We start from the raw sequence: 113,258 nt of genomic DNA on the forward strand, positions 1-113,258 counted from the left end.
GATGGGCCAGTTCGAAATGCCCTATGGGGTGACCAGCCCGCCCACCATGTTCACCATTCCGGTCCTTCGCTACATGAAGACCTATGGCGTGACCGAGGCCGATCTGGCCAATGTTGCGGTGATCCAGCGCGAATGGGCGGCGAAGAACCCCCGGGCGAGCTTCAAGGATCCGATCACGGTGGACGACGTCCTCAACTCGCCAATGATCGCCTGGCCCTTCCGCATGCTGATGTGCTGCCTGGTCACCGACGGCGGCGGCGCCCTGATCCTGACCAGCGCCGAGCGGGCCAAGGACTTCCCGCAGAAGCCCGTCTACATCCTGGGCACTGGCGAAAGCGTCGAGACCCCCATGGTCAGCCAGATGGAGGACTTCACCTCGTCCAAGGCCTTCCGGGTCTCGGGCAAGAAGGCCTTTGATGAGTCCGGGATCAAGCACGCCGACGTCGATCACCTGATGATCTATGACGCCTTCGCCCACCTGCCGCTCTATGGTCTGGAAGACCTGGGCTTTGTGAAGCCTGGCGAAGCCAAAGACTTCATCAACGAGCGCAACACCGCCATCGGTGGCAAGCTGCCCCTGAACACCAATGGCGGCGGCCTGTCCTACATGCACTCGGGCATGTACGGCATGTACGCCCTACAGGAGAGCGTGCGTCAGATGCGCGGAACCGCGGCGGCCCAGATCGAGGGCGCCAAGATCAGCGTCTCTCACGGGGTCGGCGGCATGTTCGCCGCCAGCGGCACGGTGATCTTCACCAACGAGGGCTAGAACCCCTCCTACCCACGATTGCGCCGCATCCGGACATTGGTTCCGGGTGCGGCGTTTTTGTTCGAAGTGTGTGCGAATTTCATACTGAAATCAGTCAGTTGTGACGAATGTGACGGATTGGGGCATTGCCCGGCCTAGCGCTTGATGGACGATTTGCCTACAATATAGGCATGGTCGCTCCTACCGGACTCGAGGATCTGAAAATCCTCATCGTCGACGACAATGCGCAGATGCGGACAATTGTCGGTACAGCGCTTTCCGGCGCGGGAATCCGGCAGGTCTATTATGCGCCGGATGGTCAGAAGGGTCTGGAAACCCTCAACCGCTGGACCCCGGACATCGTCTTCGTCGACTTCGAAATGCCCATCATGAACGGCCTGGAATTCCTGAGGCTGGTGCGTTCGCCCGAGTCCAAGCAGAGGACTGTGCCAGTGATCATGCTGACCGGTCACTCCGACATGCCCAGGCTGAACATGGCGCGCGATCGCGGGGTCAATGAGTTCCTGGCCAAGCCGGTAACCGCTAACGCCATCTTCGGGCGTCTGACCAATGTCATCTACCGACCGCGTCCCTTTGTTGACGCCAAGGGCTATTTCGGGCCTGACAGGCGGCGCAAAAAGAGCGACCACTATGCAGGTCCCCTGCGCCGGACCAGCGACCATTCAGAGGTGCAGGAACTCTAGCGGGGCAGATTGTGACACCCAGACCGGCCAGGATTCTCGCCTTTCACGCCCATCCGGACGATATCGAAACCCTCTGCGCGGGAACCCTTGCCCTGCTGGCGGCGGCAGGCGCCGAGATCGTCTGCGCTACGGCGACGGCAGGGGAGGGCGGCTCGGACTCGACCAGCCCCGAGGACACCGCCCGGATCCGGACGGCTGAAGCCCGGGTTGCGGCAGGCCTGATCGGGGCAGACTATACCTGCGCCGGACTTCCTGACCTGGCCGTCTTCAATGATGACCGTGGTCGCCGCGCCGTGACCGAAGTCGTGCGCTGGGCGCGGGCGGATATCGTCCTGACGGCTTCGCCTGTTGACTATCACCCCGACCACGAAGCGGTGAGCCAGCTGGTCCGCGACGCCTGCTTCGCCGCATCCGTGCCAAATTACAGGACCGGTCCGTCGGCGCCCCTGGCGGCGATTCCGCACCTCTATTTCATGGACCCCATTGGCGGTCGCGACCGGGAAGGTCGCAATGTGGCGCCTGATTTCGGCGCTGACGTTTCGTCGACCTTTCAGATCAAGCAGGCCATGCTTGCAGCCCATGTCAGCCAGGATGAGTGGGTGGCCCGCCAGCATGGCATCGCCAACCACCAGGCCTCACTTGAAAAATGGACCCGTCGTCAGGGGCGACTGTTCGGCGTCGATTACGCTGAGGGATTCCGCCAGTACCGGCATCATCCCTATCCCTCCACGCCCCGACTGCAGGACCTCCTGGGGGAGGCCCTGCTGGCCGCAGGTCTAGTGGGAGATCCGTAGGTTCTGGATCGACTGGGCGATCTGCTCGAAGGCGTCGAGCAGGGCCGACTGGTTGGTGGCGTCGAAGAAGTGTTCGCTATCCGTAGCGCAGGCCTTCACCAGGTTCTTGGCGGCGGCATTGCCCGTGATCTCGAAGGCCACGGAATAGACTTCAATGCCTTTGGCCTTGATATTGTTGCACAGTTCCGTGGTGTACTGATTGGCCTCCGGCGCCGGGAAGGCGTCGATGGTGTGGGGACCGCGGGAGTCGCTGTGATCCATCTGCTTGGTATTGGCGCCGTCTGTCATCAACACCAGGATCTTGCGGGGTTTGATGTTCGGACCTGCGGTGTCATAGGCCATGGCCTGGGTCATGGGTTGGGGCGAGGTCAGCATGTTGAAGCCCCAGGCCAGACCGGCGGGGATGTAAGTATCCCCAGACGCCGTGAAGGCGTTGATCGCCGCGACAACGGACGCTGAGTTCGACGTGAGCGGGATGGCCTCGGATGAACAGGTGACATCCATCAGGCCGTTGTACTTCCGGTTGGGGTTGTTGTCGTTCACATTGTCTGGATAGGCGGGCGAGCCGTAGCAACCGTAGAAGTGGGAATCCACCCACCAGCCATTGTCCACCGGCGGCGGGCAAGGCGAATAATTCTCATTGTGGCATTCCGCCGAGCCCGTGCAGGTTCCGGCATGGGAGCCGGTCTGCACCTGACAGGAATAGGTCGTCGGCGTGCTGCCGGTCTGGCAGGAATAGGTATAGGGCACGCCGTCATTATAGCCGGTGCAGGTGCCATAGGTCGGGTTTGAACCATTGCAGGTTCCTGGCCCGTAATCCGGAACCTGGCAGGAATAGGTCTGGCTCCCGGTGCAGACCTGATAGGAGCAGCTGGGCGTCGAGATTTCCGCATGCCAGTAGTGCACGTCCGCCGGGACAATCGCCCAGGGCTGGGTGCGCGACGCGATCCCCATGTTCACGTGCTGGGCGAAGGGCACCAGGGCCACCTTCACGGTGCCCGAGTCAGCTGCATTGAAGACTGAAGTCACCAGGTCGGCAGCCGCGATCTTCAGGGTGTCGATCTTCGATCCGGCCATGGAGCCGGTGGTGTCCAGCACCAGGGCCAGTTCGACGATCTGGTCCTGGCCGCGCACGACTTCGGCGCGGGCGGTGATGTGGATGTCGCCATTGGTGAACAGGCCCACGACGATGGGTTCTACATCTGCTGTCGCCAGACCGACCACCTTCTTGACGCCAGGCGTAAAGGAGGAGGAGAGATTCTTGAGGGTCGTATTGCCGCCCAGGGCTGCGGCCATGTATTTGCGGCCCACTGTATTGAGAAGGGCTGTGGTTGTGGCGGTGGTGGCGTTGCTGTCCTGTTTTGTGCCGCCGGCCGCGAGGGTCGCGGAGTCCAGGGCGTCCTGCAACTGGCTGCGCGCGACAGCGACCCGGGACAGATCGATACCGGCGAAGGCCAGACCCACCAGAAAGGCGCCGGCCACTGCGTAGGTTACGGCGATTGCCCCAGCTTCTTCCCGACGGAATCGCGCAAGGCGGTTGCGGATTCGGGTCACAAGATCGGCCATAATCATCTATTGAATCTCACGCGTGCATCGAACAGCGCGCAAACCTGCGCACTTCACGCCCCTTTCTGCCCCTAACTGGTGGAAATTCGATGAATCCCGGTACAATCGTACTTTTGGTGGTCCAGAGGATCTGCGGATCTGTACTTCTGGCAGTGCTATGCTGGAGCGCGCCCCATCTGGCCCTCGCCCAGTCTTTGACCCACGCGCCTGATCTGATCCTGACCGGAACCCTTCTCGGGAAAGACCACCAGACCTACCGTGAGGATGCCTTTCGCGTACCGGCCGGGGTCCGTCGGCTGACCCTGGATTTCAGCTATTCCGGCAAGAGTGAGCGCACGACCCTGGATATTGGCCTGCGCGATCCGGTCCGCTTCCGGGGGTGGAGCGGCGGCGCCCGTTCCCGGCTGGTGGTCGCTGAAGGCCTTGCAACCCCCGCCTATCTGGCTGGTCCCCTGCCTGCCGGGATGTGGAAGCTGATCATAGGTGTCCCGAACATCCGCAAGGTGGCGAGGACAGACTATACGGCCAGGATCTGGTTTGACCGGACTGGCGAAAGGGACGGGGATATTCAGGCGCTGCCTGCAGCCAAAGGGGCCAGCTGGTATCGGGGGGACCTTCATGCCCATACCGCCCATTCTGACGGGACATGCCTGGCGTCCAGCGGCCAGCGTATTCCCTGTCCGGTCTTCAAGACCCTGGAGGCCGCCCGTAGCCGAGGCCTCGATTTCCTCGCGGTGACCGACCACAATACCTTCGCGCAGAACCAGTCCCTGACGGAGCTGGCGCCCTATTTCGACACCCTCTTGCTGATTCCCGGGCGGGAGATCACCACCTTCCAGGGGCATACCAATGTCTGGGGCCCCGATGGCGATCTGGACTTCCAGCTTGGGACCCGAAGGGCCAGGACCACAGACGCGATTTTCGATCAGGCTCACGCCGCCCAGGGGTTGGTGTCCATCAATCATCCACGGCTGCCCTCCGGTGAGGCCTGCATGGGGTGCGGCTGGTCTGCAGCGACAGACTGGTCGAAGGTCGACGCCATGGAGGTGATCAACGGCGGATCCCTGGCGGTTCTGGGCCCGGAAGGTCCGGTGTCCGGCATTCCCTTCTGGGAAGGTCTCCTGGACCGGGGGTTCCGGATTACGGGTGTTGGCGGGTCGGACAATCATGATCCGGATCTTGCTGCGGACAAGCCTGGCGCCCTTGGGCGGCCGCTGACCTATGTCCACGCCGACGCCCTGTCCCGCGCCGGCATACTTGAGGGGATTCGTCAGGGCCGGGTCTTCCTGGACATTCGCGGCCTGGACAGGGCCAGGCTAGAGGTCCGCGCGACATCTGGCGAACAGTCAGTCGAGATGGGCGGTGTTCTGAAGCTTCAGCCTGGGGCCGAGGTTACACTTCGGGTCGACGTGTCGGGCCTTCCCGCAGGCGCCAGGCTGACGGTCCGCGGAAATGGCGCAGGCAGTTTCGCCAACCGCGACTGGGGCCTCGAGAGCGGACATGTGGACCTGAAGCTCGCCTTCAGCGGCGCAGCCTCCTGGCTGAGATTCGATGCTCGGGATGCCGCCGGGGGACTGATGATCCTGGGCAACCCGGTCTATCTGACGCCGGCACCCTGAAAACCGGTGGCGGACCGCCAGAGGATATGGGACCGGAAGAAGGTCTTATTAACGACGATGGCGGATAATGCTCCAGTCTCGCCACATCCCTGGCGCGGACAGATTTGTTCTCACGGTCACTGACAGCCCGGGACGCATAGCGAAACGATGGGTATCAACCCGGACTCAAAGGCGAAGTTCAATCTCCAGCATGCCACGGTGCTGCTGCTGGATGAGAACCCTTTGAGCATGAACATCCTGGTCCAGATTCTGACCGGCTTCGGCGCCAAGCAACTGACACGATGCAGCGATCAGGCCACGGCCGAGGCGGCTGTCATCAAGACCCAGTTTGACCTGATGATTGTCGACTCTACCGGTCCCTCCCAGACCGGCATCAAGTTCGTCAACTGGCTGCGGCGCAGCGGCATTCAGCCCAATTGCTATTCGTCGGTGCTGCTCACCTCGGGGCATACGGCGCAGAACGCCGTGATTGAGGCCCGCGATTGCGGCGCCCATTTCATCATAGCCAAACCGCTGACGCCACTTGTCGTCCTTGAGCGGATTATCTGGATCTCGAAAGAAGGGCGGAAGTTCCTGGAGTGCGACACCTATGTCGGTCCGGATCGCCGCTTCAAGAATGACGGCGTGCCCCTGGGGACAGAGGGACGCCGCAAGGATGACCTGCCGCCTGAAGTTGGCGAGGCGACAATGCCAAATATGGAGCAGGATGTGATCGACAGTATGGTCAAGGCCAGGAAGGTTTCCCTATGAGCGGCGTCGTCAGATTTCACGTCCCTGAAAACCGTCTCGGCAAGCTTATCCGGGCGGCGGGCGGCAAGGCGGTGGTCAATGCCGTCAAGGATGCCGCCGAGGGTATCGAGAGCCTGCGCGGGGACTTCCTGTCAGAGCTCACCGAGATTCTCAGCAAGGCTGAAACCATGGCAGGCGCGGTCAAGGGCGCTGACGACAAGGAGGGTACCGACGCCCTCTATGGCCTGATCAGCAATGCCATTGGCGTTCCCTCAGCTTGTGGCATGACGTCGCTGGACGAAATGCTGATCAGCCTCGCGGACCTGATTGACCATTTCAAGACCCACAGCATGTGGGACAAGCAGGCGATCACCATTCACCTCAGCGCCTTCCGGCTCCTGCTGAATTCCGAGTCCGTCCGGGACAGCGAAGGCGCCAAGTCCATTCTCGTTGGGCTGCGACAGGTCAGTGAGCGGTTCCGCCGCACGCCGCCAGCCACACAGGCGGCGACGGCCTGAGGATAGACGCCTTTGGGCCGCGGGGTATGCCGCCCCGTGCCTTCAGGTCCCTGCGGACGGCCGACTAGAAGAGATCGAGATCGCCGGAAGTCGCCACGGACGGAAGGGCGGTTTCGACCTGTTGGGCCGCGCCCAGGCGATGAGCCAGATCCGCCAGCTTTACACGCGCCGCCGCTGAGGCCACGTCAAAGCCATCCCCGTAGCCCTGATCTGACAGGGTCTGGGTGAATTGCGCCAGGGCGGCCAGGTGCTGGATCAGCATGTCCAGGGTCTGGATTTCGAACAGGTTGACCTGAATGTCCTCTCCGCGATTTGCGCGGACGAGTTGGGTGACCAGACCTTCCACGCGCTCGCACATGGCGCCGGCGTGTTCCAGTTCCCGTGAAAGGGTCGCCAGGATCTCCTGTGATTCGATCTGGCTTCCCTGACCCATTAAAACAGTTCCAGAGACCCTTCGTCCTTCGTGAAGATCTTGGAGGTGAGCTTGGGCGCCTCGTCCAGACGCGCCACTTCGCGGGCATTGCTGACTGTCCGCTGCTGGGCCTTGCCCAGAATTGGCCAATACTGAATGCGCCGGGCCTCAAATCCACCCAGGCTGCGACTGACAACGTCAATGCCTTCGTCGGCCATGAACTGCTCGGCAAAGGCGGCGTTCTTGGCGCCGATATCCGTCAGACCGCTGGACATGCGGGCGCCGCCAAAGAGCTTGCCCTCGAGGTTGCGTCGCATCCCCCCCATCTTCAGGACGTCATTTATCAGAAGTTCCATGGCGAAAGCCCCATAGCGTCGGCTTTCGCCGGTGCCATCTGAAGGTCCTTCGGGCAGAAGAAAGTGGTTCATGCCGCCTATGCCGTTGGCCACGTCGCGCAGACAAACCGCAACGCAGCTGCCAAGAATCGTCGTCAGAACGACGTCTGGATCAGACGTGACATAGTGTTCACCCTGAATCACATGAATCTTCTTCATGCCGATCTGGAAGGCGGATGCTCCCATCAGGTCAGGGCTCCGAATACGGCTTCAATCTTCTGCTTCAGGGTGGCTGTCGTGAACGGTTTCGACAAGTAGTTATTGACGCCGAATTGAACGGCGCGCTGAACCAGTTCGCGATCTGCTCTACCGGTAAGCATGATGACCGCGGTATTGGCAATCGGTGGGTGCCCCCGAATGGCGCGGAGCAGGCCAAGACCATCCAGCTTGGGCATGTTGAAGTCTGTAATGACCAGGTTCGCCGGCTGGGTGACCATGGCGCGCAGGCCTTCCTCACCGTCGGGAGCCTCGCGGATGTCGGAGACTCCGATGTCGTGCAGGCTATTGCGAACCAGGCTGCGAATGGTCAGCTGGTCATCGACGACCAGGACCTTGAGTGCGGAAGCGGCGGGCATTATGCGCTCCTTTGGATCAGGGTTTGCGCCGAGCAAAGGCTCAGTATCGTAGCGCCCATCCGGGTCAGCGTGACCTGCTTCTCAACGGCGCCGATTTCGAAGGCGGCCTTGGGCATGCCATAGACGACGCAGCTGGATTCATCCTGACCAAGGGTTCGACCCCCAGCCTGGCGGATGGCGAGCAGGCCTTGAGCCCCGTCGCGGCCCATGCCGGTCAGAATGGCGGCGGCCTTTGGGCGCTTCAGCCTGGCGATGGAATTGAAGAGGACATCCACCGATGGGCGATGACCGTTCACGGTCTCGCTGGCCACAAGGCGGCAGGTCGGATTGAGGTCGTTGACCACCTCCAGGTGGGCGTCGCCACCAGGGGCCAGATAGATGTGCCCCGGCATCAGACGAGCGCCGTCCGTTGCTTCAGTCACAGTCGCCCCTGAAACCTTGTCCAGGCGTTCGGCGAAGCTCTTGGTGAAGGTTGCCGGCATGTGCTGGGTGATGACGGTAGGCGGGCAGTTGGCGGGGAAATCGGCCAGGACCGTCATCAAGGCCTCAACCCCGCCCGTGGACGAACCCAGGCCAAGGATCAGATCCTTGGTCGGATTGTAGTTGGCGTCCCGGTTCGTCGGCGTCGAAGACGGGCCGCTGTAAGCCCTCACCCTGGCTCGGGCGGCGGACTTCACTTTTTCCGTCAGGGACGCAAAGGCCTCGCTGGGGCTGACGCCTCCCATGGGTTTGCCGATGCAGTCGATGGCGCCCAGTTCAAGGGCCGTGATGGTCGCCTCGGCGCCGGCCTGCGTTAGGGTTGACACCATGACAACGGGGGTCGGACGCAGGCGCATGATGCGCTCCAGGAATTCGAGTCCGCTCATGTGCGGCATCTCGATATCCAGGGTGATCACGTCCGGGTTCAGCTTCTTGATCTGCTCGCGGGCTTCCAGCGGATCATTGGCGAAGCCAAGGACTTCGATTTCAGGATCAGCGCGGAGGGCCGCAGCAATCAGGTTCCGCATGGTGGCGGAATCGTCAACGATCAGGACACGGACAGTCATGCGCGTTCCTTCATGCTATAGGTTGTCAAACCGTCGGTTTCCATCAGCCGGGCTGCAGGACCAGACACGCGCTCGGAATGTCCGATATAGAGGACTCCCTTGTCCTCGATCATCGGGGCGAAGCGGCTCCAGATCCGCTCCTGGGTCGGTTCGTCAAAGTAGATCACGACATTGCGGCAGAAGATGACGTCGAACTTGCCACGCATCGGCCAGTCGCCAATGAGGTTCAGTTCCTTGAAGGACACCAGCGTGCGCAACTCGTCGCTGACCTGATAGGTCTGGCTGTCGGGAACCTTGCGGAACCACTGGCGCCGCAGATCAGCCGGAACCGGCTCGATGGCTTCTTCCCGATAGATTCCGGCGCGGCCTTCGGCGACCATGTTCGGGTCGATGTCGGTGGCCAGAATCTTGACATCCAGGCCTGGGGCTTCCGGCAGGGCCGCCAGAACCGTGATCGCCATGGAATAGGGCTCCTGTCCGTTCGAGCAGGCAGCCGACCAGAGGCGCACACGACCGCCTCGCCGCGCCCTTTGGGCCAGGGCAGGCATGATCTTGTCGCGCAGATGGTCAAAATGGTGCGGCTCACGGAAGAAGCGGGTCACATTGGTGGTCAGGGCCGCCATCATGGCCAGCCGCTCGTCCACCTGCCGCGAATCCGAGACCAGGGTGCAGTATTCCCTGAAGTTCTGCAGTCCCAGAATGCGCAGACGCTTGGCCAGGCGCGAATAGACCAGCGCCGCCTTGCCCTCGCCCAGGGCGATGCCGGCGTAGGAGTGGAGGATCTGGGCGATCTTCTGGAAGTCTTCGGCCGTGAAGTGGAATTCGCCCTCCACCATGGAGGGGGCCGGAGGCCTGCGATTGTCGGGGAATGGGTTCATGCCGCCTCCGCCTCGGTTTCGGCGAGGATGCGCTCAAGGGAAATGAGGCTGATCATCCGTCCATCAATTGAGAACAGACCTTTTACGAAGGACTTCACCTGGTCGCAGGCGATGTCCGGCGTGGGCTGAACCATGTCGGCGGTGACGTCGATGATATCGGAAACGGCGTCCACCAGCAGACCCAGGGTCCTCGCGCCATGATTGATCACCATGATGACATGGCGGGCCGAAGGGTCGGTGGTTGTCAGCCCGATCCTGGCGCCGAGATCGACAATGGGCAGCACCGCGCCGCGAAGATTGATCACGCCCTTCATGAAACCGGGGGTGTGGGGCAGGGCTGTAGCCGTGGTCCATCCACGAATTTCCCGGACCTGCATGATGTCCACGCAGAATTCCTGGTTGCCCACCCGGAAGGTGATCAGTTCCCGGCGTTCGCCGGAGGATGAGGTCGCGAGGTCAGTCATCATCAGCTCGCCAATCGCTTTTCGCCCTTGATGGCCGGTTTGCGCTTTGAGGTGGACAGCAGGGAGTCGACATCGAGGATCAGGGCGACGCGGCCGTCGCCCAGAATGGTCGCTGCGGCAATGCCTTCGACCTGCTGATAATTGGCCTCAAGGCTCTTGATCACGACCTGCCGCTGTCCCTGGATCGCTTCGACCAGGAGTGCGGCCTTTCCGCCGCCTTCGCTTTCGACCAGGACGGCGACGCCCGAGCCGGCTTCCAGCGGAGTGTCGCGGAAGCCCAGGGCCACGGCCACATCGATCAGCGGGACAAAGGTCTCGCGGATGCGGATCACCGCGTCCTTGCCGCCGATATAGTGGATGTCTTCCGCCCGGGGGGTCAGGCTTTCGACAATGGCCGACAGGGGCGCGACCAGGGTCTGTTCGGCGCTGGTCACCACCATGCCGTCCAGGACCGCCAGGGTAAGGGGCAGGGACATGGTGAACTTCGAACCCTTGCCGGGTTCGGAACTGATTGAAATCCGGCCGCCCAGGCCATGGATCGAGCGGCGGACCACGTCCATGCCGACGCCGCGACCGGAGATGTCGGAAACCACATCGGCGGTCGAGAAGCCCGGCAGGAAGATCAGGTTGTCGATTTCCTCGTCCGTCAGGACGGCGTCCTCGGCGATCAGGCCGCGCTCCACCGCAATGCCCTTGACCCTGGGCCGGTTGATGCCGCGGCCGTCGTCCTGCAGTTCGATCACGATCCGGCCACCGCGGTGCAGGGCGCGCAGTCGTACCAGGCCCTCCGGCGACTTGCCGGCGGCGACCCGGTCGTCGGGCATTTCAACGCCATGGTCGATGGCGTTGCGCAGCATGTGGGTGATCGGATCGGTCAGGCGCTCAATGACGGTCTTGTCGACCTCGGTGCCTTCGCCTTCCATGACCAGCTTGATCTTCTTGCCGGTCATGTCGGCCACTTCGCGGGCCAGGCGTGGCATCCGCTGGAAGACCGATTTCACCGGCTGGGCGCGGATCGCCATGACGCTGTCCTGGATTTCCCGGGTCAGCAGTTCCAGGTCCTCGAGACCAAGGGCCACGTTGGAAGATCGCGCCAGACCGCTTTCCAGCACCCGCTGTGACAGCATGGCCTGCTGGATCACCAGTTCGCCAACCGCGTTGATGAGGCGGTCTACGCGGTCGAGGTCGACGCGGATGGTAGGTTGGGCCACGGCGGGCGGAGCCCCGCCAGCAGCCGTGGAAGGTTGTGCAGCAGGCGCGGGCGCTGGCGCGGCGGCCTTTGGCGCCGCCGCTTTCGGGGCTGCAGCGGCCGGAGCCGGGGCTTCCGGTGTCACACTCTGGGCCTTTGAGATCAGGGCGGCGATGTCGAGGGGCGCTTCTGCCGAGGCCTTGGCCCGCTCGTCATCCGACTGGGCTGCGGCTGGAGACTCGACAATTGCGGCGGGCGCCGGCTCAGGCGCAGCGCCGGTCACCCTGGCGAGGAGGGCGTTGACGTCCAGGGGCGCCGCTGCAGAGGCTGCGGCCCGCTCGTCGTCCGTCATTTTCGAAGTATCGACAGCTGCAGGCGCGCCGCCAACCTGGGAAATAGAGAGGCTGATATCGTCTTCCACGAAATCGAAGACCTCGCGGATGGCCTTTTCGTCGGCGTCAGTGGTCAGGTTCACGGACCAGCTGAGATAGGCTTCCTCGGCCGAGATCTGGTCGAGGGGCGGCAGGCGGCTGTCGTCGAAGCTGACTTCCATTTCGCCCAGCCGTGAGAGCTCACGAAGCAGTAGTCCCGCTTCATTTGCCTTGGCGTACATTTCCGCCCTGGGGGCGAAGGTCACCGTCCAGACGGGCTTGCCGGTCAGGGTAACGGCTTCGATGGCTGGCGCCGCCGGTTCGATGGACACGGGCGGGGCCAGGTCGAGAAGGGCGGGCGCCATGGCGCCGTCGGCTCCGACCGACACGGCCTGGGGGACGAAGTCGAAATCGTCCTCCATGTCTTCTTCTTCCTCTTCGCCTTCCTGGCCGATGAGCGCACGCAGCTCGCTGATCATGCCGGAGGTGCGGCCTTCATCTGCAGCGCCGCCATCCCGGGCGGCGTTGACCAGGTCCACCAGAATGTCGGCGGCGCGGAGCAGGGTCTTGGCGACATCGTCATTGAGCTCCATCTTGCCCGAGCGAAGCTCGTCCATGACGGTTTCAAAGACGTGGGCGAAACGGATCAGGTCCTCAAGGCCGAAGGCGCCAGCGCCGCCCTTGACGGAGTGCACGGCGCGAAAAACGGCGTTGATGGTTTCAGAGTCGGCGTCGCCGGCCTCCATGGCCAGCAGGCCCTGCTCGGCGTCCTGCAACAGTTCTTCGCATTCCTGGAAGAAGGTCTGTTTGATGCTCTCTAGCGGATCCAAGGGGACGCTCCGAATCTGCGGTGAGGTTTAGGCGGCGACTCTGCGAACAGCTTCGACCAGCTTGACGGGATTGAACGGCTTGACGATCCAGCCCGTGGCGCCGGCCGAACGGGCCCGCTCCTTTTTGGCGGCGTCGCTTTCCGTGGTCAGGACGAGGATGGGGGTCGCCCGGTGGTTGGGGTCGGCCCGGACGCCCTCGATGACGCCGAAGCCATCCATGCGCGGCATGTTGATATCGGTGATCACCACATCGATTTCGTCGCCCTTGGCCTGGAGGACTTCCAGTCCATCCACGCCGTCGACGGCCTGCAGGACCTTGTAGCCTGCTTCCACGAGAGCGTAGTTCAGCATTTCCCGCATGGTGCGGCTGTCATCGATGGTCAGTACAGTCTTGCTCACGAAGTCGCCCCTTCAAGATGGCTGTTCAGCTCGGGGCCGCCAAACCCCGCCAGCTGTTCCGAGAAAGCCGAAGACGGTTGATCCACGGTTAATGGATGGCCGTCTTCGGACCAGATCTTGCGTGCAGACATCAGAACCTGCAGGCAGAGCCCGCCCAAACGGTTCACTTCAGCTGCGTCTATGGTCAGGGGCCGGCCGCGCAAGGCCATGAGTTCGGCGCGCAGAGGTTCGGCTGCCTGCAAATCGAGATTGGGAACGAGGCTGAGCCGTGCCGGGGAGGCTGAGGCGGCGTCGGCTGCGGTCATCGGGCGTTCTCCAGTGAGCGAAACCCTTCGGTCTCACAGAATGCCCCTGGACCAGCGGTTCCCTGCCGGGCCGGGCGCCCCCGGACATGAAGGAAGCGCTCTGGTCAGCGGGGCGTTGGTCTCAAAGGTCGTCAGGTCTTCTGGAACGAGGCGCGTCCCTGATTCGGTTCGCCCCCATCCCACAGCCAGAGATAGCGGGTGCGCCTTGAACAAAAGGTTACCGGCAGGCCCGGCATGTTCCGCTTCAGGTGACTGAGAGGCGTTAGATTCAAGGTGTTAGGTCGCGCCCTGCGGCGAATTGACCTCAGCGTCGGGCTTGGGACGGTCCTTCTCCGTGTCCCAACTGTTTCAGAAATGCCCCAAGCTTCGAAATCCTTCTGGCATGGCCCCATGCAAAGGTGCGGCATCGACAAACCCGGAGGACTTCAATGATCCCGCGCTTCTCACCGCTTAAAAGAGCCGCCCTCGGCGCCCTCGTTCTGACCGCCATCGCCGCACCTGCCCTGGCGCAGATGGAACCGCCGCCCCCGGGCGCCATGATCATGATCAAGAAGCACATGGGGCCGCCGACGCCGGAAATGGAAAAGGCCATGGCTGACCGCAAGGCGCAAATGGCCAGGGACATGCACACCGTCCTTCGACTGCGCCCGGATCAGGAAGCTGCCTGGCAGGCCTTTGAAGGTGCAATGGCGCCACAGGCCATGCGGGCGGGGATGCCTGAAATGCCCAAAGGTCCCGGTGGGGCCATGGAACAAATGGACCGGATGGACAGGCACATGAGCGCCATGTCGGAACGGCACAAGAAAATGCAGTCCGCCGTCCGCACCTTTTACGCCGCTCTGAGCCCTGACCAGCAGCAGGTCTTCGACGCCCTTGTCCGACTGCGTGGCGCCCCTGGCGGCCATGGCGGAGGCGGCGAAGGCGGCCCTCGCATGATGCGTGGCGGACCGGGACATCCCTAGGCTTCCGGCCCAATCGGCTGGGCAAGTCAGGCGACCTCCAGCTAAGGTCCCCTGACCTGCCTCTTCGGCCCGCCATATGACCGTCACAGACCAACCCCAGCCGCAGATCCTGATTGTCGACGATGACGGCGATCTGCGGTCGGGTATTGCCGATTATCTCTCCCAGCATGGATATGCCGTCCAGGTGGCCGCTGACGCCATCAGCATGGAAGCAGTGCTGCAGACGGCCCCTGTCGACCTCATTGTCCTGGATGTCATGCTGCCCGGCGAAGACGGGCTCAGCATCTGCCGCCGACTCTCAGAGACCGGCGGGCCAGCCGTCATCATCCTGTCGGCCATGGGCGAGGAGATGGACAGGATTCTGGGCCTGGAGCTGGGGGCGGACGACTATCTGCCAAAGCCCTGCAGTCCGCGGGAGCTTCTGGCGCGGGTGCGGGCCGTCCTGCGACGCCGGGAAGAGACCCCGGGCGGCGGCGCGCCAAAGGGACGATCGACCTATTTCAACGGTTTTGCCCTGGATCGCCTGCGCCGCAGCCTCAAGACCCCCGGCGGGGTCAATGTCATTCTGACCGGCGGGGAATACGCCCTTCTGTGCGTCTTCCTGGCCAACCCACAGCGCATCCTCTCCCGCGACGAGCTGATCGAGGGCGCGCGCGGCTCTGACGCCGATGTCTTTGATCGCGCCATTGATGTCCAGATCAGCCGCCTCAGGAGAAAGCTCAATGATGGCGCGCCCCAGGAAATCATCCGCACCTATCGGGGGGCCGGCTATCTCTTCGATGCGAAGGTGACGCGGCCGTGACCGGGCCTGCAAATTCGCCTCCCCGAGGGACGCCCATAGCCCTGCAGCTCATGGGCCTTCTCATTCTGACCCTGATCATCGCCCAGGCCCTGACCTTCGTCATGCTGGTGATGACGCCGCCGCCCCCCAGGTCGATCTATCGACTCGAAGAGATCGCCAGGGCCCTGAAGGGCGGCGACCTGGCGACGCGTGCCGGGCAAGGTCTGGTCAGGTCCAGCGCAAGCCGGCCTCCCCGGGCCAGGATGCCGCCGCCGCCCTGGCCTCCCGGCGAAGATCCATCACTTCGACTGGCCGGGCTTTTGGGTGTGGACCCTGCCGACGTTGTATTGTTTGTCAGGCCGCAGGCGCCCAGGAGCCTGCGCGGCGGCCCGGGAATGGGGCCTGAGTGGCTGCCAGATCCCGGAAGACCACCCCAGCATCATGGTCGTCACAGGGTTGTCCAGATCCACGTGATGACCTTTGACGGCGGATTGGCGGCGAACAATTTTGTCGCTGCCTTGCGAAGGGCTGACGGGCTCTGGACCGTGGTCCAGCCTGGTCCTGATCCTTTTCCCAATGAGTGGCACAAGCGGTTGCTCCTGTGGCTGGCCGGCTGCGTATTGCTGACCGTGCCCCTCAGCTACTTCTTCGCAAGACGCATCACGGCGCCGATCAGCGCCTTCGCCCGGGCCGCCGAGGCCCTTGGCCGTGATCCGACGGGCGCCATTTTGCCCTTGTCCGGACCAGCTGAAATTGGCACGGCGGCGCGGGCCTTCAACGACATGCAGGCCAGGCTCAAGCGGTATATCGAAGACCGCACCGGCATGGTGGGCGCCATCAGCCACGACATGCGTACGCCCCTGTCCCGCATCCGCTTCAAGCTTGAGGCGGCGCCTCCATCAGTGAAGTCTGCGGTTCTCGCCGATGTTGAGCAGATGGAGCAGATGATCACCTCGGTCCTGGCCTTCATTCGCGACGCCAGCGCCGGGCGGCCGCGGGAAAGGGTCGATCTCAGATCCATCCTTGAATGCCTGGTGGACGACGCCGCCCAGATGGGTCGGAATGTCAGTCTCGAGGACGGTGAGGCTGTGACAGTTACGGCCGACAGCCTTGGCCTGGCGAGGCTGTTCGGCAATCTTGTGGACAATGCGGTCAAGTATGGCGGCGAGGCGCGGCTCAAGGTCTCGATCGAAGCGGATGAGGCCCTGGTCGAAATTGCCGACCGCGGGCCAGGCCTGGCCGATTCAGACCTTGAGAGGGTGTTTACACCCTTCTATCGGGCCGATAGCGCCCGGACCCTAGATGGCGGCGGGGTAGGCCTTGGTCTCGCGGTGGCCCGCTCCATCGCCAGGGCTCATGGTGGGGATGTGGTCCTGGCCGCCAGCCCCGAGGGGCTGACGGCAAGGGTCCGGTTGCCGCTCTAACCGGCTGAAGTCGTCGCTCCTGCGGCCACTGGAGTGGAAGCTGTCGTCGATGTATCGGCGGCGCTCGCTGTGGCCTGCATCGGCGGCGGTGGCGGTGGTCCATGGCGGTGGCCATGATGGGATTTCATCATTTCCTCCAGGGCGCTGGTCAGCTCGCTTGTGTCCAGCTTGCCGTCGCCATTCCCGTCCAGCTTACCGAAGGCGCTGGTCAGGAGGTCCTGGCTCGACGCACCTGATGTGGATGATGCCTTGCTCAGGCCGGCCTTTTCGAGGGTCGACCGGATCTCATCCAGGCTGAGACTGCCATCGCTGTCAGTGTCCACCTGCCCGATCAGTTTGGAGGCAAGGTCCGAGGCGCTCGGCTGCTGCTGGACACTGAGCAGACTGGCCAGGGTGTTTGCGGCGAACTGGCTTGAGGCCTGCCCACCAGAACGGGGCGGCGGTGGCGGGGGAGGCCCGCCCTGGTCCGAACCCTGGTCAGCGCCCGGCAAGACCTGCCCGGCGCTCCGGGATCCGCCAGAAGCCTGGCTGACAAGCGACGCCAGGGCGCGTTGAGCTCCGGAGGGGCCGTAACTGCTTGATATTCCAGAGAGGTTCACTGGATTCTCCTTTCCTTTGCGTGGGAGTCCCGCCGGCCTGAATGTCCGATTGGGCACGGGGCTGCAGGTTCGCCATGCAAGGACGGGGCTAGGAGGTTTGTTGCGGCCCGGATTGAGCTCTGAAACCTGACGACCACAATTGCGTCACAATTGGCCGGATTTGCGCGCAACAGACACTCTGGGGACATCTTTCCGGGTTTTCGCCATCATAAGCCCGGGGGGCGAATTTGCCGGGGCGGCAGTATGACGTTACCCATGATTTTGGGGACTGCTCTTGCCTCCGGGCCCGACCCCCGACATTTTCGCCGCGCTTGATCGGAGACCCAGTGATGAAGACCCGCGCCGCCGTCGCTTTCGAAGCCAGGAAGCCCCTTGAGATTGTCGAGGTGGACCTCGAAGGGCCCCGCGCCGGCGAAGTCCTGGTCGAGATCAAGGCCACAGGGATCTGTCATACCGACGCCTATACCCTCGACGGTCTGGACTCCGAAGGCATCTTCCCCTCCATCCTCGGTCACGAAGGCGCAGGCGTGGTGCTGGAGGTCGGCGCTGGCGTCACCTCGGTAAAGCCGGGCGACCACGTCATTCCGCTCTACACGCCCGAATGCCGCCAATGCAAAAGCTGCCTGTCGCGCAAGACCAACCTCTGCACATCGATCCGCGCCACCCAGGGCAAGGGCGTCATGCCGGACGGCACCAGCCGCTTCTCTTACAAGGGACAGCAGATCGCCCACTATATGGGCTGCTCCACCTTCGCCAATCACACGGTCCTGCCGGAAATCGCCCTGGCCAAGATCCGGTCCGACGCCCCCTTCGACAAGGCCTGCTATATCGGTTGCGGCGTCACCACAGGCGTTGGCGCCGTGGTCAATACGGCAGGGGTTGAGCCCGGCGCCAATGTGATCGTCTTTGGCCTCGGCGGCATTGGCCTCAATGTCATCCAGGGCGCCCGCATGGTGGGCGCCGGCATGATCATCGGTGTGGACATCAATCCTGACCGGGAAGCCTGGGGCCGCAAGTTCGGCATGACCCACTTCGTTAATCCCAAGGACATTTCAGGCGATATCGTCGCCCATCTGGTGGCCCTGACCGATGGTGGGGCGGACTACACCTTTGACTGCACGGGCAACACCACGGTCATGCGTCAGGCGCTGGAGGCCTGCCATCGGGGCTGGGGCGAGAGCATCATCATCGGCGTGGCGGAAGCAGGCAAGGAGATCGCAACCCGCCCCTTCCAGCTGGTCACCGGCCGGGTCTGGAAGGGCACGGCCTTCGGCGGAGCCCGGGGCCGCACCGACGTGCCAAAGATTGTCGACTGGTACATGGACGGCAAGATCGAGATCGACCCGATGATCACCCACACCATGCCCCTCGAAGACATCAACCGCGCCTTCGACCTGATGCATGCCGGCGAGAGCATTCGCAGTGTGGTGATTTTCTAGGGCATTTTCCGATAAGTGGGACCCGGTTATCGGATCGAAAAGGGCTCTAGGGGCGATTGCCCGACGCTCAGGTGGCGTTTGACACACCGCCCATGCTGACCGGACTGTGGCTTGCCTCGTGCCAGTCCTTCCGCGTCCGGCAATAGATGAAGCAGTCGGCCGGGTCGCCCGACCCGAAACCGGCGCTACGCAGCAAGCCCTCACGGACGAAGCCGCAGCGTTCCGCAAGCTTCCAGGACGGGACGTTCCAAGCCTCGATAATCAGCTGCAGCCGATAGAAATCCGGCAGGGTCTCAAACAGGTAGTCCGAGAACAGCTTTACCGCTTCCGACGCCTTTCCGGCGCCCCTGTCTGCAGGGTCATGGATGATGTAACCCAGTTCAAAGCCGTGGATGCAGGGCGCAGACCTGTAAAACTGCATGGTGCCCAGCAGCCGGCCGTTCTGCGCATCGACAATTGCGACCGCCCCGGCTGTGTTGGTCCATAGGCCGGAGCTCCGGAAAGCCTTTGTCAGGAGGTCGGGATCTGACAGGGGTTCAGTGATCGAGACCGTGAAGGGAAAGCCCGCGATCGGGGGCAGGTCGCCAGCCAGGATCCTGCGGATTGCGATCTTTTCGCCCCGGGCAATCCGGACGTCAACTTCGGAACCAGTGGGAGTCATTTCAGATCCGGGGACATTGTGAAGGCGCACAGGATAGCGACCTTCCCGGGATCAATGTTGTGAAATGCTGAGGTTATTGCCTTCGGGATCCAGGAACCAGGCGACCTTGGCGGTTCGATCCGGCGCCGACCAGATACCCAGGTCATCCTGATCAAACCCGTCATACCTTTGCATCTGAACGCCCTTGTCGAGCAGCATGCGGGCGGTCTGATGGATATCGGCCACCTCCCAGCCCAGAACCGTGTGCGGGCTGGGAACATGGTCTGGTATCGGCACAATCCGGAGCGTCGCGCCATTCAGCTCGAACACGTCGGCAAACGCGCTGATTTCGGTGAGGTTCAGCCCAAGGATGTCCTTGTAAAAGGCCCTGGTTTTTTCCCTGTCCCGTGTGAAGACGAAAGTGACGGGAGGATTCTGGGCGAAGGACATTGCGGCGACCTTTCACATCGCAGTCCGCCACGACCGGCGGAAACGGCTCGGGCCCGACAAACATGACCGCAGCAGCAGTCGCGGTGTGGGTATACCCGAAGTGTCGGCCCAGTCAGCGTCGTCCGTCAACCCGGACCTCTGGTCAGTGCATGCCCGCTTCAGGACCTACCCGAACCTGCGTTGCCGCTCGGCTCCGACGTCCTGGCCGCAATAGGTGGCGAAGGCCTCGATGAGGGTGTCCGGGGAAATGGGCTTGGCCAGGGCGCCGTCGAATTCGTCGGGCAGGAGGAGTTCGTCAAAGGCTTCCTGTCCTGCGGAGAAGGCCAGGATAGGCGCATTCCGGTTGGGACCGTCGCTGGAGCGGATGATCCTTACTGCCTCATCGCCGTCCATGCCGGGCATCTTCAGATCCAGCAGGATCAGGTCGAAGGCTACGGTGGCGGCAGAGTCCACGGCCTCGCGACCATCGACTGCTTCGGTGACCGAGGCGCCCAGGGGCTCAAGGATCCGACGGACGAACTCACGGTTTACGGGGTGGTCGTCCGCCACAAGCACCTTGAATGGCGATGCCTGACCGGCGTCGGTTTCGTATTCGGCCATCGTGCCCTCCGCTTAACCGGGACAGTGCTGATTTCTGATTCGAAACATGCTCCCGGATTGGTTTCCGGTCCGATAACGAGGCCCGCAATTTCGCCTCAGGCGGCGAAGGCCTGGCGGACGTCGGTTTCCGGCTGGTAGGCGCCTTCATCCCACAGCGAGTCCCACTCGGCCCAGCGGGCGGAGGCGTCGCGGAGGCGGGCGTCGTCGCGGACCTGGATCACCTGGCCTTCGGTTTCATCCCAGTCGACGGTGAGGTCGGCGAGACGGTAGTCATCCCGTCCCAGCTTGCCCTGCGCCTGCAGGCGCTCGACCATGTCCGAACTGATCCTCAGGCGCAGCCGCCCGCCTGGAAGGCGGGTCGCTTGATCGGCATGGGTGATCAGGCGAGAGATCATCTCCGGGCTGGCCGCCTGAAGGGGCCTGCGCACGTCGAACAGGAACAGCGGTTCAACCGGGCGGGTTTGGCGGATCGCGTGAACATTCGACATGGGATGGTCCTTTCGTTTCGGCAGGATCACTCTGGGCTGGCGTTGCGACAAAAACGGACGTAAGTTTTTGCTATGTTCTCTTTTTCGTGCTGAGGCCGTTTCATGCGTCATGAGAAAGCCACCCGCCTTCTGGAACTCGCCCGACGACTGGCAGGTTCCGCAGAGGGGCTCACCCTGGACGAGATGGCTGCTGCCATGGGGGTTGGCCGACGGACCGCCGAACGCATGCGCGACGCCGTCCGCGACGCCTTTCCCCAGATGGAGGAGGTGGAGGATCCGCCAACCCGGCGCTGGCGAATTCCCGCCGGCCTTGACGGCGTCTTCCAGGCGCCCACCGCCGATGAGTTCGCTGCCCTGCGCGCAGCGGCCGAATACTTTCGGAGCATAGGCGCACAGGCCCGGGCGAAGGCCCTGGGCAATCTGGAGCAGAAGGTCCTGTCAGCCATGCGGGCCGGCGTGCGGCGCAAGCTGGCGCCTGACCTTGAGGCCCTGCTGGAATCCCAGACCCTGGCCATTCACGCCGGTCCGCGCCCATTCGAGGATGAGGCGGTGCTCAGCGCTGTGCGGGAGGCGATCATGTCCCTGCACCGCCTTCGTTTCAAATATGACGGCGGCTCCACGCCCGGGCGGGAGCGGGTGGTGACGCCCTTCGGCCTGATGTTCGGCCGGGCCAATTATCTGGTGGGGGCCGAGGGCGAGTCCGTCGAGCCACGCACCTGGCGGCTGGATCGCCTGCGCGACATCGAGGTGACGGATATTCCCGGGGCGCGTCCGGCTGGCTTTACCCTCCAGGCCTTCCAGGAGCGGAGCTTCGGCATCTATCAGGACGAGGTGGAGGACATCCGCCTGCGCATCCTGCCCCACGGTGCTGAGGAAGCCATGGGCTGGCGCTTTCACCCGTCCCAGGTTCTCACCCCCCAGGCCGACGGGTCGGTGCTCGCCGCCTTCCGGGCCGGGGGCATGCGGGAGCTGGCCTGGCACCTCTTCACCTGGGGCGACAAGGTCGAGATCCTGGCGCCTGAACGGCTGAAGACCGTCATGCGTCAGGAACTGCAGATGGCCCTGCTGGCCCACAGGGTCTAGGGCTTGGGGGCGGCGCCTCTCTTCTGCAGGGCTTCCCGCAGCAGGATTTCCATCTGGGCGTTGACCGAGCGTAGCTCGGCCGCCGCCAGCTTTTCCACGGCCTCGATGATTTCGGGGTTCACCCGGATCAGGAAGGCCCGCTTTTCGCCGCGCGCCACGACCTAACCGTAGAGGGTGCCGGTATTGACCACCGGCTGGGCGTCTCGATCGCCGCAGAGCACCACCAGCAGGTTGGAGACCATGGTGGCCTTCCGCTCATCGTCCAGGTGGACGACATTGCGTTCAGACAGCTGAGCCAGGGCGGTTTCGACCATGCTGACGGCGCCTTTGACAATGGTCCGTCGGGCCGCCAGCACCGCCTCGGCCTGCTGACGCCGCAGCATGGCGCCGGCGATTTCCGGGGAATAGGCCAGGTGCATCAGATGGGTTTCATCAATGGCTATGCCGGCCACCCGGACCCGCTCCTGCAGGTCAGCCCGCAGGCGCTCGCCGACGATTTCGGCGTCCGAGCGCAGGGTCGGTTCAGCCTCCTCGCCGTGGTCATAGGCATAGTGGCGGGCGACCTCCCGCAGGGCCGTCTCCATCTGGATGGTCATGAAGGCGGAATAATCGTCCACGTCGAACAGGGCCTGGGCTTGATCCTGGATCCGCCAGACCACGTTTGCAGCGATCTCGATGGGGTTGCCCTGCTTGTCATTGACCTTGAGGGTCTCGCTGGTGACGTTGCGCACCCGCATGGAAACCTTGCGGCGGCCATACCAGGGCAGGACCCAGCGCAGACCGGTTGTCCGGTCCGTGCCCTTGTAGTTTCCGAACAGGGTGACCGCCACGGCCTCATTGGGCTGGATGGTGTAGAATCCGGCAATCGTGATGAAGCTGCACACGAGCAAGAGCATGCCGGCCAGGAAAAACAGTGACGAGAAGGCCGACAGGACATTTATGCAATAGAGCCCGCTCAGCGCGCCGAGCAGGAGGGCCATCAATACGACGCCGCCATTGATCCCGCCCCCAGGGCGCTCCACGCTGCGGTTGATAGAGTCCGACATGATTTTCATCCTCATGAAAATGGATATCGAAGTGATATCACTTTCATATCGGAATTCCAAGGCGGGCTAGTTGGCGCCTTCCAGCAGGCGTCGGGCGATCACCTGGGCCTGGATCTCGCCGGCGCCTTCAAAGATGTTCAGGATACGGGCGTCGGCCAGCAGGCGGCTGGCGGGCTGTTCGACAGCGAAGCCCGTCCCCCCATGGATCTGGACCCCATTGTCGGCGCAGGCCCAGGCGATGCGGGCGGCGGTCAGCTTGGCCATGCCGGCCTCAAGATCACAGCGCCGCCCTTCGTCCTTGGCCCGGGCGGCGAACCAGGCCAGTCGCCTGGTGCCCAGGAGCTCGGCCGCCATCATGGCCAGCTTGTTGGCCACCCGCGGGAAGTTTGCGATGGGCTGGCCGAATTGCCGCCTTTGCAGGGCATAGTCCAGGGCCGTGTCCAGGGCCGCCTGGCCCACCCCGATGGCCCGGGCCGCCGTCTGGATCCGGGCGCTCTCGAAGGTCGCCATCAGCTGTGAAAAGCCCTGACCCTGGACGCCGCCCAGCACATTGGCGTCGGCGACTTCGAAGCCGTCGAAGGCGATCTCGTATTCCTTCATGCCGCGATAGCCGATGACCCCGATCTCTCCGCCGGACATGCCGGGCGCGGGGAAGGGATCAGCGACAGTTCCCCGGGGCTTTTCCGCCAGCAGCATGGTCAGGCCGCGATGGTCCTTCGAGGCCGGATCGGTGCGGACCAGAAGGGTCATGACATCCGCCCGGGCCGCATGGGTGATCCAGGTCTTGGCGCCTGTCACCTTCCAGATATCGCCCGCCTTCTCGGCCCGGGTGCGCAGGGCGCCGAGGTCTGATCCGGTCTCCGGCTCGGTGAAGACCGCTGTCGGAATGATTTCGCCGCTGGTGATCCTGTCCAGGAACCGGGCCTTCTGGTCATCCGTACCGTGAGCCAGGATCAGCTCCACAGCAATCTCCGACCGGGTGCCCAGGGACCCGGCGCCGATCCAGCCCCGGGACAGGGCCTCCGACACCACGCACATGGCGATCTTGCCAAGGCCTGATCCGCCATGATCCTCGGGCGCGGTCAGACCGAACACGCCAAGGTCAGCCAGTTCCTTCAGGAGTTCGATGGGGATCAGCTCATCACGCAGGTGCCAGCCCTGGGCGAAGGGGGTGACCTTCTGGGCGGTGAAGGCGGTGAACTGGTCGGCGATCTGCTGAAGGGTTTCATCCAGACCGGTGGCCTCAAGGGACATCCGGCCCCGGGCGCCGTCCAGCAGTTCCACAATGCGGGTCTTCACCCCCTGGCCAGCCCCGGGACGAAGAGCGTCGATCAGGGTCAGGAACTGCGATCCATCAAGGCCCAGATCGCCCGGCCGGAAGACCTCGCCCTGGTTCATGGGGACGCCGCCCGCCAGCTGGCTCAGGTATTCAAAGGCCAGGAGCTGGGCGGGCAGGGCCTCATTCTCGGTCAGGCGTCCGGTCTGCGCCAGATCCCCCGCCCAGGCCGCCGTCTGCCGCAGGGTCTGTGCATAGGCCGCCGCCCAGGCAAGGCCGTGAACGACGTGCTGCTCGGCGTCCAGGGCCCGCCTGTCCACTTTCCCGTCCGGCGCGACCTTCTCCGCCACCTGTCGTCGGGCGTCGTCAGCAAAGGCCTCCGCAGCCAGGGCCGCGCGGTCCAGAAGGGAGATCAGGTCAGGAAGGATCAGGTCGCTCATCAGGCCACCATATCCATCACCTCAGGCCGATCCAACCTTGCCCCGACGTCCACCTGCCGATACCCCTTTTGCAACCCACACGGAGACTCCCCCATGCTTGTCGTCCATCACCTCAATGACTCCCGTTCCCAGCGCATTCTGTGGCTGCTGGAAGAGCTGAACCTGCCCTACGAAATCAAGTTCTATGCCCGGGACGCCGCCACCCGCCTGGCCCCGCCGGAACTCACGGCAGTCCACCCCCTTGGAAAGTCCCCGGTGGTGACCGAGGGCGATCACACCGTCATCGAGTCCGGCGCCATCATCGACTACATCATCCGGCGCCACGCAGAAGGCCGTCTGGCGCCCGATCCCAAGAGCTTCGACTATGATGTCTGCCAGCAGTGGCTGCACTATGCCGAAGGCTCGGCCATGCTGCCCCTCATGCTGAACATGTATGTCATGCGTCTGGGCGAGGCCGGCGCCGGCCTGCATCCGCGCATCCAGAGCGAGATCGCCAATCACCTCGGCTATGTGGAAAAGTCCCTGGCCGGGAAGGACTGGCTGATGGGCGAATTCTCAGCCGCCGACGTCCAGATGAGCTTTGTGGGCGAAGTCACCGGGGCCTTCGGACTCTATGAGACCTATCCGAACATCGCCGCCTGGGTGAAGCGCTTCCAGGCTCGCCCCGCCTACCGCACAGCCCTGACCAAGGGCGGCCCCTACAACATGGGTCCCAAGGACTAAAGCTTCCTAAGCCTCCGCCTGACCCTTGGTCGGGCGGGGGCCCCACGGGGTCATGGCGACAAATCCCGCTGTGGCCAGGCCCATGATCGCCATGGCTGCAGCCACAAGGGCGAACAGGGCCCATGGCGGCGCCTGTTGGGACACGAGCGCCCAGCCGCCAAATCCGACAACGGCCATGCGGAGGGTGCCGGCCAGCAAGGGGCCCATGATCCGTCCAGCGCCCTGGGATGCGAAATAGAGCGCCAGGCTCATGCCGAAAAAGGCGAAGGTCGGCCCGACGAAGTGCAGGTAGAGTGAAGCTGCAGCCCTGACGCCCTCATCCTTCGAGAAGATATTGACCCAAAGGCCGGGGGAGAGGCTCAGCAACAGACCCAGGGACCCTAGCCCAATGGCCGCCATGACGCCGGCAGTCCATGCGACCTTCCGGGCGCGGGCGACGTCACGGGCGCCTATGGCGAGGCCGACCATGGGCAGGGCCGCGACGCCCACCGAGAAGGCGACCGGCACCAACAGGAATTCCAGGCGCGAGCCGATGCCGTAACCCGCCAGGGTCTGGACGCCGAACCGCGCCGCAATGGCGGTGATGATCAGAACCGTTCCGACGGTCTGGATGGGCGAAAGCAGGGCCGGCCCGCCGACCTTCAGAATGTCCATGAACTGGTCGGCGCTGAGCGGCCCAAAAACCTTGAGGCGCACGCGCGCCTTTGGCGAGGTCAGCATGAGGAACATCAGCAGGCAGCTCAGGATCGAAATCGAAACCTGCCCAAGGCCGACGCCGACTATGCCCAGGGCAGGCGCGGGGCCCCATCCAAAGCAAAGGCCGCCGCCAATCACCACCTGCAGCGCTGCGCCCCCCAGCATGATGGCGGCGGGACCGGACATGTTTCCCGACCCCCGGAGCACGGAGGCAAAGATGTTGCTCAGCCATACCGAGGCTGCGGCCGCGAAGACAACCGCCGCATAAACCGTCGCAAGGTGCAGGGTCTCGCCCTTGCCTCCCAGCAAGGCGAAAAGGTTCTTGCCGAAGCCGGACAGCAGGACAGTAAAGAACAAACCCATGACCAGGCCGATCACCAGGCCGTGCCGCGCCAGGCTCGCAGCCCTGGCATTGTCCTCTGCGCCAAGGGCGCGGCTGACCGCCGATGAAACGCCTCCGCCCATGGCGCCGGCGCTCATCATCCCCATCAGCATGATCAGGGGCAGGACCAGAGCCGAAGCGGCCAGATTCTCCGGCCCCAGTCGCCCGATATAGGCGGTTTCCGCGATCGAGACAGCGGTCGTGGCCATCATGCCCAGCAGGTTCGGCGCGGCCAGTTTCGCCAGGGTTCCGGCCACGGGCGCGGTCAGCAGGGGATTGGTGCTTGGGGGAGTCGCTTCAACCATCCGAAATCCTAGACCTCAAATGCAGGAATGCGAAAGCCTGACCTAGGGGCGCCGCCTTCCGGTCGGTTCCCGGTGGGGCTAGGATGGTGCAAAATCCGGAGACGTCCGATGAGGATACTGCCTGCCCTGACCGTCGCCTGTATTCTGGCGCTCCCCGCCCAGGCCGCGCCGCGTAATGACCGACTCTGGGCCGCGGCCCAGGAGGCGACGCCGGCTGCGGTCGAAACCCTGAAGGCCCTGGTCAATATCGAGACCCCCACCCGGGAGCCGGCGGGCATGGCGCAACTGGGAGATCTCCTGGCCGCTCGCCTTGAAGGTCTTGGCGCGCAGGTGGAAAAGATACCTGCAGCGGCTCCGGCCCATGGATCCGTGATCGTCGGTCGGTTCACGGGGACCGGCAAGGCCAGGATCCTGCTCATCGCCCACATGGACACCATCTATCCCTCCGGTTCCCTGGCCAAGCGGCCCTTCCGCATTGAGGGCGACCGCGCCTATGGACCCGGCATCGCCGACGACAAGAGCGGGGTGGCGGTGATCCTGCACAGCCTGTCGGTCCTCAAGGCCCAGGGTTTCCGGCGCTACGGCCAGATCACCGTCATGTTCAACACGGACGAGGAACAGACCTCGGTCTTCTCGGGCAGGATTGTCACGGATCTGGCCCGCAAGGCCGACGTGGTCATGTCCTTTGAACCCAGCACGGTCGGCGTTGAGATCATACCCAGAGCCGCCGCCGGTAATGGCGAGACCCGGGTTATCGTCACTGGCCGCGCCGCCCATGCAGGCGCTGAGCCAGAGCGGGGCCGCAACGCCCTTGTTGAGGCTGGCGATATCGTTCTGAAGACCCGCGATCTGGACGACCCGGCCAGGGGTTTCCGCTTCAACTGGACCCAGTCCACCAGCGGAACCATCCGCAACCAGATCCCTGACCAGGCGATGATCTCGGCCGACACCCGTCACATGTCCAAGGCCGTGCTGGATGAAAAACTGGCCCAGCTGGCCGAGCGCCTGAAGACGCCCCTGGTCACCGGCACGACAGCGAAGGTCGACTACCGCCCCGGCCGCCCGGGCTATTTCGCCGACGCAGCTTCCAACGCCCTGATCGACAAGTCCGTTGCAGTTTACAGGGAGGTGGGCGGCGCCCTGACACCCGTTCCCGCCATGACCGCCAGTTCCGACGCGGGATTCGCCCAGCTTTCCGGCAAGCCGGTGATCGAGGGCTTTGGCCTGCCGGGTTTTGGCTATCACTCGTCCGAGGAGGAGTATGTCGACCTGACCCGCATCGCCCCACGGATCTATCTGGCGGCGCGGATGGTTATGGAATTGAGCGGACAATGATGTTCTCTGTTTGTTCTTTACACTTATAGATTTTTTCTGTACTGACTCTCTCTGGGATTGAACAATGAGAGGGTTGTGATGGCACGAATGCCGAGGGGACAGGCCAAGTCTGTTCCTGATCCTGAAGGTGAAGCTTACGACCTGGCCATGCGTCGAAAGAGGGCTGAACAGTTTGCCTTTTACCATGGAACCCATGGACGTTGGTTGGGCTCTGCAGCGCGGAGTGAAGCCAATGACGCGCTCGGTGCAACACCAGGCGACAAAGAGGTGGCGAGGTATTTTCCCGTTACCGGGCCGCTGATGAACGCCGGTGACAATGCCAAAGCGGGGCATTCGGTTCAGGCGGCCACGGATGTCGCCGAAGCGATTGCAGATGTGGGAATCTCAGTGACAGGACTTGGAGTCGCAAAGGCTTTCGAGAAGGGTGTCGAAAAGAACGTAGGTCGAATGACCGCCGAGGCCGCCCGAAAGCAATTGCGCCGACGTGGCGTCGCTGGGGCTGGCGAAGAAATCCATCATTCGATTCCGTTGAATGGCATAAAGCGCACGGCCGAAAACTGGCGCAATCATCCTGCTTTCCTGAAGGTCCTGCCACAAGCCCAACACCGAAGGCTGACCGGATCCTGGCGGGGTGCGCCCAAGTATGACCCCGTTCGCCGCCTTTGGATTGGAACTCCCGACTGGATGAAGACGGTTCCCGGTTATGTCGCAACGCATGTGGACAACTTCGCGGATTTCGTGGGCTCGGTCCCGCCGCCCGCGGCACCGTCCAATCCGACGCCGTATAGCGAGCGCCCTCTCAGATAGGTCACCCAAATTCAATTCAGATTGCTTCCAGCCCAGGAGCCACCATGACAATCCAGGCCAGTGAGATCGATTTCGTTTATCCTATCCTCTGTTTCACCACAGATGGGGAAATCTGGTCCATCCAGACACCGCATCAGAGAATGACCTGCGGATACAAGACCCTCAGCTCGGGTCTGCAGATCGGCATGGATTTGGTGGATGCCTCGGGGAGGGCCTGGCGCGTCGTTTCAGTACAGAAGATTGGTTATGAAGCTTTCAGGCTCCGCCATATTTTTTCAGGCCTCTACCCGCGATTGCCGGTGATCGATCAGGCTGTTGAGTCCCTGCCATCGCCGGATTTCGCTTCGGTTCAGGAAAGGGTTTGCCAGCACATGGACGCTTTTCCTGGCGACTTCTGTGAATTCCCCGACGATGAGGCTGAGCTGAGCGCCCGAAAGGCCGAGATAAGATCGACCACCAGCATGGCGGAGTTGGATCAGGCTCTGGGGATTGACGCCTTCTACGAGTGAGGCCGGATCGATCTGCGCGCAAACATTGCCAGGACGGGCTTCTGTCACGACCTCTCGTCGAATGAACCCACATCCCGGACACATCCGAGTGCAGACTTACGGCGAGTTCATTTGACCGATGGGGTTCAGCCGCCAGTATCAGGGGACACGGAGTTCAAGCGACCCATGACTTCCCGGACCCTGGGCCGCACTGCGGGCCTTCTCTACATCATGGTGATTTGCGCAGGCCTGTTCGCCGAACTGGGCGTCAGAGGGCAGTTGATAGACTACGCATCGCCAGCCCGAACGGCGCACAACATCCTCTCGCGGCAGGCCTTCTACGGCATGGGGATCGTGTTTGATCTTGTGATGGTCGCCTGCGATCTCACCATGGCGGCAATTCTCTACACCCTGTTGTCGACCTGGAGCCGCACGGGGGCCCTGATCGCCACAGTCCTGCGTCTCATTCCCGACGGCATGCTGGCCGTGAAATCCCTCTTCGCGGCGTCAGTGGTCCCGATCCTTTCCGGCAGGGTTCACCTGGAAACCTTCGGCCCAGGTCAGAGGGAAGAGCTGGCCCTGATGATGCTGCGCTTCCATGATCAGCTCTATGGTCTGGCCATGATCTTCTTTGGCCTGAATCTTCTGGCCCTGGGTTTGCTCTTCCTTCGTTCCGGCCTGGCCCCGCGAGTCGTCGGGTCGCTGCTGATTATCGGCGGTCTTTGTGATCTGGTCACAAAGGTCCCCGTGCTGGTCGACAGGTCTTTCGCCGCCAGCATTCCAGGCATTGTCAGCTTCGGACCTCTGCTGGCCGAACTGGCCTTGACGGGCTGGCTGCTTGCCGTCGGCTGGAAGGCCGCCTATGCAGGATCAAGGATTGCGGGGCCGAGCCCTGCTGACTAGGCTCAGAACTTGCCCTGGAGACGTCCTGATGACCGCCCTGAAACCGCTTCTCGCCGCAAGCCTAGTTGGCAGCCTGATGTCGGGGGCAGCGTTTGCCCAGACCCTGCCGGACACCCGGACTGTCTTCTGCGCCGCCGTGCGCACCGTGCCCCTGCTGGACCAGAACAACTATGTCATGGGGCACAGCGGTACGGTCTACATGACGCCGAATTTCGAGACCTCGCTCACCGTCGATGAGGTGAACTACAAGTGGAACGGCTTCATTGGCGCCCGCCACAAGGTGGTCAGCAATGACAACCCCGATGACGCCTGTCGCCTGGCCATCGAACGCCGCGACTGGATGCGGACCTTCATCGGCAATGTGAACTTCCGTTCTGTGAAGTGGCCCCAGGCCAACGGCAAGTAAGGTGCCCAGCGACATTGCCGTCAGTCTGGCCTCGGCCCTGGCCGCCCTGCCAGCCGACAAGCCCTTCGCGGAACTCTTCCGGCGCGACGGCGAAATTTCCGTTGAGCTCTATGCGCCACAGGGCGTGGACCGTCAGACCCCACACTCAAGGGACGAGCTCTACATCGTCGCTGAGGGGACCGGGACCTTCCGTCGCGCTGATGAAACCGTGACCTTCGGCCCCGGCGACCTGCTTTACGTCCCGGCCCATATGGTCCACCGGTTCGAGACCTTCAGCCCGGACTTCAAGGTCTGGGTGATCTTCTACGGGCCGGAACGGTAAGGATCAGGCCTTCAACGCCTCCAGCACGGCCTGTGGCCGGATGGGCAGGTGCCGTACCCGGGCGCCGACGGCGGCAAAGATGGCGTTGCCGATCGCCGGGCCGACCACGGTCGTCGCAGGTTCGCCCAGGCCAACCGGCGGCTGGTCGCTCTTAACGAATTCGATCTCCAGGTCCGGAACGTCCTTCATCCGCAGGGGGGTATAGCGCCCCAGATTGGTTTCCTGGATCTGGCCGTCCTTGAAGGTGGCGCCTTCGTGCAGGGCCAGGCTCAGGCCCCAGAGGCTCGCGCCCTCGACCTGGGCCAGGGCGCCATCGGGATGGACGATGATGCCAGCGTCCGTCACGACGGTCAGCTTCTCGACCTTCACCGCGCCGGTCTTGCGATCCACATGGACCCGGGCGGCGCAGGCCGTCCAGGTGGGCATGTCCCGCTCCTGACCGAAGGTTGTGGCAAGGCCAATGCCGGTATCGGCGGGCAGCTTGCCGCCATAGCCCGCGAGCTTGGCCGCCCGGGCGAGGACGGCGGCCTGACGCCTGGCGCCGCCGACCGCGCTGCTGCCGTCCGCTGACCCGCTGTTGCGGCCTGCTGCGTCCAGCAGCTTCAGGCGGAAGGCGAGGGGGGATACGCCCAGCTTATGGGCGGCCTCGTCCATTGCGCTTTCCACCGCCCAGTTGGTCCATCCGGGACCGACCGAACGGAGCCAGCCCGGCCTGAAGGCGCGGTTGGCCAGGTCATTGGAAATGGCGCGAACCCGATGGGCGCCGACGCTGTACCAGTGGTTGGCGCCGCTGATGGCGAAGGGGTCATAGGGAACATCATTGGTTCCCTTGGGCATGAAGAAGGGCGCCATGACCTCTGTGGGCCAGCCAGCCGCCGCTGAGTGGTCCATGGCCGACACCTGGCCGCCTTCGCCGAAGGCCATCTTCACCAGCTGAACCGAGGGCGAGCGGAAGCTGTCAAAGGCCGTGTCATCCTCGCGGGTGAAGACCAGCTTGACCGGCTTGCCCAGGGCCTTGGAGGCCAGGGCCGCCGGCACGGCATAGTCGCCGTTCAGTCGCCGGCCAAATCCGCCGCCCAGCAGATAAGTCTTGAGTACGATCTTGTCTTCAGTTCGCCCCAGGGCCTTGGCCAGGGTGGGCAGGATCAGGGACTGCCACTGATTGCCCGTGTGGATTTCGAAGACGCCATTGCGCTCGAAGGCCAGGGCGTTGAGCGGCTCCATCTGGAAGTGAAGAGCCGCGTCAGTCGTGTATGTCGCCGACAGGGTCGATTTGGCCGCGGCGAAGGCGGCGTCGACGCCGGGATCATTGAGGACGGTCGAGCCAGCCTTGGGATCGGCGATCAGTTCATCGGCCCGGGCGCGCAGGTCGGCGTCGGAGACCTTGGCGGTGGGGCCTGAGGTCCATTCCACCTTGAGGGCCCGCGCGGCCCGGTTGGCGGCGAAGAAGCTGTCGCCCAGCACGACCACCCAGCCGGGAACGGTGTTGGAAGGATCATCCAGAACCAGGTGGCCCTGATAGCCGGGCACCGCCTTGGCGGCTGTTTCGTCCACCGAAACCACTTTGGATTCATTGCGGGTCGGCGGGATTTTCGGCCGAGCATAGACCATGCCCGGCGCGGTGGCGTCGAGGCCGTACTTCCCGGACCCGTCAGTCTTCTGCGGAATGTCCCTGGCCTGGACATCACGGCCGATCATCCGGCGTTCGGATACCGACTTGATGGGCAGGGCCTTGAGTTCGGCCTCGGTGAAGGTGGTCTTCAGGCCGCCTTTCGCAATGATGTCGCCGTAGCTGACCGAGCGCTTGCCGCTGATCACGGCGCCCTTGCGGGCCATGCAGGCCTTGGGGTCGACCCCAAGCAGTTTGGCGCCGGCTGCAATCAGGGCGACGCGGCCTGCGGCTCCGGCCTGACTCATCAGGGCATAGCTCTGCCAGACAGACCAGGATCCGCCGGTGACCATCAGGCCCCACTTGGGATCGGAATCCACGTGGACAATGCGCACCTTGTCCCAGTCGGCTTCCAGCTCGTCGGCGACGATCCGGGCGATGGCGGTGCCCACATGCTGGCCCATTTCGGCGCGGATGACATTGACGGTGACTAGGCCTGAGCGGTCGATGGAGTACCAGATTGTCGGCTCAAAGGCCGGGGCTCCGCTGTAGGACCCCAGGACGATGGCGGCTTCACCTGCGGCGGCGAAGCCGAAGGTGGCGCCCACCGCGCTGGCGGCGATCAGGAACTGGCGGCGGCTGGCGACAGGGGTGGGGCGGGTCATGCGCGGGCTCCCGCTGTCGGGGCTTTGGATTTCTGGGCTTTGGATCTCTGGGCCGGGGATTTCTTCGCGGCGATCTTGATGGCCTTCTTGACACGGACATAGGCCATGCAGCGGCAGAGATTGCCGTTCATGGCGGCTTCGATCTCGGCGTCGGTGGGGTTTGGCGTGGCCTTGAGCAAGGCCGCGGCCTGCATGATCTGGCCCGACTGGCAGTAGCCGCACTGGGGCGCCTGGGCTTCGATCCAGGCGGTCTGCAGCGGGTGGGCGCCCTTGGGGTCCAGGCCCTCAATGGTGGTGACGGTTCCGCCGTCTGCGACGCTCACCGGTGTCAGACAGGATTTCACGGCCTGACCATTCACGTGGACGGTGCAGGCGCCACACTGGCCTATGCCGCAGCCGAACTTGGTGCCCTTCAGGTCAAGGTCATCGCGCAGCGCCCATAGTAGGGGCGTATCTTCGGGCCCCTTGGTCTGGACCTCGCGTCCGTTAAGCTGGAATTTGGCCATATCGCCCCCCTGCGATCTTTGTCTGGACGGAGGCTGCACCTCCAACCCGGACCTTGTCCAGACCTAACGCAGGGATTGCAGGGCGGTTCCTAGCGTCCCCAGGGGTCGTCCTCGACGCCGTCCAGGAAGTCGAACACCGCCGCCTTGGTCAGGCCGTGCGGTATGGCGTTGAAGTGATCGCAGCCGGGCAGGATGGCAGCCTTGCCGAACGGGAAGGCGTTGGCCAGGTCCTCGGGGTTTCCGGCCAGGCTGTCCCTCTGGCCTGTGACCACCAGAACCGGCATGCGCAGGGCGAAGAAGTCGTCCGGGTTCCAGGGTGGATTGACAGCCCCGGTGCAGGCGGCGAGGGCCTTGCGGTCCTCGCCCTGTTCGTCGGCGAAGTGCCGGAAGCTCTTGAGCATGGGCTCGGTGATGTCATCCGGACTTTCGGCCAGCATGGCCTCCGCCATGGACATTCCGCTGGTTGAGACCGGACGCTCGGTGATCATGGCGCCGCCCACCCCGCCAAGGATCAGGTTCGACACCCGGTTGGGATCTGCCAGGGCAGTGGCCAGCACGGTGCGGGCGCCCATGGAATAGCCGAACAGGTCCACCTGCCCCAGGCCCAGATGGTCCAGCAGGGCTATCAGGTCGCCCGAGAATTTCGCCCGGCTGTAGGCGTCTGACTCATGGGGCTTGGCGCTTTCGCCGTGGCCGCGTTGGTCGATGGCCACCAGCCGCGTCCTCCGCCGTTCCAGAGCCGCATACCAGCCGGTCCGCTTCCAGCCCTCCATCCGGTTGGAGGCGAAGCCGTGCACCAGGACCAGGGTCCGGTCAGCGCCCCCTTGGGGGGTGATGTCGTCATAGGCCAGGGCCAGACCGTCGTGTTCAAAGCTGGGCATGTGAAATTTCGCTGGTTTCCAATGAGGGCAGTCTTGCCCGTCGAAGAGGGGGAGTCAAAACCCTCAGAAGCGCAGGGCGAACATCAGGCCGCGGCTGACGACGGCCGGAACTACCGAGGAGTGACCTTCGCCCTCAAAGGTGAAGGTCGAGATTTCATATCCTTCGGCGCCCTTCAGGGCGGCCAGGCGGTCGGCCAGGGTCTGGGCGTTGTCCACCATGGCGCAGTATTCGACCACGGCTTGAGCGGTCTCCCGGGACTTGAAGTGGTTGACCGCTGCTGTGTCCACCGATTGCTCCATGCCGCCGGCCAGGATCTGGATTTTCGGCGCGATCTCACCGGCTGTAACCCGCGCCGCGAAGGCAGATTCATCCTGCAATATGGCCTTGTCGGCCCACCAGATGGACGGACTGGCGGCCACGAAGCGGGCATAGGATTCGGGACGGGTGAACAGCGCGCGAAGGACTGTCAGACCGCCGAGAGAGTGGCCCATCAAGGTCTGTTCCGCCGGATCGACCGGAGCCAGGGCGGCGACCGCTGGTTTGATCTCGTCCTCGATGACGGCGAGAAAATCATCAACACCGCCCACCTGCTCAGGGGTTATTCCGCCCAGGGGGTGGACGCTGGACTCCATCCATTCCGCCGTGGCCGGCAGGCTGAGATCCCTGAACCTCAGCACCAGGGCCTCGGTCAGACGGTTGGTGGGATAGCCGATCCCGACCACGACGGCGGGCCGGATGGCGCCGCCAAGGCTCCAGGTCCTGACCATGTCGCTGGTCATCGGAAACTGGATGTTGGCGTCCAGGGCATAGATCACCGGAAACCCGCCTTCGGGGGGATCGACCTCCGGGACCCAGAGGAAGATCCGATAGGTGCGGCCATTGCGCGTGGAGGTGAAGTCCCACTGCCGCGCGCCGACAACGGTGACGGGTTTGAGTTCTGGCAGGGTTGCAGAGGGTTCAGTCATCACACGCTCCCGGGCGGATTTATGAAGGCGACTTTAAGCCGAAAAAACGAAGGCGCACCCCAGGGCGCCAAAGGGTGGAACATGGATTTCCAGGCCGCCGCGGGTGAATTCCAACTGACCAGCCTCCAGACAACCGATGACCCTGTCGAGGTCTTCCACCCTGATCCGTACTGCAAGGCCTCCCATGCCATATCGAAAACCTGAAAGGTCCAGCACCCTTGCGGCATCCTCCGCCGCCGGCCCGGGTGATGGATCGGGGAAGCCGGGCCCAAGGATTTCCAGGGCCGTGTTCGGGTGTCGCCGCCAGGCGGCGTCAACATCGGATCCGGGCGCGTCGTAGGCAATCACCGCCAGCATGAAGGGGGCGACCCGGGCGCGCAGATTGGCGAAGGCCATGGAAAGTTGCGGCCCTGGTCTCGCATCCGCCCAATGCCGGGTCAGACGGAAAGGCGGGTCCAGCTTCATTGGCGCCAGTGCGCGGGTCGCGCTCTCCAGGTCGGACGCCAGGAACAGGCAGGATCCAGGAACAGCCGGCCGATCAGCCGGGGCGGCCGACGCTTCCTGGAGGTCAAACCAGCCGCGCTCCAGAAAGACGCCCCGGCTTGGCCAGACCTCACCCGGCGTATCCGGAGACCGGAACTCCGCGGGTGGCGCCACAAAGAATCCCAATCTGACGAACGCCGCGCTCAGTAATCCGAGGTCCTGGTGCGACATGGGAATGTGGTCGATGGGCAACATGGCGCCATCCTGGAACTTGAGCACGCCCGGAGGCAACAGGGCTGCTATCAGGGAACGCTCGAACCTGCCTCGAATTGAGTCCCCATGACCTTCCCCCTGGATCTCGCGCGTCTGCCTGGCTTCGTGGCTGCGGTGGCCCTGGCGGAACTGACGCCTGGACCGAACATGGCCTATCTGACCCTGGTTTCCACCCGGTGGGGTCGAAGGGCGGGTTTCGTCACGGTCGCCGGCGTCACTTTGGGGCTCAGCGTCTACATGCTGCTGGCCGTCGCGGGCCTGGGCCAGGCCATCATCTCAGCGCCCCTGCTCTATGACGGCCTCAGGTGGGCGGGTGTCGGATATCTGGTCTGGCTTGCCTGGGAATCCTGGCGGGTGACCAGCGTGCCCACGTCTGAAGCTGGGGAACCCGAAGGGAAGGGTCTCTTTGTCAGGGGCCTGACCACCAACCTGCTCAATCCCAAGATACTGATCCTCTACACCGCCCTATTGCCGGGCTTCACCAATCCAGGCCTGGGCCGCCTGGGCTGGCAGGTCCTGAACCTGGGTCTGATCCACCTGGCCATCAGCCTGGTGATCCATTCCAGCCTGGTGATGCTGGGCGACCGGGCCCACCATTTCGCCAAACCTGAAGCCAGGGGTCATACCTGGCTTCAGGGACTGATGGCCGGATGCCTGCTGGTCCTGGCTGGGTGGCTGGCCTGGGAAACCGGCCGGCCGACACTTCCATAGCCAACCCCGGTTGGAACCCGAACCCGGCCCGGCTAGTCTGTCCCCATGATCCGCCTTCTCGTAACTTCGCCGCTCAGCGCAGATTTCGCCTTGCCGCTGGATGATGGCCAGAGCCGCTATCTTACCCAGGTCATGCGCAAGGGGGTCGGCGATGAGGTGCTGGTTTTCAACGGGGCCGACGGCGAGTGGCAGTGCGCCATCGAGCAGGTGGGCAAGCGGTTTGTCATTCTGCGGACCAGGAGCCAGACCCGACCCCAGACCCCAACCCCGGACCTCATCCTGCTGATCGCCCTGATCAAGCGGGGTCGGCTGGAGACGGTGGTGGAGAAGGCCTCGGAACTGGGCGCGGCCGAGGTCTGGCCGGTGGTGACCGAGCGGGCCAGTGTTGAACGGGCGCGGGAGGACCGGCTTCGCCTGATCGCCAATGAGGCGGCGGAACAGACCGGTCGGCTGGATACGCCCGGGATCAGGGCGACCGCAAAGCTCGACAAGGTTCTGGCCGACTGGGACAAGACCTGGCCCCAAGGCCGGAAGCTGCTGTTCTGTGATGAGGCGGGCGACGCCGGCATGGCGTCGGATGTCCTGGCTGGCCAGTCGTCCGGGCCATGGGCCATTCTCATTGGGCCTGAAGGCGGATTTTCGCCGTCGGAGAGGGCCCGCCTGCGCGCCTTGCCTTTTACTGTGCCGGTCAGCCTGGGGCCGCGCATACTTCGAGCCGACACTGCGGCCATAAGCGCCATGACGCTCTGGCAGTCGCGGCTCGGTGACTGGCCTTTGGTGATGTAACAATCCTGACGTCAGAACCGGATTATGAGGGAGTCGAATCTGTCCCGGCGCCCCTCACTTGAGGTTTCTGGATTTGCGCCCACCTGTGTGAACAGCGTAAAGATCATCGGCGCGGAACGGATCACAGTCCGAAAGCATTCTGGATTAAGACGGGGTTGGGGAGAAAAACATGGCCGGTACCGAGGTCGACGACCGCCCCCTGACCATGCAGGACCTGCTGGCCTGGTTCGAAAAGGGCTCCAAGCCTGCGGACCGCTGGCGCGTGGGGGCCGAGCACGAGAAGTTCGTCTTCCGCCTGGGGTCCCACGATACGGTGGCCTATGACGGCCCCAACGGCATCAAGGCCCTGCTGGAGGGGTTGAAGCGGTTTGGCTGGTCTGGCGTCTATGAGGGCGAGACAATCATCGGCCTCGAGCGCGGTATGGCCAATGTCAGCCTCGAGCCCGGCGGCCAGTTCGAGCTTTCCGGCGCGCCGCTGGAGACCATGCACGACATCTGCGCGGAGACCGGCGACCACCTGAACGAGGTCAAGACCGTGGCCGATGAGCTGGGTCTGGGCTTTCTGGGCCTCGGCTTCACGCCCAACTGGCGGCGGGACCAGATTCCGGTCATGCCCAAGGGTCGCTACAAGATCATGCGGGAATACATGCCCAAGGTTGGCAATCTCGGCCTCGACATGATGTTCCGCACCTGCACGGTGCAGGCCAATCTGGACTATGGCTCGGAAGCCGACATGGTGGCCAAGTTCCGCACCAGCCTGGCCCTGCAGCCCATCGGCACGGCCCTGTTCGCCAATTCTCCCTTCGTCGAAGGCAAGCCTTCCGGCTTCCTGACCAAGCGGGCCAACATCTGGACCGACACCGATCCTAACCGGACAGGCATGCTGGATTTCGTCTTCAGGGACGGTTTCAACTTCGAGACCTACGCCCAGTACCTGCTGGACGTGCCCATGTATTTCGCCAAGCGCAACGACCAGTATGTGGACCTGTCGGGTAAGTCCTTCCGCCAGTTCATGGCCGGAACCCTGGCTGAAATGCCCGGCGACCGGGCGACCATGAAGGACTTCGCCGACCACTCCACCACGGCCTTCCCGGAAGTGCGGCTGAAGCAGTATCTGGAAATGCGCGGGTCGGACTCCGGCCCCTGGAGCCGCCTGTGCGCCCTGCCGGCCCTCTGGACCGGCATCTTCTATGACAGTCAGGCCCTAGCTGCCGCCTGGGATCTCTGCAAGGACTGGCCCCTTGAGGATCACGAGCGCCTGCGCGCCGACGTGTCCCGTCTGGGCATGAAGGCCCAGATTGGCGGGCGGACGGTCCAGGATATCGCAAAGGACATGGTGGCCATCGCCAAGTCGGGCCTGAAGAACCGCAATCGCCTGAGCGGCGGCATGGTCGACGAGACCGGATACCTGGCCGAGCTGGAAGAAATCTCCGACAGCGGCATGACTCCGGCTGATCGCCTGCTGGAGCTGTACAACGGCCCCTGGCAGGGCGACGTGACCCCGGTCTTCGACGCCTTCGCCTACTAGGCCACAAGCTCGACCCACAGCGCCCCGCCTTGCTAGTCGACGCGCGGCATGATCATCTGCGTCCATCTCGCGGCGGGCAGGTCATGTCCACGCGCCGGCTTCACTTGCGGAACTCTCCCCTATGAACCTCGTTTTTCTGGTCGGGATCGTCATCACCCTGGCCACCGGCATTCCGGTCTACAATCAGCTGCGCAAGACCCATCCCAGGGGCTTGCTGATCCTTTTCTTCGCCGAAATGTGGGAGCGGTTCTCCTATTACGGCATGCGCGGCCTGCTGGTTTTCTATCTCACCCAGCACCTGCTGTTTGACCAGAAGGCGGCAAGCTCGCAGTACGGCTCCTATACCTCCCTGGTCTATCTGCTGCCCCTGCTGGGCGGCATGCTGGCGGACCGCTGGCTGGGCATGCGCAAGGCCGTCGCCTTCGGCGCCCTGCTGCTGGTGGCCGGTCACCTGACCATGGCCTATGAGGGCAAGCCCGCCACCCAGACCCTGACCTATGCCGGTCAGACCTATGAGGTGACGTCGAAGGGCCGGATGGAGGATCTGAACGCCCGGTTGATGGTCGGCGGCAAGCCCTATGAGTTCGGCCCGGCCAAGACCGGCGGCCTGGAAATCAAGGATCTGCCGGCCGGCGCACCCCTGCCTTCCGTCCTGGCCGATGGCTCCTATGAAATGAAGGTCCAGCAGGACAAGAGTGGCGTCAACGCCTTCTATCTGGCGGTGTCCCTGATCATCATGGGCGTCGGTTTCCTGAAGCCCAACATTTCGGCCATTGTCGGCCAACTCTATCCCCAGGGCGATCCCCGTCGGGACGCCGGCTTCACCCTCTACTATTACGGCGTCAATCTGGGCGCCTTCTGGGCGGCCATCATCTGCGGCATGCTGGGTCAGTATGTGGGCTGGTGGGCTGGCTTCGGCGCTGCTGGCATCGGCATGGCCCTGGGCTGGATCGCCTTCATGGTGGGCAAACCCATGCTTGAGGGGAAGGGCGAGCCCCCCAATCCGGAACAGCTGGCCGCCCCCTATATCGGGCCGCTCAACCGCGAATGGCTGATCTACCTGCTGGGTGTCGCTGGTGTCGGCGTGATCTGGCTGCTGGTGCCGCGCAATGATCTGGTGGGCAATGCTCTGGCCGCCTCGATCGTCGCTTCGGCCGCCTTCATCATCTACATCATCGCCAAGGTCTGCACGACCTGGCAGGAGCGTCAGCGCATGTTCCTGGCTGTGATCCTGGTCCTGGGCGCGGTGGTCTTCTTCACCCTGTTCGAACAGGCTGGCACATCGCTCAACCTGTTCGCTTCCACCAATGTCGACCTGTCCATCACCAGCTCTGCCGGGAACTTCCTGGGCATACCCTATGGCAGCCGGGCTCAGCTGGAGGCGGCGGGAATCAATCCCGCCGGCTTCTGGATCGACACCGGCATGGGCGCAGCCCAGACCCAGAGCTTCAACGCCGGCTTCATCCTGCTGTTTGCGCCGATCTTCGCGGCCATGTGGACCTGGCTGGGCGCCCGTGGCATGGACCCCAACCCGACCCTCAAGTTTGGCCTGGGCCTGATCCAGGTAGGCCTTGGCTTCATGGTAGTGGTGTGGGGCGCTGGCCTGCAGGATGCGGCCTTCAAGATGCCCCTGATCCTTCTGGCCCTGCTCTACATGCTTCACACCACAGGCGAGCTTTTCCTCTCGCCGGTGGGCCTGTCGCAGATCACCAAACTGGCCATGCCGACCGTGGTGTCCTTCATGATGGCGGTCTGGTTCCTGGCGTCATCCGTCGCCCAGTATGTCGGCGGCGCCATCGCCGGCATGGCGGGCACCGAGGTGGTCGGCGGTCAGGTGCTCGACCCCGGCGCAGCCCTGGCGGCCTCTATTCACGTGTTCAATCTCCTGGGCATGGCGGGTATCGCCATCGGCGTCGGCTTCATCGCCCTCAGCTTCGTCACCAGGTCCTGGGCCAATGTGGTTCCGGAGACCGCGGAAGAAGGCCCCAAAGCCTAGGCCTTACTGGATAAGGGGGGCGGTCTTCGCCCCCCTTATCCGAAGGTCTTGCGGATGCGGAAATAGTACATCTGGCCGAACTGGATATCCCGGTCGTCTACATAGGCCAGGCCGCTGCGGCTGCGAGGCCCGGCATAGACATACCGCGTATTGCGGAAGCCGCGGGCCGTCGCATTGGACCATTCGCCACGGACGCTGAGATCGGGCCTGGGCTTCCACTCGATATAGGGCTGGACATAGGTCTTCAGCTTCCTGATCTCGATCTCGTCCAGCTTGTAGTCGGTCTCCCGCCAGGCGCCGTTGATCTCCACGCCCCAGTTCAGCTTGTACTGCGGCAGATCCCAGCTGAATTCGGCGTCCCATTCCAGGGGCCGCAGACCTGAAATCTCGCGCTTGGCGCCAGTAGTCGGGTCCGTGACCTCCGACCGCCGCCAGGTGCTGGATCCCCGCAGCTGTGCGCCCTTCATGCCGATCCGCTCGAATGGCAAGGTCAGTTCCAGGGCCAGTTCGTCCTTGGTCCCGTCGCCGATATTGGCAGGAGAATCGAAGGCTTCGGTGGCGGTAAAGATCGGCGCCCGGTCGATGACGTCGGTCAGGGCCGAGTGCCGAAGGGTGACCGAAAGCGAGCCAGTCTTCAGGAACCTCTGCTCCAGAGTGGCTTCGCTGACCCAGGCCTGCTCTGGCGAAAGGTCAGGATTCCCGGCGGTCACCAGACCTGAATTCTGTGAGGATCCAGCGGTGAAGTCGCCAAAGTCCAGCTGGCCTACAGACCGCTCGAAATTGACGCGCACCTGCGTCGCTGCGTTCGGGGCCCAGGTGAGGGCGATCCGCGGCTTGTCGAAGGACAGGGTCTTTTTGAGATTGACCTCGCCCCGGGCCGAGATCTGCGAGCCTTCGTGCCGAAGCCCGCCCTCGACCGTCCAATGGGGCAGGGGCCGCCAGACCGCCTTGCCAAACAGCTCGTAGCGCTTTTCCTCGACCTGAACGTTTCCGCCCGGAATGGGAATGGCCACCCCGTTGGCGGCGAAGGTCAGGCGGTTTTCCAGGGTGTTGAGGACATTCTCGCCGCCAAACTCCAGGGACAGTTTTGGACTGCGGGTGGTCTTCACGACGGCCCGGCCAATGGTCTCCCGGGTATCAGAAGCCTGTCGGAAGTCGTCCATGCCTCTTGGGCCACGACTGATGGCGTCAAACTTTTCGTCCTCAGTCCTCTGCAGGCCAACCAGTTCGAGGTTTGTGGCGCCGGAAAGCTGGCGGGTATAGCGCAGGCCAAACTCTCCTTCATCGGAGGCAAAGCCCTGATGGGAGCGGTTCAGGTCGCCATTGGGAAAGGTCGCCCGATTGGTCTCGTCATAATCCCAGAACTGCCGCTGCATACGGCCGGTCAGCTTCAGCTTTCCCCCTGCCAGGGGCATCTCGTAGGCGCCGGTAACGTGGTAGTCATCGCCACCGGCCTCGGACTGGACCTTGGACCGGATCAGCGGGACCCCCGTCGGGCTGAGCCTGATCCGGGGCCCATCACCGGACCCGTCATCAATGAAGCTGCCGACGAACAGGCCCAGTTCCCAGTTCCTACCGTTGGATCCGCCTGAACCTTCAAGGCGGGAGGCCGGGGCGAAGCGACCGTCACTTGGGTAGAAATTGTTGGCTACGGCGAACAGGCCATGGGTTCCGCTGTCGGCCTTGAGTATGATGTTGGCGATCACCGCCTTGCCCTGCATGTCGATGCCAGGCGCGCCGCCGCGGATCAGGTCAATCCGCTCGACCTTTGCAGCGGGCATTCTCCGGAGGATGTCTTCAAGGTTGTCGGATTTGGACGCAGGTCTTTGCCCGTCAATCAGGACATTTCCCGCCGCGCCTTCATATCCGCGGACTCCGTCTCCGCCGTTGAAAACAAAGCCGGGGACGCGATCGAGCATTTCACGGGCATTGGCCGGGCGCGCCGCAGCGAAAAACGCCGGCGGATAGGCGATCACGCCCTGGCTTGCGGCCGCCTCTGGGGTGGAGGCGATGACAGCCTGGGTCAGGGCGTAGAAAAGGCTCATGCTGAACTGTCCTCAGGGGCGGTGATGGGACACCGAGCCCTGAACCGCTCCGGAAGGCCAATTAAATGCCCGTAAGGTGCATTAAAGTTTGGACAGGTTGCCCCTGGAGCATGATCCGATAAGTGGGAACCCGTTATCGGATGCAATCATGCTCCAATCCTTGGAGTTTGTGCGCAGTTTTACCATTTAGCCGGTTCCGTCTAAATGGAACGCGCACTAGACGCTGGTGCCGCCGACGGTCAGGCCGGTGATCTTCAGCGAGGGCTGGCCAACGCCCACCGGGACGCTCTGACCCGACTTGCCGCAGACACCGACGCCCGGGTCAAAGTCGAAGTCATCGCCGATCATGGTTACCCTGGTCAGGGCGGAGGGCCCATCGCCGATCAGGGTGGCGCCCTTGACCGGCGCAGTGATCCTGCCGTCCTCGATCAGATAGGCCTCGGTGCACTGGAAGACGAACTTGCCGTTGGTGATGTCCACCTGACCGCCGCCGAAATTGGCGCAATAGAGACCCTTCTTCGTGGCTTCGATCATCTCGGCCCGGGGGGTGGTTCCGTTGTCCATGGCCGTATTGGTCATGCGGGGCATGGGCATGTGGGCATAGGATTGCCGGCGGCCGTTGCCGGTAGCCTCCAGGCCCATCAGCCGCGCGCTCATCCGGTCGTGCATATAGCCCACCAGAATGCCATCCTCGATCAGGACCGTGCGCTCGGTGGGCGTGCCTTCGTCATCCACGGTCAGGGAGCCGCGGCGTCCGGGAAGGGATCCGTCGTCAAATACAGTGACGCCCTTGGCCGCCACCCGCTCGCCGATCCGCCCCGAAAAGGCCGACGTGCCCTTGCGGTTGAAGTCGCCCTCGAGGCCGTGACCCACAGCTTCATGCAGCAGTACGCCATTCCATCCGGCGCCGAGGACCACATCCATCTCGCCGGCAGGGCAGGAAATGGCGTCCAGATTCACCAGGGCCTGGCGCAGGGCCTCCTCGGCCTGCTCCTGCCAGCGGTCCGGGCTGATCCAGGCCTCGAAGCCGGCGCGGCCGCCGGCGCCGGCGAAGGCGGTCTCGCGGCGTCCCTCCCGTTCGACGGTCAGCTGGACATTGATCCTGGCCAGGGGGCGGACATCGCGAATCAGGCGGCCGTCGGCCCGCAGGATTTCCACCGTCCGGCGCTCCCCGGACAGGGACGCCATGACCTGCACCACACGGGGGTCCCGCGCCCGGCACCAGGCGTCGATTTCCTGGAGGAGGGCGACCTTGTCCGAAAAGGCCGGCGAGGCCGTCGGGTCGTCCTCTCCATAAAGACGTGTGTTGGTGGCTCTGGGGGACTGGTCGGCGGAACCGCTGTAACCCCGCTTGGCCAGGGCCGATGAGTCTGCAGCCCGCCGCAGGGCCGCTTCGGTGATTTCGCTGGAATGCGAATAACCGGCGGTTTCCCCGGCCACGACCCTGAGGCCAAAGCCCTCCGACGAATCATAGGACGCCGACTTCAGACGACCATCATCGAACAGGAAGGACTCGCTCTCGGACCGCTCGATAAACAATTCGCCGTCATCTGCACCCTTGAGGGCGTCGTTCAGAATGGCATGGGCCCTGTCTACCGAAACACCGGCGGCTTCCAGGATCGACGGGGCGGGGGAGAGTGCATTCATCGAAAAACCCATGGAGCAGCGGAAAAGGCCTGTCTTCAAATAGGGGTTCGCTTCGCCTCCGTCATCCCTTACCGGCTTTGGGGCCCGTGCTTTTGGCCATTCCTGTGGTGTTCACGCAGGGTGAGGGCGGGAAAGGCCTCTCTAGCGCCTTGGCAAGCTGGATTTCAGCGCGTATGGACGCCATGGAAGGGGCTGCTCCACAAGATGGGGGGCGACCCTATTTCGTCGATCCGGCGCGGCGCATTTTCGTCCGTCGACTAGACAAGCAGACCGAGGGGACATGACGTCGAGGTTTCAAGGTATGCGGGCGTGGTTGGCAGGAGCCGCTGCGGGCGCAATGACAGCGCTTTGGGGCGTCGCCGCCCTGGCGCAAACGCCGGACAGTATCGGCGAGCCGACACCGGGAGCAATCGATCTTCAGCCGGGCGTGACGCCGCTGAGGAACGATGCGATCTTCTTCCACAACGACATCCTGATGCCGATCATTACGGTCATCACCCTGTTCGTTCTGGGCCTGCTGATCTGGATCTGCATTCGCTACAACAAGAAAGCGAACCCGGTTCCGGCCAAGTTCACTCACAACACCATGATCGAAGTGGTCTGGACCGTGGTCCCGGTCCTGATCCTGATGTTCATCGCCATTTTCTCGTTCAAGCTGCTCTTCGCCTATAACGACATGCCCAAGCCGGATCTGACGGTGAAGGCGACGGGCTATCAGTGGTACTGGGGTTACGAGTATCCCGACCAGAAGATCAGCGAGTACGTTTCCAACGTGCTGCCGGAAGACGAAGCCAAGAAGAAGAACGTTCCCTATCTTCTGGCCGCCACCGAGCCTCTGGTGGTTCCCGCCGGCAAGGTTGTGCAGGTCCTCGTGACCGGCGCAGACGTGATCCACGCCTTTGCCGTGCCGAGCTTCGGTGTCATCGCTGACGCCGTTCCCGGTCGCGTCAACCACGTCTGGTTCAAGGTCGACCGTCCGGGCGTCTATTACGGCAATTGCCGCGAACTCTGCGGCATCCAGCACGCCTACATGCCCATCGAAGTCCGCGTGCTGCCTCAGGCCGAATTTGACGCCTGGGTCGCCTCCAAGGGCGGTTCGACCCAGACTGCTGCACCGGCTGCTGCTGCGACCACGGGCGCAGCCACACCGGCTCCGGCTGCCGAAGTCGCCGCCGTTCCCGCCGCAGCCGTCGCGCCTGTCGCCGCCGGTCCGGCCGCCGCCACCCCTCCCTCGCCTGCGCCCGCTCCGGCGCCGGCCGCGAAATGATCTTAGGATAGAGTTCGATGGCCCACGCCGCCGCTCATGACGCACACGACGACCACAAGCCCGGGTTCTTCACCCGCTGGTTCCTGTCGACCAATCACAAGGATATCGGCACCCTCTACCTCCTGTTCGCCATCATGGCGGGCCTGGTGGGCGGCGCCCTTTCCGGCCTGATCCGCTGGGAGCTGGCTGAGCCAGGCGTCCAGATTTTCGGACCAGGCTCGGCGGTCAGCCTCCTCGGCCTGGTTGAGCAGTCAGCCCATGGCTATAATGCCGTGGTCACAGCCCACGCCCTGATCATGATCTTCTTCATGGTCATGCCCGCCATGATCGGCGGGTTCGGCAACTGGTTCGTTCCGCTGATGATCGGCGCGCCGGACATGGCCTTCCCACGGATGAACAACATCTCGTTCTGGCTGCTGATGGCTGCCTGGGTCCTGCTTTGCATGTCCCTGTTCGTTGACGGCGGCCCAGGTCGCGGATTTGGTGGTGGCTGGACCCTCTATCCGCCACTCTCGACGTCAGGTCATACCGGACCGGCGATGGATCTGGCGATCTTCTCCGTCCACCTTGCCGGCGCCAGTTCAATCCTCGGCGCCATCAACTTCATCACCACGATCTTCAACATGCGTGCGCCAGGCATGACCCTGCACCGCATGCCGTTGTTCGTGTGGTCAATCCTGGTCACCGTATTCCTGCTGTTGCTGTCCCTGCCGGTTTTGGCGGGCGCCATCACCATGCTGCTGACCGATCGTAACTTTAACACCCACTTCTTCGATCCGGCCGGCGGCGGCGACCCCGTCATGTACCAGCATCTGTTCTGGTTCTTCGGCCACCCCGAGGTCTACATCCTGATCCTGCCTGGCTTCGGCATCATCAGCCAGATCGTGTCGACCTTCTCGAAGAAGCCCGTCTTCGGCTACCTCGCCATGGCCTACGCCATGGTGGCCATCGGCTTCGTCGGCTTCGTCGTGTGGGCTCACCACATGTACACGGTCGGCATGAGCATCAACCTGCGCGCCTACTTCGTGGCTGCGACCATGGTCATTGCGGTCCCGACAGGGGTGAAGATCTTCTCCTGGATCGCCACCATGTGGGGCGGCTCCATCGACTTCAAGGCGCCCATGCTCTGGGCGATGGGCTTCATCTTCCTGTTCACCGTGGGCGGCGTCACCGGCGTGGTCCTGGCCAATGCCGGCATCGATTACAGCCTGCATGACACCTATTATGTGGTTGCGCACTTCCACTACGTGCTCAGCCTCGGCGCGGTCTTCGCCATCTTCGCGGGCTTCTACTACTGGTTCGAGAAGATCTGGGGCGTGAAGTACAACGAGTTCCTCGCGGTTGCGCACTTCTGGATCACGTTTGTCGGCGTGAACCTGATCTTCTTCCCGCAGCACTTCCTTGGCCTGCAGGGCATGCCCCGCCGCTATGTCGACTATCCCGCCGCCTTCGCCCAGTGGAACCATGTCTCTTCCGTGGGTTATGTGGTGACGGTCGCCGGTGTGGCCGTGTTCCTGGTCCTCCTCATCGAGGCCGCGGTTCGCCGCCGCAAGGCCGAGGCGAATCCCTGGGGCGAGGGCGCTACGACGCTGGAATGGACCCTGTCCTCTCCGCCGCCTTTCCACCAGTTCAGCGAACTGCCTGTAATCAAGCCGGACTCACACTAGGTCCTGCTGAGCTGAACGACATGAAGGGCGCGGGCTGGAATTTCCGGCGCGCGCCCTTCGCATTTTAAGAGTAGACCCATGGCGATGCCCGCCACCCTCAATCCCTCCGCCCTTCCAGCCCGCTGGCAGGATTTCGTGATGCTGATGAAGCCACGGGTCATGTCCCTGGTGATCTTCACGGCCATTACCGGCCTGGTCTGCTCCAACCACCCGATCAATCCGATCCTGGCGACGGTCTCGATACTTTGTATCGCCGTCGGCGCTGGCGCCTCGGCCGCCCTGAACATGTGGTACGACGCCGATATCGACGCCAAGATGCGCCGCACAAGGGGCCGACCGGTTCCGGCCGGGCGTGTCCAGGGATCCGACGCCCTTGCCCTGGGAGTCATCCTGTCCCTGTTCTCGGTGATGCTGCTGGGCATGACCGTCAACTGGCTGGCGGCGGGCCTTCTGGCCTTCACCATCTTCTTCTATGCCGTGGTCTACACCATGTGGCTGAAGCGCTCGACGCCGCAGAACATCGTCATTGGCGGTCTGGCGGGCGCCCTCCCGCCGGTGATCGGCTGGGCGGCGGCGACGGGAACAACCCCGCTCAACGCCTGGCTGCTCTGCGCCATCATCTTCATGTGGACCCCGCCCCACTTCTGGGCCCTGTCCCTCTATACCAGCGAAGACTATGAAAAGGCCGGCGTGCCCATGATGCCGGTCACGGCGGGCGCAGCTTCCACCCGCAAGCAGATCCTGATCTACAGCCTGCTCTTTACTCCGCTTTGTCTGGTCCCGGCCTTCACTGGCCTTGGGGGCAAGGCCTATCTTGCGGTCGCGGCGATTGGCGGCGCCGTCTTCCTTCTGCTGGCCTGGAGGGTCTTCCGCAGTCGCGCCGGCGACGCGGCCGATCCGCGCCAGGACGATGGACTGTACGACGTGAAGGCGGCGGCGAAGGACGCCCGCAACCTGTTCGCATTTTCAATTCTCTATCTTACATTGCTTTTTGCGACCCTCCTGACCGAACACGTTCTGGGAGTTTCGCCGTTCGTCGCCCCAGGAGTCATCGGATGAGCGATCCCGCCCGAGAAAACGAACTGGAAGCCAAGGCCCGCCGTGGACGAAACATCGCCCTGGCCATTGGTCTGGCCCTGTTTGTCGTCATCGTTTTTGTTGTCACTGTCACCCGACTGCAGGGGAACGTCCTTGAACGCCCCCTCTAGGCCTGAGAAGCCCCCGGCGGACCGCAATCGCCGGCTCGCAATGATCTGCAGCCTGGCCTTTGTGGGCATGGTCGGCGCAGCTTACGCTTCCGTCCCGCTCTACAAGGCCTTCTGCCAGGCGACAGGGTTCGACGGCACTCCGCGTCGCGCCGAGGTTGCTCCCAAGACGGCCCTGGACAAGACCCTCCTGATTCGGTTCGACACAAACATTCACGATCTGCCGTGGACCTTCACGTCGGAGCAGACCTCACAGACCGTAAAAATCGGCGAGACGGGACTGGCCTATTTCAAGGTCACCAACAACGCCAAGACACCGGTCACCGGGCATGCCGTCTATAATGTCGTGCCGGAGCAGGCTGGCGGGTATTTCCAGAAGCTGGAATGCTTTTGCTTTTCCGATCAGACGCTTGCCCCGGGCCAGACCATTGAATTTCCGGTGGTCTACTTTGTGGACCCCAAGTTTGCGACCGACGTCGACACGCGGAACAAGCGCGATGTGACCCTGTCGTACACCTTCTATCCCGCTGTTGCGTCGAAACAGGCCTCAACAGAGGGGCAGAAGACACCTTCTGCCCTTGGCGGAACCCCAAAAGCGGGGCTATAGCGACTATTGAAAGACCTAGCGCGACCTTTGCCGGACCCGCGCACCTGAGATTCGAGAGGGGTAAGGACGAACATGTCTGCGGGCGACGTCAAACACGACTACCATCTGGTCAATCCCAGCCCTTGGCCCCTGGTGGGCTCAGCGGCCGCAACGGTGATGGCCATCGGCGGGGTGATCTGGATGAAGGGCCTGTTCGGCCTTCCCAAGCATGACTCCCTTGTTTTCTTCCTGGGCCTCGCCGGCGTTCTCTTCACCATGGCCGCCTGGTGGCGCGATGTGACCATCGAGGCCAACCAGGGCGACCATACGCCTGTGGTTTCCATCGGCCTTCGCTACGGCATGATCATGTTCATCGCTTCCGAAGTGATGTTCTTCGTGGCCTGGTTCTGGATGTTCTTCGAAATGGCCCTGTTCCACGGCCACCGCGCCGGTGCAGCCTCGGCCATTGAGGAAGTCCGCACGGCATGGGCCTCCTGGCCGCCCAAGGGCATCGAAACCGTTCCGGCCTGGAACCTTCCCCTGGTCAATACCCTGACCCTGCTCCTGTCCGGGACCACCGTGACCTGGGCGCACCATGCCCTTCAGCAGGATGATCGCCGCGGCGCCAAGATCGCCCTGGCCCTGACCATCGCCCTGGGCGTGCTGTTCACCTCGATCCAGGCTTACGAGTACCATCACATCCTGGAACACAAGTACTTCTTTGGCGGCGAGGGCGCCGAGAATTCGGGCCTTTATGGTTCGACCTTCTTCATGGCCACCGGCTTCCACGGCTTCCACGTTCTGATCGGCACCATCTTCCTGGCGGTTTGCCTGGCGCGCCTCATGGGCGGCGGGTTCACGGCCAAGAAGCATTTCGGCTTCGAAGCGGCCGCCTGGTACTGGCACTTCGTTGACGTGGTCTGGCTCTTCCTCTTCGCCTTCATCTACGTCGTGTTCGGCGCGGCGGCGAAGTAGCGGCCTGATGGCCGGTCACAACCCCTATCTGGCGGGCGCGACCGGCCATTGTCCAAATTGCGGTGAGGGCCCCTTGTTCGAGGGGTTCCTCAAGGTCTCCCCGACCTGCGAATCCTGCGGATACGATCTGGCCAGGGCGGACTCCGGGGACGGACCCGCCGTTTTCGTCATTCTGATCGGTGGCTTCCTGGTGGCCTTCGCCGCCCTGTTCACAGAGGTCGCCTATCACCCGCCGGTCTGGGTGCATCTGGTGGTCTGGCTGCCCATGACCCTGATCATCTGCCTCGGCCTCCTGCGCCCCTTCAAGGGCCTGATGCTGGCTGCACAGTTCACCAACAAGGCGTCTGAATCCCGGCATGGCGAGTGAGTCCCCTCCCGTCAGATTCCGCCTCCCGATCGGACTGACCCTTGCGACCATCATCAGCCTGGTGATCCTGATCGGACTGGGCGCCTGGCAGCTCAAGCGACTGGCCTGGAAGGAAGACCTCCTCGCCCGTGTGGTCGCCCTGCAGGCGGCGCCCCCCCAACCCCTCGACTTGGCGCTGGCCAAGGGCCCTCTTGCCGACTTCACCAGGGTGGAGGTGGAATGCCCCGGCCTGTCCCGGGCCAGCTATCTGGAGCTCTTTTCCGTGCGGGAGTCCGGCGCCGGCGTGCGGATTATCTCGGCCTGCCGGATCAGCAGCTCCAATGCGGACAGCATACTGGTCGATCGGGGCTTTGTCGCCGACACGGACTCTGCCCGACCGGTCGTCGATCCCTCAGACCGGACGCCCTTTCACGTCGTCGGCGTGCTGCGTATTCCGGATAGGGCGACCTTTGTGACGCCGCCCAACGAGGTGGCCGCAAACCACTGGTATTCCCGCAATGTCGCGGCCATGGCCCAGGCCCTTGGTGTCACCAGGCCGGCCCCGCTGTTTCTCATGGCCGAGACCTCGACCAACCCGGAGTGGAAGGCGCTCAACCCGGCGCCGCTGCCCGCCGAGATCTCCAATCGGCATCTTGAATACGCCCTGACCTGGTTCGGCCTTGCAGCCGCTTTGGCCGGCGTCTATGCCGCCGTCCTCTGGAAGAAGGCGAGAGGGTGATGCGCTATATCTCGACGCGGGGAGCTTCGCCGAAGGTCGGCTTTGTTGATGCCGTCCTGGCCGGACTTGCGCCCGATGGCGGCCTTTATGTGCCAGAGACCTGGCCAACCTTCACCAAGGCCGAGATCGCAGCCTTCGCCGGCAAACCCTACGCCCACGTGGCGACCGAGGTTCTGGCCAGGTTTGTGGGTGATGAGATCCCCCGACAGGCCCTCAGCGACATGTGCGAGGAGGCCTACGCCACCTTCACCCACCCGGCGGTCGTGCCCCTGACCCAGATTGCAGCCGGCGGCTTCATCGCTGAACTGTTCCATGGGCCAAGCCTCGCCTTCAAGGACGTGGCCATGCAGCTGCTGGCCCGTCTTTCGGACCATGTGCTCGCCCTCAGCAACCGCACCCAGACCATTCTCTGCGCCACCTCCGGGGATACCGGCGGGGCGGCGGTCGAGGCCTTCCGCGGTCGTGCAAATACCCGGATCGTCGCCATGTTCCCCGACGGCCGGATCTCTGAAGTCCAGCGCCGGTTCATGACCACGGCCACAGAGTCCAATGTCCGCTGCGTGGCGGTCGATGGCACGTTCGACGACTGTCAGGCCATTCTGAAACTCGCCCTGTCCGATGACGGGCTGAAGCAGTCTGTCGGCCTTTCGGCGGTCAACTCCATCAACTTCGCCCGGATTGTCGCCCAGAGCGTCTACTACTTCACCACCGCTGTCGCCCTCGGCGCCCCCCACCGCCCCGTGGCCTTCAGCGTGCCCTCCGGAAACTTTGGCGACGGCTTTGCCGGCTATGTGGCCAAGACCATGGGCCTGCCCATCTCCACAATCATCGTCGCCACCAACGCCAACGACATTCTGGCCCGGGCCTTCCAGACCGGTCGTTATACCCGTGGAACGGTCCAGGCCACCCAGTCGCCGGCCATGGACATCCAGTCGGCTTCCAATTTCGAGCGCCTTTATTTTGAAGGCGTCCAGCGCAACGGAATCGAGACCGGCCGGGCCTTTGCCTCCTTCATTGAAACCGGCGTCATCGACATTCCACCCCAGGCCCTGGCCCATATGCGCGAGACCTTCCAGGGCATGATGGTCAGTGAGGGTGAAACCAGCCGGACCATACTGGCGACCTATAACGAGACCGGAGAGATCATCGATCCCCACACAGCTGTGGCGGTCTGCGCCTTCCACCGGACACGCAATTCTGACGCCCCCGTCGTGATCCTGGCGACAGCCTCGCCCGCCAAGTTCCCGGAGGCGGTTTCCGAAGTCATTGGTGAGGCGCCAGAGGTTCCGCGCAAGGCCCGGGGTCTGGCGGGCAAGGCCGAACGTTTTGATCACCTGCCGGCCGATATCGAGGCCGTTAAGGCCTATGTCCTCGACTTCGCCGGCGCCTAGCCCGGTCTTGGCCAGCCTTCATACCCTCAGCAATGGCGTCCGGGTCATCTGTGATCCTGTCCCGGGCCTGGAGACGGTGGCCCTGTCCGTCGTCGCCGGCCGTGGCGCGCGCCACGAGGATGCTGCCCGGTCAGGCTGGTCACACCTGCTGGAGCATATGGTCTTCAAGGGGGCTGGCGATCGAAGCGCCCGGGACATCGTGGAATCCATCGAGAGCCAGGGCGGTCACATCAACGCCGCTACCGGTTATGAGCGCACCAGCTTCCAGATCCGCGCCCTGAGCGGAGGCCTGGACCTGGGGTCGGCGGTCCTGGCCGATCTGATCCTGCGCCCACGTCTCGACCCTGCAGATCTGGTTCGCGAGAAGCAGGTCGTCGGCCAGGAGATTGCTGAAGCGGTCGACACACCTGACGATCAGGTCTTCGAACTGGCCCAGGCCGCCGCCTATGAAGGGCAACCCCTTGGCCGATCCATCCTGGGCACCGACCAGTCAATAGCACCCGCGACGCCGGAAAGCCTCGAAGCCTGGCGCGCCAACCTCTATGCTCCGGACAAACTGATCTTCGCCGCCAGCGGGGCAGTGGACGAAGACGAGATCCTGGCCCTGGCGGAACGGGACTTCGGCGCCATGGCGCCCGGCAGCTCCACAGACTTTCATCCTGCGGAATTCACCGGCGGCGTGCGGGCTGAAGCCAAGAGCCTGGAACAGGCCAATCTGGTCTTCATGTTGCCAAGTGTCGGCGTCGCCGATCCAGACTATTTCGCCTTGCGCCTGTTCGCCGAGATACTGGGCGGCGGCATGTCCTCCCGCCTTTTTCAGGAGGCGCGGGAAAAACTTGGCCTCGCCTATGCGGTGGACGCCTTCGCCGAGACCTATGCAGAGCAGGGCGTGCTGGGAATCTTCGCCGGGTGCGCAGCAAAGGATGCGGCGAAACTGGCGGAAGTCGCCGCACAGCAGATCCTCAACCTGGCCCAGGGCGTGACGCCCGCGGAACTCTCGCGCGCCAAGGCCCAGCTCAAGGCAGGCCTGTTCATGGCCAGGGAGTCGCCCCAGGCCCGGGCTGAGCAGGCGGCAGGTCAGGTCCTGTTGTTCGACCGCCTGCTGACGACCACAGAGATCACCGAGGACGTGGACAGGGTCACTGCCGAAGACCTTCACAGGGTAGGCGCCGGGCTGACCCGCCCTGGCAAGGTCGCCACCAGCGTGTTGGGACCAAAGACGGCGCACAAGGCAGCTGAGGCCTTTCGTCGCGCCATCTTCGCCCACTGACGGCGTTTGGCTTGACCTGCGCGCAAAACCGGCGAGGCTGACCCCATGGCGTTGCTGGACTGGATTGCGGTGGAGACCGGCCTCCGGGTGGACGGAGAAGGGGTCTATCTGCGGCCTCCGAGAAGCTCTGACTTCGCCGCCTGGCGTGACCTGCGGTCCCAGTCCAGGGACTTCCTGCAACCCTGGGAGCCGACCTGGGCGCAGGACGATCTGACCCGTGCAGCCTTCCGCAGGCGGCTGGCCGCCTATCAGAGGGACCGGGAAACGGGCTCTGCCTATTCCTTTTTCGTCTTCCGGCAGAAGGATGACGTTCTGACGGGCGGCATCACCCTGTCCAACATCCGTCGTGGCGTCGCCCAGATGGGGACGGTGGGCTACTGGTGCGGCAAGCCGTTCGCGCGACAGGGCCAGACCCTTGGTGCAGTCCGGGCCCTGACCCTGTTCGCCTTTCGCCGACTTGGCCTGCACCGGCTCGAGGCGGCCTGCGTTCCACAGAACGCACCATCCCGCCGGCTCCTCGCCCAGGCCGGGTTTACCGAGGAAGGCGAGGCCAAGGCTTATCTGAAAATTAACGGCGTTTGGCGAGACCATGTCCTGTTCGGACTCGTGTCTCCGCTTCGGAGCCAGGACACCCCGGATTTCGGAATTTCCGTTTAGGCGAGGCGCTTGGCCTCCCACCTCTGGAGCGTATGGCCAGCGACCGCAAAACCTGGGATGCGACGACGACGCTGGAAGCCCTGGGGGCGGCCGAGATCGCCCTGTGGCTATGGGAGCCCCTGGAGGATCGACTGTCAGTCACAGGCAGCGTCAGGCCCCTGGGCCTGGGCCCCCTGGCGCCCCAGTGCGGCTCCGCGGCCCTTCGCGCCCTGGCCTATCCACAGGATCGCGCCCTTGCCGAGGACCTGCTGACCACCCGGGCTCCCGGCGAGGAAATCGCCTTGAGATTCCGGATGCGGGGCGGGATCAACTGCCTCTGGCGCGGTGTCTGGCTTGAAGATGGCGTGCGGGCGGCGGGTGTGATCAGCCCGGTGGCGAGCACAGCCGAAATCACCCACGACCCGCTCACCGGCCTGATGGATCGACGCAGCTTCATCACACTGGCGCGTCAGCGGCTTGCTGCACCCGGCCGGCATGATCTGGTGGTGGCCGATCTGGACCGCCTTCGGCGACTCAATGACGCGCTGGGACATGAGCGGGCCGATCTGGTGTTGGCGGCCCTTGGATCGCGCTTGTCATCAGCCTTTCCCCAGGCTGTGCTGACGGCGCGTATCGGCGAGGACGAGTATGCCGTGCTTGCGCCAAAAGGATCCCTTTCAACGTCGACCATCCTGCGCACCGCCCTGGAAATGCCCCTTCGGATTGCAGGCTTTGACATTCATCCGACCCTTTCCATCGGCGCCGTAGAGGTCGAAGGCGGCGAAGACGCGCCTGAGGCCGCCGAGCTGCTGCGTCGGGCCGAGCTGGCCGTCGAGGCCGCCAAGGGCTCGGGCCGGGGCGGGGCGGCCGCCTATGGTCGCACCATGGAAAGCGACGGGCTGAGCCGTCTCGCCATGGAGGCCGACCTCAAGGGCGCCCTGGGACGGGGAGAGCTCTGCCCTTACTACCAGCCGATTGTCCGCCTCTCGACCGGCGCGCTCTCAGGCTTCGAAGCCCTGGTCCGCTGGCGACACCCGAGGCTGGGTCTTGTCATGCCAGATCAGTTCCTCCCCCATTGCGAGGAAATGGGGCTGATGAATGATCTGGGCGCCATGATGATGCGGGAGGCCGCCAAGCAACTGGCCACGTGGAGACGGGACCACAGGGCAGCAGGCGACATGACCGTGGCGGTGAATCTTTCCACCGGCGAACTTGAGCGCAAGGATCTGGTGGCCGATGTCCTGCGCATCCGTCGCGAAACCGGCCTGCCCCCCGGCGCCCTGAAGCTCGAGGTCACGGAAGGCGACGTCATGCGCGACCCTGATCAGGCGGCGCTCATCCTCGGCGACCTCCGCACGGCTGGCGCCGCCATCGCCCTGGACGATTTCGGCACCGGGTTCTCGTCCCTCAGCTATCTGACCCGCCTGCCCTTCGACACCCTGAAGATCGACCGGTACTTCGTGCGGACCATGGCCACCAATGAAGGCTCGGCCAAGATCGTCTCTTCCGTGGTCAAGCTTGGCCAGGATCTCTCCCTCGAAGTGGTGGCCGAAGGGGTCGAGAACGCCCAGATGGCCCGGCTGCTCTTGTCTGTCGGCTGTGACTACGGCCAGGGCTTCGGTTATGGACCAGCCCTCTCGCCACAAGAAGCCGAGGTCTATCTCAATGAGAGTTATGTGGACGGCGCGGCGCCGGTAAAGGCTCGCGGCTAGAGCATGTTCCGATAAGTGGGAACCGGTTATCGGATCAAAACATGCTCCAGGTTTTTGAATTTGAGCCCTATCCCTTGGGACGGTTTCCGTCTCAAGGGATGAGGCTCTAGGCTTCGCCGGTCTCGGCGCTCAGCAGCCGAGGATCAATCCCCAGCCCGGCCAGGGCCTTGCTCCACTTACCGGCATGGTCGGTTTCGAAAATCAGATCCTCGTCGGCGTCGCAGGTCAGCCAGACATTCCTGCGGATTTCCCGCTCCAGCTGTCCCTCGCCCCACCCGGCATAGCCCAGGGCCAGGGCGCTGCGCCTCGGAGGCGTTCGCTTGCCTGACAACACTTCCAGGGCCTCACGGGATGCTGTCAGGGCCAGTCCGTCGATGATGGAAAGGGTCGCCCCGTCGCTGGCGGCATAGTCGTCGGAATGCAGGACAAATCCCCGCTCATGCTCGACCGGACCACCAATCAGGACCAGGTCGGTCGAGGCCGAGTCTTCTGTCCCGACATCCAGCCGCCTCAAGAGGTCCCGGATGGTCAGGCTCTCCACCGGATTGTTGACGCAGAGGGCCATGGCGTGTTCGCGGTCATGGGCGCAGATGTAGAGAAGCGATCGCTCGAAGCGTGGATCACCAATGCCGGGCATGGCGATCAGCATCTTCCCCGTGAGAGAGTCGACCGTTTCCATGGCGCCAGAATTGGCCCCCTTGGCGGCAGATTCAAGACTCAGCGTGAAACTTGGTTATTGCGACCTCGGGGTTCGTCGCTATTTGATGAGGTCAACATCATCCCAAAATGGAGACGCTCGCATGGCCATCAAGGTCGGAGATAAACTGCCCGCCGCCAATTTCATCGCCGGGACCGCAGAAGGTCCGCGCCCGATGACCACCGACGAAATCTTCGCCGGCAAGAAGGTCGCCTTTTTCGCCGTCCCTGGCGCCTTCACCCCGACCTGCTCGGCCAAGCACGTCCCGGGCTTCAAGGAGCATGCCCCGGAGATCAAGGCCAAGGGCGTCGACTCCATCGTCTGCCTGTCCGTCAACGACGCCTTCGTCATGAAGGCCTGGGGTGAAAACCAGGGCGTGCTGGACACCATCACCATGATTGCTGACCCGGCCGGCGACTTCACCAAGGCCGTGGGTCTGGACATGGATGGCTCCAAGTTCGGCCTGGGCCTGCGCTCGCAGCGCTATTCCATGGTGGTTGATGATGGCGTCGTGAAGTCCCTGAATGTCGAGGAAGCCGGCGAGTTCAAGGTCTCTTCCGCCGACTACATGCTGCCCCAACTCTAGGTCTCTGGCGGCCGGTCCGGGTTCGTCCGGGCCGGCCCCACTCTTGACGGACCCGCAATTCAGGTCCGAACTGCCTCCAACAGGATCGGGAGGCGAAGACCATGGCCTATGTTGAAGGTCAGACCATCCATGACGCGGACTCGCATGTCATGGAATTGCCGGGCACGATTGACGGCTATCTGGACCCCGGCTTCCGGGACAGCTTCCGGCAGAAGACCCAGGAAGCCAGGTATGTGACGGACTGGGCCCAGAAGGCCCGTGATCTGCACGACGACCCTGAATTCCGGGCCGGCGACGAAGCCAACCTCCTGCTCCGCAAGAACTATCAGGCCCTCGGCGCCTTCCGGAACCGTGACCGCCCCCGGGCCCTGGACCTGCTGGGCTTTGCCAGCCAGCTGGTCTTCACTACAGCTGCCCTTGGCAATTACGGTCTGGAAGAGGCCGGGGAAGTCGATCTGGCTGTCGAGGCGGCCCGCGCCCACAACCGGATGATGACGGACTACTGCTCGGTCGACCGGCGCCTGCTGGCAACGGGCTATGTTCCCCTGGTTGACATGGCCAGGGCGCCGGCCATCGCCCGCGAGGCCATCGAGATGGGCTGCAAGGGCCTGATCATCCCCTCCCGCTGCCCGCCAGGTCACTCCCCAAGCCATGTGGATCTGGATCCCCTCTGGGCCCTGGTCCAGGAGGCCGGCCTGCCGATCCTGTTCCATGTGGGCGGCGAAGAAAAAATGCACCGGGACTATTTCAACAACGGCCTGCCCCAGGTGCTGGATTTCCACGGCGGCGCCGAGAACTTCACCTCCCTCAGCTTCATGACCATTCCTGTGTCCATCTGGCAGACCCTGTCGGCCCTGGTGATTGACGGGGTCTTTGACCGGTTCCCCAACCTGAAATTCGGCGCCATAGAGCTTGGGGCCTCCTGGCTGCCAAGTCTGATGCGCTTCCTGGATTCGGGCGTGGCGGCCTTTGGCAAGGAAGAGCGGCTGCAGCGCCTTTCGGCCAAACCCAGCGAGATCATCCGCCGACAGTTCCGGGTGACGCCCTATCCCCACGAGGACACCGCCTGGATCATTGCAAACAGCGGCGAGGAGGTCTGCCTGTTCTCGTCGGACTTCCCCCATGTGGAGGGTGGCCGCAATCCGCTCAAGCGCTTCAATGACGCCCTGGCGGGATGTCCGGAGGCCACACGCCGCAGGTTCTACCGGGACAATTTCATCGACCTGATGGGCGCGGGGCTCGATCCGGCCCTTCGGGACCTTCCGGGGCTCGTGGCGGCCTAGTTTCTTGCCGCGGCTATGATGGCGCCTCCCGGTCCGGACTGGACCAGGACGGCCGTTCTGAGCGCCTGATCCCCTGAGGCGGGAAGGCGATAGGATACGGCCTGGCCCGTATAGTCTCCGAGCTTGACCAGTGCCCGCACAACATTGCGATGCGGGAGGGTCCGGCCAGTATTCTCGCCCCTGCGGACCGGGACCTGCACGATCCGCGGATCATAGCGCACAAGCCAGACCTGGGCCGGCTTGCCGGGGGAGTTGGCGGAATTGAGCGATACGGAAGCGTCGGTCAGTCTGATCGCTGAGCCCGAAACAGGCCCCGGCGTCAGCTTCATCAGCAGGTCAAGTTTCGACAGGGAAACCCCCACATCGTCCTTCCGGCCATTGATCACCACCTGGGGGGTGAAGACGTTGTCGTGCCTGAGGCCCCGGGCATACTCCCACTGTCGCTGGGTGTAGGCCTTGTCCGCGAAGGTGTCCTTCCAGCCCAGATCATCCCAGTAGGTGACCCCGAAGCTCAGGGCCAGGACACCAGGCCTGTCAGCAAGTTTTGTGAGATTGGCGTTGGCCGGCGGGCAGGAGGAGCAGCCCTGGCTTGTGAACAGCTCGACGACGGTCAGGCGTTCGGTTTCAGCATGGACCGGGGTCGCAAGGGCGATGGTCAGCAGCAGCAGGGATGCAAGGCGCATGGCGGCGTCCGTTTCAGGTTCTGCTCCTGACTACGGCGCGCCGCTGCAATGGTTACGCCGATCAGTCGGCGAGGATCTCTGCGCTGAGGGACTCCAGATCCGCCCCGCCTTCGGTCACGGCGTCCGCCAGACCCGAAGCGAGAGTCAGAACCTGGGATGCATATATGCGGGCCAGAGCGCCCTTGGACCGGGACCAGTCGTCATCGCCGGTCGCTGTCGCCAGGGCCTGTCGCGCCAGCATGTCGCCGCCAATCACGTCCCCGGCCAGCTTCAGATAGGCTGTCGCGCCGCTGAGGGCGTCCGGGCCCTTGTGCGCCAGCATCCAGTGCGTCGCCCGCTCAAGGGCGCCCAGAGCGGCTTCCAGCCGGTTTGCGACCCCATCCAGCCCGGGCGAAGTCTTCAGGGCCGAGACCGTGGTGGAAATCTCGCTGCAGATGTCCAGCATGACTCCGCCATCGCGCATGCCCAGCTTGCGGCCGGCAAGGTCAATGGCCTGGATGCCATTTGTGCCTTCATAGATCGGCGCAATGCGGGCGTCGCGATAGTGCTGGGCGGCGCCCGTTTCCTCAATGAAGCCCATGCCCCCATGGATCTGAACACCCATGGACGCCACTTCGACACCCATGTCCGTGGACCAGGCCTTGGCGATCGGGGTCAGGAGCTCCTGCCGCGCCCTGGCCGCGTTGCGCTCGGCTTCCGTCGGGGCCAAGCGGGCCAGATCAGACTGGACGCCGGTGGTCAGGCAGATGGCCCTGGCCGCCTCGATCCTGGCCCGCATCAGGGTCAGCATGCGGCGGATGTCCGGGTGCCCGTAAATGGTTTCGCCGCCCCAGGCGGTCCGGCCCTGCTTGCGCTCCTGGGCGAAGGCGAGGGCCTGCTGATAGGCCCGCTCGGCGATTGCGACGCCCTGGACACCCACCTGCAGGCGTGCGGCGTTCATCATGACGAACATGTGGGCAATGCCGCTGTTCAGTTCGCCCACCAGCTCGGCCTGGGCGCCCTCGAACAGCATGACGCAGGTCGGCGAGCCGTGAATGCCCAGCTTGTGTTCGATGGAGCCTGGGCGAAGGTCATTGAGTGAACCGACGCGCCCCTCGTCGTCGATGAGTTTCTTGCTGGCCAGGAAGAGCGAAATACCCTTCACGCCAGGCGGTGCGTCCGGTGTCCGGGCCAGAACCAGATGGCAGATATTCTCCGCCGCATCGTGGTCGCCCCAGGTGATGAAGATCTTCTGGCCATAGATCCTGTACCCGCCCTTGCCGTCCGGCTCGGCCCGGGTGGTGACCGAGGCCAGGTCCGTACCGGCCTGGGGTTCGGTCAGGTTCATGGTGCCTGTCCATTCGCCGCTGACCAGCTTGGGCAGGACGAGGCGCTTCTGCTTCTCTGTGCCGTGCAGGGCCAGGGCTTCGATGGCGCCCTGGGTCAGCATGGGGCAGAGGCCGAAGGCCATATTGGCGGCGTGGACCATTTCAAAGACCGCCAGCTCCATGGCCTTGGTCAGGCCCTGGCCGCCGAATTCCGGATCCGCGGACAGGGAGTTCCAGCCCTGGGCGACAAAGGCCTGATAGGCCTCGGCGAAGCCAGGCGCCGCTGTGACCTTGCCGTTCTCATACCGTGCGCCGACCTTGTCCCCCTGACGGTTCAGGGGGGCCAGTTCGTTCTCCGCAAAGGCGCCCGCCGATTCCAGGACGGCGGAAACCGTCTCCTGATCCAGGTCGGCAAATGCCTGGCCGATCAGGGCCGGATGGCCAGCAGTCTGCATAGCCAGGGCGAGGCTGCGAAGCGGCGCGCGATAGGTCATGGGACGATGTCCTAGGGCTCGATGGTCAGGGGGGCGTGGTCCAGCCGGGGCAGGACATGACGCGCAAACAGGTCGGCCTCTGCGGCGTGCGGGTAGCCGGAGAGGACGAAGGCGTCCATGCCAATGGCCCGATAGGCGTTCAGCTTGGCCAGGACCTGATCCGGATCCCCGACGATGGCGGCGCCGCAGCCGGAACGGGCCCGACCAATGCCGGTCCACAGGTTGTCTTCGGCATAGCCGTCATGGCCGGCGCCGGCGCGCAGTTCCGCCTGACGGCGCACGCCATAGGACTGGCTGTCGAGGGACCGGTTCCGGATGGCTTCGCCTTCGGTGTCGTCCAGCTTGGACAGAAGCCGGCTGGCGGCGTCCCGGGCTTCGGATTCGGTTTCCCGGACCACCACATGGACCCGGTAACCAAACTTCAGCTTGCGGCCATACTTCGCGGCCCGTGCTGTCAGGTCGGTGACGATTTCGGTCACAGCGGGCATGGTGTCGGGCCACATGAGATAAACGTCGGCCACCTTTGCGGCAGCCTCGCGGGCGTCTTCGGACAGGCCCCCGAAGTAAAGCGGCACGCGCTGGTTCATCGTGGTCGCGATGCGCGGCGGGTCCAGCTTGAACTTGTAGAACTCGCCCTGATAGTCGACTGCCTGGCCGCTGAGGATCTGGTTCAGCAGTTCCATGACCTCGATGGTCCGCTGATAGCGCGGGGCGGAAGGCAGGGTCTCGCCCGGAATGTCGGACGAAATGATGTTGATGGTCAGCCTGCCGCCCAGCATCTGATTGATGGTCGCCAGCTGCCGCGCCAGTTGGGGTGGCCACATTTCGCCGCAGCGAATGGCCAGCAGCAGTTTCATGCGCTTCAGCATGGGGGCGATGGCGGCGGCGAAGGCGGTGGAGTCAATGCCCAGGGCGTAGCCGGACGGCAGCAGCAGATTGTCAAATCCGCCGCTCTCCGCCGTCAGGGCGATATTCCGGCAATGGTCGAAGCTGGCATGCAGCCTGGGGTCTGGCGCACCGAGGAATTCATAGTCATCATCACAGAGGGCGCTGAACCAGGCGACTTCACAGGGATTCATGGCAGGGGCGCTCCTCTTGCTGCGGTCAGAACCGCGTACCACTCGGGACGGGTGTAGGTGAAGGTCAGGGCCTCGGCCGCCTCACGAATTCGGGCGACCTGTTGCGATCCGACAATGGGAATGGGCCGGGCGGGATGGGCCATGATCCAGCCATAGGCAGCGGCTGTCACGGAAACGCCGGCGCGCTCGGCGACCTTGCCCAGTTCTGCGGCCACGGCCCTGGACCGGTCGTCCTGCGGCGAAGCCAGCCGCCCGCCGCCCAGGGGCGACCAGGCCAGGACGGCCAGATTCCGCTCCACCGCCTGATCCAGCACGCCATCATAAAGAGGCTCGATCGCCAGGGGCGAGAACTCGGGCTGGGTGGAGACCAGGGGGAAGGGCAGGTGGGCCTGCAGGGCTGCGACCTGGGCCGCTGTATGGTTCGAAACGCCGAATTCAGCCACCTTGCCCTGGGCGCGCAGGGTCTCGAAGGTCCGGGCGATCTCCGCAGGATGGGCCAAGTGATCGGGGCGGTGAATCTGCCAGAGCTCCACCCGCTCGACGCCAAGCCGGGTCAGAGAGGCTTCTACGGCCGAGGTCAGGTATTCCGGGCTGGAATTGTAAGGCACGCCCATTTCGATGCCGCCCTTGGTGGCCAGGGTAAACCGGTCCCGAAGGCCGGGGGCCTCGGCCAGGACCTTGCCCAGAAGCAGTTCGGACGCGCCGAAGGGCTCTCCATTGTCCGGGCCGTAGATGTCGGCGGTGTCCAGCAGGTCCATGCCGCTGTCCAGGGCCGCTTCGACGAGAGCCCTCGCCGCTTTCACGTCCGCGCCCTTGAAGCGCCACATGCCCCAGGCAAGGGGGGAAACTGTCAGCCCGCTCTTGCCGAGCGCGCGGCGGGCATGCGACAGGCCAAGATCAGAATGGGGCATACGCGCCTCCCAAGAAGAGATGATGGACAGCGAGATGAGCAAGCTGCGCTTTGGTATTGTAGGCGTTGGAATGATGGGTCGCGAGCACATCCGCAACCTGAAACTCCACCCGGAGGCTGAGATTGTCGCCCTGCAGGATCCGGTTGAGGACTCCCGCCAGCGGGGGGTCAAGCAGCTGGGTCACGAGGTTCCGACCTATGAGACCGTCGAGGACATGCTGGCCAAGGCCGAGCTGGACTGCGTTCTTGTGGTCTCTCCCAACTATACCCATCGCAAGGTTCTGGAGCCCCTCTTCGCCGCCGGTCAGCACATCCTCTGTGAGAAGCCCCTCTGCACCACCGTGGAAGACGCCCGCTGGGCGGCAGAGCAGGCGAAGGGGCACAAGGCCGTCTTCTGGACCGGCATGGAATACCGTTTCATGCCGCCGGCCGCCCGCTTCATCGACGCCATCAAGGCCGGGGAGGTCGGACGGCTGGTGCAGCTGTCCATCCGCGAGCACCGCTTCCCCTTCCTGGTCAAGGTGGGCGACTGGAACCGGTTCTCCCGCAATACCGGCGGCACCATGGTGGAGAAGTGCTGTCACTTCTTCGACCTCATGCGTCTGATCATTGGCGCCGAGCCGGTACGGGTCTTCTGCTCCGGCGCCATGGACGTGAACCATCAGGACGAGCGTTATGGCGGCGAGAAGCCCGACATCATCGATAACAGCTTCACCGTGGTGGACTTCGCCAACGGAACCCGCGCCCTGCTGGACCTCAACATGTTTGCTGAAGGCTCGGAAGAGCAGGAGGCCCTGACGGCGGTGGGCGACAAGGCCAAGCTGGAAGCCTTCATCCCCTCCGGCGATCTGGTGCATTCTCTCCGGGTTCCCCTTGGATCTCCGAAGACCCCGGTCCGCACCCATGTTCCGGTGGACCCGACCATTCTCGAGGCCGGCACCCACCATGGGTCGACCTATTATCAGATCGAAGCCTTCATTGACGCCGTGCGCGGCCGGGGACCGGTTCAGGTGACCGCCGAGGACGGGCTGGTGGCTGTGGCCATGGGCGCGGCGGCCGAACTCAGCGCCAAGGAGAAGCGGGTCGTCGAAATGTCAGAGTTCGGGTTTTAGTTTGCGCAGGGCCCTGATCTGGGGATGATCAGGGGGAGCAAAGACTCCCATACAGGCACTACCGGGCAGGAAGCATGGTCTACGAATTCCAGAGGGCTCAGTTCGCCAATTTCGGCTACGCCATTTTCGAGGGCGTGCTGGAAGGCGATCTCCTTGCGACACTGAGGGAACAGTGCGGCGCCTTCATCGCCCGTGAGGACGCCCGCATGGACGCCGCCGGCTCTGATCAGCTTGGCCTCAACCAGCGCGGCAAGCGCTACTTCGCCAATGAGTGCCAGAGGGAGCAGCCCGCCCTGCGCTCCGTCCTGTTCAGCACGGTCATGGCCGAAATCTGCCGTGCGACCCTGGGCGACAACGCCTATTTCTTCCTCGACCAGTATGTCGTGAAGGGCCCCGAGGGCGGCACGGCCTTCAGCTGGCATCAGGACTCCGGCTACGTGGTCGGCAATGGCGGCCCTATCGACCATGCGCCCTATCTGACCTGCTGGTGCACCCTTGATGATGTCACCGTCCAGAACGGCACGGTCAGCATTCTGCCTTTCACCGAGGTCCCGCAGTCGAGAGACTGGATCCTTCCCCATATCCGCGATCCGAAGACCAATGATCTGGTGGGATGGGACCAGCCCGGCGACGGCATGGCCCTGGAGGTTCCGGCTGGCAGTGTCGTGGCCTTTTCAAGCCGGCTGCTGCATGCCTCCGGACCCAATCTGACTCCTGACCTGCGTCGCATCTATCTGGCCCAGTACACACCTGAGGTCATGCTCAACCCCGGCACGCGCCACCTGCGCCGCAATGCCGTTCCTTTCCTCCTGAACGGCAAGCACATTACCCATGGCTGATATTTCAAACCGGGACGCCGCGTCCGACGACCTGCTCGACCCCAAGCTGCTGGCGAGGCGCTGGCTCCTTGTGGGGTTTGTCGTCCTTGCCGGCATTCTGAACCTGGTGGACCGCCAGATCATTTCGGTGCTCAAGCCGATGATCGAAGAGGAGCTTCACTGGACAGACGCCGACTATGGCAAGCTGGCCTCCCTCTTCCAGTTCTCTGCGGCGATCGCCTATCTCGGTGTCGGCTGGATCGTTGACCGCCTGGGGGTGAAGTGGGCGACTCCGGCCGGGGTTGCAGCCTGGAGCCTCGCGGCCATGGCCCACGGCTGGGCCTTCACCGTCGGGCAGTTCGCAGCAGTCCGAATCGCCCTGGGCGCTACGGAGTCCATGGGGACGCCGTCCTTCGTGAAGACGATCGCCAGCATTTTCAGCGCCCGCCTGCGGTCGGTGGTGTTCGGAATTTCCAATGGCGCCTCGGCGATCGGGTCGATCATGACGCCGCTGGTCCTGCCCTTTGTCGCTGGTGGAAGCCTGGCGCTGGGATGGTCCGGACTTGGCTGGAGGGGTTGTTTTGTCGTAGCAGGCGCCTTGGGTTTTGTCTGGGTGATTGGCTGGCTCGCCGCGACCCGCGGCCTGACCTTCCCCCACCACGAAGAACCGCCGGCTCCGGCCGGCTCGGCTGGGGGCGTTGTTGGCGCCCTTCGGGGAATCCGGAACCTGTTGTCTGATCGACGCACACTGGGGATCGCCGGCGCCAAGGTTCTGTCGGACCAGGTTTACTGGCTGCTCCTGTTCTGGGCGCCGGACTTCTTTCACAGGGTCTTCCATGTGGCGCAGAAGGATCTGGGTCCGCCCCTGGCGATCGCTTATCTGGGTTCAGCAATCGGGTCGCTTGGGTCTGGCTGGATTTCCACCCAATTGATCTCCCGGGGGATCAGCCTCAATACCGTGCGCAAGGGGGTCATGCTGGTGTCGGCCCTCATGGTCACCGTTGCGCCCCTGGCCCTGCTCACCCAGAACGTCTGGATGGCGGCTGTGCTGCTGGCCTTCATGTTGGCGGGCCATCAGGGCTTTTCCGTCAGCATCTTCTCGATCATCGGCGACATCATTCCCAAGGCCAGGGTCGGCCAGGTCACAAGCTTCGGGGCCTTCTGTGGCAACCTGGCGGGCATGGCCATCGTGTTCATCGCCGGCGAGATCCTGACGGCCGGGATGGGCTATGGCCCCCTGCTGGCCGTGGCGGCGGTATCCTATCTGCTTGGCCTGCTCTGGCTTCACCTGTTTGTTCCCAAACTGGTTGCAGCGCCGGAGGACATGCAGGGGGCGACGGCGGGGCAATAGCCCCGTGAGTTGTTTGCTTGCCCATTCTGGGTTATTCCTGCGTTCATAATCCCTGACGTCGCAAGTCAGGGTCAAAGAACCTGGGAGCAGAAACCGGCGCTCACGCCAAAAGACGATTCCAGAAAACTTCGTACGCTCAAAAGAAAAACTCGGATTCCGCTTGGTCACATGGCGCCTATCTAGGCGTCAGAGCCACTCGGTCCATCGAGTAAAAAAGGACACTCTCATGAACATGCAATCTTCCACGGCCGCCCGCCGTCTGTCGGCGCTCTTCGCTGGCGTCGCCGTCCTCGCCGTTTCCCAAGCCGCCTTCGCCGCAGACGCCGCCAAGGATGTCACCACCGTCGACGAACTGACCGTCACCGCCCGCTTCCGCGAGGAGTCGGTCAATACGGTTCCGATCGCCCTGAGCGTCGTGAACGGCGACCAGATGGCCAAGCGCAATCTGAACAACATGGAAAGCCTGGCGGCCACTGTGCCGTCCATCGACTTCCGCACCGGCGCGTCCAACAAGGACCGCACCATCTTTGTCCGCGGCGTCGGCACCATCACCACCTCGCCCGGCGTTGAACCTTCGGTCTCCACCGTTCTGGACGGCATCGTCCTGAGCCGGCCGGGCCAGTCCACCCTGGACCTGGTCGACGTCCAGCGCGTCGAAGTCCTGCGTGGTCCTCAGGGCACCCTGTTCGGCAAGAACGCCTCGGCTGGCGTCATCAACATCGTCTCCAAGGATCCGACCAACACCCTCGGCGGCTATGGCGAGGCGGCCTACTATTCCGGTAACGAATATCGCCTGAAGGCTGGCGTCTCCGGCCCGATCATCGAAGACAAGCTCAGCGGCCTGGTCAGCGCCCTGGCGGCTCGCTACGACGGTAACGTCACCGACGTCCTGCGCGGCGGCAAGATCAACGGCTACACCCGCACGGGCGCCCGCACCAAGCTGATCGCTACGCCCAATGAGAACCTCACGGTCACCTTCGGCGCCGACTATATCGGCGGCAAGGAATCAGCGCCGAACGGCGTGTTCTCGTCCACCAACCGCGTCGCCTATCCGACCAATGCCGTGACCACCAACCCGGGTCTGGCCACCCTGCTGGCCGGCTATGGCGTCACTGCCGGCCCTGACAACAAGAAGGCGGTCGCCAGCATTGGTTCGACCGTCAAGGACCGCAATGGCGGCGGCTCGATCCAGCTGGACTATCAACTGGGCGACCTGAACCTGACCTCGATCACCGGCTATCGCTTCTGGAAGAACCATCAGGTTCCGGATTTCGACAACCTGCCTGTCACCACCGCGGCCTTCCCGGACGTTCGCGATGACGGCGTGGTGGACTCGATCCAGCGTAGCCAGGAATTCCGCATTACCTCGCCCAAGGGCGGCTTCTTCGACTATGTCGCCGGCTTCTACTACATGAACGCCGAGACCAAGGAAGTTTACAAGCGTGAGCTCCGCCGCCTGGTTGGCGCCTCGATCCTGACCGACAGCGGTCAGGCCAATTACGGCATCGTCAGCAAGAACTACGCCCTCTACGGCGAAGGCAATTTCAACTTCACCCCGCAGTTCCGCGCACTGGTTGGCGCCCGCCAGCTCCGTGACGAACTGAGCTACTACCACATCCGCACCGCCACCACCGCCGTGGCCCTGACCGGCATCCGTCCGTTCCACCAGAGCGCTGGATCGGTCAACAAGGATGGCTGGAGTGGTCGCCTCGGACTGCAGTACGACATCAATGACCACCAGATGGTCTATGTGACGGCCTCGCGCGGTTACAAGGGTCCGGCCTACAACGCCTTCTTCAACATGCAGGCCCTGGACGAGATTTCCATCAAGCCGGAAACCTCGACGGCCATCGAAGCCGGCGTGAAGGGCAGCATTCTCGACGGCAAGCTGTCGGGCTCGCTGGCCATTTTCGACACCAAGTTCGAGAACTATCAGGCGAACTTCACCGACATCGTGGCCGGCGGCTTTGTGACCCGTCTGATCAATGCCGGCGACGTGTCGACCAAGGGTGTGGAAGGTGACTTCACCGCCCGTCCGATCGATGGTCTGCGTCTGGGCTTCTCCTTCGCCCGCACCGACGCCCAGGTGGACAACTTCCTCTGCCCCACCGGGTCGCCGGTGAGCTGCAACATCAATGGTCAGCCCCTGCCGTTCGCGCCCAAGTGGAAGACCCACTATGAGGCGGAATACACCACCCGCTTCAACGACGACTTCGACCTGCAACTGTCCACGGACTATAGCTGGAAGTCCAAGACCCAGTACTCTCTGTCCCAGACCCCGGACACCGTCCAGGACTCCTACGGGATCTGGAATGCGGGCGTCGGCCTGATCGGCGTGAAGAACGGCTGGTCGGTTCGCGGCATCGTCAAGAACATCGCCAATGAGCACTATTCGCCCTTCGTGGGCTATGGCTCGGTGGCGGGTGTTGTCCGCTTCGTTCCGCGGGACAATGACCGTTACTACGGCATGAGCCTGCGCAAGGACTTCTAGTCCTTTCAGGATTTCAGGATCCGGAAGCCCGGGGGACGCATCCCGTCCCCCGGGCTTTTTGCTGTCAGAGCCTCAGCACATGCTTGGCGATGATGTTGCGCTGGATTTCGTCCGTGCCGCCGGCAATGCTCGCCGCGCGGGCTTCGTAGTATCGGGCGATCTCCCGGCGGGCCCAGTCGGGGCCGATGGGGTCAGGCTGGGTGCCAGTCTTCGGAAAATCGATGGCGGGCAGCCAGGGCGCCGCATAGGGCCCCGCGCATTCGATGAAGAACTCGGTCATCCGCTGGACGACGTCCGTGCCCTTCAGCTTCAGCATCGAGGACTGGGCGCCCGGCGCTGACCCGGCGGCGACTTCCCAGAGGGTCCGCATCTCCGTCATTTCCAGAGCCTGAAGCTCCACCTGCGCCAGGTTGAGACGGCTGGCGAAGCCGGGATCTTCCAGCAGGGTCGCTGCAGATGACCCCGGGATCTGGCTCGCCGCTTTCCGGATATTGCCGAGCAAGGTCATGGACAGGGAGACAAAGGCCTGTCCCGTGCGCTCATGAGTCAGAAGGCCCTTGGCATAGGTCCAGCCTTCCCCCTCGAGGCCAATGCGGTTTTCAACGGGCACGCGCACCCCATCAAAGGTCACCCGGTTGAAGGCGTGGCGGCCGTCGAGCGAGATGATCGGCTTCACCTCCACACCAGGAGTCTTCATGTCGATGAGCAGGAAGGTGATGCCCGCCTGGGGCCGGCTTTCGGCAGAGGTCCGCGTCAGGCAGAACATCCAGTCAGCCTCGTGGGCGCCGCTGGTCCAGACCTTTTCGCCATCCACGACGTAGACATCGCCGTCCAGGACCGCCCGGGTCCGCAGGGAGGCCAGGTCAGATCCCGATCCGGGCTCTGAATAGCCCTGGCACCAGACAACCCGGTCTTCGCGGATGTCGGGCAGGAAGCGTTCCTGCTGGGCGGAGCTTCCATAGCCGAACAGTATGGGCGCCAGCATGCCCATACCCATGCCTGGGACCTGCGGCGGCAGGCCGACCGAGGTGGTCTCGCGCTCCCAGATGAAGTTCTGGCTGGGAGTCCAGCCCGGGCCGCCAAACCTGACCGGCCACTTGTTCAGGGACCAGCCCTTCGAAGCCATGGCCAGCCGCCAACGGGTTCTGTGGGCCCGACTGTCATCAAAGGGCTGGCCGGGGGGAAAAGCCCCGGCGATCAGGGCGCGGACCTCGTCGCGAAAGGTGCGGTCTTCCGGGGAAAAGTCGAGGTCCATGGACAATCGTCTCCACAGGAGCCTTTTCCCTTTAGACGGAATCGTCTCAAGGGATAAAAAAGGCTCTAATTCAAAATGTTAGAGCATGCTTCGATCCGATAACCGGTTCCCACTTATCGGAACATGCTCTATTGTACGGTATCTACAATAGAAGCGCGGCGACCGGGGTCAATCGTGCGCGGGCAGGAGGACGTCATGAGCCAAGATGAGCCATTTGCAACAACGGTGCGGGACGGCGTGACGGCCGGACCAGTCCGCCGCCCGACCAATTTTTCCAAGAATGCGGTGGGATCCATCCACGACGACGCCCGAGCCCAGGAACTGGGCTTCAGGGGCGGGACCGTGGCCGGGAACATCCACTTCGAGCAGTATCCGCCCCTGCTGATCCAGGTCCTGGGCGAGGACTGGATGCGGACCGGCAGCCTGTCGCTCTACTTCCTCCATGCGACCACCGATGGCGAACCGGTCCAGGCCTTTGTCGGTCCGGCTGAGCCGAGACCTGAAGGCGGTCTGCGGGCCAGGGTCTGGATGGAAACCCCAGAGGGCGTGCGGGTCAATGAAGGGACCGCCACCGTCGGACCGCCGGACGAGCAATCTGAACTCCGGCAGAGGCTGAAATCCGTAAAGCCGGCCACCGACCTGCGGATCTTCAAGCCGACCAGGGTTGGCGACGCCGTGACGGACATACCTTCCCGTCAGGAGAGCCAGAAGACCAATCCCCGGGTCGAGCGGATTACCGAACCCATGGACTGTTATGTGGATCCCTCCGTCATGGGGGGGCTGGTGGCGGCGCCTTCGGCCGCCATCGACGCCCTGAGGGCTGTTGAACTACCCATGTTCACCGTGGACGGACCCTATGTCGGCATGTTCGGCGCCATCGAGCTCCAGTTCCTGAATGGCCCGGTTTTTGTCGATCATGACTATCTGGCGGACGGGAAGGTCCTGGCGCTCTCGGAATCTCCCAAGACAGAGGCCGCCTGGTTCGAGAGCTCCATCCGCTCGGCGGCCGGTGGCCCGCCGGTCGCCCGCATGCTGCTCTTGACCCGGTTGATCAAAGGGTCTTCTCCCCTCTGGACATGATCCCTGACATTGAACAGAAGCGCACCCGGCTGAGCCCGCAGGCCCGGGCGGAGCAGATTCTGGAGCAGGCGGCTGACCTGATCCAGCGGGAGGGTCTCGCCGCTGTGACAATGGAGCGGCTGGCCAGGGACTCGGGGATCAGCAAGGGTCTGGTCTACAACTATTTCCCCAGCCGGGACGCCCTCCTCACAGCCCTGCTGCAACGGGAGCAGGATCAGCTGCGCGATCGCGGCATGGCCGAAGCCCTGAAGGCCCAGACCCTTGAAGCCCTGGTCGAAGGCACAACGCGGATCTATCTGGAGCAGACCCATGCGCGCGGGGCCGTCATCCTGCCCCTGCTCGAAGATCCTTCCGTCGCCAGGCTGATGGAACACTCCCGGCGGGAGGAACGGGACCAGACCATCCGGTACTTCGTCAGGGCGGTCCGCCGCGAATACGGGCTCGATCTCGTCACGGCGATTACGGCGGTAGATACGCTGATGAACCTGACCGGGGCCATGGGGCGGCAGGTCGCCGCTGGAACTGTCACGGTCGAAGACGGCACAGCCATGTGCGTCCAGCTCATTACCGGCGGACTTGAAAAGCTTTCAGGTAAACGGCCGGCTTGAGCCGACACCCGCTAGATCTGTGCGCCCGAGGCAGCTCAAATCATGCCCCTGATCCTCGCCAGAGCCATGAGACCGGACTTCACGGCGTCATCACCGTCCGCATGGCTGGTTTCGACACCCCGACGGGCAAGCGCTGTGGCGTACCGGGCGCAGAGGGCTGGAGCACCCAGCAGGACCACAGGCGCCCCCTCCAGACCGAGCAGTCTCGGGGTCGCGGCGACTTCAGAGCCGATCAGCAGGCCCGACAGGTAGGAACCGGTGGACACCTGGTCCGCTCCGCGACCGGCGACCCGCGACCTGGCGGAATAGATCCGGTTTAGCAGGCCATCGCCCTCGGCCGCAGCATCAAGGCCCTCTGCGAACACCGCCTCGTCGTGCACCTTGCCATCGCTGCGCAGTATGCTGTGCGCTGACAGGACCGCGAACAGTTCGCCGGTGAAGGCGCTGAGGAAGCGGACGATCCTGCCGTCTTCTATGACCAGCCATTTGGCGTGGGTGCCGGGTTGGCAGAGGAGGTATCTTCCGGCCTGCCGGGCCGGATCGGCAGACAGCCAGCCCAGGGCCTGGGTCTCCTCGCCCCGGAGGACGTCTCCGGCAGGGGACAGGCTCTCACAGCGAATGCCCGGCGCAATCCAGACATTCTCCGCCGGCGAGACCAGACCGGCGGCTATGGCCGGCAGGTCTGCGGGACAGTCAACATAGGGAACAGCCTGCCAGCCGATATTGGATCCGACTCCGCCGCACAACAGGGCTGGAAGGCCCTCTGCGCCGAGCGCAGGACGCACCTCGTTCAGGAACCTGTCTCCAGCCTCACCGGGCTTCAGGCGGTTGACCCCCAGGTCGAAGTCCTGGCGGGCGACCTCGCGGCCCTGCCGATCAAAGGTCCAGGCGCGGAGATGGGTCGATCCCCAGTCACAGGTCAGGAGGGCTGCAGTCATCAGGTGCGGCCGCCGTCAATGACGTGGTTCTGGCCGGTGATCATGGCGGCGTCGTCAGAGGCCAGGAAAAGGGCCAGGGCGGCCACATCCTGCGGCTGGATGCGCCTTTGCAGGGCCACCAGCTTCATCCATTCGGCCTCGGCCTCCGGGGTCAGCCAGAGGGCCAGCTGCCGCTCGGTCACGACCCAGCCGGGCGAGATTGCGTTGACCCGGATGTTGTCGCCGCCCCACTCTCGGGCCAGGGCCTTGGTCAGTGCGTTCACGGCGCCCTTGGCCGCCACATAGGCGGGCATGCCCACCGGTCCCAGCAGGGCGTTGATCGAGCTGAGGTTCAGGATCACGCCGCCGCCAGCGGCCTTCATGCCGGCATGGACGGTCTGGGCCGCCAGGAAGGTGGGGTCGAGATTGACCGCCAACTGCCTGCGCCAAAGCTCTGGTCCGGCTTCGGCGGCGCTGTGCCGGGTGTCGTCGGCAACATTGTTGACGAGGATCCGGATCGGACCGAGAGCCTGGCTGGCTGACGTCACGGCCCCCTTGAGGGCGTCTTCGTCAGTCACATCGCAGACGGCGAACCAGCTGCCGGGCAGGGAAGCGCTCAAGGCTGCACCGGTGGCTTCGTCCCGGTCAAGGAAGCCGACCCGGGCGCCCTGGGCATGGAAGGCCTGGACCAGGGCCGCGCCAATGCCGGTCGCCCCGCCGGTGATGAAGACCACCTTGTCCTTCAGACTGGGATAGGTGGCGCTCATGGGATCAGTTTTCCGGAAAAATCGGGGAGGGGCAGGCCCCTGACGCCTGGCTCAAGGGCGAACAGGCTCCCGGCCAGGGGTTGGGACTCAAGATCCGACGCCGCCAGCCGCTCCCGGGCCGAGGTCACATATAAGGTGGAAAGTTCAGGACCGCCAAAGGCGCAGCTGCTGGGCTGGCCGACGGGCATGGGGATGATCTGGTCAATGCTTCCGTCCGGGGCGTAACGAACAATCCGCCAGGCGCCCCATTGGGCGTTCCAGAGGTATCCTTCGGCATCCACCGCCGAACCGTCCGGGGCGCCAGAGCTTTCCAGGGTGGTTGCGAAGATCGACCTTTCCCCAAGGTCTCCGCTTGCGGACATGGGGAAACGCCAGATGGTCCGCCTGGTCGAATCCGCGAAATAGTAGGCGTCGCCCTCCGGATTGCAGGACACCGTATTGGCGATGTGGATGTCCTCCAGAACCACATGGGTCTGGCCGTCAGGATCCGTGCGGAACAGGCGGCCGGGCCGCTTGCCGCCGTCGTCGTCCATGCTGCTCCACCAGATCCTGCCGTTGACATCGATCTTGCCGTCATTGGTCCGGAAGCCGGGGCCAAGGTCCATGGGCGCCTCGATGTCCAGCTTCCCAATGCGGGTGTCAAACCTACCCAGCCCGGCCTCCGTGACCAGGACCAGGCCGCCCCCGGCCGCCGGGACGGCGACGCTGGCGCGGACCGGCAGATCCCAGCCGCCCCGGGCGCCATCCCCTGGTGAGAGCCAGTTGAGCCGCTTGCCCTGAATGTCGAACCAGTAAAGCCGGGCTTCGGCGGCGGACCAGGCCGGTCCCTCGCCCAACTCGTCCTCGCCCCCGGCGACGCAGCGAACTTCGGTCAAAGCGCAGCTCCATAGATTGCCCAAGGGCGCATTTTCAGGCCTTCCTTCAATCTGATCCGACTCGCAAGAGACTGCTTTTCTTTTGCGTGCCCCAGACAGTCTTTCATCAGGAGTTCCCGCCATGCGGCTGGGCGTCTGTTACTACCCTGAACAATGGCCCCAGGACATGTGGGCCGACGACGCTGCGCGGATGGCGGCGCTGGGCATTTCCCATGTGCGGATCGGTGAATTCGCCTGGGCGCTGATGGAGCCGCAGCCTGGCCAATACGACTGGGCCTGGCTGGATCAGGCCGTTGATACCCTGGCGGCTGCGGGCCTCAAGGTTGTGCTCGGAACGCCGACAGCCACCCCGCCAAAATGGCTCGTGGACGCCCATCCCGACATGCTGGCCGTCGGCGAGGATGGTCGGGAAAGGGGCTTCGGCTCCCGGCGGCATTACTGCTTTTCCAGTGAGAGTTACCGGCGGGAATGCGCCCGGATCGTCACGGTCATGGGCGAGCGCTATGGCCGCCATCCCGCTGTTGTCGCCTGGCAGACCGACAACGAGTTCGGCTGCCACGACACCACCATCAGCTATTCAGCCAATGCGGCCGCCCGTTTCCGGGCCTGGCTGGGCGCCCGCTATCAGTCGGTAGAAGCCCTCAACCGCGCCTGGGGGGCGGTCTTTTGGTCCCAGGCCTATCGCAGCTTTGACGAGGTCCAGCCGCCGAACCTGACGGTGACCGAGGCCAATCCCAGCCACCGCCTGGATTACAACCGCTTTGCTTCGGACGAAGTGGTCAGCTTCAACCGTCTGCAGGTGGACATTCTGCGCCGCCTGTCGCCGGGCCGGGACATCGTCCACAATTTCATGGGCTTCTACACCGAGTTCGACCATTTCGATGTGGGCAAGGATCTCGATGTGGCGACCTGGGACTCCTATCCCCTGGGCTTCCTCGAAATGTTCGGGGGATCAACCGAGGACAAGCTGCGCTATCTGCGGCAAGGACATCCCGACATATCCGGCTTCCATCATGACCTCTATCGCGCCTGCGGTCAGGGACGGTGGTGGGTGATGGAACAGCAGCCCGGGCCGGTGAACTGGGCGACCTATAACCCGGCCCCAATTCCGGGCATGGTCCGAGCCTGGACCTGGGAGGCCTTCGCCCACGGGGCGGAGCTGGTCTCCTATTTCCGCTGGCGGCAGGCGCCGTTCGCCCAGGAGCAGATGCATGCCGGGCTGAACCGGCCTGACAATGTCCTCGACCAGGGTGGGACCGAGGCCCGTCAGGTGGCGGAGGAACTCAGGGCCATGGGCGAGCTCGCCCCCTGCCGGCGAGCCAGGGTGGCCCTGGTCTTTTCCTACGAAGCCGACTGGCTGACGAAGATCCAGCCCCACGCCAGAGGCTTCCGGGCCCTGTTCCTGGCCTTCGAGACCTACAGCGCCCTGCGGCGGGCAGGTCTGGATGTGGACATGGTCGCGCCGGATGGCGACATGTCCGGCTATGATCTGATCCTGGCGCCGACCCTGCCGACCCTGTCTGACGAGACGGTCGCCCGGTTCGAGGCGTCGGGCGCGGTGATTGTCTGTGGGCCGAGAACCGGCTCGCGGACCCGGGATGGACACATTCCCCCAGACCTGGGGCCAGGTCCCCTGCAGGCTCATCTCTCCGCCAAGGTCGTGCGGGTCGAGAGCCTGCGGCCCGGCGCAGAGCCCAGGGTCATGCTGGAGGGCGCCGCCCATGATGCAAAACTCTGGCGGGATGACCTCGAGACGGATCTTGAGCCCTTGGCCCGTTTTGACGACGGCAAGCCGGCCTGGGTGTCGCAGGGCAGATGGCACTATCTCGCCACCTGGCCCGGGGCTGACCTGATGGATCAGGTGGTGGCCAGGGTTGCCGCGCAGGCAGGACTGACCCTGAATCCCATGCCGGAAGGCGTTCGCACCCGGGATCGGGACGGCGTCCGCTTCGCTGTCAACTTTGCGCCGGAAGCTCGTCTGGCGCCTGCACCGAAAGATGCGAGCTTCCAGCTGGGCGGCCGTGAAATGATGCCTGGCGCGGTCGCGGCCTGGCGGATCGGCTAGGTCAGGGTCTCGGCGAAGAGGGCCAGGAGTTCGCTCCAGTGGCGCTCTGAGGCGTCCTTGTCATAGACCGGCATGTCCGGCGGCGCATATCCGTGCCTTGCGCCGCGATAGATGGTCACCTCCGCATTGACCCCGGCAGCCTTGAAAGCCGCGTCCAGTCGCTCGCACTGGGCGTCATCAAAGCCCTTGTCCATGTCGGCGCCCGCTACCAGGACCCGGGCCTTGATCTTCGGAGCCAGAAGATGCGGACTGTCTTCGGCGTCCGTCGCGAGATTGCTGCCGTGGAAGGCTCCGACGGCGACAACCCGGTCTGGGAAGTTTCCGGCCGCCCGGATCACCGCAGATCCGCCCATGCAGTAACCCGTGACTCCAACCCTGGTCCCCTTGACCTGGGGTTGGGCGCTCAGGAAGTCGAGGAAGGCCGCCGTGTCGGACATGCTCTTTTCAGGGCTGGTCGTAGCGAAGAACTTCCCGAATATGGACCGCCGATCTTCATCCGATTTGATGGACTTGATGTCGATCGGCTCATAGGGGCCGGCCCTCCAGAACATGTCCGGCAGCAGGACGAAATAGCCGGCGTCCGCCAGTCTCTGGCTCATGTCGAACAGGGCAGGGCGAATGGCTGGCGCATCCATATAGAAGATGACGCCCGGCCAGGGGCCGTCTCCGGTGGACGGTGTGAAGGTGAAGGCGCGCGCGGCGCCGTCGACGGTCGCAATGGCGACTTCTGTCCGGCTCATCTGGAAATCCTTATGGGGCAGTCGTCGGCTTTACTGCTTGCGGGGTCCAGTCAAAGGCCAGCAACAGTGTGCGCTCGGCTGGAGAAAAATTGTCGTCGGCCAGCAGGTAGAACCTGATGGTCCCGGCCTTGCCCGGTACAGCTGCCAGACCTTCAAAGTTATCGACGGTGAGCGGCCGCTGCAGATCCAGCTGATCGACCACCTGACCCTGCTTGTCAGCAATGATCAGGGAGACGCGACTGCCGCGCAGGGGATCCCAGGACCGCAGGAGATAGGCCAGCCGGTCTCCAGACAGGGGCGCCAGCGCCACCAGGCCGAAGTCATCGGCCTTGGGAATGATCCGGCCTGGCGTGCATCCCTTGGCCAGGGTGCAGCTCCAGGTCTGCCCGGATACTTCGCCACCGACCAGATAGGCGTCCGGGCCCCGGGCCGGGTCCTCGGACAGACCTTCCATGCCGCCATTGTCAGGAAAGCTCGCCTCGGGCGAGGGGGCTTCACGCGGCGGTCCGCCCTTGGCCGGGTATAGCAGTATGCGGTGGTGGCGCTCCAGGCTGACCAGGCGGTCGCCCGATGCCAGCATGGCCAGGCCTTCGGCGTCAGACTCCTGCTTGGAGGGCAGGACCTGGCCATCCGTCCCCGTCAGGGGCGTCAGGGCGCCATCTGCGGCGCCGACGAGCCGCCCCTTGCTGTCCAGCACCAGGCGGGCGGTGAACAGGCTGCCCTCATCGGTAACAGCATGGATCTGACCGTTCGCCGCTACCCGCAGGTCCGAGAGACCGTGCAGCTGTGTTGTGTCCCTGGAAGTCAGATGCAAACCACCGGCATAGGCAAAGGCGCCTATGGCGGTCTGCTGGGGATTGTCCGCATTCAGCGGAACCGGGTCACTTGTCAGGGTTATGGCTGGCCCGGCGGCCACGGGACCGACCGGGGTTGCAGGGGGCTGGGCGCAGGCGGAAACCGCGAGAACCGAAGCGATCCAGAGCCAGGTCTTCACGCGACGGCCTTCCGGACTTCCTTGAAGGTTGAGCGCCGCACCGGTCCCTGCGGACCCTGGGTCGTGGGCGGGGGTTGAAGAAGGCTCGCCATCTTCTTGGTGACCCGCCGGGGCTCTTCATCAAACAGCTCGGCCAGCTGGTCGACAATGGCGCCGGCCAGTTGCTCGACATCCACAATGGTGACGGCGCGACGATAATAGCGGGTCACGTCATGGCCGATGCCGATGGCGATCAGCTGGACCGGGCTCTTGTTCTCGATCTCGGAAATGACCTCCCGCAGGTGGCGTTCCAGATAGTGCCCGGAATTCACCGACAGGGTGGAGTCATCCACGGGCGCGCCGTCGGAAATGACCATGAGGATCCGCCGGCTTTCCGGGCGGCCGATCATCCGCTGGTGAGCCCACATCAGGGCTTCACCATCGATGTTCTCCTTGAGCAGGCCTTCACGCATCATCAGGCCGAGATTGCGGCGGGCCCGGCGCCATGGGGCGTCGGCTGACTTGTAGATGATGTGGCGCAGGTCATTCAGGCGACCGGGCTGGGCGGGCTTGCCGGCCTTCAGCCAGTCCTCGCGGCTGGAGCCGCCCTTCCAGGCCCGGGTGGTGAAGCCGAGGATCTCGGTCTTCACGCCGCAGCGTTCCAGGGTCCGGGCCAGGATGTCAGCGCAGACAGCGGCCACCATGATCGGGCGACCGCGCATGGAGCCGGAATTGTCGATCAGGATTGTCACCACCGTGTCGCGGAACTCGGTGTCGTCCTCTTCCTTGAAGGCCAGGGATGCGGTCGGATCGACAATCACCCGGGTCAGGCGCGCCACATCGAGGATCCCTTCCTCGAGGTCGAAGGTCCAGGTCCGGTTCTGCTGGGCCATCAGCTTGCGCTGCAGCTTGTTGGCCAGGCGGGAGACAACGCTGGAAAGGCTGGCCAGCTGCTGGTCCAGATAGGCCCGAAGGCGGGTCAGCTCTTCCGGCTCGCACAGCTCTTCGGCCGAGACCACCTCGTCATTGGCGGTGGTGAAGACCTTGTAGGTGATGGCCTTGGCGTCACCCTTGAGGTCTGGCCGCGCCGGCTGGTCGCCCTCGCCCATGTCTGGCGGATCGTCCGTGTCCTCGGCATTGGGGTCCTCTTCCGAGGACATCATCTCGCTGTCGGCTTCCTCGCTCTCGCGGTGGGTCGCCTCGCTGTCGTCCATGGAGGTCTGCTGCGGGGACTGGCCTTCGCCGTCGCCCTCATCGCCGTCTTCCGAGGCTTCAGCTTCGCCCTCTTCGCCTTCCTCTTCCTGCTGGTCGGCCTGGTCGGGGGCGTCGGAGAGGTCATCGCCCAGGGACAGGTCCCGCAGGATGGTCCGGGCCATCCGGGCGAAGGCCTTCTGGTCGTCGACCGTATCGATCAGCTTGTCGATGTCAGCGCCGGCCCGGGACTCGATGTCGGCGCGGAACAGGTCCACCAGTGGGCGGGCTTGAAGGGGCGGCTCGACCCCGGTCAGGCGCTCGCGCACGATCAGGGAGACGATCTCGGCTATGGGCGGATTGCTCTGGGCCTCGATCGGGTTGAACACCTTCTTCGCCCAGGCGGCGTCATGCACCGCCTTCAGGTTCTCCCGGACACCGCCAAGGGCGTTGGCGCCCAGGGCTTCGATGCGGGTCTGTTCCAGTGCGTCATAGACCGGCTGGCCCGCGGCGGAGCCGGGCCGGGTTCTGGCGTGGATGGCCGGGTCATGATTGGCGATGCGCAGGGCCATCTGGTCGGCCAGGCCGCGGATGCGTGCGGCGTCGGCCGGGGTCAGGTCCCGGGGCGGGTGCGGCAGGACCGCCCGGTTGCCCTGCAGGACCGGACCCTCGCCCGAATAGACGATCTCAAGGTCCGGGCTCTCCGCCAGGGAGCGCGTGGCGTTGGCCAGGGCGCGCTTGAAGGGCTCGATCGGGCTTTCAGGGTTCTTGGACATGGTCTTCCCTCATAGCCCGACCTTTCAGCGCGGCAAAGCGCGGCGCGCGGTTATTTGCGCATCCGCCAGGCCTTCGACTGGGATCCGACCACAGACACCAGATCGCCCATGGTCAGGTTCATGTCGACCAGGTGCAGACCCCAGTCCTCGCTGACCTTCGGACCAATCATGACGTCGCCCCGAATGTCGTCCAGGCGGGGGTCCGCGGGATCGGCGTTCACATGGACTTCAAGATAATTGAACCCGTTCCTTGAAACGCATTGTCCGGTCAGCAGGCCGGGCGTCGAGACAAAGGGTGTCCTGATCGCGGTTCCCTTCGACGTCCACAGGGACCGGTCCTGGCCATTGCCCGTTGTCGAGAGATAGGCGTTGAGCGGGGCGGATCCTCCGGCCAGACCCGCCGGATTGGTGCAGGCGACGATCATGTTTGAGCCCGCCTCACGCGGTCTGCCAAACCGGCTGTTTGCCGGCGGGGGAATGGTGTCGCGAAAGCTTGCAAAGGCGATGACGCAGCCGGTCTGGGTATTGCTTGCGCAGGTCGGAATGGACTTCAGCAGTCCCGTGGTCTTGCCCGGTTCGATCGGGAGGCCGGTCCCGGCCAGTATGGCCGAAACCAGCAGCTTCTGGGACGGCTTGCCGTCGATCTCGCTGGCCAGCAACCGGGTCAGAACCCCGGCGCCCTGGGAGTGGCCGATCAGGACGACGCCTCGTCCCTTGTTCTCATGGGCGAGATAGTACTTCCAGGCGTCGACCACGTCCTGATAGCCGGTGTCGGGTCGAGGTGCATTCGCCGCCATGCCCCCAGGCAGGGCCTGGCCGGAAATTGTCGCTCGAAGGGCGGTCAGGGTGAACTGGCGGTACATGGGCGCATAGACCCTGCACTTTGAGGCAAATCTCGAGAGCTGCTGCTCGACGACACTCGTCTCCTCGGCGTTCGGGATCATGTCCGACAGGACCGACTTGTCGTTGGAAACGGTCGGGTAGACGTAAAAGCAGTCGATCGGCGCCTTGGGGTCGGCCTTCCAGGCCTCGTCCTGCAGGTCGCCATTGGCCTTGATGATGGTGGAGGAATTGTCGCCCGTGCAGGCGTCGCTCCGTCCCGGCCAGCAAAGCCAGGAGGTCTTGTCGCCATAGTCATTGGCGGGGGGCTGGCTCTGGGCGACGGCGGCAGGGGCGAGCACTGTCATTGCAAGGGCGGCGCTGAGTCCGGCCAGACGCATGCTGAACATGGTTTCCTCAAAAATCGTTCTTGTGATTATGAAGAAATCATCCCGCCGCAGGGTCGGGAGGTCCAGCGCTAAGTTCGATCAGGCCGCAGCAGATCGGGCGCTGGCGTCCCGGAGTTCGTCAAGGGCCTGGGCGATGGCGGTCATCATCTTGCCCACCTCGATCGGCTTGGGCACGGTTCCGGACATGCCAGCCCTTTTGTATTCCAGGACATGGTGGCTCATGACATTTGCCGAGAGGGCGAGGATCGGCGTGCGGGGCACGCCTTCTTCGGCCTCCCAGGCGCGGATCGTGGTTGTGGCCTCAACGCCGTTCATCTCAGGCATCTGGATGTCCATGAGAACCACGTCGAAGGCGCCGGTCTTGACCGCCTCAACGGCTTCGCGGCCATTGCCAACAAGGGTGAGCGCCACATTCATCGGCTCCAGAAGGGCCTTCAGGATCAGCTGGTTGGTGTCATTGTCCTCAGCGGCGAGAATCCGAACGGGTGGCCCCTCGAAGCACACATCCTGGCTCTCGGCCGTCACCGCGTCGGTCGTAACCACGGAACAGCGTTTGAGGGGAAGATTGAAGGCAAACGTCGAGCCTTCGCCGACCTCGCTGGTCAGGGTCATCCGGCCGCCCATGAGGGTGACGAGCTCGCGGGAAATGGCCAGGCCAAGGCCAGTGCCGCCAAACCGTCGCGTGGTCGAGGCGTCGACCTGGCTGAACTTCTGGAAGAGGTCGTTGATGCGGTCCTTGGGAATGCCCATGCCTGTATCGCGGACGACAAACTTCAGACCAAGGACTGTCGCTTCAACGCGCACGACAATTTCGCCGGCGTTGGTGAACTTCACGGCATTGGAGACCAGGTTGGCGATCACCTGACGCAGACGGGCGCCGTCGCCCAGCCAGATGCCCCGGGCGTCCCGTTCAACCTCCAGCTTCAGGGCGACCCCCTTCTGACTGGCCAGGGGACTGAAGGTCGAGCAGGCGACCTCCATGGCGTCCACCACATCAAACTCGTGATTGTCGATTTCCAGGCGTCCGGCTTCGATCTTGGAAAAGTCCAGAACGTCGTTGAGAACGGTCAGCAGGCTCTGCCCGGAATCCCTGATGATGGTCAGACGCTCGGCCTGATCAGGTGACAATTCCCGACGCGCCATGACCTGGGCCATGCCGAGAATGCCGTTCAGAGGGGTCCGGATTTCATGGCTCATATTGGCCAGGAACTGGGACTTCGCGATATTGGCCGAGTCCGCCATGTCCTTTGCCCGGACCAGGGCGTCCATGGTGCGGTCCAGGGCGTCTTCGCCGGCGGCAAGCTCACGGAAGATCCCCTGAACGCGGAGGGCCAGGGCAAAGGCGGCGGCGGTCAGGATGATCAATCCCAGCACAATTGACGGGGCAGCTTCCTCCAGGGCGACCAGGCCAGGCCGCCCGGGGCTCCAGGTTACTGTGCTTCCGACATACCCGTTGATGTCCACCAGTGGCACTTCGGCCGTGGCTTTCCTGTCAGCCCTGGCGCCAAGACGGAGGTTCTGAAGCGGCAGTTCACCCGATCCGCCCTGCAGGCTGTCGACATCGAGCTTGCGGATGATGACGGTCACAGGCGTCGGCCCGGGCTGTCGGCGCACGGTCGGGCGTTCGGGGACAACCCGTCCTGCCGCAATCAGGTAAGACTTGCCGTTGGAATTTACGATCCCGGCCCGCGCCTGAACTGCTTCGATATCCACCTTGTTCGCCAGGACGGGAACCGTGCTGTTCACCTGTTCCTCGGCGCGGATCTCCCGGATCAGCGGCTGCAGGTCGAGGGTCAGCTGGGCGAGGGCTTCGGCGCTGATCCCAGACCCGCTTGTCGCCCAGGCCTTGACGGTCTGGTTCCTGGAATCCAGCAGAACCGCGCCATCCTGTTTGAGATTGGACAGGAAGTAATGGCCAATCTCGAAGTCAGCCCAGCTCAGGTCGGCCCGCCCGGCGAGCGACTTGTAGGCTTCATCCCAGGCGCAGAAGGTTTGGATGTCCCGGATCATTTGCGCAGACATGGCGTCAATGCGCTTTGAGACCGCCCTGCGCTCCTGCGCCAGTTCGGCCCTGTCGGACTGATGGGTCATGTAGGCGAACAGGCTCGCGCTTCCGGCCAGAACCAGACCAAGCACGATCAGGCCCAGCATGACGATGCGCCGCATCGCCGTTCGCCTGTAGTGTTTGTTCGCCGACATGTCCGCCCGGGGTACTCCTCCAGGGCAGTATGTCGTGGACCTGTCTCGAAACGGTAAATCGCCGATAGGCCGCTGAGAACAGCTCAGAACCACAAGGCGCTGAGCCGTTCCAGGGGTCTCCAGCGGCCCCGATGCTCAGGTCAGGAAACCCGGAGGCGCGCCGTGCTTTCCGGCAGGTCCTGACCAAAGGCGCGCTGGAAGAATTCGGCTACAGCGCCGCGCTCAAGCTCATCGCACTTGTTGAGGAAGGTCATCCGGAAGGACAGGGCCAGGTCGCCGCCGAAGATCTCGGCATTCTGGGCCCAGGTGATCACGGTCCGCGGGCTCATGACGGTGGAGATATCACCGTTCATGAAGGCGTTCCGGGTCATGTCGGCGACCCGGACCATGGCGGCGATGGTCCGCTTGCCCTCGGCGTTGTCGTAATGCGGCGACTTGGCCAGCACGATGTCGGCTTCCATGTCATGGGGCAGGTAGTTCAGGGTCGTGACAATCGACCAACGGTCCATCTGGCCCTGATTGATCTGCTGGGTGCCGTGGTAGAGGCCGGTGGTGTCGCCCAGGCCAATGGTGTTGGTCGTGGAGAACAGCCGGAAGAAGGGGTTCGGCTTGATGACCCGGTTCTGGTCCAGCAGGGTCAGCTTGCCCTGGGCTTCCAGTACGCGCTGGATCACGAACATCACGTCCGGGCGGCCGGCGTCATATTCGTCGAACACCAGGGCGATGGGCCGCTGGATGGTCCAGGGCAGGATGCCTTCCCGGAATTCGGTGATCTGCTTGCCGTCCTTCAGGACGATGGCGTCCTTGCCGACCAGATCGATACGCGACACATGGCTGTCCAGGTTCACCCGGATCAGCGGCCAGTTCAGCCGGGCGGCGACCTGCTCGATGTGGGTCGACTTGCCGGTGCCGTGATAGCCCTGCACCATGACCCGACGGTCAAAGGCGAAGCCGGCGCAGATGGCGCGGGTCGTTTCCGCATCAAACTTGTAGGCCGGGTCGATGTCGGGGACATGGGAGTCCCGCGTCGAGAAGGCCGGGACCATCATGTCGTCATCGACCCCGAAAGCTTCGCGCAGGGAAACCTTCTTGTCGGGGACAAGCGAGATGAGGTTGTCGTCTTGGGTATCGGCTAATGAAGTCATGGCGAGTTTGGATTACAAGGTTCTCGGCCTGATGCAAACGGCTGTTTGCCGCCGCAGGGTGGTGAAATAACAAACCAGGGACGGGGGAGGGCTGCCGCCATGGCAATGAGCACGGGTCTGCGGGACGGACTGAAGATCACCCCCCATGAAAATGGCTTCGGCGCCGAGATTTCCGGCGTCGATCTCGCAATGCCGCTCCCGGACAGCCTTCGCGCCGAAATCCATTCAGCCTGGGCTGAACATGCCGTGCTCAGCTTTCGCGACCAGCCCCTGACCCTGGACCAGCTTGAGGCCTTCACCCAGTCCATTGGTCCCTTCGGCAAGGATCCCTTCATCCAGCCCATGCCGGGGCGACCCAATGTTCTGGAACTGCGCCGGGAACCTGACGAGAAGGCGACCAATTTCGGGGCTGGCTGGCATTCTGACTGGAGTTTCATGGAAACCCCGCCGGCGGCGACCCTGTTGCGGTCAGAAGTGACGCCGCCGGTGGGCGGGGAAACCTTCTTCGCCGATGGCCGCCGGGCCTATGACGATTTGTCGGAGACCATGAAGGCGGACCTGGCCTCCCTGAGGGCGGTGCACTCAGCCGGTCGCGCCTATGGCGTACAAGGGGTCTTCGCCCGGGAGACGGAAAAGCGGACCATGAAGATCGTCGTGTCCGAAGAGGCCGACTCCCAGCTCAGCCACCCCCTTGTCCGGACGCATCCGGTGACTGGCCGCAAGGCGCTTTATGTCAGCCCTGTCTATACGATCGGCATTGAGGGCATGGGCGAGAAGGAGAGCCAGGACCTGCTGACCTCCCTCTTCGCCCACATGATCCAGCAGCAATACATCTACCGGCATCACTGGACCCAGGGCGCCGTTCTGCTTTGGGATAACCGCTGCACCATGCATCTGGCCAAGGGCGGCTATGACGGCCATCTGAGGGTCATGCACCGGACAACGGTGGCCGGCGAGATTCCTGCCTAGGCCATCCGCGCCTTGCGCAGGATCTGGTAGGCTTTGATGACCCGGTGGAGCTTGTGCTCCGCCGACCTGTCACCGCCGTTGGAGTCCGGGTGGCAGCGCTTGACCAGTTCGATGTAGCGCGCCCGGATCTTCGGGGTGTCCGCCGTTTCGTCCAGGTCCAGGTCCGCCAGGGCGTTCCGCTCCAGCTTGCCCAGCTTGCGGCCCTCAGGCGCGGCGGCAGGGCGATTCGGTCCCAGACCGCTGCCGAAGAGGTTGAACGGGTCGCGATAGCCCTGGCCCTTTCGGAAGCCAGCCTCGGCGGTGGCGGCTTCCCGGGAGAAGCGGCCAGCCTTGAATTCCCAGGTCGGACGGTCGCCGGCGGCGCTCTGGGCCTGACGGGCGCGGATTTCGCCTTCGCTCATGCCGGCGAAGAAGTTCCAGTTGCGGTTATATTCCGCCGCGTGGGCCTGGCAGAACCAGTAGTGTTCATTGGGCAGATCGCGGGATTTGGGGGCCTTGGCGCTGCCCGCCAACCGGCAGCCGGCATGGTCGCAGACCTTCTCGCCGGGCTTCAGCGCATAGACGTCGTCGGACTGCGCTGCTTCCTCGGGAGAAGGCGGACGCACCCGTATATCGACGAACTTCGGCTTGTATTGAAAAGCACCGGCCATGGCCTGATTATGATGCCGTAAAAGACCCTTTCAAGAATTGAAGATTTGTCCGATGGGCGCTATGATCGATGCCATTCATAACAAGCTGACTGCGGCCCTGGCGCCCACCCGTCTTGAGGTGGTCGACGACTCGGCGCGACATGCCGGTCACGCAGGTGCGCAGCCCGGTGGCGAGACTCATTTCAACCTCGTGGTCGAGTCGAAGGCCTTTGAGGGGCTTTCAAAGGTCGCGCGCCAGCGGGCCGTGTATCGGATACTTTCGGACGAACTTGCGGGATCGCTACACGCCTTGTCGGTGAAAGCGCTCGCGCCCGGCGAGACCTGATCTATAATTTGACCGCTTGCCGTTCATTCCAACGGCCGCGCTTGGGAGGCGTGAGTGCATACGAATTTGACCGTCAACGGCCAGGCCCACGCGCTTGACCACGACACCCGGACCACACTTCTGGACGCCCTGCGTGAGACCCTTGACCTCAAGGGGACCAAGAAGGGTTGTGATCACGGCCAATGCGGCGCCTGCACCGTGCTGGTGAATGGCGTCCGCATCAACGCCTGCCTGTCCCTGGTCGCCATGCACGATGGCGACGAGATCGTGACCATTGAAGGGCTGGCCTCAGGCGACACCCTGCATCCGGTTCAGCAGGCCTTCCTGACCCAGGACGCCCTGCAGTGCGGCTATTGCACCCCGGGTCAGATCTGTTCGACGGTTGGCATGTTGCGCGAGGTGGCCGATGGCCAGCCCAGCCAGGCGACGGAAAACCTCAGCGGCAGGATTTCCCTCACCGACGCCGAGATCCGCGAACGCATGAGCGGCAATCTCTGCCGTTGCTCGGCCTATCCCCAGATTCTTGCGGCGATCCGCAGCGTTGCGGGAGAGCCGGCATGAAGCCCTTCACCTATGAGCGCGCCAAGGATGTCGCCTCCGCCGTGAAGGCGGTCCGCGCGAATCCCGGGGCAAAATTCCTGGCCGGCGGCACAAACCTGCTCGACCTCATGAAGTCGGAAGTCGAACGGCCCAGCCATCTCGTCGATATTGGCCGACTTCCCCTGGCCTCCATCGAGACCACCCGGGACGGCGGCCTGAGGATCGGCGCCATGACCACCAACAGCCAGGTGGCCTCGGACGCCCGGGTCCGCAGCCTGTACCCGGTCCTCGCCCAGTCGATCGTTTCCGGCGGGTCGGCCCAGTTGCGCAACAAGGCGACGACGGGCGGCAACCTGATGCAGCGCACCCGCTGCCCCTACTTCTATGACACCGCCAAGCCCTGCAACAAACGACTGCCAGGGTCCGGCTGCGCGGCTCTGGGCGGCCTCAACCGCAACAGCGCCATATTCGGGACCAGCGACGCCTGCATCGCCACCAACCCTTCGGACATGGGTGTGGCCCTGGCGGCCCTGGACGCGACGGTGGAGACCCTGACGGCGGACGGAGTCACCCGCTCCCTGTCGGTCGCCGACCTGCACAGGCTTCCGGGCGACACGCCGGAAATTGAAACCGAACTCAAGCCAGGCGAGCTGATCACCTGTGTCGTTGTACCGCCCGCGCCTCCCGGCGGTCAGGTCTATCGCAAGGTCCGCGACCGGGCCTCCTATGCCGGCGGAATTGTCAGCGTTGCTGCGGTGGCGGGACGGGTCGCCTGGGGCGGCGTGTCGCTCAAACCCTGGCGGGCGGCGAAGACCGAGGCCGCCCTGGCGGCCGGAGCGCCAATCGCTGAAGCCGTTGCTGCCGAACTCGCCGGGGCTGAGCCTCGCGGGAAGAACAGTTTCAAGATCGCCCTGATCGGACGGCTGACCGCCTCCGCTCTGGACGAAACCCTGTCGGGGAGGCGCGCATGAGTTCGGTCAAGGATTGGGCCGCCCCCAACCCGGTTTCTGAAAACCGCTCGGGACTGATCGGCAAGAATGTCGACCGCTATGAGGGTCGCCTGAAGGTCACCGGGACAGCGCCCTATGCCTACGAGGTCGAGACCCCTTCGGCCCCGGCCTATGGCCATGCTGTTGGCGCCACCATCGCCCGCGGTCGGGTTGTCTCCATCGATACGACAGCGGCCAAGGCCTCGCCCGGCGTGAAGCTGGTCTGGACCCATGAGAGCGTTCCGGCTCAAGCCGCCCGGGGCGAGCGGGCCAATCCCCGCAGCCAGCGTGCGTCCAACCCGGCCATGGCCTCGGATTCCGTCGAGTTCTACGGCCAGACCGTGGCCTTCGTGGCGGCCGACACCCTGGAAAACGCCAGGGCTGCCGCAGCCCTGATCCAGATCACCTATGACGCCCAACCGGCCGTGGTGGATTTTCTGGCCAGTCTGGATCAGGCGGAAATGCCCCCCGGCGAGGAGGACGTCGAAGTCGGCGACTTCAGCGCAGGATATGAAGGCTCGAGCGTGAAGCTGGACGAGACCTATTTCAGCCCGATCGCCAACCACGCCCAGATGGAGCCCTGCGCCACCACCGCCTGGTGGGATGGCGACAAGGTTACTGTGCATACCTCCATCCAGATGGTGAAGGGCGGCCAGCACGCCCTGGCCGAGACCCTGGCCATCCCGTCCGACAAGGTGCACCTGATCACCCGCTATATCGGCGGCGGCTTTGGCGGCAAGGGCCAGTCCTATGACGACCTGACCCTGGCGGCCCTGGCGGCCCGCGAGCTGGGTCAGCCGGTCAAGGTCGCCTATACCCGCCAGCAGATGTTCCAGGCCACGATCCACCGGCCTGCCGTCCAGATGCGTGTCCGGCTGGGCGCTGAGCCCGATGGTCGCCTGAACGCCTTTTCCATCGAGGCCATCACCCACTGCGCGCGCAATTCGCCCTTCACCGAGCACGCGGCCAACTTCTCCCGCAGCCTCTATGCGGCGCCCAATCGCCTGACCGGCCACCGGCTGGTGAAGATGGACCTGCCGGGCGCAGGCCCCATGCGGGCGCCGGGCGAAGCCACCGGCATGCTCAGCCTTGAATGCGCCATGGACGAACTGGCCGAGAAGCTGGGCATTGATCCGGTGGAGCTGCGCATCCGCAATGAGCCATCGGTTGATCCAGAGACCGGCAAGCCCTTCTCTGTGCGCCAGTTGGTGGAATGCATGCGCGAAGGCGCCCAGCGATTCGGCTGGGATCGGCGCAATGCGACTCCTGGCCAGGTCCGCGACGGTCGCTGGCTGGTGGGCATGGGCATGGCGGCGGGCATCCGCGGCAATTTCCTTCTGCCGGCCAAGGCAGGCATCCGGATCACCGCTGACGGCACGGTCACCCTGTTGCAGGGCATGACCGACATCGGCACCGGCACCTATACCATCCTGGCCCAGATCACCGCCGAGACCCTTGGCGTGCCCCTGGATCAGGTGCGCGTTGAACTGGGCGATTCCGACATGCCCCCGGCCCCCGGCTCGGGCGGACAGTTCGGTGCGGCGACTGCCGGTTCGGCGGCCTTCGAGACCGGCATGGTCATGCGCCGCACCCTGGCGGAGTTGGCGATCAATGATCCCAATTCACCCCTGTTCGGCGCTGATCCTACCCTGGTGACCTTCGCCAACGGCAATATCGCCCTGGAGAACCAGAGCGAGAGCCTGGCCTCCCTGGTGGCCCGCGTTCAGCCCGAGGGCGTTTATGTGGAGGGGTCGATCTCTCCGGCCGCCGACGCCCGGGACTGGAGCCAGCACACCTATGGCGCCCAGTTCGCCGAGGTGGGGGTTGATGTGGTGTCCGGCGAGGTCCGCATCCGCCGCATGTTCGGCGTCTTCGCCGCCGGCCGGATCCTCAACGCCAAGACGGCCAAGAGCCAGATCACCGGCGGTATGATCTGGGGCATAGGCACTGCCCTCACCGAGACCAATCCGGTGGACCCGCGCTATGGCAGCTTCCTGGGCCAGGACCTGGGCGGCTATCTGGTTCCCAGCCACGCCGACATCGTCAATGTGGACTCGATCTTCCTCGACGAAGCCGACGACAAGGCCAATCCCCTGGGGATCAAGGGTGTGGGCGAGCTGGGCATCTGCGGGACCGGCGCGGCCATCGCCAACGCCATCTACAATGCCTGCGGCGTGCGCCTGCGCGACTATCCCATGACGCCGGACAAGGTCCTGGAAGGCCTGATCGCCAAGGGGCTCTGATCCCCGGGGCGATCAGTCTTCAGTGGCGCTTTCCAGCGGAGCCGAGACCCGCAGAGCGGTGATCTGGTTGCGCACCCGCTTGACCACCTGGAACCGGTGGCCGTGGAAGATGAAGGTCTGACCGATCTTTGGAATGGTCTGGGCTTCGTGGATCACGAGGCCTGCGACCGTAACGGCCTGATCGTCGGGCAGGTCCCAGTCCAGGGCGCGGTTGAGATCGCGGATCGGCACTGTGCCATCGACCATGACCGAGCCATCGGCCTGGCGGCGGACGCCCTGGATCTTGCTGTCGTGCTCGTCCTCGATCTCGCCGACAATCTCCTCGAGAATGTCTTCCAGGGTCACCAGGCCCTGCAGGGCGCCGTACTCGTCCACCACCAGGGCGAAGTGGTTCTGGCGCTTCAGGAAGGCGTTCAACTGGTCCTTGAGGTTGGTGGTTTCCGGAATGAACCAGGGGTCGCGGCGGATCTTGTCGATGACCAGGGCCTCGAAGTCACCCTTGGCGTCCGAAATGGCGTGCAGCAGGTCCTTGGCGTGCAGAATGCCGACAATGTTCTCCGGATCGCCCCGATAGAGCGGCACCCGGGTATGATCATTGGCCAGGACGTGGGCGACCAGTTCGGCGGCCGGCAGGTCGGCGTCGACCATGGAGATTGAGGTCCGGTGCACCATGACCTGGCTGACATCCATGTCGGAGAGGTCGAGTACGCCACCCAGCATCCGCCGGTCGCGCTCCTCCACCAGGCCTTCGGAGTGGTGGTATTCCACCGCCCCGCGGATCTCTTCATGGGCGGCCAGAACGTCCATCTCCATGCCCAGCCGGACGCCGAAAATGCTGAGCGTCCGCCGGACGATCCACTGGATGGCGTAGATGATGGGCCCGAAGACCTTGACCACCAGCAGGGTCGGGCCCGACAGGAAGCGCGCCACATCGTCTGACCGCAGTATGGCCAGGGTCTTGGGCAGGACTTCGGCGAAGACCAGGATCAACACGGTCATGATGGCGGTGGCTGCGGCGACACCGACAGCACCGGGAAACGCGGCCGTCAAAACCTGCGTGGTGAGGGCCGAGGCCAGGATGTTGATCAGGTTGTTGCCCAGCAGGACCGCGCCGATCATGGTCTCCTGGTCAGACAGCAGCCGGTTGACCCGCCGGGCCGGTCGGTCGCCCTCGCGCTCCAGCTGGTGCATGCGGGACCTGCTGGCGCCGGTGAGCGAGGTTTCGGCTGCCGAGAACATGGCCGAAATGGCCAGCAGGCCGAAGACGATGGGAGCAAGGGTCAGAATGGCGGCCATCAGATCGCTCCTTCGCTCTTGAGGAATTCCAGAATGCTGTCGCGGGACACGTCCTTTGCGACAAAGGCCTCGCCCAGGGCCCTGGCCAGGATGAAGGTCAAGCGTCCGCCCTCGGCCTTCTTGTCCTGGGCCATGTGATGACAGAGGGCCTCAGCCTTGAAGGCGGTCTTTGAGACTTCGGAGAGCCGGGTCGGCAGGCCCGAGGCCTTGATCGCCGCTTCCGCCCGCACGGCGTCCTGGGAGGTGCAGAGCCCCTGTGAAGCCGAATAGCGGAAGGCCATGGCCGACCCTGCAGCCACAGCCTCGCCGTGGAGGAGAGCCTCGCCAAAGCCCGTCTCGGACTCCAGGGCATGGCCAAAGGTGTGGCCAAGGTTCAGCAGGGCCCGGGGCCCGCCTTCCTTTTCGTCCAGGGCGACGATCTCGGCCTTCATCTCCACCGATCGGGCCACAGCATGGAGCAGGGCGGCCGGCTCCCGGGAAAGGACGCCGGCGGCATGCGCCTCCAGCCACTCAAAAAAGGTCAGGTCGCCCAGAAGGCCGTACTTGATGACCTCGGCATAGCCGGCGCGGACCTCGCGGTCAGGCAGGGATGACAGCAGGTCCAGGTCAGCCAGGACCAGCCGCGGCTGATGAAAGGCGCCGATCAGGTTCTTGCCCCGGGGGGTGTCGATGGCCGTCTTGCCGCCGACGGACGAGTCCACCTGGGCCAGCAGGGTGGTGGGGATCTGAACGAAGTCTATGCCGCGCTTGTAGATCGAGGCCGCAAAGCCGGTGAGGTCGCCGATCACCCCGCCGCCAAAGGCGATGATCAGGTCGCCACGGTCCAGTTCCATGGCCAGAAGCCGGTCGCTGACCTCTTCCAGAAAGGCAAAGCTCTTGGTCTGTTCGCCAGGCGGCAGGACAATGGCCTCGGACCTGATCCCCCGGCTCGCAAGGGAGGCTGTCAGGGCTACGCCGTGCAGGCCCCAGACCGTCTCGTCGGAGACAATAGCCACACGGGCCTGCTTGAGCAGGGGGGCGATGCGCTGTCCGGCCTCCGCAAGCAGTCCATGGCCGATCACGACGTCATAGGCGCGGCCAGCAAGCTGGACGGGGACAGATCTGATCACGGCTTTTGGGTCTCCAGGTGGGCGGCCAGGGCCTTGATCACATTGTCGACGGTCACATGGTGCGGGGCGTCGCCGGAGTCGACCACAATGTCGGCCTCGGCATAGACGGGGTAGCGAATTTCAGCCAGGTCGCGCAGGACCACCAGGGGGTCCTTGCCGGTCAACAGGGGGCGGTTGTCCTTGCGGGCCACCCGTCTGGCCAGGACTTCCACATCCGCGCGCAGCCAGACCGAGACCGAGCGGTCCTTGATCAAGGCGCGGGTCTCGGCGTTCATGAAGGCGCCGCCGCCAGTGGCCAGGACATGGGGCGGCTCGTCGAGCAGGCGGGCGATGACCCGTCGCTCCCCTTCCCGGAATGCGGCCTCGCCAAGATCGGCGAATATGTCAGGGATGGAACGCCCGGCGGCGGCCTCAACCTCGATGTCCGCATCCCGGAAAGGCAGGTTCAGGGCCGCGGCGAGTCGCTTGCCGACGCTGGTCTTGCCCACGCCCATCAGGCCGACGAGGGTGATGGTGCGGGCGCGGAGGGGATTGAGCAGATCCATGGGCGGTGCAGACTTACACGAGACCGCGCCTCTGCGCCAAGCTTGCCGAGACCTGGCCTCGCGGATCAGCCCGGACCGGACTAGGATGGGGCATAGGCGCAGCGGGACTTTCAGATGAGCCAAGGGGCGGGGTGGGTCGAGGCCTTCCTGGAAATGATGTCGGTGGAGCGGGCGGCCGCTAAGAACACCCTGACGGCCTATGCCAGGGACCTTGCTGACGCCCAGGGCTTCCTCGTCGCCCGGAGGTCGGACCTCGCCACGGCGGCTGCGGAAGACATTGAGGCCTATTTCGCAGCCCTCAGCGACCGGGGAATGTCCCCGGCTACGGCGTCCCGCCGCCGCTCGGCCGTGCGGCAGTTCTACCGGTTCGCCCTTGGGGAGACCTGGCGGTCTGATGATCCTTCCCGGCGGGTTGACGCCCCAAAGCGGGGACGCCCCCTGCCCAAGGTGCTCAGCCGAGAGGAGGTCGACCGTCTGATCGCCGCCGCTGGAGCCCGGGATGGCGCCCAGGGCGCGCGCCTGGCCTGCATGGTCGAGCTGATCTATGCCTCGGGCCTCCGGGTTTCGGAACTGACAGCCCTGCCCCTGGCCGCCCTGGCCAGGGACCCGGCCTTCCTGATGGTGCGCGGCAAGGGTGAAAAGGACCGCCTGGCGCCCCTCAATCCCGCTGCCAGGGAGGCGGTGAAGACCTATCTGGAGATCCGGAAATCCTTCCTGCCCAAGGGAGACGCCGCCAATCCGTGGCTGTTTCCGTCACGGGGCAAGGCCGGCCGTCTGACCCCGCGCCGCTTCGCCCAGATGCTGGATGAGGCCGCGGCCGACGCCGGAATCGACCCGGCCAGGGTCAGCCCCCACGTCCTGCGCCATGCCTTCGCCACCCACCTGCTGGAGGGGGGAGCCGACCTGCGGGTCGTCCAGAAACTTCTGGGTCACGCCGACATCGCTACCACCCAGATCTACACCCATGTCGCCTCTGACCGGTTGGCGGAAGTGGTGGCGACCCGCCATCCCCTGGGTCGAAAGTCGTGAAACTCTTGTGACGGGCGCGGAACCCGCCTAGTTTCCGCTCCCTGCCTCAACAGGAAAGAACACCCCTCGAATGGCTTCTCATTATCTCGAGTTCGAGCGCCCGATCGCCGAGCTCGAAGCCAAGATCGAAGAGTTGTCCCGTCTGGCCGCCACCACTGGCAGCGGCGAAATGGACGGAGAGATCCGAACCCTCCGCGAACGGGCCGGGGCCATGCGCACCGAGGCCTATTCAAAGCTGGACGCCTGGCAGAAGACCCAGGTGGCGCGCCATCCCGAGCGGCCGCACTTTGTCGACTATGCCCGCGGCCTGATCGAAGAGTTCGTCGAACTGCATGGCGACCGCAAGTTCGCCGACGATCAGGCGATCATGGGTGGGCTGGGCCGATTCCGCGGCCGTCCCGTGGTGGTCATGGGCAATGAAAAGGGCCGGGACACGGTCACCCGGGTGAAACACAATTTCGGCTATGCCCGCCCCGAAGGCTATCGCAAGGCTGTCCGCCTGCTGGAACTGGCCGAGCGGTTCAAGTTGCCGGTCATCAGCATTGTCGACACGACGGCGGCTTATCCCGGCGTCGGCTCTGAAGAGCGCGGGGTCGCCGAGGCCATCGCCCGGTCGACCGAGAAGTGCCTCATGCTGCAGGTTCCCATGGTGGCTGTGGTCACCGGGGAAGGCGGCTCCGGCGGCGCCCTGGGCATTGCCTGCGGCAACCGGGTCCTGATCCTGGAGCACGCCACCTATTCGGTCATTCCGCCGGAGGGCGCCAATTCCATCCTCTGGCGTGGAACCCGCACGCCGGAAGAAGCCGCCAAGGCCCTGAAGATCACGGCCCAGGACCTGCTGAAGATGAAGATTGTCGACCGCATCGTGCCCGAGCCGCCCGGCGGCGCCCATGCTGATCCGATCGCCATGATCACCACGGTGGGCGACGCCCTGGAAGAGGAACTCGACAGCCTGGAACAGATGAGCGTCGAAGCCCTGCTCAAGCAGAGGTCCGAACGTTTCTACGCCATCGGGCGCAGCGGGCTGAGCTGACCCCAGGCGCCTGCCGGGATCAGCCGGGTTTTCCGGACGGTCTGACCAAAAAAGAAGGCCGCCGACCCTGGGGTCGACGGCCTTTTTCATGTCCTGAAGGACGGGCGACTAGAACTTCGCCGTCAGGCCGAACTGGTAGTGGCGGCCAAGGACGTCATAGGTGCCGATCCCGGCGGTGCCCCACGGCGGCTCGGTGTCGAAGACATTGCTTACGACAAACCGCGCGCGCAGGCCGCTCAGGCCGCTGTTCTTCACCAGTTCATCCAGGTCGTAAGAGACCGACATGTCGTGGAGGAACTGGGCCTTCACGGTCAGGGGATCACGGGTCTCATAGGTGAAGTCGTTGTTGAAGCTCGACTTGCCGGTCCAGTTGGTGGTCCAGCTGAAACGCCAGGGCGCTCGACGATACTCGGTGTCCAGCTTCCACTGGTACTTGGCGTTACCCAGTTCCCCCTGGTCGCGGTTCAGGTCGAAGCCCAGACCGGTGACCGAGGTTGCCTGATGGTCCACATGATAGACGTCCAGGTTGAAGTCCACGCGGCCCGGATCATTGTTGAACCAGGTGGCGCCCAGGTCTTCCAGGTGCAGCCGATAGTCGAGGCCTGCCGTGAAGCCCGTGAAGTTGATGTAGCCGGCGTTGATAAAGCCAGTCCGCGGACCAGCCGAGACGGCTCCGCCAGCGCCGACATCACCATTGGTGAGGACCTGTCCGGGCTTTGCGCCCGTGGAGGTTCCGCGCTGGAACCGGCCGCAGGCGTCTGCATTGCCGCCGGGGGAGTCATAGCAGACCTGCAGGATCGAGCTGAGGCCGAAGTTGGCGATGGCCTTGGTCAGGTCGATGTGGACGTAGTCGAAGTGAATCGCCAGATCCTTCAGGAAGGACGGCTGGTAGACAAAGCCCGCCGTCCACTGCTCGGCGATTTCGTTCTTCAGGTTCGGGTTGCCTGAGGTCGTTCCCTGCACGGTCGCTGATTGAACCTGGGAAATCAGGTTGAAGTTGGCCGGCAGGCCCAGGGCCGTGAAGGCGGCCTGGCAGTTGGCGAGGCGCGCTGTCGGGTTGGGGCCCGTGATGATATTGCGGGAGTCACAGGGGTCTGTCGCGGTGATGAAGGACGTCGCCGTCGGCAGGGAGATTTCCGTGATGGCAGGGGCCCGGAAGGACCGGCTCTTCTGGGCGCGGATCATCAGGCCGTCGAAGGGCGTCCAGCGTCCGCCATAGCTGAAGGAGTGGTCCTTGCCGGCGATCGAGTGATCAATGTCGCGATAGGAGGCTTCGATCTCGACCTTGCGAAGCAGGGGATAGGAGAAATCGCCGCCAAAGACCGGGATCAGGATTTCACCATAGGTTTCGTTGGTGCGGAACTTCCCGACGATCGGCGTGATCGCCGCGGACCGGCCAACGCCCCGCTCCTGCGGATCATTGGGATTGAAGTCCGACTTCTCGCGGCGATACTCATAACCCGCCGCAAAGCTCACCGGCCCGGCAGGCAGGTTGAACAGGTCGCCGCCGAAGTTGGCCTGGTAGTCGGTTTGCTCCATCCGGAACCGGCTTTCGAACTGAACGCCGACATAGGCCAGCGCCGCCTTGCTGGGCGCGCCCTGACCGAACAGGTTCAGGGGCTGACAGCCCGCCGCCCGGGCCGTCACATCGCGGCAGACAATGGCGCCGGAAGCATCCCTCACCGCGTCAATGGCCAGGAGGAACTTGGCCTGGTCGATGTTCGGCGACCGGAAGGTCCCGCTGGAGACGCCATCAACGAACGAAGCGTTCCAGAAGAACTTGCGGTTGGCGAACTCGAACTTGCCGTCAATGCCGAACACACCGCGGTAGGTTTCAGACTCGGCCGTGGTCTTGTTGTTGCCGATATCGGTGGACGCCCGGGCCAGGAAGAAGATCCGGTCGCCGGCCGAGGCGGCGTCTGCCGGCAGGGCGGTGGGCTGGGCCAGGATGGCCGCCTTGGCTTGAGCCGTCAGGAAGGGGTTGGCGGTCGACATCCGCAGGGACGCCGAGTTCCCGCCGAACAGCGAGGCGTTGTAGATGGGCTGGTTGAAGGGCTCTTCGGAGTTGGCCTTGGAGTAAAGCAGTTCCGAAGTCAGCTTGATGTTGTCGCTGAGGTCGTACCGGACGAAGGCATTGGCGACGTGGCGCTTCACCGGCGATTGCAGGGAGGTCAGCTCAGCCAGGTTGAGGCCGTCACCGCCGGAAGCGATGGAGGCCTGGTAGAAGGTCCCCGTGCTGTAGGGGACCAGATTGCCGCTTCTGTCGAACTGGGCGGCGATCCGGTTGGCCGGGTTGCTCGGGTCAGCAAGGGTCAGAATGCCCGAAAGGGCCGAGCCACCGGTCCGGAAGGGCAGGCCGCCCTGGGTCACTTCCGGGATGCGACGGTTCAGGATGATGATCGACCCGGGGATGGTATCAGTGCTGCTGGTGTTGAGCGGGTTTGCCGCAAAGGTCAGCTGGCGCTTGGTGACGTCCCGGTCCTGGTATCCCAGGATGCTCGTCTCGTCGTATTCATAGCTTCCGGAGACGGACAGCTTGTTGTCCATGAAGCTGTGACCGGCGGTAATGCGGCCACGATAGCCTTCATCATCGCCCTTGTCGGACATGCCGTAGGCGCCGTCGATTTCCACGCCTTCATAGTCGGTCTTGGTGATGATGTTGATGACGCCGGCAATGGCGTCGGAACCATAAACGGCCGAACCGCCCGCCTGGATGGTTTCAATCCGGTCAACCAGGCCGGTCGGAATGACGTTCAGGTCCACCTGGCCGCCTGCGCTGGCCCCCGTAAAGATCGACGCCGGGTTGCCGCCGACGAACCGCCGGCCATTGACCAGGGTCAGGGTCCGGTTGGTGCCCAGGTTGAAGATGTTCACGAAATTACGGCCGGTGCCAAAGCTGCCCTGGTCGCCGATCGGGTTCACCGGAACGCCGGAGGCCGGCAGGTCATTGAGGGCGTCTGCGACGTTGTTGTAACCGCGCTCATCCATCCGCTGGCTGGTCAGCACCTGGATGGGCTGAACAGAGGTCAGCTCTGCGCGACGAATGCGCGAACCGGTGACAACCAGTTCCTCAACGTCAGCGGCCTTTTCGGCGGCGAATGAAATCTGCGGCATTGCGACGATCGCGGTGGCGACCGAGGACAATAGCGCCGCCCGAAAGGCGGTCTTGGCGTTCAACATTTCTGGGGCCCCCTTGGCCATCAAGTCTCTGGAACCTGAAGTCGCGACATAGCGACCTCGATTTCACCACCCATCACAGGACAGCGCGCAAGAGCTTGCGACACGTATCAGTGTGCGGAAGGTTTGATGGCCGACAATTTCATGGTCAAAAAAGGGTTTCAAACCCTTTCTGGCTGAATTCGGGCATGGACTTACCGTGCCGGCCCCTAAATCGGCAATCGATGCCAAGTTGCAACACTTTGAGGGGTGAGTTTGTCGCCAGGTGCGCAACCGTCCCTATTTTATGGCTGCGAGATCCGCCAGCAAATGGTCCACGGTCTCGGGCCTGGTCGCCCACGAACACATGAAACGCACCGATCCGTCCAGGCACCGGTAGGCCACCCACCCCGCCTCCGTCAGGCGCTGATGTGCATCCTCAGGCATGTCCACAAAAACGCCATTGGCCTGGACGGGATGCATCAAGGCAAACGGCATGGCTGCGGCGAGGCGGCTTGCCATGGCGTTGGCGTGGGCGGCGTGGCGCTCTAGGGCGCCATCCTGCAGCATCCCGATGAAGGGCGCCGCATAGAACCGTCCCTTGGACGGCAACTGGCCGGACTGCTTGAGGCGCGCATCAAACCGGCGCGCCAGATCCTTGTTCAGAATGACCACCGCTTCGGTCGGCGGCATGCCGGCCTTTGTGCCGCCCAGCACCAGCACGTCTATGCCGAGCCCGGCAATGGCCTTCGGGTTGAACCCTGCGGCGACGGCATTGGCCAGCCGCGCCCCGTCAAGGTGAACGGCGCAGGCCTTTCCTCGCGCTGCGTCGGCAAGGCGCTTCACTTCGGCAGTTGAGTAGACCACGCCGTATTCCGTCGCATTGGTCAGGGACAGGGCCGCAGGCGATTGCTTGTGGGGCGAGTCCTGCCCGGCAAGGGCCTGATCCAGGGCGTCCGGGTCGATCCGGGCGGAGGCGCCTGGTAGTCCGACAATGCCCAGGCCGTGACCAAAGAAGCCGGGCGCGCCGGTTTCGTCGGTGGTGACATGGGCATGCTCGTGCGCAAGCACGGCCTCGAACGGCCGGCACAGGGTGGCGAGAACAATGGCGTTTGCAGCGGTTCCTGAGGCGACGAACCGGACCTCGGCGTCGGCGTCCAGCCAGGCCCTGATGGAGTCGGCGGCCTGGGCCGAAATGGGGTCTGCGCCATAGCCCGGGGTAGGCCCCGCATCATTGGCGCGGAGTATGGCGGCCATGGCCTCCGGGGCGGCGCCAGCCGTATTGTCGGAGGCGAAATCGTAGCGGGCCATGGGAACTCTGCCTGGGTTTCTAGGGCCGCAGCCCGCGGGCCAGGGCGTGGTTGAGGTCACGATGCAGCTTGCGCGCCGCGCCCTCCGGGATCTTGCCCGCCAGTTCAAGCCCCACCGCGCCATGGGTGGCGGCCCAGAAGAGGTGGCCGATCTCTTCGGGATCGCCCTCGAACATGCCTTCGGAAATCAGTTCCTTCACCCAATGGGACTGGGTGTCCCTGGCCCGCTGGGCTGCCGCAACAAGATGCGGATACTGGTCTTCATTGGGCTGATCGAGGTCAAACATCAGCTTGTAGGTCGCCGGATGTTCAAAGGCGAATTTCAGGTAGGCGTCGCCGACTGCCGATCCCTTGGCCCGACCGCCTGTGACGGAGCCGAAGGCCGCTTCCAGCGCTTCGGAAAACCGGTTGAACCCGTTGGTGCGGACTGCGGCGAGTATGTCGTCCTTGTCCTTGAAATAGCGGTAGGGAGTCATGGGGCTGACCCCCAGATCGGCGGCGAGCTGGCGCATGGTGACGGCTGCGGGACCATGCTCTGCAAAGAGACGCTCAGCGGCTTCGCAGAGCCGGTCGCGGAAATCGGCCACATCGGCAGCAGACAGAACGCGGGGCATGGCCCACTCCTCGACCCTGATTCCTAGGGGCGGAAACCCCATTGGCGCCCAGGCTTCAATTCAAATGACCAGAGCACATCTCTTTCCAAAGCCCGGGTCCCGCGCCTCGGACATGCTCTGTCGGAACAAATCGCTTGCAGCTTGGTAGGACTTACGAAATAAATTTACAACGTAAAAGTCATTGGAGCCATCATGACCACCGCCTGGGATGCCCTGATCACGAGGTCAGACCTCCGCAAGATCGAAATCCGGTCACAAGCACAGCCGGGCGCGGCGGATCTCGCCGACGGCGAGGTCCTGCTCTCTGTGGACAGCTTCAGCCTGACGGCCAACAACATCACCTATGGCGCCATGGGTGACAGCTTCGGGTACTGGAAGTTCTTTCCGGCGCCCGATGGCCTTGGCCGCATTCCCGTCTGGGGCTTCGCCACGGTCCTGGCGTCCAGGAGCCCTGATGCTGAGGTCGGTCAGAGGATTTTCGGCTATCTGCCCATGTCCTCCCATGTGGTGATGCGACTGGTGAAGACGCGCACAGGTCTTGTGGATTCGGCGACCCACAGGGCGGAGCTGCCGCCCACCTACAATGCCTATAACCTGGCGCCGGTTGATCCCCTGGACGACCATCGGGCGCTTTTGCGCCCCCTGCTCATGACCTCCTTCCTGCTGGACGACTTCCTGTCGGAAGACGCGGGTCTGACCGCGCTTGTGCTCTCCAGCGCGTCCAGCAAGACCGCCATGGGCCTGGCCTGGTTCGCCAGGCAGCGTGGGATGAAGGTCGTCGGCCTCACCTCGGCCGCCAACAGGGCCGCCCTGTCGGACTGTGGCCTCTATGATCAGGTTGTCACCTATGAGGATGTCGACGGCCTCAGCCTTGAGGGTCCGGTGGCCTATGTGGACTTTGCCGGGAACAGCGCCCTGGTGGGCCGGGTTCACGGCACTCTGGGCGACGCACTGACCCGCAGCCTGATTGTCGGCGCCACCCATTGGGAGGCGCCCCGTCTGGGCGCCGGACTGACTGGCCCCACCCCGGTCCTGTTCTTTGCCCCGGACCAGATCCGCAAGCGTTCGGCCGAATGGGGCCCTGAAGTGGTGCAGCAGAAGTTCGAAACCGGCCTCACGGGCTTTGTCAGCGGCAATCCCTGGCTGCGCCTCATCCACCATGCCGGGCCGGCCGGTCTGGTTGAGGCCTATGGCGCCGTGGTCGAAGGTCGCACAGCGCCCCAGGACGGGCACATCATCACGCCCTGAACCTTTCCGTGAATCCGGAGCCCGCCCTTCAGGCCGCTTCGCGATGCCGCTGGAAGGCGTTAGAGTTGGTCCATGTCCGACGCTGCCCCGTCTGCTCCTGACCGAAGCCCCCTCCAGAAGTGGGCTCGGATCTGGCTTAACCGCCCGACCCTTCTGGCGGCGATTGCAGTCGGAATCCTGGTCAGCCTGGGCCTTGCCCTGGCGCCCAATCCATTGAAGTGGAGCACCCGGGCCATCCTGTCCTGGGACGCCGGCGCCCTCTGGTTCATCCTGGCCATGATGCGCCACATGACCGGCTCAGGCATTGCCCACATGGAAGCGACGGCTGATCAGCAGGATGAGGGCCGGGGCCTGATCCTGACTGTCGTAATGATCGCCTGCGCCATAAGCATAGCCGCCATTACCGCCGAGCTTGGCCTGGCGAAGTCCACGCATGGGGTGATGAAGGTGATGCATGTCAGCCTGGCGGGCGTGACCGTCGCCGTGTCCTGGTTTGTCATGCAGCTGGTCTTCGCCCTGCATTATGCCCACCGCTACTATTCGCCGGATGAGCTGCCCGGGTCGAGGGGGCGGGCGCGTGGCCTGAGGTTTCCGGGTGGTGAGGATCCCGACTATTGGGACTTCCTGCACTTTTCAGTGGTGATCGGAACCGCCGCCCAGACCGCCGACATCGAATTCACGTCCAAGCCGCTGAGGCGGATCGGGACGGTTCACAGCCTGATCGCCTTTACCTTCAATACGGTGGTCCTGGCCCTGTCCATCAACCTGCTGGCCTCCCTGGCCTGATGGAAAGCAAACACATGAAAGCAATCTGGTATGACGCTGTCGGCCCCGCCCGGGAGGTCCTTCAGTATGGCGAACGGCCAAAGCCCCGGGCCGGGCAGGGCCAGGCGCTGATCCGCGTTCGGGCTTCGGGGGTGAACCCGTCTGACGCCGGCATGCGTGGCAACGGACCCATGGCCTATCCCCAGATCACCCCCAACAGTGATGGCGCGGGCCTTGTCGAGGCTGTCGGCCCCGGGGTAGCGGACAGCTGGGTGGGCAAGCGGGTCTGGTTCTACAATGGCCAGCGCAACGGCCGGGCCTATGGATCCGCCGCAGAGTACCTCGAACTCGATACGGACCTGCTGACGCCCCTGCCGGATCACGTCTCATTTGCCGAAGGCGCGACCCTGGGCATTCCCTGCATGACGGCCCATCGCAGCCTCTTCCTGGCCGGACCGGTCCAGGGGCGCACGGTGCTGGTCACTGGCGGGGCGGGCGCGGTCGGTCACTATGCCGTGCAGCTGGCCAGATGGGCCGGCGCGCAGGTGATTGCCACGGTCAGCTCCCCGCACAAGGCCGAGCGCGCTTTGGCTGGCGGGGCCCACCATGTGATCAACTATCGTCAGGACAATGTCGCCGAGGCCGTGATGGCGTTCACCGGCGGGGAAGGGGTCCATCACATTGTCGATGTGGATTTCGGCGGCAATCTCGAGGCCAGCCTGGCCTGCCTGCGGGTCAATGGCTCCATCGCCTACTACGCCACCAAGGGGGGGATCATGCCCAAGGTGCCGGCCGGAACCCTGATGCGGCTCAATGCAACGGTCAGTGGGGTCTATCTGCCCATCTCGCCCCACGAAGCCCGCCGTCGGGCCCAGGCCGATATCGCCGCCTGGATCGCCGAGGCGCCCCGACGGCTGGCCGTGGCCGCCCGCTTTCCCCTGGAAGACTGTGCTGGCGCCCATGAGAAGGTCGAGGCTGGCGACAAGGTCGGCACGGTGGTTGTCGAGATCGGACAGGACTGATCGCTGATGACCACCCCTGCAGACGCCATCCGCGCCCGTAGACGGCTGACCAACAAGATCATCGCCGCCCACGACGCTGCCCGGCTGAAGCCCTTTCTCGATCCGCAGATCAAGGTGATTGTCGGCGATGGCAGCCTGATCCTTGGCGCCCCGGCGGTTCTGGACGCTTTCGCAACCCAGTTCCGCGATCCGGACTTCGTGACCTATGTCCGCACAATCTCAGACGTCCGGCTTGACGCCGAAGGGGGGCGGGCAAGTGAAGCCGGTAGCTGGACCGCAGAGTGGCGCGGTGCGCCGCAGGTTCACGGCGACTACCTGGCGGCCTGGCGGAAGGTCGTCGGCCAGTGGGTGATCGAGTCGGAACTCTTCATCACCCTCAGCTGATCGGCCTTAGACCAGGGCCCCGTGACAGTGCTTGAACTTGCCTAATCATGGGTCAAGTACTTGATAATATTCAATTATTAGATCCAGTGGGCGCGGCTTGTAACGGCTGTAAGACAATTCCGTCACTTGGATGCTCTGTTAGACAATATACTGATAGACGGTCCGAAGTCACCGTTAAGTATCTCGTCCAGTTCGCCGTTTTCCGCCGCTGCTTTTATCTTCGTCAATACGTCAGATATCTCAGCAACGCTGGCACATTCAATGGCGCACTTACCCTTTGCGAGTTCCAGAGCCTTGCTGCCGTACCTAATGGTCAGTTGAACTGTCCCATCCATGTTCTGAACCCACCATCGCTTGATGCGTTTGGGGATCTCCCGCCGCTGTTCCGATCCATTGCCGTCCTTCGTCCAGACGATCTTGGTAGGGCGATAGGAAGGGTCATTGGCAAGCAGGATCTGCTGGTCAATCTTGTCAGCGAGTTTGCGACGCCGCAGTTGGACGCGTCCGCCCCCATTGTGGGGTTTGAACTCCACGAGTTTCAGTGTGTTTAGAATAGCCATTGCTGTCTCCGCTAGAAGACAGACATATCTGACGCCAAGCCAATGATATTCCTACCATTTTCCTGCCATCAATTGTCAATTTTGCATGTTTTGATGGGGGAGGGCGCGATGCTGTTTTTCAGCCACGCCCTCCCTTTGCAAGCACTTTTTGATAGTGACATTTGTAACATGCCAATTATCCGCAAAGAGTTCATAGTAATGAACCCAACAATTGCACCTCGATAATCGTATCATTGTCCCAATTGAACCAAGTGGACGCTATCACGCTCCAAATTTGGCTATAATTCTAATTAGGAAAACGGGGGATTTTTACGAATGTATTCCTCCCTCATTTCTTTACTGTATGTTACTGGTTCGGATGCTGGCCCAAATGTTGCTCCGCGATATGGCTTTGGATGCCTGACTTGTGTGCCGCCATAGCGATTGCTTGGTGGACTAGGGATTCCGTAGGTGGGGTCACGCGTTTTGGGTTGAGTTTTGAGAAGGTCATTCAGTTCCTTCTTTTCTTGACCCGTCAGTTCCCTCACTTCTTGACCCTGCGGTGCCTTCTTTTTCTGACGCTTTTTGCGGAGAGACATAGCGATCACCCCTGTTCTGCTACTGCAGAGCGGAGGCTGACGATGATGTCTTCCGTACGCTTGAGAGCATCGCGCCACGAGCCCGCGACCTCTCCGAGTATCGTCCGAAGTCCTTCGTCGGAAATGGCTATCTCTTCGCCATGAAGGATCGTTCGGATACGAGGCTCAAACGACAATGGGTCGCTGATAGCGGGCAGCGAAATCACATCAAAGCGGTCCTGCAGGGGAACTGACAGGCTACCCACGTGGTTGGTCGTAGCGATGACCTGACCTCGAGCCCCCTTGTCGTCCAAAAACGCCTGAAGTTTGTCCAGCGTTGATGAGGAGATCTTATCAATCTCATCAATCAACGAGACTGGCTTTTTGACACCAAGAGAGAACTGCCAGTCCCAGTCCCTCAAAATCTCATCAATGCTTTGGGTGGTAAAAGTGGCTCCGTTAAGTGGACGGATAAAGCTATGGGTATCGCCAGTCAGCGCAGGGTTTTGAGCTAGGCTGCGACGAGCCTTGCTGATGACATTTGCCGCAGACGATTTCCCCGAACCACGAGGCCCCTCAAACAGCACATGACCTGTGCGGCTTCCGTCTGCGTATTCAGCAACGCGCTGGCGGGTTATCGGGTCCTCAATAATGAGGTCGGCAGCGCACTGGGGCGCATATTTTTCACTAATAGACATGGATCATTCCTTCTGGATTTGATGTTGGATCAGGCGGCTTTCGCCGCCTTCTCCTCCGTCAGGGCTTGATCAATGACCTTCGCTTTTGCGATCTTCGCGGGGCGAGCATGCCACGCCTCGATCTCAGTCGCCTCCGCCTTGCCAGCGAGTGCGAGAAGGTCGCTCACGACCAACGCGTTGCTGGCTCCATAGACGATGCTGCAAGTACCATCGTCGTTTTCGCGAGCGAGCAGGGCGACAAAGGTGTGTGCTTCCCCTTGATTGCGCTGGAAATACTTCGCCTTGTCGACAGGCGGTTTAAAGTTCGCGATGAGAGGTTTGGCGGTCTCGAAATAGCCCTCAGCCGACTTCCGAAAGGACGCTTTCTTCTGAGAGGGGGTTTGACCAGCAGAGGCACGGCGGACTTCTTCAATGCCCCCCATTTCCTTGATCCAACTGGAAAGGGATTTCTTCTCGGTCTTGCGGCTATCGGCTTCAGTGATGACGCGAGCGTAGGTGAGAGTCCGTTGGTTAGACACACCGAATACGCAACGCACGATCTTCGTCGCGAGGGCGGTGCTCTTTGTATAGCCGATGCCCAAATCGGTGAGACGGGTGTTGATCGCTGGGATCAGCTTACGATCACCTTTAGCCTGCTTAAACAGCGTGAGGCACTTAGCGAGGATATCGTAGAGCCCCTCATTGCTCGTCTTGTAAGCGCCGACTTCCCACTTGTCGCGAAGGGTGAAAAGGTCACTAAGTTCGTTGCCGATAGTGGCGGCAGTGAGTTGGTTATGGCCAACTGTTGGTGTCATGTTCGTCATTTCTGTATCTCCTGTTGCGGGAAGCAACCACTGCTTCCTCGTGCAATCAGAATGACGATTTTCCCGTTGGACCGCATGGAAGGGGGCTGGGATCCCAGCCCCTGTAACCGCGGAAGGCGATCCTGAAGTGAAGGAGTGTGGGCGATGACCAAGCCGAAATACGCAGGCAATGGATTCTTCGTGCTGCCTGCCAAAGATGAAGAGCCATACAGGCTATGGCACGCATTTGCGTGTGCGATACGGCGGCAAGGCGACGAGCTTCATCCCGACTACGCGGAGTGGGGTGACTTTGAGAACCAGGACTTTCGCATCTGGTTCGACGACTCGTGGAAACGACTTTTCTCAGTTGGAACTGGGGTCGCCCTTTTAGAACCTGGCACTGTTGTCCCCGATGATCAGGGAGGGCGATTTATGACGGTGATCATCCCGATGGAGGGCTATATCGATTCAAAAGTCGGGTACCAGTTGAACATGATTTTGAAGGAGCACTTCACCGTAGACGACAAGGCGACGAAGCCCATGGCGAGATGGCGGATCACGGATAACTACGACAACGGGATGGTGACGGCTTTGCCTGCAGCCCGTCGCTTTCTGCGTCTTTACAACTTCTGGATTGATGCGGTGTTGGAGCTGCGGGGCGATACAGACGCCGCCTTTGATATGGCCGTTCGGGCGATGAACCGTTGGTACGACACGCAAAATAAGGTCGCGATGAATGAGATCGGTGAATTGCCAGATCCATACAAAAGATATGATGAATATTTAGACTACAAAAATGGTGGGGGAACTAAAAAGGCGGATGAATGGGGACATACGGAAGTAAGTGATAATAATGGATACAAGAGTTTCAAACTTACCGCAGAAGATTCCAGAAAGTCAATTTCAAGAGATTTAGTAAGAGCTAAAAATATATCGTATAACGTCAAAGAGCGTAGGGTATTTCCTGGGCACTATTCTGATACGTCAAGGATTCCGAAGGGTCAAGCCGAGCTAATACGAGAAAATGAAAGACGCCTGACAAGACAACTGCGCTCCTTGAAGTAGCCAAGCGTTGAGACTAGAGCCTCCTAGATTCGAAAGTTACTATGTTTCTTTTGATTAGATATAGGATGGACAGAGATATGACCATGAATAGCCAGATCTTGAGCGGGTCGGCAAACTTCAATGGAGTGAATAGGTAGCAAGCTCAACTCGGTAGGGTAATCGCTGTCTTGTTCAAGAGAATTGACCTCGCCACCTGAGCTCCACCTTATGCGGTCGATCAGGGATGCGCCTAGCCCGACGATATATTCCTGCAAATTGAAGTAAGCTCCGAAGGGTATGGGAAGCGATAGCGGCTTTCATTGGATACATAAAGTGGCATCTTCGCTCAATCGAAGGTGGGGTTATCATGCCTGTCAGCAGCCACTTGCCAAAGGGAAAATCTGGTGGCTCAATCCCGCGAAGATTGAGGGATTGTTCGATGGCTATTCAGGATAGGATTACACCCCGCATTGCGATCGCGTGCCTTGTCTCTATGTTCGTCTTTCTTATAAGTATACTTTTTACATATATTTGCGGAGACGCTCTGTTTTTTCTCGCAAATTCATTCTTTCCAGCAATTAGTGGCTCCGGACATAACACTAATACAACATTCGGACCTCAAGCAACATTTTGGTGGTGTACGCTTCTAGCTTCCTTTGGACTAGCTCTGATTTCCGGTATCGCGACTTTCGATCAAAATATTGGAAAAAAGTCAGAAATAATAGGTAGTGCGGTTGCACTGTTTGTTGTTGCGTCCACGTCTTCTGTAAATTTCTCAGCAGGAGACAAATTAATTGATATCAGAGCGCAAGCATTAATAAATATTGTTCAAGTAGTTTTCGCCATAGCGATTCTAACGAATTTGTCTAAATGGAATCCCAAAAGAGCAATTTTATTTGCAATAAAAATTGTTGCGCTGTTTTTTGTAACACTATTTTTGACTGTCGTGCCGACATTTTACAGCGTAATGTTTCTTGCGCAATTAATTGGCTTGAAGGTGGGTAGCTGGGAAATATTAGAAAAATGGGCCGGTGCAATAGGCGCATTTTTATCCATTGCATTAACATTCAAGGATCTGGAAAATAGGAAGACAAAATAGCAACCTAGTAACTATCAAGGGAGAAGAGCGACAGTGGTGCCCCCTCAATCAATTGCAATTGCAGTGGTGATTTTACAGGCGCAAGTGCCCAATATCCCTCTGCCAAGGGATGAGAATACATTGGAAATAAGTTGCTCCAAGACGCAAATTTATAATTGGGAAAAGGCTATCGAGAATGGAACAAAAGCGCCAAACTGTACTCCGATTCCATTATCTAAGCCATCTACACTGAGTTCGGACAGAACATTTATTTGGAAACCAGTCATTAGTCAGCCAAATGCTGCTGTGCCCGTCATTGTAATCGGTGACGGCCATCCACCGATGCAGTTACCGGACAAGCGACTGATTATTGAGCGAAATAATGGTTACCAAAACCGTGTTACCGATATCAATACCATAGGAAAATTGAGTTCAATCGTTGGATGGTGGGCGGGACTTTATAGTGCTTTTGAGTCAAATGATAACTATGTTTCTACCACAAGAGAACGTGATGCCCTTGCAAGGGAGCTATTGGCGGGGAAGCTGGGCCAGTCAATTGTAATAGGTACATCCCAGTCGAAAGCGGGTGGCATGTGGTCGGCCGCTGGGGGAATTAATTCCTATGCCACGTGGAATGGACCGGCCAGATCCTACAAAAATTATCCAATTGGAAGGGGCGCGACTGCAGATGAAGCGGTCATAAATTCAATAAAGATTGAAGATAACGCGTTTTCGGATGGTGATTATACGCCAATCGGCGGAGCAGTTTATACAAATATTGGTGGCGTGGTTGTTGGGCATCAATTTAGCGCCGGCGAACTGATTAACATAAATCAGCGAGCGTCCCATGTACGAAGGGTAGACGGAGAAATTGCTCATGCCATCAGGGCCCCCGCTGACGCTCAATTGGGAGCGAGGCGAGACCTTGGGCGGCGTGATCCGGATCCGACTATGGCTCCAGATCATTTTTCAACGATGATGGCGGAGAGGGCTCGGAAGGATCAAGAGGCTGCCCGGAAAGAGGCCGAGGATAGGGAGGCCGAAAAGGCTGCGGCTGAACGTGCACAGCAAGCTAGTCAAGCCGAAGCTGACCGCCAACGAGCAGAGGCTGAGGAAAAGCGACGGAAAGACGAAGAAGAACGTAGAAGGAAAGAGCAGGAAGATCAGGAACATAAGGATAAGGAAGAATTGGAAACGCTTAGATTGAAACTTGCCGCAGGCGAAAGGCCTATTTCGGAAGATGATGGTCCAAGCTGCCCGATTTGTGTTCCTAATGCCTATGACCGTTTATCGCAGCTTAATCTAAGTAGTGAATTCACGAATGCCGCAAGGCGCGATAAAATCGCCCTATTTCAGGGTTCTCCGTATTCACTTAGGCCTATCGACAATAATATTGTGAAGAAGGTTTTTGATTATTCCACTCAGAATGGACTAAGAAAATAGCAGATCGCGGTGGGGATTGAGCGCCCAAAAATATATGCAGATTGCCACCGCGACGGCTACACTGCCAGCCTTCAGAAAAGTCCAGCGCATAAATGCCTTGTCATACATCAATCGGCCCCTCAAGCATCTGGCCAGCCCCATCAGCGAACAGGCTTCGCACAGGTGCCTGCGAGTAGGAGTCCTGATCCCAGGCAAATCAGAAAGGTGGGGTGCTGACGGTTGCTAATGAAGAACCTGTTGGGCTGTTACAAGGTCAGCGCCCCGGGCTGGTGCCCTACAGCGCTATTGCAACGGCACTCAGGCGACGTTGTCCTTCATTGCTTAGGTCAGGTTGTCTAAACACATTAATTGCTCACCCTCCGGCCCTCACCCAAAGTTAGCCGCGTTCCTCAGCTGGTCGCCTGATACGAGCGATGGATGGCTTTGCTTGCGATTGAGTGGGCGATGATCAGCGGGCCAAATCCAACTCGACGCCATCCGCATTGACTGCTTCGTGGCATCGCTCGCTAAGTGTAATGAACTTGAGCCCGAGCTGGCGAAAATGGGGAGACGAGAGCATCTCCTCACCAGCCTTGCGGAGCCGACTTCCTAAAACAGCGACTGACCGAATGCTTGGTTCTGATTTCTTGAAGCGCAACTGCCGAATGTATCCTTCAGAAACGCCAATGAAATCCCGACAAAAATCACCCTCCGAATTTACGAGCCCAGCAGTTTTTAGAACAATAAACGCCTCATTAAGTAACAAAAGCATCAATGAAATTCTCCGTACATAAATAACAGAAATCGGAAATGTTTGTGAATAACATGTCCGTTTTGTATTTATCGGTGGAACAATGAATATTAAAAATGATGGCAATTTATTAGACCGGTCGGCTCATTTCAATGATGCAGTGTGCGAATGGGTGAATGCAACGCACTTCATAAGTTTGTCACTTTGTCAGTGGCGATCAATTCCGAATGAAAATGGTGGCGTGTCGTGGCTGAAGGGCGACGACGCTACTTATACGAAGATGCATACGGGCTTTGTGGAGTCGCTCTCAAAACGGTTAGCGACGAGAACGGCATGGAAGCGCCATCGCCCGACCCTTCGCAGTGCACTTGCCATAGAAGGCGGCTCGAACGGCAAACTTATCCACGCTCACATGATCGTCGCAAAACCTCACGAACTAGATGAAGTGCGTTTTCGCGTGATGGTTTACCGAACCGCTCTTCGGAATCCATGGTGCATGAATGGTGGTTACGCGGTTCACATTCGGGAAATTAGTTCTACTACGGAAAGGAGCCGTGCCTCCGCTTACACGACGAAAGATGGCTTTGATCGACTGAGCTTCACCTGAGGCATAGGTCTCAGTTCATAATCTGCGACTTGCAGGGCGATAGCAGTGACGCATTGAAACGCATTGCCCGTGAGCATCATGCTCGCATCAGTCACAGCCCAAGGATCCCGATTGCAGGATACCGATCTAAGGCGAGGAACGGAGTTCCGACGCTTTAGCTGGGTTGTGCCCAGAATCTGAAACACCTCACATTCATTCACGATGAAAGAGCCTGACATTCAAAGTCGGATAGAAAGGCATTTAGGAAATGCGGTGATGTCGGAGCGCGAGCGAACGCAGTGAGAGAGCAGCGAGGCGTCACGCAGTTCAGACCGAAGGTCTGCAACTTACATGCTGAAGATCTGCCAAACAAATTCGTGCGCTCGTTTTTGAGAAACTCAGGCCCAAGGCCTGATGCAAACAAATATGCAAAAGTTTATCTGAACGCGGCATCCACTTGGAATGATTCATGAATTGGTCGGCTGGTATTCGGTAGGACCAAGTCATTGATTAATTTATATTTCTCTCAGACGAAATGTTAATGAGAGACCCAGGAAATGGCAAAGGCAAAGGTACTCAGCAAGGACGAGATCAAGCGCGTCATGCGCATTGCAGATAGCGGCAGCAATGGAGCCCGTGACAAGCTCGCCCTGTCGCTCAGCATTCTGGCTGGGATGCGTGTTGGTGAAATCGCGGCACTAACGATCGGCGATGTGCGAGGGATCGATGGCCAGTCAGTGGAGATCATTCATCTCACGAAGCACCAGACCAAGGGAAATCGCTCTCGGCGGGTTTTCGTCGGCGATGACCTTCAGAAGCTGCTCAATGCCTACCTGGGCAAGAGATCCAAGCTGAGTGACGAAATCCCTTTGATCCGCAGCACGCGAACGGGAGG

The 113,258-nt window shown here is 63.0% G+C and carries 107 protein-coding genes (2 of these 107 running past the window's edge); 55 read left to right on the forward strand and 52 right to left on the reverse strand.

Going from position 1 to position 113,258, the window contains the following annotated elements; all coding sequences use genetic code 11:
* From CFE28_03355 to CFE28_03365, 3 genes are all read left to right on the forward strand, one after another.
* Positions 1-769: the 3' portion of a thiolase gene (locus CFE28_03355; protein OYU69118.1), read on the forward strand. It extends 371 nt beyond the left edge of the window; 769 of the gene's 1,140 nt are visible here — the last part of the coding sequence; its start codon lies beyond the left edge, outside the window; the stop codon is at positions 767-769.
* A gap of 170 nt (positions 770-939) precedes the next feature.
* Positions 940-1,452 carry a two-component system response regulator gene (locus CFE28_03360; GenBank protein OYU69119.1) on the forward strand — a complete coding sequence of 171 codons (513 nt, stop codon included), beginning with the start codon at positions 940-942 and terminating at the stop codon, positions 1,450-1,452.
* Between the two features lie 11 nt (positions 1,453-1,463).
* Complete coding sequence (locus CFE28_03365; GenBank protein ID OYU69120.1) at positions 1,464-2,246, forward strand: LmbE family protein; 783 nt, start codon at positions 1,464-1,466, stop codon at positions 2,244-2,246.
* Here the strand turns inward: CFE28_03365 and CFE28_03370 are convergent.
* Positions 2,229-3,818, reverse strand: a complete 1,590-nt coding sequence (locus CFE28_03370; GenBank protein OYU69121.1) for a hypothetical protein — start codon at positions 3,816-3,818, stop codon at positions 2,229-2,231. The genes CFE28_03365 and CFE28_03370 overlap by 18 nt on opposite strands.
* 122 nt (positions 3,819-3,940) lie before the next feature.
* Between CFE28_03370 and CFE28_03375 the strand changes: the two genes are divergently transcribed.
* From CFE28_03375 to CFE28_03385, 3 genes are all read left to right on the forward strand, one after another.
* Positions 3,941-5,431 carry a phosphotransferase gene (locus tag CFE28_03375; GenBank protein OYU71533.1) on the forward strand — a complete coding sequence of 497 codons (1,491 nt, stop codon included), beginning with the start codon at positions 3,941-3,943 and terminating at the stop codon, positions 5,429-5,431.
* Positions 5,432-5,578: 147 nt separating this feature from the next.
* Positions 5,579-6,181 (forward strand): two-component system response regulator, encoded by a 603-nt coding sequence (locus tag CFE28_03380; protein OYU69122.1) that lies wholly within the window; start codon positions 5,579-5,581, stop codon positions 6,179-6,181.
* Positions 6,178-6,678 carry a hypothetical protein gene (locus CFE28_03385; protein OYU69123.1) on the forward strand — a complete coding sequence of 167 codons (501 nt, stop codon included), beginning with the start codon at positions 6,178-6,180 and terminating at the stop codon, positions 6,676-6,678. Before CFE28_03380 ends, CFE28_03385 begins: the two co-directional genes overlap by 4 nt.
* 64 nt (positions 6,679-6,742) lie before the next feature.
* Here CFE28_03385 and CFE28_03390 read toward each other — a convergent pair whose 3' ends face one another.
* Genes CFE28_03390 through CFE28_03430 form a run of 9 tightly spaced genes read right to left on the reverse strand, consistent with a single transcriptional unit; the run spans position 6,743 to position 13,542 of the window.
* Positions 6,743-7,111 (reverse strand): hypothetical protein, encoded by a 369-nt coding sequence (locus CFE28_03390; protein ID OYU69124.1) that lies wholly within the window; start codon positions 7,109-7,111, stop codon positions 6,743-6,745.
* A complete protein-coding gene (locus CFE28_03395) occupies positions 7,111-7,671 on the reverse strand; it encodes a chemotaxis protein CheD (GenBank protein OYU69125.1) in 561 nt (186 codons plus the stop codon). The genes CFE28_03390 and CFE28_03395 overlap by 1 nt, the downstream gene beginning before the upstream one ends.
* Positions 7,671-8,060 (reverse strand): hypothetical protein, encoded by a 390-nt coding sequence (locus CFE28_03400; GenBank protein ID OYU69126.1) that lies wholly within the window; start codon positions 8,058-8,060, stop codon positions 7,671-7,673. Before CFE28_03400 ends, CFE28_03395 begins: the two co-directional genes overlap by 1 nt.
* Complete coding sequence (locus CFE28_03405) at positions 8,060-9,106, reverse strand: chemotaxis response regulator protein-glutamate methylesterase (protein ID OYU69127.1); 1,047 nt, start codon at positions 9,104-9,106, stop codon at positions 8,060-8,062. Before CFE28_03405 ends, CFE28_03400 begins: the two co-directional genes overlap by 1 nt.
* Complete coding sequence (locus tag CFE28_03410) at positions 9,103-9,984, reverse strand: chemotaxis protein (GenBank protein ID OYU69128.1); 882 nt, start codon at positions 9,982-9,984, stop codon at positions 9,103-9,105. The genes CFE28_03405 and CFE28_03410 overlap by 4 nt, the downstream gene beginning before the upstream one ends.
* Positions 9,981-10,448, reverse strand: coding sequence for a chemotaxis protein CheW (locus tag CFE28_03415; GenBank protein ID OYU71534.1), 468 nt, complete (start codon positions 10,446-10,448; stop codon positions 9,981-9,983). The genes CFE28_03410 and CFE28_03415 overlap by 4 nt, the downstream gene beginning before the upstream one ends.
* Before the next feature lie 2 nt (positions 10,449-10,450).
* Positions 10,451-12,838 (reverse strand): chemotaxis protein CheA, encoded by a 2,388-nt coding sequence (locus tag CFE28_03420; protein ID OYU69129.1) that lies wholly within the window; start codon positions 12,836-12,838, stop codon positions 10,451-10,453.
* Between the two features lie 27 nt (positions 12,839-12,865).
* Positions 12,866-13,237: a response regulator gene (locus tag CFE28_03425; GenBank protein OYU69130.1), complete on the reverse strand. Its 372-nt coding sequence runs from the start codon at positions 13,235-13,237 to the stop codon at positions 12,866-12,868.
* A complete protein-coding gene (locus tag CFE28_03430) occupies positions 13,234-13,542 on the reverse strand; it encodes a chemotaxis protein CheX (GenBank protein OYU69131.1) in 309 nt (102 codons plus the stop codon). The genes CFE28_03425 and CFE28_03430 overlap by 4 nt, the downstream gene beginning before the upstream one ends.
* A 428-nt stretch (positions 13,543-13,970) precedes the next feature.
* On the opposite strand from CFE28_03430, the gene CFE28_03435 reads away from it, so the two are divergent.
* The 3 genes from CFE28_03435 (at position 13,971) to CFE28_03445 (ending at position 16,709) form a co-directional block, all read left to right on the forward strand.
* Positions 13,971-14,504 carry a hypothetical protein gene (locus tag CFE28_03435; protein ID OYU69132.1) on the forward strand — a complete coding sequence of 178 codons (534 nt, stop codon included), beginning with the start codon at positions 13,971-13,973 and terminating at the stop codon, positions 14,502-14,504.
* Positions 14,505-14,580: 76 nt separating this feature from the next.
* Positions 14,581-15,306, forward strand: a complete 726-nt coding sequence (locus CFE28_03440) for a DNA-binding response regulator (protein ID OYU69133.1) — start codon at positions 14,581-14,583, stop codon at positions 15,304-15,306.
* A 50-nt stretch (positions 15,307-15,356) separates the two neighbouring features.
* Entirely contained in the window at positions 15,357-16,709 is a 1,353-nt protein-coding gene (locus CFE28_03445; protein ID OYU69134.1) for a two-component sensor histidine kinase, read from the forward strand.
* Here the strand turns inward: CFE28_03445 and CFE28_03450 are convergent.
* A complete protein-coding gene (locus CFE28_03450; protein ID OYU69135.1) occupies positions 16,706-17,365 on the reverse strand; it encodes a hypothetical protein in 660 nt (219 codons plus the stop codon). The two genes, CFE28_03445 and CFE28_03450, sit on opposite strands and share 4 nt — an antisense overlap.
* Positions 17,366-17,637: 272 nt before the next feature.
* Here CFE28_03450 and CFE28_03455 point away from each other — a divergent pair, with 272 nt between their 5' ends.
* Positions 17,638-18,747, forward strand: a complete 1,110-nt coding sequence (locus tag CFE28_03455) for an S-(hydroxymethyl)glutathione dehydrogenase/class III alcohol dehydrogenase (GenBank protein OYU69136.1) — start codon at positions 17,638-17,640, stop codon at positions 18,745-18,747.
* A gap of 67 nt (positions 18,748-18,814) precedes the next feature.
* Here CFE28_03455 and CFE28_03460 read toward each other — a convergent pair whose 3' ends face one another.
* The 4 genes from CFE28_03460 to CFE28_03475 form a co-directional block, all read right to left on the reverse strand.
* On the reverse strand, positions 18,815-19,438 hold the full coding sequence (locus CFE28_03460; GenBank protein OYU69137.1) for a hypothetical protein: 624 nt from the start codon (positions 19,436-19,438) through the stop codon (positions 18,815-18,817).
* Positions 19,439-19,459: 21 nt separating this feature from the next.
* Positions 19,460-19,837: a glyoxalase gene (locus CFE28_03465; protein ID OYU69138.1), complete on the reverse strand. Its 378-nt coding sequence runs from the start codon at positions 19,835-19,837 to the stop codon at positions 19,460-19,462.
* 165 nt (positions 19,838-20,002) lie between these two features.
* On the reverse strand, positions 20,003-20,437 hold the full coding sequence (locus CFE28_03470; protein ID OYU69139.1) for a hypothetical protein: 435 nt from the start codon (positions 20,435-20,437) through the stop codon (positions 20,003-20,005).
* Between the two features lie 95 nt (positions 20,438-20,532).
* Complete coding sequence (locus tag CFE28_03475; GenBank protein ID OYU69140.1) at positions 20,533-20,925, reverse strand: hypothetical protein; 393 nt, start codon at positions 20,923-20,925, stop codon at positions 20,533-20,535.
* Between the two features lie 102 nt (positions 20,926-21,027).
* On the opposite strand from CFE28_03475, the gene CFE28_03480 reads away from it, so the two are divergent.
* Positions 21,028-22,008 carry a DNA-binding transcriptional regulator gene (locus tag CFE28_03480; protein ID OYU69141.1) on the forward strand — a complete coding sequence of 327 codons (981 nt, stop codon included), beginning with the start codon at positions 21,028-21,030 and terminating at the stop codon, positions 22,006-22,008.
* 161 nt (positions 22,009-22,169) lie between these two features.
* Here the strand turns inward: CFE28_03480 and CFE28_03485 are convergent, their stop codons facing one another.
* A complete protein-coding gene (locus tag CFE28_03485; protein OYU71535.1) occupies positions 22,170-23,054 on the reverse strand; it encodes a hypothetical protein in 885 nt (294 codons plus the stop codon).
* Between the two features lie 66 nt (positions 23,055-23,120).
* Positions 23,121-24,770, reverse strand: coding sequence for an acyl-CoA dehydrogenase (locus CFE28_03490; protein ID OYU69142.1), 1,650 nt, complete (start codon positions 24,768-24,770; stop codon positions 23,121-23,123).
* 93 nt (positions 24,771-24,863) lie between these two features.
* Here CFE28_03490 and CFE28_03495 point away from each other — a divergent pair, with 93 nt between their 5' ends.
* On the forward strand, positions 24,864-25,493 hold the full coding sequence (locus tag CFE28_03495; GenBank protein OYU69143.1) for a glutathione S-transferase: 630 nt from the start codon (positions 24,864-24,866) through the stop codon (positions 25,491-25,493).
* Positions 25,494-25,499: 6 nt separating this feature from the next.
* Here the strand turns inward: CFE28_03495 and CFE28_03500 are convergent, their stop codons facing one another.
* Positions 25,500-26,876, reverse strand: a complete 1,377-nt coding sequence (locus CFE28_03500; GenBank protein OYU69144.1) for an MATE family efflux transporter — start codon at positions 26,874-26,876, stop codon at positions 25,500-25,502.
* Between the two features lie 27 nt (positions 26,877-26,903).
* On the opposite strand from CFE28_03500, the gene CFE28_03505 reads away from it, so the two are divergent.
* The gene (locus CFE28_03505; protein ID OYU69145.1) at positions 26,904-28,211 is read left to right on the forward strand and encodes a carboxypeptidase; all 1,308 of its coding nucleotides are present in this window, start codon (positions 26,904-26,906) and stop codon (positions 28,209-28,211) included.
* 384 nt (positions 28,212-28,595) lie between these two features.
* Here CFE28_03505 and CFE28_03510 read toward each other — a convergent pair whose 3' ends face one another.
* The gene (locus tag CFE28_03510; protein OYU69146.1) at positions 28,596-28,781 is read right to left on the reverse strand and encodes a hypothetical protein; all 186 of its coding nucleotides are present in this window, start codon (positions 28,779-28,781) and stop codon (positions 28,596-28,598) included.
* 281 nt (positions 28,782-29,062) lie between these two features.
* Between CFE28_03510 and CFE28_03515 the strand changes: the two genes are divergently transcribed.
* The 4 genes from CFE28_03515 to CFE28_03530 all read left to right on the forward strand — a co-directional run bounded on the left by CFE28_03515 (position 29,063) and on the right by CFE28_03530 (position 31,137).
* Positions 29,063-29,527, forward strand: a complete 465-nt coding sequence (locus tag CFE28_03515) for a hypothetical protein (protein ID OYU69147.1) — start codon at positions 29,063-29,065, stop codon at positions 29,525-29,527.
* Between the two features lie 165 nt (positions 29,528-29,692).
* A complete protein-coding gene (locus CFE28_03520) occupies positions 29,693-30,409 on the forward strand; it encodes a hypothetical protein (GenBank protein ID OYU69148.1) in 717 nt (238 codons plus the stop codon).
* Positions 30,410-30,437: 28 nt separating this feature from the next.
* Positions 30,438-30,815 carry a hypothetical protein gene (locus CFE28_03525; protein OYU69149.1) on the forward strand — a complete coding sequence of 126 codons (378 nt, stop codon included), beginning with the start codon at positions 30,438-30,440 and terminating at the stop codon, positions 30,813-30,815.
* A 1-nt stretch (position 30,816) separates the two neighbouring features.
* Positions 30,817-31,137: a cupin gene (locus tag CFE28_03530; GenBank protein OYU69150.1), complete on the forward strand. Its 321-nt coding sequence runs from the start codon at positions 30,817-30,819 to the stop codon at positions 31,135-31,137.
* A 3-nt stretch (positions 31,138-31,140) separates the two neighbouring features.
* Here the strand turns inward: CFE28_03530 and CFE28_03535 are convergent, their stop codons facing one another.
* From CFE28_03535 to CFE28_03555, 5 genes are all read right to left on the reverse strand, one after another.
* Positions 31,141-33,411 carry an aldehyde dehydrogenase gene (locus CFE28_03535; protein ID OYU69151.1) on the reverse strand — a complete coding sequence of 757 codons (2,271 nt, stop codon included), beginning with the start codon at positions 33,409-33,411 and terminating at the stop codon, positions 31,141-31,143.
* Entirely contained in the window at positions 33,408-33,917 is a 510-nt protein-coding gene (locus tag CFE28_03540; GenBank protein OYU69152.1) for a (2Fe-2S)-binding protein, read from the reverse strand. The genes CFE28_03535 and CFE28_03540 overlap by 4 nt, the downstream gene beginning before the upstream one ends.
* An 89-nt stretch (positions 33,918-34,006) precedes the next feature.
* Complete coding sequence (locus CFE28_03545) at positions 34,007-34,798, reverse strand: alpha/beta hydrolase (GenBank protein OYU69153.1); 792 nt, start codon at positions 34,796-34,798, stop codon at positions 34,007-34,009.
* Positions 34,799-34,861: 63 nt separating this feature from the next.
* Positions 34,862-35,764: an enterobactin esterase gene (locus CFE28_03550; protein OYU69154.1), complete on the reverse strand. Its 903-nt coding sequence runs from the start codon at positions 35,762-35,764 to the stop codon at positions 34,862-34,864.
* Positions 35,765-35,797: 33 nt separating this feature from the next.
* Positions 35,798-36,526 carry a hypothetical protein gene (locus tag CFE28_03555; GenBank protein OYU69155.1) on the reverse strand — a complete coding sequence of 243 codons (729 nt, stop codon included), beginning with the start codon at positions 36,524-36,526 and terminating at the stop codon, positions 35,798-35,800.
* A gap of 60 nt (positions 36,527-36,586) precedes the next feature.
* Between CFE28_03555 and CFE28_03560 the strand changes: the two genes are divergently transcribed.
* The 4 genes from CFE28_03560 (at position 36,587) to CFE28_03575 (ending at position 41,541) form a co-directional block, all read left to right on the forward strand.
* Positions 36,587-37,231, forward strand: coding sequence for a threonine transporter RhtB (locus CFE28_03560; GenBank protein ID OYU69156.1), 645 nt, complete (start codon positions 36,587-36,589; stop codon positions 37,229-37,231).
* Positions 37,232-37,276: 45 nt separating this feature from the next.
* A complete protein-coding gene (locus CFE28_03565) occupies positions 37,277-38,017 on the forward strand; it encodes a 16S rRNA (uracil(1498)-N(3))-methyltransferase (GenBank protein ID OYU69157.1) in 741 nt (246 codons plus the stop codon).
* Between the two features lie 169 nt (positions 38,018-38,186).
* Positions 38,187-39,545, forward strand: coding sequence for a glutamate--cysteine ligase (locus CFE28_03570; protein ID OYU69158.1), 1,359 nt, complete (start codon positions 38,187-38,189; stop codon positions 39,543-39,545).
* Between the two features lie 121 nt (positions 39,546-39,666).
* Positions 39,667-41,541 (forward strand): MFS transporter, encoded by a 1,875-nt coding sequence (locus CFE28_03575; GenBank protein OYU69159.1) that lies wholly within the window; start codon positions 39,667-39,669, stop codon positions 41,539-41,541.
* 35 nt (positions 41,542-41,576) lie between these two features.
* On the opposite strand, the gene CFE28_03580 is transcribed toward CFE28_03575, so the two are convergent.
* Both CFE28_03580 and CFE28_03585 read right to left on the reverse strand, forming a co-directional pair.
* Positions 41,577-43,586 (reverse strand): TonB-dependent receptor, encoded by a 2,010-nt coding sequence (locus tag CFE28_03580; GenBank protein ID OYU69160.1) that lies wholly within the window; start codon positions 43,584-43,586, stop codon positions 41,577-41,579.
* Positions 43,587-43,802: 216 nt separating this feature from the next.
* Complete coding sequence (locus CFE28_03585; GenBank protein OYU71536.1) at positions 43,803-45,233, reverse strand: metalloprotease TldD; 1,431 nt, start codon at positions 45,231-45,233, stop codon at positions 43,803-43,805.
* A 280-nt stretch (positions 45,234-45,513) separates the two neighbouring features.
* Between CFE28_03585 and coxB the strand changes: the two genes are divergently transcribed.
* The 12 genes from coxB (at position 45,514) to CFE28_03645 (ending at position 57,027) form a co-directional block, all read left to right on the forward strand.
* Positions 45,514-46,500, forward strand: a complete 987-nt coding sequence (gene coxB, locus CFE28_03590; protein OYU69161.1) for a cytochrome c oxidase subunit II — start codon at positions 45,514-45,516, stop codon at positions 46,498-46,500.
* Between the two features lie 17 nt (positions 46,501-46,517).
* The gene (ctaD, locus tag CFE28_03595) at positions 46,518-48,167 is read left to right on the forward strand and encodes a cytochrome c oxidase subunit I (protein OYU69162.1); all 1,650 of its coding nucleotides are present in this window, start codon (positions 46,518-46,520) and stop codon (positions 48,165-48,167) included.
* A gap of 78 nt (positions 48,168-48,245) precedes the next feature.
* On the forward strand, positions 48,246-49,226 hold the full coding sequence (locus CFE28_03600; protein ID OYU69163.1) for a protoheme IX farnesyltransferase: 981 nt from the start codon (positions 48,246-48,248) through the stop codon (positions 49,224-49,226).
* Positions 49,223-49,375, forward strand: coding sequence for a hypothetical protein (locus CFE28_03605; protein OYU69164.1), 153 nt, complete (start codon positions 49,223-49,225; stop codon positions 49,373-49,375). Before CFE28_03600 ends, CFE28_03605 begins: the two co-directional genes overlap by 4 nt.
* A 40-nt stretch (positions 49,376-49,415) precedes the next feature.
* Entirely contained in the window at positions 49,416-49,979 is a 564-nt protein-coding gene (locus CFE28_03610) for a cytochrome c oxidase assembly protein (GenBank protein OYU69165.1), read from the forward strand.
* Between the two features lie 72 nt (positions 49,980-50,051).
* On the forward strand, positions 50,052-50,933 hold the full coding sequence (locus tag CFE28_03615; protein ID OYU69166.1) for a cytochrome c oxidase subunit 3: 882 nt from the start codon (positions 50,052-50,054) through the stop codon (positions 50,931-50,933).
* 7 nt (positions 50,934-50,940) lie between these two features.
* A complete protein-coding gene (locus tag CFE28_03620; GenBank protein ID OYU69167.1) occupies positions 50,941-51,300 on the forward strand; it encodes a hypothetical protein in 360 nt (119 codons plus the stop codon).
* Positions 51,290-52,018 carry a Surfeit locus 1 family protein gene (locus tag CFE28_03625; GenBank protein OYU69168.1) on the forward strand — a complete coding sequence of 243 codons (729 nt, stop codon included), beginning with the start codon at positions 51,290-51,292 and terminating at the stop codon, positions 52,016-52,018. Before CFE28_03620 ends, CFE28_03625 begins: the two co-directional genes overlap by 11 nt.
* Positions 52,018-53,409, forward strand: a complete 1,392-nt coding sequence (locus CFE28_03630) for a threonine synthase (protein ID OYU69169.1) — start codon at positions 52,018-52,020, stop codon at positions 53,407-53,409. Before CFE28_03625 ends, CFE28_03630 begins: the two co-directional genes overlap by 1 nt.
* Positions 53,384-54,679: a peptidase M16 gene (locus tag CFE28_03635; protein ID OYU69170.1), complete on the forward strand. Its 1,296-nt coding sequence runs from the start codon at positions 53,384-53,386 to the stop codon at positions 54,677-54,679. The genes CFE28_03630 and CFE28_03635 overlap by 26 nt, the downstream gene beginning before the upstream one ends.
* Positions 54,680-54,724: 45 nt before the next feature.
* Complete coding sequence (locus CFE28_03640; GenBank protein ID OYU69171.1) at positions 54,725-55,336, forward strand: 30S ribosomal protein S5 alanine N-acetyltransferase; 612 nt, start codon at positions 54,725-54,727, stop codon at positions 55,334-55,336.
* A 32-nt stretch (positions 55,337-55,368) separates the two neighbouring features.
* Positions 55,369-57,027 carry a GGDEF-domain containing protein gene (locus tag CFE28_03645; GenBank protein OYU69172.1) on the forward strand — a complete coding sequence of 553 codons (1,659 nt, stop codon included), beginning with the start codon at positions 55,369-55,371 and terminating at the stop codon, positions 57,025-57,027.
* 106 nt (positions 57,028-57,133) lie between these two features.
* Here the strand turns inward: CFE28_03645 and CFE28_03650 are convergent, their stop codons facing one another.
* A complete protein-coding gene (locus CFE28_03650) occupies positions 57,134-57,706 on the reverse strand; it encodes a hypothetical protein (GenBank protein ID OYU69173.1) in 573 nt (190 codons plus the stop codon).
* A 121-nt stretch (positions 57,707-57,827) separates the two neighbouring features.
* Between CFE28_03650 and CFE28_03655 the strand changes: the two genes are divergently transcribed.
* Entirely contained in the window at positions 57,828-58,310 is a 483-nt protein-coding gene (locus CFE28_03655) for a peroxiredoxin (protein ID OYU69174.1), read from the forward strand.
* A 101-nt stretch (positions 58,311-58,411) separates the two neighbouring features.
* Positions 58,412-59,593 carry an amidohydrolase gene (locus CFE28_03660; GenBank protein OYU69175.1) on the forward strand — a complete coding sequence of 394 codons (1,182 nt, stop codon included), beginning with the start codon at positions 58,412-58,414 and terminating at the stop codon, positions 59,591-59,593.
* Here the strand turns inward: CFE28_03660 and CFE28_03665 are convergent.
* From CFE28_03665 to CFE28_03680, 4 genes are all read right to left on the reverse strand, one after another.
* Positions 59,590-60,276, reverse strand: coding sequence for a hypothetical protein (locus tag CFE28_03665; protein OYU69176.1), 687 nt, complete (start codon positions 60,274-60,276; stop codon positions 59,590-59,592). The two genes, CFE28_03660 and CFE28_03665, sit on opposite strands and share 4 nt — an antisense overlap.
* A gap of 61 nt (positions 60,277-60,337) precedes the next feature.
* Entirely contained in the window at positions 60,338-62,077 is a 1,740-nt protein-coding gene (locus tag CFE28_03670) for an acyl-CoA dehydrogenase (GenBank protein OYU69177.1), read from the reverse strand.
* An 11-nt stretch (positions 62,078-62,088) separates the two neighbouring features.
* Positions 62,089-63,156 carry an alkanesulfonate monooxygenase gene (locus tag CFE28_03675; protein ID OYU69178.1) on the reverse strand — a complete coding sequence of 356 codons (1,068 nt, stop codon included), beginning with the start codon at positions 63,154-63,156 and terminating at the stop codon, positions 62,089-62,091.
* A complete protein-coding gene (locus CFE28_03680; protein ID OYU71537.1) occupies positions 63,153-63,983 on the reverse strand; it encodes an aldo/keto reductase in 831 nt (276 codons plus the stop codon). The genes CFE28_03675 and CFE28_03680 overlap by 4 nt, the downstream gene beginning before the upstream one ends.
* A 127-nt stretch (positions 63,984-64,110) precedes the next feature.
* Between CFE28_03680 and CFE28_03685 the strand changes: the two genes are divergently transcribed.
* From CFE28_03685 to CFE28_03700, 4 genes are all read left to right on the forward strand, one after another.
* A complete protein-coding gene (locus tag CFE28_03685; GenBank protein OYU71538.1) occupies positions 64,111-65,178 on the forward strand; it encodes an oxidoreductase in 1,068 nt (355 codons plus the stop codon).
* A gap of 74 nt (positions 65,179-65,252) precedes the next feature.
* The gene (locus CFE28_03690) at positions 65,253-66,017 is read left to right on the forward strand and encodes a phytanoyl-CoA dioxygenase (protein OYU69179.1); all 765 of its coding nucleotides are present in this window, start codon (positions 65,253-65,255) and stop codon (positions 66,015-66,017) included.
* A complete protein-coding gene (locus CFE28_03695; protein OYU69180.1) occupies positions 66,010-67,347 on the forward strand; it encodes an MFS transporter in 1,338 nt (445 codons plus the stop codon). Before CFE28_03690 ends, CFE28_03695 begins: the two co-directional genes overlap by 8 nt.
* A gap of 226 nt (positions 67,348-67,573) precedes the next feature.
* Positions 67,574-69,838, forward strand: a complete 2,265-nt coding sequence (locus CFE28_03700; GenBank protein OYU69181.1) for a TonB-dependent receptor — start codon at positions 67,574-67,576, stop codon at positions 69,836-69,838.
* Between the two features lie 64 nt (positions 69,839-69,902).
* Here the strand turns inward: CFE28_03700 and CFE28_03705 are convergent, their stop codons facing one another.
* Positions 69,903-71,093, reverse strand: coding sequence for a pimeloyl-CoA dehydrogenase large subunit (locus CFE28_03705; GenBank protein OYU69182.1), 1,191 nt, complete (start codon positions 71,091-71,093; stop codon positions 69,903-69,905).
* Positions 71,094-71,288: 195 nt separating this feature from the next.
* Between CFE28_03705 and CFE28_03710 the strand changes: the two genes are divergently transcribed.
* The gene (locus tag CFE28_03710) at positions 71,289-72,173 is read left to right on the forward strand and encodes a hypothetical protein (GenBank protein ID OYU69183.1); all 885 of its coding nucleotides are present in this window, start codon (positions 71,289-71,291) and stop codon (positions 72,171-72,173) included.
* Positions 72,170-72,781 carry a hypothetical protein gene (locus tag CFE28_03715; GenBank protein OYU69184.1) on the forward strand — a complete coding sequence of 204 codons (612 nt, stop codon included), beginning with the start codon at positions 72,170-72,172 and terminating at the stop codon, positions 72,779-72,781. The genes CFE28_03710 and CFE28_03715 overlap by 4 nt, the downstream gene beginning before the upstream one ends.
* A 35-nt stretch (positions 72,782-72,816) precedes the next feature.
* Here the strand turns inward: CFE28_03715 and CFE28_03720 are convergent, their stop codons facing one another.
* From CFE28_03720 to CFE28_03730, 3 genes are read right to left on the reverse strand one after another with little or no spacing between them, the layout of a single operon-like run.
* On the reverse strand, positions 72,817-73,719 hold the full coding sequence (locus tag CFE28_03720) for a hypothetical protein (protein ID OYU69185.1): 903 nt from the start codon (positions 73,717-73,719) through the stop codon (positions 72,817-72,819).
* The gene (locus tag CFE28_03725; GenBank protein OYU69186.1) at positions 73,719-74,465 is read right to left on the reverse strand and encodes a 3-oxoacyl-ACP reductase; all 747 of its coding nucleotides are present in this window, start codon (positions 74,463-74,465) and stop codon (positions 73,719-73,721) included. The genes CFE28_03720 and CFE28_03725 overlap by 1 nt, the downstream gene beginning before the upstream one ends.
* Positions 74,462-75,463: a hypothetical protein gene (locus CFE28_03730; GenBank protein ID OYU69187.1), complete on the reverse strand. Its 1,002-nt coding sequence runs from the start codon at positions 75,461-75,463 to the stop codon at positions 74,462-74,464. Before CFE28_03730 ends, CFE28_03725 begins: the two co-directional genes overlap by 4 nt.
* On the opposite strand from CFE28_03730, the gene CFE28_03735 reads away from it, so the two are divergent.
* A complete protein-coding gene (locus CFE28_03735; GenBank protein OYU69188.1) occupies positions 75,462-77,405 on the forward strand; it encodes a beta-galactosidase in 1,944 nt (647 codons plus the stop codon). The genes CFE28_03730 and CFE28_03735 overlap by 2 nt on opposite strands.
* On the opposite strand, the gene CFE28_03740 is transcribed toward CFE28_03735, so the two are convergent.
* From CFE28_03740 to cobS, 6 genes are all read right to left on the reverse strand, one after another.
* Positions 77,402-78,145 carry a dienelactone hydrolase gene (locus CFE28_03740; GenBank protein ID OYU69189.1) on the reverse strand — a complete coding sequence of 248 codons (744 nt, stop codon included), beginning with the start codon at positions 78,143-78,145 and terminating at the stop codon, positions 77,402-77,404. The two genes, CFE28_03735 and CFE28_03740, sit on opposite strands and share 4 nt — an antisense overlap.
* A 10-nt stretch (positions 78,146-78,155) precedes the next feature.
* Positions 78,156-79,139 carry a hypothetical protein gene (locus CFE28_03745; GenBank protein OYU69190.1) on the reverse strand — a complete coding sequence of 328 codons (984 nt, stop codon included), beginning with the start codon at positions 79,137-79,139 and terminating at the stop codon, positions 78,156-78,158.
* Complete coding sequence (gene cobT / locus CFE28_03750; protein OYU69191.1) at positions 79,136-81,085, reverse strand: cobaltochelatase subunit CobT; 1,950 nt, start codon at positions 81,083-81,085, stop codon at positions 79,136-79,138. The genes CFE28_03745 and cobT overlap by 4 nt, the downstream gene beginning before the upstream one ends.
* A 50-nt stretch (positions 81,086-81,135) precedes the next feature.
* The gene (locus tag CFE28_03755) at positions 81,136-82,314 is read right to left on the reverse strand and encodes a lysophospholipase (protein OYU69192.1); all 1,179 of its coding nucleotides are present in this window, start codon (positions 82,312-82,314) and stop codon (positions 81,136-81,138) included.
* 78 nt (positions 82,315-82,392) lie between these two features.
* A complete protein-coding gene (locus CFE28_03760) occupies positions 82,393-84,513 on the reverse strand; it encodes a hypothetical protein (protein ID OYU69193.1) in 2,121 nt (706 codons plus the stop codon).
* A 140-nt stretch (positions 84,514-84,653) separates the two neighbouring features.
* Complete coding sequence (gene cobS, locus CFE28_03765; protein OYU69194.1) at positions 84,654-85,658, reverse strand: cobaltochelatase subunit CobS; 1,005 nt, start codon at positions 85,656-85,658, stop codon at positions 84,654-84,656.
* 105 nt (positions 85,659-85,763) lie between these two features.
* On the opposite strand from cobS, the gene CFE28_03770 reads away from it, so the two are divergent.
* Entirely contained in the window at positions 85,764-86,627 is an 864-nt protein-coding gene (locus CFE28_03770) for a taurine dioxygenase (protein ID OYU71539.1), read from the forward strand.
* On the opposite strand, the gene CFE28_03775 is transcribed toward CFE28_03770, so the two are convergent.
* Positions 86,624-87,277 carry a molecular chaperone DnaJ gene (locus CFE28_03775; protein ID OYU69195.1) on the reverse strand — a complete coding sequence of 218 codons (654 nt, stop codon included), beginning with the start codon at positions 87,275-87,277 and terminating at the stop codon, positions 86,624-86,626. The two genes, CFE28_03770 and CFE28_03775, sit on opposite strands and share 4 nt — an antisense overlap.
* A 52-nt stretch (positions 87,278-87,329) precedes the next feature.
* On the opposite strand from CFE28_03775, the gene CFE28_03780 reads away from it, so the two are divergent.
* Genes CFE28_03780 through CFE28_03795 form a run of 4 tightly spaced genes read left to right on the forward strand, consistent with a single transcriptional unit; the run spans position 87,330 to position 91,374 of the window.
* A complete protein-coding gene (locus CFE28_03780; GenBank protein ID OYU69196.1) occupies positions 87,330-87,602 on the forward strand; it encodes a BolA family transcriptional regulator in 273 nt (90 codons plus the stop codon).
* Between the two features lie 54 nt (positions 87,603-87,656).
* Positions 87,657-88,163, forward strand: coding sequence for a (2Fe-2S)-binding protein (locus CFE28_03785; GenBank protein ID OYU69197.1), 507 nt, complete (start codon positions 87,657-87,659; stop codon positions 88,161-88,163).
* A complete protein-coding gene (locus tag CFE28_03790; protein ID OYU69198.1) occupies positions 88,160-89,113 on the forward strand; it encodes a xanthine dehydrogenase in 954 nt (317 codons plus the stop codon). Before CFE28_03785 ends, CFE28_03790 begins: the two co-directional genes overlap by 4 nt.
* Positions 89,110-91,374: a xanthine dehydrogenase gene (locus tag CFE28_03795; protein ID OYU69199.1), complete on the forward strand. Its 2,265-nt coding sequence runs from the start codon at positions 89,110-89,112 to the stop codon at positions 91,372-91,374. Before CFE28_03790 ends, CFE28_03795 begins: the two co-directional genes overlap by 4 nt.
* 12 nt (positions 91,375-91,386) lie before the next feature.
* Here the strand turns inward: CFE28_03795 and CFE28_03800 are convergent, their stop codons facing one another.
* Genes CFE28_03800 through CFE28_03810 form a run of 3 tightly spaced genes read right to left on the reverse strand, consistent with a single transcriptional unit; the run spans position 91,387 to position 94,324 of the window.
* Positions 91,387-92,670, reverse strand: coding sequence for a hypothetical protein (locus CFE28_03800; GenBank protein OYU69200.1), 1,284 nt, complete (start codon positions 92,668-92,670; stop codon positions 91,387-91,389).
* Positions 92,670-93,779 (reverse strand): 3-dehydroquinate synthase, encoded by a 1,110-nt coding sequence (locus CFE28_03805; protein ID OYU69201.1) that lies wholly within the window; start codon positions 93,777-93,779, stop codon positions 92,670-92,672. Before CFE28_03805 ends, CFE28_03800 begins: the two co-directional genes overlap by 1 nt.
* Positions 93,776-94,324, reverse strand: coding sequence for a shikimate kinase (locus CFE28_03810; GenBank protein OYU69202.1), 549 nt, complete (start codon positions 94,322-94,324; stop codon positions 93,776-93,778). The genes CFE28_03805 and CFE28_03810 overlap by 4 nt, the downstream gene beginning before the upstream one ends.
* A gap of 114 nt (positions 94,325-94,438) precedes the next feature.
* Here CFE28_03810 and CFE28_03815 point away from each other — a divergent pair, with 114 nt between their 5' ends.
* Together CFE28_03815 and CFE28_03820 are read left to right on the forward strand one after the other, a co-directional pair.
* Entirely contained in the window at positions 94,439-95,353 is a 915-nt protein-coding gene (locus CFE28_03815; GenBank protein ID OYU69203.1) for a recombinase XerD, read from the forward strand.
* Between the two features lie 70 nt (positions 95,354-95,423).
* A complete protein-coding gene (locus CFE28_03820) occupies positions 95,424-96,386 on the forward strand; it encodes an acetyl-CoA carboxylase carboxyl transferase subunit alpha (GenBank protein ID OYU69204.1) in 963 nt (320 codons plus the stop codon).
* 108 nt (positions 96,387-96,494) lie between these two features.
* Here the strand turns inward: CFE28_03820 and CFE28_03825 are convergent, their stop codons facing one another.
* From CFE28_03825 to CFE28_03835, 3 genes are all read right to left on the reverse strand, one after another.
* Entirely contained in the window at positions 96,495-99,587 is a 3,093-nt protein-coding gene (locus CFE28_03825) for a hypothetical protein (GenBank protein ID OYU69205.1), read from the reverse strand.
* A 255-nt stretch (positions 99,588-99,842) separates the two neighbouring features.
* Positions 99,843-100,853, reverse strand: coding sequence for a threonine aldolase (locus CFE28_03830; protein ID OYU69206.1), 1,011 nt, complete (start codon positions 100,851-100,853; stop codon positions 99,843-99,845).
* Between the two features lie 19 nt (positions 100,854-100,872).
* Entirely contained in the window at positions 100,873-101,466 is a 594-nt protein-coding gene (locus tag CFE28_03835; protein OYU71540.1) for a TetR family transcriptional regulator, read from the reverse strand.
* A 192-nt stretch (positions 101,467-101,658) separates the two neighbouring features.
* Here CFE28_03835 and CFE28_03840 point away from each other — a divergent pair, with 192 nt between their 5' ends.
* From CFE28_03840 to CFE28_03855, 4 genes are all read left to right on the forward strand, one after another.
* Positions 101,659-102,714 (forward strand): hypothetical protein, encoded by a 1,056-nt coding sequence (locus CFE28_03840; protein ID OYU69207.1) that lies wholly within the window; start codon positions 101,659-101,661, stop codon positions 102,712-102,714.
* A gap of 72 nt (positions 102,715-102,786) precedes the next feature.
* A complete protein-coding gene (locus CFE28_03845) occupies positions 102,787-103,500 on the forward strand; it encodes a hypothetical protein (GenBank protein OYU69208.1) in 714 nt (237 codons plus the stop codon).
* A gap of 14 nt (positions 103,501-103,514) precedes the next feature.
* A complete protein-coding gene (locus CFE28_03850; GenBank protein ID OYU69209.1) occupies positions 103,515-104,501 on the forward strand; it encodes an alcohol dehydrogenase in 987 nt (328 codons plus the stop codon).
* 6 nt (positions 104,502-104,507) lie between these two features.
* The gene (locus CFE28_03855) at positions 104,508-104,885 is read left to right on the forward strand and encodes a DUF4440 domain-containing protein (GenBank protein OYU69210.1); all 378 of its coding nucleotides are present in this window, start codon (positions 104,508-104,510) and stop codon (positions 104,883-104,885) included.
* Between the two features lie 122 nt (positions 104,886-105,007).
* Here CFE28_03855 and CFE28_03860 read toward each other — a convergent pair whose 3' ends face one another.
* The 3 genes from CFE28_03860 to CFE28_03870 form a co-directional block, all read right to left on the reverse strand.
* Positions 105,008-105,445 carry a hypothetical protein gene (locus CFE28_03860; protein OYU69211.1) on the reverse strand — a complete coding sequence of 146 codons (438 nt, stop codon included), beginning with the start codon at positions 105,443-105,445 and terminating at the stop codon, positions 105,008-105,010.
* A 583-nt stretch (positions 105,446-106,028) separates the two neighbouring features.
* Positions 106,029-106,700: a hypothetical protein gene (locus CFE28_03865; GenBank protein OYU69212.1), complete on the reverse strand. Its 672-nt coding sequence runs from the start codon at positions 106,698-106,700 to the stop codon at positions 106,029-106,031.
* Positions 106,701-106,729: 29 nt separating this feature from the next.
* A complete protein-coding gene (locus tag CFE28_03870; GenBank protein OYU69213.1) occupies positions 106,730-107,503 on the reverse strand; it encodes a hypothetical protein in 774 nt (257 codons plus the stop codon).
* Positions 107,504-107,647: 144 nt separating this feature from the next.
* Here CFE28_03870 and CFE28_03875 point away from each other — a divergent pair, with 144 nt between their 5' ends.
* On the forward strand, positions 107,648-108,547 hold the full coding sequence (locus tag CFE28_03875) for a hypothetical protein (GenBank protein ID OYU69214.1): 900 nt from the start codon (positions 107,648-107,650) through the stop codon (positions 108,545-108,547).
* Between the two features lie 2,026 nt (positions 108,548-110,573).
* On the opposite strand, the gene CFE28_03880 is transcribed toward CFE28_03875, so the two are convergent.
* Positions 110,574-110,777, reverse strand: coding sequence for a hypothetical protein (locus CFE28_03880; protein ID OYU69215.1), 204 nt, complete (start codon positions 110,775-110,777; stop codon positions 110,574-110,576).
* Positions 110,778-112,920: 2,143 nt separating this feature from the next.
* Here CFE28_03880 and CFE28_03885 point away from each other — a divergent pair.
* Positions 112,921-113,258 carry the 5' portion of an integrase gene (locus CFE28_03885; protein OYU69216.1) on the forward strand. Its footprint extends 229 nt past the window's final position, so only the first 338 of its 567 coding nucleotides appear in the window; the start codon lies at positions 112,921-112,923; its stop codon lies beyond the right edge, outside the window.

Source organism: Alphaproteobacteria bacterium PA2, assembly GCA_002256425.1.
GTDB lineage: Bacteria > Pseudomonadota > Alphaproteobacteria > Caulobacterales > Caulobacteraceae > Phenylobacterium.

Excerpts from the sequence above, each read along its gene's own strand:
- CFE28_03640 (OYU69171.1), top strand. The coding sequence starts at position 54,725 with ATGGCGTTGCTGGACTGGATTGCGGTGGAGACCGGCCTCCGGGTGGAC.
- CFE28_03735 (OYU69188.1), top strand. The coding sequence starts at position 75,462 with ATGCGGCTGGGCGTCTGTTACTACCCTGAACAATGGCCCCAGGACATG.
- coxB (OYU69161.1), top strand. The coding sequence starts at position 45,514 with ATGACGTCGAGGTTTCAAGGTATGCGGGCGTGGTTGGCAGGAGCCGCT.
- CFE28_03440 (OYU69133.1), top strand. The coding sequence starts at position 14,581 with ATGACCGTCACAGACCAACCCCAGCCGCAGATCCTGATTGTCGACGAT.
- CFE28_03445 (OYU69134.1), top strand. The coding sequence starts at position 15,357 with ATGGGCCTTCTCATTCTGACCCTGATCATCGCCCAGGCCCTGACCTTC.
- CFE28_03400 (OYU69126.1), bottom strand. The coding sequence starts at position 8,060 with ATGCCCGCCGCTTCCGCACTCAAGGTCCTGGTCGTCGATGACCAGCTG.
- CFE28_03870 (OYU69213.1), bottom strand. The coding sequence starts at position 107,503 with ATGACGAACATGACACCAACAGTTGGCCATAACCAACTCACTGCCGCC.
- CFE28_03865 (OYU69212.1), bottom strand. The coding sequence starts at position 106,700 with ATGTCTATTAGTGAAAAATATGCGCCCCAGTGCGCTGCCGACCTCATT.
- CFE28_03520 (OYU69148.1), top strand. The coding sequence starts at position 29,693 with ATGACTTCCCGGACCCTGGGCCGCACTGCGGGCCTTCTCTACATCATG.
- CFE28_03490 (OYU69142.1), bottom strand. The coding sequence starts at position 24,770 with ATGAGCGACCTGATCCTTCCTGACCTGATCTCCCTTCTGGACCGCGCG.
- CFE28_03720 (OYU69185.1), bottom strand. The coding sequence starts at position 73,719 with ATGACTGCAGCCCTCCTGACCTGTGACTGGGGATCGACCCATCTCCGC.
- CFE28_03390 (OYU69124.1), bottom strand. The coding sequence starts at position 7,111 with ATGGGTCAGGGAAGCCAGATCGAATCACAGGAGATCCTGGCGACCCTT.
- CFE28_03810 (OYU69202.1), bottom strand. The coding sequence starts at position 94,324 with ATGGATCTGCTCAATCCCCTCCGCGCCCGCACCATCACCCTCGTCGGC.
- CFE28_03680 (OYU71537.1), bottom strand. The coding sequence starts at position 63,983 with ATGTGGCGCTTCAAGGGCGCGGACGTGAAAGCGGCGAGGGCTCTCGTC.
- CFE28_03845 (OYU69208.1), top strand. The coding sequence starts at position 102,787 with ATGTCCGACGCTGCCCCGTCTGCTCCTGACCGAAGCCCCCTCCAGAAG.
- CFE28_03665 (OYU69176.1), bottom strand. The coding sequence starts at position 60,276 with ATGCGCCTTGCATCCCTGCTGCTGCTGACCATCGCCCTTGCGACCCCG.
- CFE28_03630 (OYU69169.1), top strand. The coding sequence starts at position 52,018 with ATGCGCTATATCTCGACGCGGGGAGCTTCGCCGAAGGTCGGCTTTGTT.
- CFE28_03625 (OYU69168.1), top strand. The coding sequence starts at position 51,290 with ATGGCGAGTGAGTCCCCTCCCGTCAGATTCCGCCTCCCGATCGGACTG.
- CFE28_03505 (OYU69145.1), top strand. The coding sequence starts at position 26,904 with ATGCGAAAGCCTGACCTAGGGGCGCCGCCTTCCGGTCGGTTCCCGGTG.
- CFE28_03380 (OYU69122.1), top strand. The coding sequence starts at position 5,579 with ATGGGTATCAACCCGGACTCAAAGGCGAAGTTCAATCTCCAGCATGCC.
- CFE28_03645 (OYU69172.1), top strand. The coding sequence starts at position 55,369 with ATGGCCAGCGACCGCAAAACCTGGGATGCGACGACGACGCTGGAAGCC.
- CFE28_03715 (OYU69184.1), top strand. The coding sequence starts at position 72,170 with ATGATCCCTGACATTGAACAGAAGCGCACCCGGCTGAGCCCGCAGGCC.
- CFE28_03740 (OYU69189.1), bottom strand. The coding sequence starts at position 78,145 with ATGAGCCGGACAGAAGTCGCCATTGCGACCGTCGACGGCGCCGCGCGC.
- CFE28_03495 (OYU69143.1), top strand. The coding sequence starts at position 24,864 with ATGCTTGTCGTCCATCACCTCAATGACTCCCGTTCCCAGCGCATTCTG.
- CFE28_03515 (OYU69147.1), top strand. The coding sequence starts at position 29,063 with ATGACAATCCAGGCCAGTGAGATCGATTTCGTTTATCCTATCCTCTGT.
- CFE28_03525 (OYU69149.1), top strand. The coding sequence starts at position 30,438 with ATGACCGCCCTGAAACCGCTTCTCGCCGCAAGCCTAGTTGGCAGCCTG.
- CFE28_03610 (OYU69165.1), top strand. The coding sequence starts at position 49,416 with ATGATCTGCAGCCTGGCCTTTGTGGGCATGGTCGGCGCAGCTTACGCT.
- CFE28_03700 (OYU69181.1), top strand. The coding sequence starts at position 67,574 with ATGAACATGCAATCTTCCACGGCCGCCCGCCGTCTGTCGGCGCTCTTC.
- CFE28_03605 (OYU69164.1), top strand. The coding sequence starts at position 49,223 with ATGAGCGATCCCGCCCGAGAAAACGAACTGGAAGCCAAGGCCCGCCGT.
- CFE28_03705 (OYU69182.1), bottom strand. The coding sequence starts at position 71,093 with ATGGACCTCGACTTTTCCCCGGAAGACCGCACCTTTCGCGACGAGGTC.
- CFE28_03540 (OYU69152.1), bottom strand. The coding sequence starts at position 33,917 with ATGGCCAAATTCCAGCTTAACGGACGCGAGGTCCAGACCAAGGGGCCC.
- CFE28_03550 (OYU69154.1), bottom strand. The coding sequence starts at position 35,764 with ATGACTGAACCCTCTGCAACCCTGCCAGAACTCAAACCCGTCACCGTT.
- CFE28_03760 (OYU69193.1), bottom strand. The coding sequence starts at position 84,513 with ATGTCGGCGAACAAACACTACAGGCGAACGGCGATGCGGCGCATCGTC.
- CFE28_03370 (OYU69121.1), bottom strand. The coding sequence starts at position 3,818 with ATGATTATGGCCGATCTTGTGACCCGAATCCGCAACCGCCTTGCGCGA.
- CFE28_03825 (OYU69205.1), bottom strand. The coding sequence starts at position 99,587 with ATGGCCAAGGGGGCCCCAGAAATGTTGAACGCCAAGACCGCCTTTCGG.
- CFE28_03585 (OYU71536.1), bottom strand. The coding sequence starts at position 45,233 with ATGAATGCACTCTCCCCCGCCCCGTCGATCCTGGAAGCCGCCGGTGTT.
- CFE28_03855 (OYU69210.1), top strand. The coding sequence starts at position 104,508 with ATGACCACCCCTGCAGACGCCATCCGCGCCCGTAGACGGCTGACCAAC.
- CFE28_03730 (OYU69187.1), bottom strand. The coding sequence starts at position 75,463 with ATGGCGGGAACTCCTGATGAAAGACTGTCTGGGGCACGCAAAAGAAAA.
- CFE28_03815 (OYU69203.1), top strand. The coding sequence starts at position 94,439 with ATGAGCCAAGGGGCGGGGTGGGTCGAGGCCTTCCTGGAAATGATGTCG.
- CFE28_03790 (OYU69198.1), top strand. The coding sequence starts at position 88,160 with ATGAAGCCCTTCACCTATGAGCGCGCCAAGGATGTCGCCTCCGCCGTG.
- CFE28_03480 (OYU69141.1), top strand. The coding sequence starts at position 21,028 with ATGCGTCATGAGAAAGCCACCCGCCTTCTGGAACTCGCCCGACGACTG.
- CFE28_03395 (OYU69125.1), bottom strand. The coding sequence starts at position 7,671 with ATGGGAGCATCCGCCTTCCAGATCGGCATGAAGAAGATTCATGTGATT.
- CFE28_03840 (OYU69207.1), top strand. The coding sequence starts at position 101,659 with ATGACCACCGCCTGGGATGCCCTGATCACGAGGTCAGACCTCCGCAAG.
- CFE28_03660 (OYU69175.1), top strand. The coding sequence starts at position 58,412 with ATGGCCTATGTTGAAGGTCAGACCATCCATGACGCGGACTCGCATGTC.
- CFE28_03880 (OYU69215.1), bottom strand. The coding sequence starts at position 110,777 with ATGTTCCTGATCTTCCTGCTCTTTCCTTCTACGTTCTTCTTCGTCTTT.
- CFE28_03470 (OYU69139.1), bottom strand. The coding sequence starts at position 20,437 with ATGGCCGAATACGAAACCGACGCCGGTCAGGCATCGCCATTCAAGGTG.
- CFE28_03475 (OYU69140.1), bottom strand. The coding sequence starts at position 20,925 with ATGTCGAATGTTCACGCGATCCGCCAAACCCGCCCGGTTGAACCGCTG.
- CFE28_03795 (OYU69199.1), top strand. The coding sequence starts at position 89,110 with ATGAGTTCGGTCAAGGATTGGGCCGCCCCCAACCCGGTTTCTGAAAAC.
- CFE28_03690 (OYU69179.1), top strand. The coding sequence starts at position 65,253 with ATGGTCTACGAATTCCAGAGGGCTCAGTTCGCCAATTTCGGCTACGCC.
- CFE28_03850 (OYU69209.1), top strand. The coding sequence starts at position 103,515 with ATGAAAGCAATCTGGTATGACGCTGTCGGCCCCGCCCGGGAGGTCCTT.
- CFE28_03535 (OYU69151.1), bottom strand. The coding sequence starts at position 33,411 with ATGACCCGCCCCACCCCTGTCGCCAGCCGCCGCCAGTTCCTGATCGCC.
- CFE28_03455 (OYU69136.1), top strand. The coding sequence starts at position 17,638 with ATGAAGACCCGCGCCGCCGTCGCTTTCGAAGCCAGGAAGCCCCTTGAG.
- CFE28_03635 (OYU69170.1), top strand. The coding sequence starts at position 53,384 with ATGTCCTCGACTTCGCCGGCGCCTAGCCCGGTCTTGGCCAGCCTTCAT.
- CFE28_03465 (OYU69138.1), bottom strand. The coding sequence starts at position 19,837 with ATGTCCTTCGCCCAGAATCCTCCCGTCACTTTCGTCTTCACACGGGAC.
- CFE28_03510 (OYU69146.1), bottom strand. The coding sequence starts at position 28,781 with ATGATTGCGCCAGTTTTCGGCCGTGCGCTTTATGCCATTCAACGGAAT.
- CFE28_03565 (OYU69157.1), top strand. The coding sequence starts at position 37,277 with ATGATCCGCCTTCTCGTAACTTCGCCGCTCAGCGCAGATTTCGCCTTG.
- cobS (OYU69194.1), bottom strand. The coding sequence starts at position 85,658 with ATGACTTCATTAGCCGATACCCAAGACGACAACCTCATCTCGCTTGTC.
- CFE28_03830 (OYU69206.1), bottom strand. The coding sequence starts at position 100,853 with ATGGCCCGCTACGATTTCGCCTCCGACAATACGGCTGGCGCCGCCCCG.
- CFE28_03415 (OYU71534.1), bottom strand. The coding sequence starts at position 10,448 with ATGACTGACCTCGCGACCTCATCCTCCGGCGAACGCCGGGAACTGATC.
- CFE28_03385 (OYU69123.1), top strand. The coding sequence starts at position 6,178 with ATGAGCGGCGTCGTCAGATTTCACGTCCCTGAAAACCGTCTCGGCAAG.
- CFE28_03670 (OYU69177.1), bottom strand. The coding sequence starts at position 62,077 with ATGACCTATCGCGCGCCGCTTCGCAGCCTCGCCCTGGCTATGCAGACT.
- CFE28_03410 (OYU69128.1), bottom strand. The coding sequence starts at position 9,984 with ATGAACCCATTCCCCGACAATCGCAGGCCTCCGGCCCCCTCCATGGTG.
- CFE28_03615 (OYU69166.1), top strand. The coding sequence starts at position 50,052 with ATGTCTGCGGGCGACGTCAAACACGACTACCATCTGGTCAATCCCAGC.
- CFE28_03800 (OYU69200.1), bottom strand. The coding sequence starts at position 92,670 with ATGGCCGCCATTCTGACCCTTGCTCCCATCGTCTTCGGCCTGCTGGCC.
- CFE28_03600 (OYU69163.1), top strand. The coding sequence starts at position 48,246 with ATGGCGATGCCCGCCACCCTCAATCCCTCCGCCCTTCCAGCCCGCTGG.
- CFE28_03710 (OYU69183.1), top strand. The coding sequence starts at position 71,289 with ATGAGCCAAGATGAGCCATTTGCAACAACGGTGCGGGACGGCGTGACG.
- CFE28_03780 (OYU69196.1), top strand. The coding sequence starts at position 87,330 with ATGGGCGCTATGATCGATGCCATTCATAACAAGCTGACTGCGGCCCTG.
- cobT (OYU69191.1), bottom strand. The coding sequence starts at position 81,085 with ATGTCCAAGAACCCTGAAAGCCCGATCGAGCCCTTCAAGCGCGCCCTG.
- CFE28_03820 (OYU69204.1), top strand. The coding sequence starts at position 95,424 with ATGGCTTCTCATTATCTCGAGTTCGAGCGCCCGATCGCCGAGCTCGAA.
- CFE28_03650 (OYU69173.1), bottom strand. The coding sequence starts at position 57,706 with ATGGAAACGGTCGACTCTCTCACGGGGAAGATGCTGATCGCCATGCCC.
- CFE28_03620 (OYU69167.1), top strand. The coding sequence starts at position 50,941 with ATGGCCGGTCACAACCCCTATCTGGCGGGCGCGACCGGCCATTGTCCA.
- CFE28_03570 (OYU69158.1), top strand. The coding sequence starts at position 38,187 with ATGGCCGGTACCGAGGTCGACGACCGCCCCCTGACCATGCAGGACCTG.
- CFE28_03860 (OYU69211.1), bottom strand. The coding sequence starts at position 105,445 with ATGGCTATTCTAAACACACTGAAACTCGTGGAGTTCAAACCCCACAAT.
- CFE28_03430 (OYU69131.1), bottom strand. The coding sequence starts at position 13,542 with ATGACCGCAGCCGACGCCGCCTCAGCCTCCCCGGCACGGCTCAGCCTC.
- CFE28_03835 (OYU71540.1), bottom strand. The coding sequence starts at position 101,466 with ATGCCCCGCGTTCTGTCTGCTGCCGATGTGGCCGATTTCCGCGACCGG.
- CFE28_03655 (OYU69174.1), top strand. The coding sequence starts at position 57,828 with ATGGCCATCAAGGTCGGAGATAAACTGCCCGCCGCCAATTTCATCGCC.
- CFE28_03725 (OYU69186.1), bottom strand. The coding sequence starts at position 74,465 with ATGAGCGCCACCTATCCCAGTCTGAAGGACAAGGTGGTCTTCATCACC.
- CFE28_03755 (OYU69192.1), bottom strand. The coding sequence starts at position 82,314 with ATGTTCAGCATGCGTCTGGCCGGACTCAGCGCCGCCCTTGCAATGACA.
- CFE28_03560 (OYU69156.1), top strand. The coding sequence starts at position 36,587 with ATGACCTTCCCCCTGGATCTCGCGCGTCTGCCTGGCTTCGTGGCTGCG.
- CFE28_03575 (OYU69159.1), top strand. The coding sequence starts at position 39,667 with ATGAACCTCGTTTTTCTGGTCGGGATCGTCATCACCCTGGCCACCGGC.
- CFE28_03580 (OYU69160.1), bottom strand. The coding sequence starts at position 43,586 with ATGAGCCTTTTCTACGCCCTGACCCAGGCTGTCATCGCCTCCACCCCA.
- CFE28_03405 (OYU69127.1), bottom strand. The coding sequence starts at position 9,106 with ATGACTGTCCGTGTCCTGATCGTTGACGATTCCGCCACCATGCGGAAC.
- CFE28_03485 (OYU71535.1), bottom strand. The coding sequence starts at position 23,054 with ATGTCGGACTCTATCAACCGCAGCGTGGAGCGCCCTGGGGGCGGGATC.
- CFE28_03875 (OYU69214.1), top strand. The coding sequence starts at position 107,648 with ATGACCAAGCCGAAATACGCAGGCAATGGATTCTTCGTGCTGCCTGCC.
- CFE28_03500 (OYU69144.1), bottom strand. The coding sequence starts at position 26,876 with ATGGTTGAAGCGACTCCCCCAAGCACCAATCCCCTGCTGACCGCGCCC.
- CFE28_03775 (OYU69195.1), bottom strand. The coding sequence starts at position 87,277 with ATGGCCGGTGCTTTTCAATACAAGCCGAAGTTCGTCGATATACGGGTG.
- CFE28_03545 (OYU69153.1), bottom strand. The coding sequence starts at position 34,798 with ATGCCCAGCTTTGAACACGACGGTCTGGCCCTGGCCTATGACGACATC.
- CFE28_03695 (OYU69180.1), top strand. The coding sequence starts at position 66,010 with ATGGCTGATATTTCAAACCGGGACGCCGCGTCCGACGACCTGCTCGAC.
- CFE28_03675 (OYU69178.1), bottom strand. The coding sequence starts at position 63,156 with ATGAATCCCTGTGAAGTCGCCTGGTTCAGCGCCCTCTGTGATGATGAC.
- CFE28_03770 (OYU71539.1), top strand. The coding sequence starts at position 85,764 with ATGAGCACGGGTCTGCGGGACGGACTGAAGATCACCCCCCATGAAAAT.
- ctaD (OYU69162.1), top strand. The coding sequence starts at position 46,518 with ATGGCCCACGCCGCCGCTCATGACGCACACGACGACCACAAGCCCGGG.
- CFE28_03360 (OYU69119.1), top strand. The coding sequence starts at position 940 with ATGGTCGCTCCTACCGGACTCGAGGATCTGAAAATCCTCATCGTCGAC.
- CFE28_03435 (OYU69132.1), top strand. The coding sequence starts at position 13,971 with ATGATCCCGCGCTTCTCACCGCTTAAAAGAGCCGCCCTCGGCGCCCTC.